Annotated in this window: 110 protein-coding genes and 1 pseudogene (1 of these 111 only partly in view); 105 read left to right on the top strand and 6 right to left on the bottom strand. The window is 37.8% G+C overall.

Annotated elements, in window-relative coordinates; all coding sequences use genetic code 11:
* The 5 genes from pknB to spoVM form a co-directional block, all read left to right on the top strand.
* Positions 1–1,080, top strand: partial view of a Stk1 family PASTA domain-containing Ser/Thr kinase gene (gene pknB / locus G3O09_RS10575; protein WP_163101454.1) — the 3' portion only. It extends 930 nt beyond the left edge of the window; the window shows 1,080 of its 2,010 coding nt (coding positions 931–2,010); its start codon lies off the left edge, out of view; it ends in the stop codon at positions 1,078–1,080.
* Between the two features lie 14 nt (positions 1,081–1,094).
* Entirely contained in the window at positions 1,095–1,976 is an 882-nt protein-coding gene (gene rsgA, locus G3O09_RS10580; RefSeq protein WP_163101455.1) for a ribosome small subunit-dependent GTPase A, read from the top strand.
* Between the two features lie 2 nt (positions 1,977–1,978).
* Entirely contained in the window at positions 1,979–2,626 is a 648-nt protein-coding gene (rpe, locus tag G3O09_RS10585) for a ribulose-phosphate 3-epimerase (RefSeq protein WP_163101456.1), read from the top strand.
* Positions 2,627–2,628: 2 nt separating this feature from the next.
* Entirely contained in the window at positions 2,629–3,282 is a 654-nt protein-coding gene (locus G3O09_RS10590) for a thiamine diphosphokinase (protein WP_163101457.1), read from the top strand.
* Between the two features lie 99 nt (positions 3,283–3,381).
* Entirely contained in the window at positions 3,382–3,462 is an 81-nt protein-coding gene (gene spoVM, locus G3O09_RS10595; protein WP_108669739.1) for a stage V sporulation protein SpoVM, read from the top strand.
* A gap of 425 nt (positions 3,463–3,887) precedes the next feature.
* Here the strand turns inward: spoVM and rpmB are convergent, their stop codons facing one another.
* A complete protein-coding gene (gene rpmB / locus G3O09_RS10600) occupies positions 3,888–4,076 on the bottom strand; it encodes a 50S ribosomal protein L28 (protein ID WP_163101458.1) in 189 nt (62 codons plus the stop codon).
* A gap of 250 nt (positions 4,077–4,326) precedes the next feature.
* Between rpmB and G3O09_RS10605 the strand changes: the two genes are divergently transcribed.
* From G3O09_RS10605 to G3O09_RS10730, 26 genes are all read left to right on the top strand, one after another.
* Positions 4,327–4,689 (top strand): Asp23/Gls24 family envelope stress response protein, encoded by a 363-nt coding sequence (locus tag G3O09_RS10605; protein ID WP_163101459.1) that lies wholly within the window; start codon positions 4,327–4,329, stop codon positions 4,687–4,689.
* Between the two features lie 16 nt (positions 4,690–4,705).
* Positions 4,706–6,376, top strand: a complete 1,671-nt coding sequence (locus tag G3O09_RS10610; RefSeq protein WP_163101460.1) for a DAK2 domain-containing protein — start codon at positions 4,706–4,708, stop codon at positions 6,374–6,376.
* A gap of 303 nt (positions 6,377–6,679) precedes the next feature.
* Positions 6,680–7,342, top strand: coding sequence for an L-serine ammonia-lyase, iron-sulfur-dependent subunit beta (gene sdaAB / locus G3O09_RS10615; protein WP_163101461.1), 663 nt, complete (start codon positions 6,680–6,682; stop codon positions 7,340–7,342).
* A 40-nt stretch (positions 7,343–7,382) separates the two neighbouring features.
* Entirely contained in the window at positions 7,383–8,267 is an 885-nt protein-coding gene (gene sdaAA / locus G3O09_RS10620) for an L-serine ammonia-lyase, iron-sulfur-dependent, subunit alpha (RefSeq protein ID WP_163101462.1), read from the top strand.
* A complete protein-coding gene (gene recG / locus G3O09_RS10625) occupies positions 8,267–10,312 on the top strand; it encodes an ATP-dependent DNA helicase RecG (protein ID WP_163101560.1) in 2,046 nt (681 codons plus the stop codon). The genes sdaAA and recG overlap by 1 nt, the downstream gene beginning before the upstream one ends.
* 190 nt (positions 10,313–10,502) lie before the next feature.
* On the top strand, positions 10,503–11,084 hold the full coding sequence (gene fapR / locus G3O09_RS10630; protein WP_163101463.1) for a transcription factor FapR: 582 nt from the start codon (positions 10,503–10,505) through the stop codon (positions 11,082–11,084).
* Positions 11,081–12,064 carry a phosphate acyltransferase PlsX gene (gene plsX, locus G3O09_RS10635; protein ID WP_163101464.1) on the top strand — a complete coding sequence of 328 codons (984 nt, stop codon included), beginning with the start codon at positions 11,081–11,083 and terminating at the stop codon, positions 12,062–12,064. Before fapR ends, plsX begins: the two co-directional genes overlap by 4 nt.
* Before the next feature lie 307 nt (positions 12,065–12,371).
* Positions 12,372–13,319, top strand: a complete 948-nt coding sequence (gene fabD / locus G3O09_RS10640) for an ACP S-malonyltransferase (RefSeq protein WP_163101465.1) — start codon at positions 12,372–12,374, stop codon at positions 13,317–13,319.
* Positions 13,316–14,059, top strand: a complete 744-nt coding sequence (gene fabG, locus G3O09_RS10645) for a 3-oxoacyl-[acyl-carrier-protein] reductase (protein WP_163101466.1) — start codon at positions 13,316–13,318, stop codon at positions 14,057–14,059. Before fabD ends, fabG begins: the two co-directional genes overlap by 4 nt.
* Before the next feature lie 88 nt (positions 14,060–14,147).
* On the top strand, positions 14,148–14,381 hold the full coding sequence (gene acpP, locus G3O09_RS10650; RefSeq protein ID WP_163101467.1) for an acyl carrier protein: 234 nt from the start codon (positions 14,148–14,150) through the stop codon (positions 14,379–14,381).
* A gap of 507 nt (positions 14,382–14,888) precedes the next feature.
* Positions 14,889–15,620: a ribonuclease III gene (gene rnc, locus G3O09_RS10655; RefSeq protein ID WP_163101468.1), complete on the top strand. Its 732-nt coding sequence runs from the start codon at positions 14,889–14,891 to the stop codon at positions 15,618–15,620.
* 79 nt (positions 15,621–15,699) lie between these two features.
* Complete coding sequence (gene smc / locus G3O09_RS10660) at positions 15,700–19,269, top strand: chromosome segregation protein SMC (RefSeq protein ID WP_163101469.1); 3,570 nt, start codon at positions 15,700–15,702, stop codon at positions 19,267–19,269.
* Between the two features lie 13 nt (positions 19,270–19,282).
* Positions 19,283–20,278 carry a signal recognition particle-docking protein FtsY gene (gene ftsY / locus G3O09_RS10665; RefSeq protein ID WP_163101470.1) on the top strand — a complete coding sequence of 332 codons (996 nt, stop codon included), beginning with the start codon at positions 19,283–19,285 and terminating at the stop codon, positions 20,276–20,278.
* Positions 20,279–20,754: 476 nt separating this feature from the next.
* Positions 20,755–21,087, top strand: coding sequence for a putative DNA-binding protein (locus G3O09_RS10670; RefSeq protein WP_163101471.1), 333 nt, complete (start codon positions 20,755–20,757; stop codon positions 21,085–21,087).
* 15 nt (positions 21,088–21,102) lie between these two features.
* Positions 21,103–22,446: a signal recognition particle protein gene (ffh, locus tag G3O09_RS10675; RefSeq protein ID WP_163101472.1), complete on the top strand. Its 1,344-nt coding sequence runs from the start codon at positions 21,103–21,105 to the stop codon at positions 22,444–22,446.
* Positions 22,447–22,628: 182 nt separating this feature from the next.
* Positions 22,629–22,901, top strand: coding sequence for a 30S ribosomal protein S16 (rpsP, locus tag G3O09_RS10680; RefSeq protein WP_163101473.1), 273 nt, complete (start codon positions 22,629–22,631; stop codon positions 22,899–22,901).
* An 11-nt stretch (positions 22,902–22,912) separates the two neighbouring features.
* Positions 22,913–23,143, top strand: a complete 231-nt coding sequence (locus G3O09_RS10685; RefSeq protein ID WP_163101474.1) for a KH domain-containing protein — start codon at positions 22,913–22,915, stop codon at positions 23,141–23,143.
* Between the two features lie 418 nt (positions 23,144–23,561).
* The gene (locus tag G3O09_RS10690) at positions 23,562–23,948 is read left to right on the top strand and encodes a YlqD family protein (RefSeq protein WP_163101561.1); all 387 of its coding nucleotides are present in this window, start codon (positions 23,562–23,564) and stop codon (positions 23,946–23,948) included.
* Between the two features lie 11 nt (positions 23,949–23,959).
* Positions 23,960–24,481: a ribosome maturation factor RimM gene (gene rimM / locus G3O09_RS10695; protein WP_163101475.1), complete on the top strand. Its 522-nt coding sequence runs from the start codon at positions 23,960–23,962 to the stop codon at positions 24,479–24,481.
* Entirely contained in the window at positions 24,481–25,215 is a 735-nt protein-coding gene (gene trmD, locus G3O09_RS10700) for a tRNA (guanosine(37)-N1)-methyltransferase TrmD (RefSeq protein WP_163101476.1), read from the top strand. Before rimM ends, trmD begins: the two co-directional genes overlap by 1 nt.
* A 133-nt stretch (positions 25,216–25,348) precedes the next feature.
* The gene (rplS, locus tag G3O09_RS10705; RefSeq protein WP_108669718.1) at positions 25,349–25,693 is read left to right on the top strand and encodes a 50S ribosomal protein L19; all 345 of its coding nucleotides are present in this window, start codon (positions 25,349–25,351) and stop codon (positions 25,691–25,693) included.
* Positions 25,694–26,004: 311 nt separating this feature from the next.
* On the top strand, positions 26,005–26,556 hold the full coding sequence (gene lepB, locus G3O09_RS10710) for a signal peptidase I (protein WP_163101477.1): 552 nt from the start codon (positions 26,005–26,007) through the stop codon (positions 26,554–26,556).
* A 21-nt stretch (positions 26,557–26,577) separates the two neighbouring features.
* Complete coding sequence (gene ylqF, locus G3O09_RS10715) at positions 26,578–27,471, top strand: ribosome biogenesis GTPase YlqF (protein WP_163101478.1); 894 nt, start codon at positions 26,578–26,580, stop codon at positions 27,469–27,471.
* Between the two features lie 79 nt (positions 27,472–27,550).
* On the top strand, positions 27,551–28,321 hold the full coding sequence (locus tag G3O09_RS10720) for a ribonuclease HII (protein ID WP_163101562.1): 771 nt from the start codon (positions 27,551–27,553) through the stop codon (positions 28,319–28,321).
* Between the two features lie 21 nt (positions 28,322–28,342).
* On the top strand, positions 28,343–30,289 hold the full coding sequence (locus G3O09_RS10725; RefSeq protein ID WP_163101479.1) for a hypothetical protein: 1,947 nt from the start codon (positions 28,343–28,345) through the stop codon (positions 30,287–30,289).
* Complete coding sequence (locus G3O09_RS10730; protein WP_163101480.1) at positions 30,286–30,585, top strand: EscU/YscU/HrcU family type III secretion system export apparatus switch protein; 300 nt, start codon at positions 30,286–30,288, stop codon at positions 30,583–30,585. Before G3O09_RS10725 ends, G3O09_RS10730 begins: the two co-directional genes overlap by 4 nt.
* Here the strand turns inward: G3O09_RS10730 and G3O09_RS10735 are convergent.
* From G3O09_RS10735 to G3O09_RS10755, 5 genes are all read right to left on the bottom strand, one after another.
* Positions 30,580–31,920: a 6-phospho-beta-glucosidase gene (locus G3O09_RS10735; RefSeq protein ID WP_163101481.1), complete on the bottom strand. Its 1,341-nt coding sequence runs from the start codon at positions 31,918–31,920 to the stop codon at positions 30,580–30,582. The genes G3O09_RS10730 and G3O09_RS10735 overlap by 6 nt on opposite strands.
* A gap of 18 nt (positions 31,921–31,938) precedes the next feature.
* A complete protein-coding gene (locus tag G3O09_RS10740) occupies positions 31,939–32,229 on the bottom strand; it encodes a hypothetical protein (RefSeq protein WP_163101482.1) in 291 nt (96 codons plus the stop codon).
* 238 nt (positions 32,230–32,467) lie between these two features.
* Positions 32,468–33,748 carry a PTS sugar transporter subunit IIC gene (locus G3O09_RS10745; protein ID WP_163101483.1) on the bottom strand — a complete coding sequence of 427 codons (1,281 nt, stop codon included), beginning with the start codon at positions 33,746–33,748 and terminating at the stop codon, positions 32,468–32,470.
* A gap of 122 nt (positions 33,749–33,870) precedes the next feature.
* On the bottom strand, positions 33,871–34,179 hold the full coding sequence (locus G3O09_RS10750; protein WP_163101484.1) for a PTS sugar transporter subunit IIB: 309 nt from the start codon (positions 34,177–34,179) through the stop codon (positions 33,871–33,873).
* Between the two features lie 22 nt (positions 34,180–34,201).
* Positions 34,202–35,050 carry a MurR/RpiR family transcriptional regulator gene (locus tag G3O09_RS10755; protein ID WP_163101485.1) on the bottom strand — a complete coding sequence of 283 codons (849 nt, stop codon included), beginning with the start codon at positions 35,048–35,050 and terminating at the stop codon, positions 34,202–34,204.
* 211 nt (positions 35,051–35,261) lie between these two features.
* Between G3O09_RS10755 and G3O09_RS10760 the strand changes: the two genes are divergently transcribed.
* The 74 genes and pseudogenes from G3O09_RS10760 to G3O09_RS11120 all read left to right on the top strand — a co-directional run bounded on the left by G3O09_RS10760 (position 35,262) and on the right by G3O09_RS11120 (position 109,227).
* Complete coding sequence (locus G3O09_RS10760; RefSeq protein WP_163101486.1) at positions 35,262–35,588, top strand: PTS lactose/cellobiose transporter subunit IIA; 327 nt, start codon at positions 35,262–35,264, stop codon at positions 35,586–35,588.
* 15 nt (positions 35,589–35,603) lie between these two features.
* A complete protein-coding gene (locus G3O09_RS10765) occupies positions 35,604–36,698 on the top strand; it encodes a DUF871 domain-containing protein (protein WP_163101487.1) in 1,095 nt (364 codons plus the stop codon).
* Entirely contained in the window at positions 36,695–37,594 is a 900-nt protein-coding gene (locus G3O09_RS10770) for a BadF/BadG/BcrA/BcrD ATPase family protein (protein ID WP_163101488.1), read from the top strand. The genes G3O09_RS10765 and G3O09_RS10770 overlap by 4 nt, the downstream gene beginning before the upstream one ends.
* A 28-nt stretch (positions 37,595–37,622) precedes the next feature.
* The gene (anmK, locus tag G3O09_RS10775; protein WP_275898311.1) at positions 37,623–38,807 is read left to right on the top strand and encodes an anhydro-N-acetylmuramic acid kinase AnmK; all 1,185 of its coding nucleotides are present in this window, start codon (positions 37,623–37,625) and stop codon (positions 38,805–38,807) included.
* Positions 38,804–39,706 carry an N-acetylmuramic acid 6-phosphate etherase gene (murQ, locus tag G3O09_RS10780; protein WP_163101490.1) on the top strand — a complete coding sequence of 301 codons (903 nt, stop codon included), beginning with the start codon at positions 38,804–38,806 and terminating at the stop codon, positions 39,704–39,706. Before anmK ends, murQ begins: the two co-directional genes overlap by 4 nt.
* Before the next feature lie 724 nt (positions 39,707–40,430).
* Complete coding sequence (gene sucC / locus G3O09_RS10785; RefSeq protein WP_163101491.1) at positions 40,431–41,591, top strand: ADP-forming succinate--CoA ligase subunit beta; 1,161 nt, start codon at positions 40,431–40,433, stop codon at positions 41,589–41,591.
* An 18-nt stretch (positions 41,592–41,609) separates the two neighbouring features.
* A complete protein-coding gene (gene sucD / locus G3O09_RS10790) occupies positions 41,610–42,512 on the top strand; it encodes a succinate--CoA ligase subunit alpha (RefSeq protein ID WP_163101492.1) in 903 nt (300 codons plus the stop codon).
* Positions 42,513–42,593: 81 nt separating this feature from the next.
* Positions 42,594–43,490 (top strand): DNA-processing protein DprA, encoded by an 897-nt coding sequence (gene dprA / locus G3O09_RS10795; protein ID WP_163101493.1) that lies wholly within the window; start codon positions 42,594–42,596, stop codon positions 43,488–43,490.
* 68 nt (positions 43,491–43,558) lie between these two features.
* The gene (topA, locus tag G3O09_RS10800; RefSeq protein ID WP_163101494.1) at positions 43,559–45,634 is read left to right on the top strand and encodes a type I DNA topoisomerase; all 2,076 of its coding nucleotides are present in this window, start codon (positions 43,559–43,561) and stop codon (positions 45,632–45,634) included.
* Between the two features lie 219 nt (positions 45,635–45,853).
* Positions 45,854–47,161, top strand: coding sequence for an FADH(2)-oxidizing methylenetetrahydrofolate--tRNA-(uracil(54)-C(5))-methyltransferase TrmFO (trmFO, locus tag G3O09_RS10805; protein WP_163101495.1), 1,308 nt, complete (start codon positions 45,854–45,856; stop codon positions 47,159–47,161).
* 61 nt (positions 47,162–47,222) lie between these two features.
* Entirely contained in the window at positions 47,223–48,125 is a 903-nt protein-coding gene (xerC, locus tag G3O09_RS10810) for a tyrosine recombinase XerC (protein ID WP_163101496.1), read from the top strand.
* Positions 48,126–48,144: 19 nt separating this feature from the next.
* Positions 48,145–48,687 (top strand): ATP-dependent protease subunit HslV, encoded by a 543-nt coding sequence (gene hslV, locus G3O09_RS10815; protein WP_163101497.1) that lies wholly within the window; start codon positions 48,145–48,147, stop codon positions 48,685–48,687.
* Between the two features lie 16 nt (positions 48,688–48,703).
* A complete protein-coding gene (gene hslU / locus G3O09_RS10820; protein WP_163101498.1) occupies positions 48,704–50,113 on the top strand; it encodes an HslU--HslV peptidase ATPase subunit in 1,410 nt (469 codons plus the stop codon).
* 142 nt (positions 50,114–50,255) lie between these two features.
* A complete protein-coding gene (codY, locus tag G3O09_RS10825) occupies positions 50,256–51,035 on the top strand; it encodes a GTP-sensing pleiotropic transcriptional regulator CodY (RefSeq protein ID WP_163101499.1) in 780 nt (259 codons plus the stop codon).
* 405 nt (positions 51,036–51,440) lie between these two features.
* Positions 51,441–51,830 (top strand): flagellar basal body rod protein FlgB, encoded by a 390-nt coding sequence (gene flgB / locus G3O09_RS10830; RefSeq protein WP_163101500.1) that lies wholly within the window; start codon positions 51,441–51,443, stop codon positions 51,828–51,830.
* 2 nt (positions 51,831–51,832) lie between these two features.
* Positions 51,833–52,291 (top strand): flagellar basal body rod protein FlgC, encoded by a 459-nt coding sequence (gene flgC / locus G3O09_RS10835; protein WP_163101501.1) that lies wholly within the window; start codon positions 51,833–51,835, stop codon positions 52,289–52,291.
* Positions 52,292–52,305: 14 nt separating this feature from the next.
* The gene (fliE, locus tag G3O09_RS10840; RefSeq protein WP_163101502.1) at positions 52,306–52,617 is read left to right on the top strand and encodes a flagellar hook-basal body complex protein FliE; all 312 of its coding nucleotides are present in this window, start codon (positions 52,306–52,308) and stop codon (positions 52,615–52,617) included.
* A gap of 73 nt (positions 52,618–52,690) precedes the next feature.
* A complete protein-coding gene (gene fliF / locus G3O09_RS10845; protein WP_163101503.1) occupies positions 52,691–54,286 on the top strand; it encodes a flagellar basal-body MS-ring/collar protein FliF in 1,596 nt (531 codons plus the stop codon).
* A gap of 11 nt (positions 54,287–54,297) precedes the next feature.
* The gene (gene fliG / locus G3O09_RS10850) at positions 54,298–55,317 is read left to right on the top strand and encodes a flagellar motor switch protein FliG (RefSeq protein ID WP_163101504.1); all 1,020 of its coding nucleotides are present in this window, start codon (positions 54,298–54,300) and stop codon (positions 55,315–55,317) included.
* Positions 55,310–56,098, top strand: coding sequence for a flagellar assembly protein FliH (gene fliH, locus G3O09_RS10855; RefSeq protein ID WP_163101505.1), 789 nt, complete (start codon positions 55,310–55,312; stop codon positions 56,096–56,098). The genes fliG and fliH overlap by 8 nt, the downstream gene beginning before the upstream one ends.
* Complete coding sequence (fliI, locus tag G3O09_RS10860; RefSeq protein WP_163101506.1) at positions 56,088–57,407, top strand: flagellar protein export ATPase FliI; 1,320 nt, start codon at positions 56,088–56,090, stop codon at positions 57,405–57,407. Before fliH ends, fliI begins: the two co-directional genes overlap by 11 nt.
* A 1-nt stretch (position 57,408) precedes the next feature.
* Positions 57,409–57,852, top strand: coding sequence for a flagellar export protein FliJ (gene fliJ, locus G3O09_RS10865; protein ID WP_163101507.1), 444 nt, complete (start codon positions 57,409–57,411; stop codon positions 57,850–57,852).
* 8 nt (positions 57,853–57,860) lie between these two features.
* Entirely contained in the window at positions 57,861–58,487 is a 627-nt protein-coding gene (locus tag G3O09_RS10870; RefSeq protein WP_163101508.1) for a MotE family protein, read from the top strand.
* A 36-nt stretch (positions 58,488–58,523) separates the two neighbouring features.
* Positions 58,524–59,858, top strand: a complete 1,335-nt coding sequence (locus tag G3O09_RS10875; RefSeq protein WP_163101509.1) for a flagellar hook-length control protein FliK — start codon at positions 58,524–58,526, stop codon at positions 59,856–59,858.
* Between the two features lie 7 nt (positions 59,859–59,865).
* Positions 59,866–60,507, top strand: a complete 642-nt coding sequence (flgD, locus tag G3O09_RS10880) for a flagellar hook assembly protein FlgD (RefSeq protein WP_163101510.1) — start codon at positions 59,866–59,868, stop codon at positions 60,505–60,507.
* 14 nt (positions 60,508–60,521) lie between these two features.
* Complete coding sequence (locus tag G3O09_RS10885; RefSeq protein WP_163101511.1) at positions 60,522–60,923, top strand: TIGR02530 family flagellar biosynthesis protein; 402 nt, start codon at positions 60,522–60,524, stop codon at positions 60,921–60,923.
* 83 nt (positions 60,924–61,006) lie between these two features.
* Positions 61,007–61,423, top strand: a pseudogene (locus tag G3O09_RS22485) (flagellar hook-basal body complex protein); the annotation flags it as partial.
* A gap of 141 nt (positions 61,424–61,564) precedes the next feature.
* The gene (locus G3O09_RS22995; RefSeq protein WP_420850337.1) at positions 61,565–62,836 is read left to right on the top strand and encodes a flagellar hook-basal body complex protein; all 1,272 of its coding nucleotides are present in this window, start codon (positions 61,565–61,567) and stop codon (positions 62,834–62,836) included.
* A 54-nt stretch (positions 62,837–62,890) separates the two neighbouring features.
* Positions 62,891–63,115, top strand: a complete 225-nt coding sequence (locus tag G3O09_RS10895; RefSeq protein WP_163101513.1) for a flagellar FlbD family protein — start codon at positions 62,891–62,893, stop codon at positions 63,113–63,115.
* Complete coding sequence (gene fliL, locus G3O09_RS10900) at positions 63,105–63,533, top strand: flagellar basal body-associated protein FliL (RefSeq protein WP_163101514.1); 429 nt, start codon at positions 63,105–63,107, stop codon at positions 63,531–63,533. The genes G3O09_RS10895 and fliL overlap by 11 nt, the downstream gene beginning before the upstream one ends.
* A 45-nt stretch (positions 63,534–63,578) precedes the next feature.
* Positions 63,579–64,580: a flagellar motor switch protein FliM gene (gene fliM / locus G3O09_RS10905; RefSeq protein WP_163101515.1), complete on the top strand. Its 1,002-nt coding sequence runs from the start codon at positions 63,579–63,581 to the stop codon at positions 64,578–64,580.
* The gene (gene fliY / locus G3O09_RS10910; protein WP_163101516.1) at positions 64,570–65,826 is read left to right on the top strand and encodes a flagellar motor switch phosphatase FliY; all 1,257 of its coding nucleotides are present in this window, start codon (positions 64,570–64,572) and stop codon (positions 65,824–65,826) included. Before fliM ends, fliY begins: the two co-directional genes overlap by 11 nt.
* A gap of 20 nt (positions 65,827–65,846) precedes the next feature.
* Complete coding sequence (locus tag G3O09_RS10915) at positions 65,847–66,209, top strand: response regulator (RefSeq protein ID WP_163101517.1); 363 nt, start codon at positions 65,847–65,849, stop codon at positions 66,207–66,209.
* A gap of 32 nt (positions 66,210–66,241) precedes the next feature.
* Positions 66,242–66,898 carry a flagellar biosynthetic protein FliO gene (locus G3O09_RS10920; RefSeq protein WP_240338403.1) on the top strand — a complete coding sequence of 219 codons (657 nt, stop codon included), beginning with the start codon at positions 66,242–66,244 and terminating at the stop codon, positions 66,896–66,898.
* Positions 66,891–67,559 (top strand): flagellar type III secretion system pore protein FliP, encoded by a 669-nt coding sequence (fliP, locus tag G3O09_RS10925; RefSeq protein WP_108669680.1) that lies wholly within the window; start codon positions 66,891–66,893, stop codon positions 67,557–67,559. Before G3O09_RS10920 ends, fliP begins: the two co-directional genes overlap by 8 nt.
* Positions 67,560–67,568: 9 nt before the next feature.
* Entirely contained in the window at positions 67,569–67,838 is a 270-nt protein-coding gene (fliQ, locus tag G3O09_RS10930; RefSeq protein WP_163101518.1) for a flagellar biosynthesis protein FliQ, read from the top strand.
* Positions 67,839–67,843: 5 nt separating this feature from the next.
* Entirely contained in the window at positions 67,844–68,620 is a 777-nt protein-coding gene (gene fliR / locus G3O09_RS10935; RefSeq protein ID WP_163101519.1) for a flagellar biosynthetic protein FliR, read from the top strand.
* Between the two features lies 1 nt (position 68,621).
* On the top strand, positions 68,622–69,701 hold the full coding sequence (gene flhB, locus G3O09_RS10940) for a flagellar biosynthesis protein FlhB (protein ID WP_163101520.1): 1,080 nt from the start codon (positions 68,622–68,624) through the stop codon (positions 69,699–69,701).
* 346 nt (positions 69,702–70,047) lie between these two features.
* Positions 70,048–72,084: a flagellar biosynthesis protein FlhA gene (gene flhA, locus G3O09_RS10945; RefSeq protein ID WP_163101521.1), complete on the top strand. Its 2,037-nt coding sequence runs from the start codon at positions 70,048–70,050 to the stop codon at positions 72,082–72,084.
* Positions 72,081–73,244 (top strand): flagellar biosynthesis GTPase FlhF, encoded by a 1,164-nt coding sequence (flhF, locus tag G3O09_RS10950; RefSeq protein ID WP_163101522.1) that lies wholly within the window; start codon positions 72,081–72,083, stop codon positions 73,242–73,244. Before flhA ends, flhF begins: the two co-directional genes overlap by 4 nt.
* On the top strand, positions 73,241–74,110 hold the full coding sequence (locus G3O09_RS10955; protein WP_163101523.1) for a MinD/ParA family protein: 870 nt from the start codon (positions 73,241–73,243) through the stop codon (positions 74,108–74,110). The genes flhF and G3O09_RS10955 overlap by 4 nt, the downstream gene beginning before the upstream one ends.
* Before the next feature lie 10 nt (positions 74,111–74,120).
* Complete coding sequence (locus G3O09_RS10960; protein WP_163101524.1) at positions 74,121–75,209, top strand: protein-glutamate methylesterase/protein-glutamine glutaminase; 1,089 nt, start codon at positions 74,121–74,123, stop codon at positions 75,207–75,209.
* Positions 75,210–75,232: 23 nt separating this feature from the next.
* On the top strand, positions 75,233–77,290 hold the full coding sequence (locus G3O09_RS10965) for a chemotaxis protein CheA (RefSeq protein WP_163101525.1): 2,058 nt from the start codon (positions 75,233–75,235) through the stop codon (positions 77,288–77,290).
* 42 nt (positions 77,291–77,332) lie between these two features.
* On the top strand, positions 77,333–77,800 hold the full coding sequence (locus G3O09_RS10970) for a chemotaxis protein CheW (RefSeq protein WP_163101526.1): 468 nt from the start codon (positions 77,333–77,335) through the stop codon (positions 77,798–77,800).
* 4 nt (positions 77,801–77,804) lie between these two features.
* On the top strand, positions 77,805–78,455 hold the full coding sequence (locus G3O09_RS10975) for a chemotaxis protein CheC (RefSeq protein ID WP_240338404.1): 651 nt from the start codon (positions 77,805–77,807) through the stop codon (positions 78,453–78,455).
* Positions 78,439–78,936, top strand: a complete 498-nt coding sequence (locus tag G3O09_RS10980; RefSeq protein WP_163101528.1) for a chemotaxis protein CheD — start codon at positions 78,439–78,441, stop codon at positions 78,934–78,936. Before G3O09_RS10975 ends, G3O09_RS10980 begins: the two co-directional genes overlap by 17 nt.
* A 146-nt stretch (positions 78,937–79,082) precedes the next feature.
* Complete coding sequence (locus G3O09_RS10985; protein ID WP_163101529.1) at positions 79,083–79,262, top strand: hypothetical protein; 180 nt, start codon at positions 79,083–79,085, stop codon at positions 79,260–79,262.
* Between the two features lie 204 nt (positions 79,263–79,466).
* Positions 79,467–80,231 (top strand): FliA/WhiG family RNA polymerase sigma factor, encoded by a 765-nt coding sequence (locus G3O09_RS10990; protein ID WP_163101564.1) that lies wholly within the window; start codon positions 79,467–79,469, stop codon positions 80,229–80,231.
* Between the two features lie 170 nt (positions 80,232–80,401).
* Complete coding sequence (locus tag G3O09_RS10995) at positions 80,402–80,707, top strand: hypothetical protein (RefSeq protein WP_163101351.1); 306 nt, start codon at positions 80,402–80,404, stop codon at positions 80,705–80,707.
* A 10-nt stretch (positions 80,708–80,717) separates the two neighbouring features.
* Positions 80,718–81,365: a hypothetical protein gene (locus G3O09_RS11000; RefSeq protein ID WP_163101530.1), complete on the top strand. Its 648-nt coding sequence runs from the start codon at positions 80,718–80,720 to the stop codon at positions 81,363–81,365.
* Positions 81,366–81,520: 155 nt separating this feature from the next.
* On the top strand, positions 81,521–82,231 hold the full coding sequence (gene rpsB, locus G3O09_RS11005) for a 30S ribosomal protein S2 (RefSeq protein ID WP_163101531.1): 711 nt from the start codon (positions 81,521–81,523) through the stop codon (positions 82,229–82,231).
* Between the two features lie 213 nt (positions 82,232–82,444).
* Positions 82,445–83,329, top strand: coding sequence for a translation elongation factor Ts (tsf, locus tag G3O09_RS11010; RefSeq protein WP_163101532.1), 885 nt, complete (start codon positions 82,445–82,447; stop codon positions 83,327–83,329).
* A gap of 119 nt (positions 83,330–83,448) precedes the next feature.
* On the top strand, positions 83,449–84,171 hold the full coding sequence (gene pyrH / locus G3O09_RS11015) for a UMP kinase (protein WP_163101533.1): 723 nt from the start codon (positions 83,449–83,451) through the stop codon (positions 84,169–84,171).
* A 1-nt stretch (position 84,172) separates the two neighbouring features.
* Positions 84,173–84,730 carry a ribosome recycling factor gene (frr, locus tag G3O09_RS11020; RefSeq protein ID WP_163101534.1) on the top strand — a complete coding sequence of 186 codons (558 nt, stop codon included), beginning with the start codon at positions 84,173–84,175 and terminating at the stop codon, positions 84,728–84,730.
* 218 nt (positions 84,731–84,948) lie between these two features.
* Positions 84,949–85,722, top strand: a complete 774-nt coding sequence (locus G3O09_RS11025) for an isoprenyl transferase (protein ID WP_163101535.1) — start codon at positions 84,949–84,951, stop codon at positions 85,720–85,722.
* 56 nt (positions 85,723–85,778) lie between these two features.
* Positions 85,779–86,567: a phosphatidate cytidylyltransferase gene (locus G3O09_RS11030; RefSeq protein ID WP_163101536.1), complete on the top strand. Its 789-nt coding sequence runs from the start codon at positions 85,779–85,781 to the stop codon at positions 86,565–86,567.
* Between the two features lie 215 nt (positions 86,568–86,782).
* Positions 86,783–87,931: a 1-deoxy-D-xylulose-5-phosphate reductoisomerase gene (locus G3O09_RS11035; RefSeq protein ID WP_163101537.1), complete on the top strand. Its 1,149-nt coding sequence runs from the start codon at positions 86,783–86,785 to the stop codon at positions 87,929–87,931.
* Positions 87,932–87,945: 14 nt separating this feature from the next.
* Positions 87,946–89,214: an RIP metalloprotease RseP gene (rseP, locus tag G3O09_RS11040; RefSeq protein ID WP_163101538.1), complete on the top strand. Its 1,269-nt coding sequence runs from the start codon at positions 87,946–87,948 to the stop codon at positions 89,212–89,214.
* Between the two features lie 123 nt (positions 89,215–89,337).
* Complete coding sequence (locus tag G3O09_RS11045; RefSeq protein ID WP_163101539.1) at positions 89,338–91,038, top strand: proline--tRNA ligase; 1,701 nt, start codon at positions 89,338–89,340, stop codon at positions 91,036–91,038.
* 190 nt (positions 91,039–91,228) lie between these two features.
* Positions 91,229–95,542: a PolC-type DNA polymerase III gene (locus tag G3O09_RS11050; protein WP_163101540.1), complete on the top strand. Its 4,314-nt coding sequence runs from the start codon at positions 91,229–91,231 to the stop codon at positions 95,540–95,542.
* Positions 95,543–95,953: 411 nt separating this feature from the next.
* Entirely contained in the window at positions 95,954–96,427 is a 474-nt protein-coding gene (gene rimP / locus G3O09_RS11055) for a ribosome maturation factor RimP (RefSeq protein ID WP_163101541.1), read from the top strand.
* 40 nt (positions 96,428–96,467) lie between these two features.
* Entirely contained in the window at positions 96,468–97,598 is a 1,131-nt protein-coding gene (nusA, locus tag G3O09_RS11060) for a transcription termination factor NusA (protein ID WP_163101542.1), read from the top strand.
* A gap of 14 nt (positions 97,599–97,612) precedes the next feature.
* Positions 97,613–97,897, top strand: a complete 285-nt coding sequence (gene rnpM / locus G3O09_RS11065) for an RNase P modulator RnpM (RefSeq protein ID WP_163101565.1) — start codon at positions 97,613–97,615, stop codon at positions 97,895–97,897.
* Positions 97,894–98,196, top strand: a complete 303-nt coding sequence (locus tag G3O09_RS11070; protein WP_163101543.1) for a YlxQ family RNA-binding protein — start codon at positions 97,894–97,896, stop codon at positions 98,194–98,196. Before rnpM ends, G3O09_RS11070 begins: the two co-directional genes overlap by 4 nt.
* 19 nt (positions 98,197–98,215) lie before the next feature.
* Complete coding sequence (gene infB, locus G3O09_RS11075; protein ID WP_163101544.1) at positions 98,216–100,462, top strand: translation initiation factor IF-2; 2,247 nt, start codon at positions 98,216–98,218, stop codon at positions 100,460–100,462.
* Complete coding sequence (locus G3O09_RS11080) at positions 100,459–100,737, top strand: DUF503 domain-containing protein (RefSeq protein WP_163101545.1); 279 nt, start codon at positions 100,459–100,461, stop codon at positions 100,735–100,737. Before infB ends, G3O09_RS11080 begins: the two co-directional genes overlap by 4 nt.
* Before the next feature lie 16 nt (positions 100,738–100,753).
* Positions 100,754–101,140, top strand: coding sequence for a 30S ribosome-binding factor RbfA (rbfA, locus tag G3O09_RS11085; RefSeq protein ID WP_163101546.1), 387 nt, complete (start codon positions 100,754–100,756; stop codon positions 101,138–101,140).
* 176 nt (positions 101,141–101,316) lie between these two features.
* Positions 101,317–102,234: a tRNA pseudouridine(55) synthase TruB gene (truB, locus tag G3O09_RS11090; RefSeq protein ID WP_163101547.1), complete on the top strand. Its 918-nt coding sequence runs from the start codon at positions 101,317–101,319 to the stop codon at positions 102,232–102,234.
* A 54-nt stretch (positions 102,235–102,288) separates the two neighbouring features.
* Entirely contained in the window at positions 102,289–103,227 is a 939-nt protein-coding gene (ribF, locus tag G3O09_RS11095) for a bifunctional riboflavin kinase/FAD synthetase (protein ID WP_163101548.1), read from the top strand.
* Between the two features lie 151 nt (positions 103,228–103,378).
* Positions 103,379–103,648, top strand: coding sequence for a 30S ribosomal protein S15 (rpsO, locus tag G3O09_RS11100; RefSeq protein ID WP_163101549.1), 270 nt, complete (start codon positions 103,379–103,381; stop codon positions 103,646–103,648).
* Positions 103,649–103,894: 246 nt separating this feature from the next.
* Positions 103,895–106,015 carry a polyribonucleotide nucleotidyltransferase gene (gene pnp, locus G3O09_RS11105; RefSeq protein ID WP_163101550.1) on the top strand — a complete coding sequence of 707 codons (2,121 nt, stop codon included), beginning with the start codon at positions 103,895–103,897 and terminating at the stop codon, positions 106,013–106,015.
* A 412-nt stretch (positions 106,016–106,427) separates the two neighbouring features.
* A complete protein-coding gene (locus tag G3O09_RS11110) occupies positions 106,428–107,411 on the top strand; it encodes a polysaccharide deacetylase family protein (protein ID WP_163101551.1) in 984 nt (327 codons plus the stop codon).
* 100 nt (positions 107,412–107,511) lie between these two features.
* Positions 107,512–108,750 (top strand): M16 family metallopeptidase, encoded by a 1,239-nt coding sequence (locus tag G3O09_RS11115; RefSeq protein WP_163101552.1) that lies wholly within the window; start codon positions 107,512–107,514, stop codon positions 108,748–108,750.
* A 225-nt stretch (positions 108,751–108,975) separates the two neighbouring features.
* Positions 108,976–109,227, top strand: coding sequence for a YlmC/YmxH family sporulation protein (locus G3O09_RS11120; protein ID WP_108669644.1), 252 nt, complete (start codon positions 108,976–108,978; stop codon positions 109,225–109,227).
* The last annotated feature ends 122 nt before the right edge of the window (positions 109,228–109,349 follow it).

Genomic DNA, 109,349 nt, shown 5'->3' on the forward strand with positions numbered 1-109,349 from the left:
CGAGGCTTGACTGGAGGCACCACTCCCATTCCGGAAACGAAAACGACTAAAAAAGATTCCTCTGACCCTAAAAAGGCTAGTGGAAAAACGAAAAAAGAAAAAAAGCCCAAGAAGAAGCTTACAACGTTTTTAATTACAACCTTCGTTATCTTAATCTTACTTGGACTTGCTACAGTTACATTGTTGCCGAAACTTATGGCACCAAAGGAAGTAAAAGTTCCGGATGTTAAAAACGAATCTTTAGACGAAGGTATAGCCATACTTTTAGATAATGGGTTTGAAATCGGAAAAACGTTCAATGTCGAAGATGAAGAAACGGATAAAGGAAATATTATTTCCACTGAACCGAAAGCGGGCAAGACGGTACGTAAAGGTACAATCGTTGACATCTTTATTAGTAAAGGTAAAAAAAGCATTGAATTGACGGATTATACCGGTAGAAACAGGGAAGATATACAAGAGTTTCTTGATAGTGCCGGATTTAAAGAAATCCGATACAATGAAGAGTTTAGTGATGACACTGAGCCAGGGGAAATCCTTAATCAATTCCCAAGTCCAGGATCAGAAGTAGTGCCTTCTGAAACTGTTTTAGAATTGACAGTAAGTAAAGGCCGAGACAAGATTGTCTTGAAGGATTTAACTCAATTCAATCGTCGTAGCCTTGAAGACTATGCTACAGAAACAGGTTTAAAGATTGAAGTTGATCGGGAAGAAAACTCTGACACAATCGAGCAGGGCTCCGTCATTTCTCAAACACCAGGACCATATTCTAAAGTTGATAAAGGAAGTACCGTGAAAGTAGTGATTTCAAAAGGGAAAGAAGAGATACCGCCAAAGGTTGAGACACGAGAAATCACTATCCCTTACGAGCCTGCCATACCTGGTCAAGCACAAGAAGTGCAAATTTATATTGAAGATATGAACAGAAGTATGACAGAACCTGCAGAAATTATTTTCATAACTGAAACACTCAAGAAGAAAATTGAATTAACGATTCAATATGGAAAGAAAGCAGGGTATAAAGTCATCCGCGATAACAGTGTTTACTTGGATGAAACTATCCAGTACCCTGAAGAATAATTAGGAGTGAAGGTATGCCTGAAGGGAAAATCATTAAGGCGCTAAGTGGTTTTTATTATGTATTGGATGGACAACAAATAACCCAATGCAGAGGTCGTGGAGTGTTTCGTAAAAATAAAATCACACCCCTGGTTGGGGATGAAGTTGTATATCAAGCTGAAAATGTTACAGACGGTTATATCCTTGAAGTGAAAGAGCGAAAAAATGAGTTAGTCCGTCCTCCAATCGCAAACGTAGACCAAGCAATTCTCGTATTTTCTGCTGTAGAACCTGATTTTAGTACGATTCTATTAGATCGGTTCCTTGTTTTGATAGAGGCGAATGAAATTGACCCTATCATTTGTATTAGTAAGATGGACTTGGTTCCAGAAGAAAAACTTGAAGAAATCGAGGGATATGTAAAAGACTATGAGGCTATGGGCTATCCTGTCATCACTACATCTTCAGTGACGTCAGATGGCATGGAAAAGTTAACTCCGTATATTGCTGGAAAGACAAGTGTCTTTGCTGGTCAATCAGGAGTAGGTAAGTCATCCCTTTTGAACGCTTTGAATCCAAATTTAGAGCTCAAAACGAATGATATTTCCTCACATTTAGGCCGTGGAAAGCATACTACTCGACATGTTGAGCTTATTGATGTCAGAGATGGACTTGTAGCGGATACACCTGGTTTTTCTTCCCTTGAATTTATGGATATAGAGGTTGAAGATTTATCCTATAGTTTCCCTGAAATCTATAGAGCTGGACAATTATGTAAGTTCAGAGGGTGCCTTCATGATAAAGAACCGAAGTGTGCTGTAAAAGATGCGGTAGTAGAGGGTTCCATTACCGCATATCGCTACGACCATTACTTAGAGTTCCTCAATGAAATAAGAGATCGAAAGCCGAGGTATTGAAAATGATAAAAATTGCTCCATCCATTCTCTCAGCAGATTTTGCAAAACTTGGTGAAGAGATTCGTGACGTTGAAGCTGGAGGGGCGGATTATATTCATGTGGATGTGATGGATGGGCATTTTGTTCCGAATATCACTATCGGGCCACTTATTGTTGAAGCAATACGCCCAGTGACTAAACTTCCACTGGATGTCCACCTTATGATTGAAAATCCAGACCTGTATATTGAACAGTTTGCTAAAGCTGGATCTGACTATATTACGGTTCATGTAGAAGCTTGCAGGCATTTGCATAGGACCATTCATTTCATCAAATCTTTAGGTGTCAAGGCTGGGGTAGTGCTAAACCCAGCGACACCTGTTGAAACGATAAGACATGTGATTTCAGATGTCGATATGGTTTTGTTAATGTCCGTCAATCCAGGTTTTGGTGGACAGAAATTTATTGATGAAGTGCTTCCAAAGATCAGTGAAGTTAAAAAATTGGCATCAGAACGAAATCCAAATCTTGAAATTGAGATTGATGGTGGCGTGAATGAACATACCGCTAAGCTTTGTATCGAGGCAGGTGCAAATGTTCTTGTTGCAGGTTCAGCTGTTTTTAATCAGGAAGACCGTAAAGCTGCCATTGAATCGATAAGAGGATTATAATCATGGATGTAATTTGCATTGTTGCTGCAGGGCCTGTTGAATTGATACCCTCTCTAAATGACTTTAAGAAGCTGTCTCCTTATTGGATTGGGGTCGATAGAGGTTTGAGTGTATTAAAACAAAACGGAATTGAAGCGAATGCAGCATTCGGAGATTTTGATTCAGTGTCAGAAGAGGAAAGAAATGAATTCAATAGAAGGGAATCCAATATTACCTTCTATCCATCTGAAAAAGATGAAACGGATTTACAACTTGCTCTTGATTGGGCCATAAAGCAAAATCCTCGTAAGATATATATTCTTGGAGCTACAGGTGGGCGGATGGACCATTTCATGGGAGCGGTCCAATTATTGGTTCGTGATGATATCCTTTTTAAGAATGAAACCGAAATTTTTTTAGTGGATCAAAAAAACTATATTAGTGCTAAAGTAGCTGGTAGTTATTTGATACAAGAAGATTCTACGCTGAAATATATTTCCTTCTTTCCGATGTCTGAAGAAGTAATTGGCTTGACACTAAAAGGTTTTAAATATCCTCTCCTAGACATGCATATTTCCCGTGGATCGACATTATGTATTAGTAATGAGCTTATTTCTTCACATGGTCATTTTTCGTTTGAGTCAGGCATATTATTGGTGGTAAGAAGCAGGGATTAAAAAACCCAGTGCATGAACTTATTTATACACAGCAGAGAGCTTCGATCCGTATGATAATAAACGAAATGAAATAAGCTAGGTCTGGTGAGGAGGGAAATTATGAAGTTTTATACGATTAAATTACCCAAGGTTCTTGGAGGTTTGGTAAGAGCGATGTTAGGAGCCTTTAAGAAGAGCTAGAGGGACACCTGCTTGTTGTTAAAATAGAAGAAAGATCTTTTCAGCATCCGAATATAGGATGCTGTTTTTTATTTAATTGAATTTCTCAGGACGTTATGCTTTTAGCTGACTTTCCTTACTTGCGGGTGTCTTCAGTATTTTAAGTGGATATTTTTGTAATAATATTGCTTTTCTATTATCTAGTCAAATTTAACTATAACAATCTGAGTTGATTGTAGTGGAGGGCACTTGACTCCTGCGGGAAATAGAGGGAAGTGGGAGACTCAACAGGCGGTAACGCCGAGGAGGCTCCCACCCTCCCCGCGGAAAGTAAGTGCCTCTCGCTGCAATCAACGGGTAGAATTTTTGTCTGAAAGAACAAATCTAAGTGAATAGAGTTTTTGAAATAAAAAAGCATCCATTCAAAGAATGGATGCTACCAAAAATTATACACGTTCTACTTTGCCAGAACGAAGTGCTCTAGCTGAAACGTATACACGTTTAGGTTTTCCGTTAACCAAAATACGAACTTTTTGTAAGTTTGCTCCCCAAGTACGCTTGCTTGCGTTCATAGCGTGTGAGCGTTTGTTACCGGAACGAGTTGCCTTGCCAGTAATTACACATTTACGTGCCATCTATATTCCCTCCTAACTACCACGAGCTTAAGTTTCAAAGTATCTTAAGTCTATTGAAAATACTTTAATAATTTATCATACATAAAACGATATTGCAATAGTTCTAACTAAACCTTTCAAGAAAAAAGCCTTGACATATTACCTGATAAATTACTTTATAATAAGACAGTATAAGCAATGGCTTTCAAAAAATACAACATTATAGTAAAATGACTGTAGCTATGCTGTAATTTCCAAAGGGGGAATAAATATGTCCATCGAAATGAAAACAAAGTACGGACAAATTGATATATCGAATGATGTCATCGCTACAGTTGCTGGCGGGGCAGCAGTCGATTGCTATGGGATTGTAGGAATGGCTTCTAAAAAGCAATTAAAAGACGGTATTGCGGAAATATTAAGAAGAGAGAACTTCACAAAAGGTGTTGTAGTCCGACAAGAACAAGAAGGTGTACATATAGATATGTACATTATCGTAAGCTATGGGACGAAAATATCAGAAATAGCTCACAATGTACAATCAAAAGTAAAATATACCCTGGACAAAACGGTTGGACTTGCTGTCGATTCCGTTAATATTTATGTGCAGGGAGTTCGCGTAACGAACCCTTAATGAGGAGGAAGAAGTAGTGTCAATGAAAAGTTTAGATGGAAAACGTTTTGCTGAAATGATTATTAAGGGTGCGAACCATCTCTCTGCAAATGCAGCAATGGTCGATTCACTGAACGTTTTCCCAGTGCCAGATGGCGATACTGGTACTAACATGAATTTATCCATGACTTCCGGAGCAAAGGAAGTTAAACAAAACGTACAAGATCACATCGGAAAAGTGGGTTCAGCACTTGCTAAAGGTTTATTGATGGGTGCTCGTGGAAACTCCGGTGTAATTTTATCACAATTATTTCGTGGTTTCTCTAAGGCAATCGAATCAAAAAGCACGATTAATAGCTTAGAATTTGCATCTGCATTTGAAGCTGGTGTAGAAACAGCATATAAGGCAGTCATGAAGCCGGTTGAAGGCACGATATTAACAGTAGCTAAAGATGCTGCCAAAAAAGCAGTTGAATCTTCAAAAACTACAGATGATTTAATTGTAGTAATGGAAGACCTTCTAAAGGAAGCTCATGCATCATTGGATCGTACACCTGACCTTCTACCAGTATTAAAGGAAGTAGGGGTAGTAGATAGCGGCGGTAAAGGTCTCGTCCTTGTTTATGAAGGATTCCTTGCAGAAATGAAAGGTGAGGATTTACCTGACCAACCTACTTCTTTACCTTCAATGGATGATCTTGTTAACGCCGAACACCATAGAGTGGTCCAAGGCCATATCAATACTGAAGATATCGAATTTGGATATTGTACAGAGTTCATGGTTAAATTCGAAGAAGGCAAACAACCTTTCAATGAAGAAAAATTCCGTCAAGATTTGAGCCAGTTCGGAGATTCATTACTTGTCATTTCTGATGAGGATGTAGTAAAAATCCACATTCATTCAGAACAACCGGGAGAATGTATGAACTATGGCCAAAAATACGGTAGCTTAATCAAAATAAAGATTGAAAATATGAGGGAACAACACTCAAACATCGTTGGTGAAACTCATACCCCCCTAGCAACAGAAAAAAAGGCTCCTACCAAAAGGGAAGAGTTCGGTATCGTTTCAGTTGCAATGGGTGAAGGGATTTCTGATCTATTCAAGAGTATTGGTGCCAAGTCCGTCATTGAAGGTGGACAAACGATGAATCCAAGCACGGAAGACATTGTTAAGGCCATTAAGGATGTCAATGCAAAAAACATCTTTATCCTTCCAAATAACAAAAACATTATCATGGCTGCCCAACAAGCGGCTGAGGTTTCAGACGAAAATGTTATTGTAATACCGTCAAAGACTGTTCCACAAGGAATGACTGCCATTCTAGCTTTCAATCCTTCGCTTGGGGCGGAACAAAATGAAGCTACAATGACCGATGCTCTAGGACAAGTCAAAACTGGTCAGATTACATTTGCAGTTCGGGATACAAGCATCGACGGTTTAGAAATAGAGACTGGTGATTTCATGGGAATCGCTGAAGGCAAAATCAAACTAAAAAACAAAGTGAAGCTGGATGCAGCTAAACAACTTCTATCTGACATGGTGGATGAAGATTCCGAGATCCTTACAATCATTTATGGGGAAGATGCTTCAGAAGATGATGTTGAAGAACTTGTTTCATATTGTGAGGATACTTTCTCTGATATAGAAGTGGAAGTCCATAACGGTAAACAACCACTATATCCATTCATTTTCTCAATTGAATAATAGTATACCTATATCCTTGTAAGGATTTGCACATATGCATGGTATAATCAATCGGCAATTCGAGAAAATGATCATCCTCTAATAAATATGAGGAAATCATTTTCTCGTCATTGGGATGAATCTAAATAGATTTCGGCTGATTGTATGGGGGCAAACCCAATGATTGAATAATGGGATAGTTATTCTTTTCATTGCGTGGCCTACATGCAGTCAGTCTTTTTCTTTTTGAAACATTCATTTTAGAAGCTTTGTTGAAGGTTTTTGGTATAATATAAACAATCATTTCATTTTAGGGAGAGTTCTATGAAATATAAAAGCGTGTTTGATATTATTGGACCTGTCATGATTGGACCATCAAGTTCACATACTGCAGGAGCAGCAAGGATTGGCCGTGTTGCAAGAAGTTTATTCCGTCGAGAACCCAAATGGGCAGAAATTTCATTCTATGGCTCCTTCGCCAAAACCTATAAAGGACATGGTACTGATGTAGCTATAGTTGGTGGGATTTTAGATTTTGATACATTTGATGAAAGAATTATCGAGGCAATGGATATTGCTAAAGATAAAGGAATGGAGATTTCCTTTATTGAAGAAGAGGCAATCACCGATCACCCTAATACTGCTAGAATTCGAATGGGTGATGAAAATGGTGATATTGAACTTGTAGGTATATCCATTGGTGGTGGGAAAATTGAGATCACTGAACTGAACGGATTTGAACTAAAATTGTCAGGTCATCATCCAGCAATCCTTGTCGTGCACGATGACAAGTTTGGTGCCATTGCAGGAGTTTCGAATGTGTTGGCAAAGCATCAAATCAATATCGGCCATATGGAAGTATCCCGTAAGGAAAAAGGGAAAGTGGCATTGATGACCATTGAAGTTGACCAAAATATTGATGATGATATTTTAGATGAAATTGAAGCGTTACCTGCAATAACACGAGTTACAAAAATTGTGGACTAAGTTCGTGGTAGCGTTTTCATAATGAAGAGGAGGAAGTCTATTGTTTCGTAATGTTGCTGAATTAGTGGAATTAGCAGAAAGTCAAAACAAAAAAATATCAGAAATTATGATAGAACAAGAAATGGAGTTTACCGGTAAATCAAGAGAAGTTATCATCCAACAAATGGACACAAATCTCGAAGTCATGGAAAAGGCAGTTGAAAGAGGTTTGGAAGGAGTGCAATCGCGTTCAGGACTTACAGGAGGTGACGCAGTCCTACTTCAAGCCTATATCAAGAGTGGTAAGAGTTTATCTGGCGACTTAATCCTTGATGCGGTTAGCAAAGCTGTTGCAACGAATGAAGTGAATGCAGCAATGGGAACGATTTGTGCTACGCCAACTGCTGGCTCAGCGGGGGTAGTGCCTGGAACTTTGTTTGCAGTTAAACATAAATTGAATCCAACTCGTGAACAAATGATAGAGTTTTTATTCACCTCTGGTGCATTTGGATTCGTAGTTGCCAATAATGCATCTATTTCTGGTGCAGCAGGAGGCTGTCAGGCTGAAGTTGGTTCAGCGTCTGGTATGGCGGCAGCAGCCATCGTTGAAATGGCAGGAGGGACACCTTCACAATGTGCAGAGGCAATGGCAATCACATTAAAGAATATGCTTGGTCTGGTATGTGATCCTGTAGCTGGTTTGGTAGAGGTACCTTGCGTCAAGAGGAATGCTATGGGGGCAGCTAATGCAATGGTAGCTGCGGATATGGCGTTAGCTGGAATCACAAGTCGTATCCCTTGTGATGAAGTGATTGATGCAATGTATAAAATCGGGCTTACTATGCCAGTTGCTTTAAGGGAAACGGCCCAAGGAGGTCTGGCGGCTACTCCTACCGGCAGGGAATTAGAGGCCAAAATCTTTGGTGTATCGCTAACAAAGAAATGATGATTTCATTAATTGATCCTGTTATTCAAGTCAAAGGCATCGGTGAAGAGACGGCAGGTACTTTAAAAGATATGGGTATTGTTTCAGTTGGAGATTTAATTGAACATATACCCTTTCGATATGAAGATTATCGTCTTAAAGATTTGGCGGAAGTCGCCCATGATGAAAGAGTAACGGTTGAGGGCGTCATTCACAGTGAGCCCTCTTTTATGTTTTACTCGAAGAAAAAATCTAGAATTACTATAAAGGTACTTGTTGACCGATATCTAATTTCTGCTGTTTTTTTCAATCAACCCTACGTACGAAAAAAACTTGAGGTTTCTTCCCCAATCACCATTTCTGGAAAATGGGATAAACATCGCCAAACCATCACTGTTTCTGAATTCCAACTTGGAAATTATCAAGAGAAGCATTCTTTTGAGCCAGTATATTCTGTTAAAGGCAACGTTTCAGTAAAGAACATGAGGAAGTATATCTCTAATGCATTTCAAACCTATGGGGATTTAATTGAAGAGAATTTGCCACAAAGCCTATTAACGAAATATAAGTTATTAGGCAAAAAGCAAAGTTTACAAGCGCTACATTTTCCTGTGGATCAAGATGCTTTGAAGCAAGCAAGGAGAAGGATGGTATATGAGGAATTCCTCTTATTCCAACTTAAAATGCAGGCACTGAGGAAAATCCAGAGAGAAAGCTCAAAAGGAATTGGTCAAACTTATCATTTAGAAGAATTAAGGAAGTTTATTGATTCACTTCCGTTTCCTCTTACGAATGCCCAAAAAAGGGTTGTTAATGAAATTCTTCGAGATATGAAATCTCCATATAAGATGAATCGATTATTGCAAGGGGATGTAGGATCTGGGAAAACAGTTGTAGCTTCTATTGCATTATATGCCTCCATTTTATCGGGTTATCAAGGCGCGTTGATGGTTCCTACAGAAATTTTAGCTGAACAGCATTTCCAATCCTTAAGCGGTTTATTTAACGATACGAATGTAAGAGTGGATTTACTTACCAGTTCAATCAAAGGAAAAAAACGTAAAGAGCTTTTACAGTCACTTCAAGAAGGTAAAATTGATATTTTAGTAGGGACTCACGCCTTAATTCAGGATGAGGTCAACTTTAATAAACTAGGAACAGTTATCACTGATGAACAGCATCGATTCGGGGTTGAGCAAAGAAGAATTCTCCGTGAAAAAGGTGAAAATCCAGATGTCCTTTTCATGACAGCGACACCTATTCCAAGAACTCTTGCAATTACTGTGTTTGGTGAAATGGATGTTTCTATTATTGACGAATTGCCAGCAGGACGAAAAATCATTGAAACATATTGGGCAAAACATGACATGCTTGATCGAGTATTAGCATTTATGGAAAAAGAATTGAGTAAAGGGCGTCAAGCTTATGTGATTTGCCCACTAATCGAAGAATCTGAAAAACTAGATTTACAGAATGCAGTGGATGTTTATCACATTTTGACAAACTATTTTGGGTCACGCTATAAGGTCGGATTAATGCATGGAAAACTACCGCCTGTTGAAAAAGAAGCTGTCATGGCTTCTTTCAGTACAAATGAAGCCCAGGTACTAGTTTCCACCACAGTAGTCGAAGTCGGGGTGAATGTACCCAATGCCACGTTCATGCTGATTTATGATGCTGAAAGATTTGGTTTATCTCAACTTCATCAGCTACGAGGGAGAGTAGGACGCGGTAGTGAACAATCCTATTGTATCCTGCTTGCTGATCCTAAATCAGAAACAGGAAAAGAACGAATGCAGATTATGACTGAGACAAATGATGGTTTTGTATTGTCAGAAAAGGATTTGGAATTGCGTGGACCTGGAGATTTCTTTGGGAAAAAACAAAGTGGAGTGCCGGAGTTCAAAGTAGCTGATATGGTCCACGATTATCGTGTGCTAGAAGTAGCGCGGGATGATGCTTCGAAGTTGGTGGATTTACCTGAGTTTTGGACGGACCCCATATATAAAGGAATAAGGGATCACCTTGAAACAAGTGGAATCCTTACTGGTGAAAAATTGGATTAATCCAGTGGATCAATTTCACAGGAGAAGGGAAAATGATTACCTCCTCAGCACCTTAATTCAATTAGAAAATTACATCTATTAAATTTGAATAATCGTAAAACGTGTACCGTATATAAAATCTTGCAATCTGTTTTTTATTTATATATACTACTATTAGTACCTAGTCATAATAGTGCGGATGGTGACTTTTGTGAGAAGAAATAAAAAGGAGCGTCAACAGCTTCTTATCGATACAATACAAGATAACCCATTTGTGACGGACGAAGAGCTTGCAGATAAATTTTCAGTCAGTGTACAAACGATTCGATTGGATAGGCTTGAGCTCTCCATACCAGAACTTCGGGAAAGAATTAAAAATGTTGCTGAAAAAACATATACCGATGAAGTCAAAGCTTTGCCTATTGACGAAATAATTGGGGATATTATTGATATTGAACTAGATCAAAGTGCGATCTCTATATTCGACGTGACAAGCGAGCATGTTTTTAAACGGAATGGCATTGCTAGGGGTCATCATTTATTTGCCCAAGCAAATTCGTTAGCTGTTGCTGTTATTGATGATGAGATGGCACTTACAGCCAAAGCTAATATTCAATTCACTCGCTCTGTGCGGGAAAATGAGAGAGTGGTTGCAAAGGCAAGGGTGAAGAAGACTGATTCTCCTGAGAGGACGTTGGTCGAGGTCGATAGCTTTGTTGGAACCGAACTCGTTTTTAAAGGTGAATTTGAAATGTACCGATTCAACATTGGGAAAAAGGATGAACATTCATGAAATTGACAATTGATGCTATGGGTGGAGACTTTGCTCCGAAATCACCAGTAGAAGGGGCAATGAAAGCTGTAAAAGAATTTCCCGATGTAGAAGTGATTCTAGTAGGAAATGAAAAAGAAATTAATAAATACTTAACGGATACAACCAGAATCTCCATTCTTCACACCGAAGAAACGATTTTGGGAACTGATGAACCAGTTCGTGCAGTGCGTAGAAAAAAGGATGCTTCCATGGTGTTAGCCGCTAGACAAGTGGCCGAAGGAAGCGCCGATGCCTGTATTTCAGCAGGTAACACAGGTGCATTAATGGCTGCGGGACTTTTTGTCGTTGGGAGAATTGATGGAATTGAACGTCCAGCGTTGGCTCCGACATTACCTACCCTTTCTGGTGGAGGATTTGTACTTTTGGATGTAGGTGCAAATGCGGATGCACGTCCAGAGCATTTATTGCAATTCGCCATTATGGGTTCGATTTATGCCGAAAAGGTACGTGGGCTTGAAAAGCCTCGAGTTGGTTTGTTGAATATTGGTTCCGAAGATAAAAAGGGTAATGAACTTACAAAAGCGGCATTTGACTTGTTAAAAGAAGCCCCGATTCATTTTATCGGTAATGTTGAATCTCGTGATCTTTTAAATGGAGTGGCTGATGTTGTTGTCACTGATGGATTTACGGGAAACATGGTATTAAAAACGATTGAAGGCACAGCAATGTCAGTCTTCAAAATGGTCAAGGAATCAATGACAAGTAGTTTTATTAATAAACTTGCTGCAGCAGTCTTAAAACCCGAATTAATGAAAATAAAAACAAAAATGGATTATTCCGAGTATGGTGGTGCTGGTCTATTTGGACTAAAGGCTCCCGTCATTAAGGCACATGGTTCATCGGATGCCAACGCAATCTTTAACGCGATTAGACAGGCAAAGATTATGGTTGACCATGATGTATGTGGCAAAATCCATGAAGTGATCGACAAAAAGTAGTCTTAATGAAAGGTTGTTTTCGTAAAGTTTGTTGCTCTTATAGTTTAATTTAAAATTTTACGATCTGAGTTGATAGTAGAGGAGTACACTTGATTCCAATGGCAAAAAGAGGGAAGTGGGATATACCACTGGCGGCATTGCCGGGGAGGCTCCCATCCCTCCAAGCGGAAAGCAAGTGCCTCTCGTTTATTATCAACAGGAAAACTTTATTATCTAAAAAACAACAATCTATGCGAAAAAGTCTAATGAAAAATACATACTCATCTATTTACTAATAAGATTAGATGAAATGCAGGAGGAAGAACCGATGTCTAAAATTGCCTTTATTTTTCCTGGACAAGGATCACAAGTACCTGGCATGGGAAAAGAGCTATTTGAAACGTATGAACCTTCAAAAAGGATCTTTCAACAAGCTGATGAAAAGCTTGGTGAGAAACTATCACAGCTGATCTTTGAAGGCCCTCAAGAAACTCTAACTTTGACCACTAACGCTCAACCAGCTCTATTAACGACATCAATAGCAATCCTTCAACGACTCAGTGCGGAAGGGATTCAGGCAGATTATACAGCTGGTCACAGTCTAGGTGAATATACTGCACTCGTTGCTTCTGGAGCTTTTGCCTTTGAAGATGCGGTGTATGCAGTCCGAAAACGTGGAGAGTTCATGGAAGCTGCTGTGCCAGCAGGCCAAGGGGCGATGGCTGCGGTACTTGGAATGGATCGAGAAGGACTACAAGGTGTAGTCGATCAAATTAGCTCTGAAGGCGACAGTGTTGATTTAGCCAACCTGAATTGTCCAGGTCAAATCGTTATCTCTGGTACAGCCGAAGGGGTGCAGAAAGCAGGGGATTTGGCAAAAGAAAAAGGGGCTAAAAGAGTGATTCCGTTAGAAGTTAGTGGACCTTTCCATTCACGTTTAATGGAGCCTGCTGCAGGTAAGCTAAGGGAAATCCTTGACACTATTAATATCCAGGATGCAAACCCTCCGGTCATATCAAATGTAGTAGCAAATCCAATTTCTACACCAGAAGAAATAAAGGAAAGACTAGTAGAACAGCTATATTCCCCAGTTAAATGGGAAGACTCAGTACAGAAAATGCTGGAATTAGGTGTTACTACATTCATTGAAATCGGACCAGGTAAAGTATTAGCTGGTTTAGTCAAGAAAATTGACCGCCAAGCAAAAGTTTTTTCGATTTCTGATGAAGCGTCATGTAAGTCAGTGATTGAAGCGTTAAAGGAGGAAAATCGATGAGATTGCAAGGGAAAGCTGCGTTAGTTACAGGTGCTTCTAGAGGCATTGGTAGAGAAATTGCGTTGGAGCTAGCTAGGGAAGGCGCCGATGTAGCGGTTAACTTTGCCGGTAGTGAAGCGAAAGCAAATGAAGTGGTTGACGAAATTAAAGCTATGGGAAGAAATGCAATCGCGATTCAATGTGATGTATCAGATTCTACAGCCGTTACTGAAATGATCCAAAAATCACTTGATACTTTTGGGAAAGTTGATATTTTGGTTAATAATGCTGGTATCACAAAAGATAATTTGTTGATGCGAATGAAGGAAGAGGAATGGGATACAGTCATTAATACGAATTTAAAGGGTGTATTCCTTTGTACAAAAGCAATTACTCGTAGTATGATGAAACAACGCTCTGGTAGAATCATCAATGTAGCATCTATCGTTGGTGTCAGTGGGAATGCGGGACAAGCTAACTATGTAGCTGCTAAAGCGGGTGTAATTGGATTCACAAAGACCGCTGCTAAAGAGCTTGCTTCTCGTAATATTACGGTTAATGCTATTGCACCTGGATTCATTACGACTGATATGACTGATAAATTGACTGACGAAGTGAAAGAAGCAATGTTGAGCCAAATTCCACTAGCTCGCTTAGGTGAGCCAAAGGACATTGCTCGGGTGGTCGCATTCCTTGCTTCAGAAGATAGCGCGTATATGACTGGTCAAACACTTCACATCGACGGTGGTATGGTCATGTAGGCTTGTGTAATAAAAGCATTATAAGACAGATTTCGTGTTTATTATTCTCTTATAATGCTCTATAATGGCTTGAGGGGAGGTGAGTGCAGTGGCAGAAGTTTTAGAACGTGTTACTAAAATCATTGTTGACCGACTTGGTGTTGATGAGTCTGAAGTAAAGCTAGAAGCATCTTTCAAAGAAGATCTTGGGGCTGATTCATTAGACGTGGTTGAACTTGTCATGGAACTTGAAGATGAGTTTGGCATGGAAATTTCAGATGACGATGCTGAAAAAATCGCTACAGTTGGAGATGCAGTGAATTACATAAAAAGCACTATGTAATAGAGTTGTATCCAAATCTAATAGAGGCTGACTCGTAAGTGCCTATCCCTTATCTACCTAATGGTGGGGGATTGGTACTTAACAAAGAGTCAGCCTCTTTCTCTTTGGCTCTTTTTCCATAGAGTGTTGTTTTTAGACTGGGAGATTGTCCGTTGATTGCAGCGAGAGGCACTTGCTTTCCGCGGGGAGGGATGGGAGCCTCCTCGGCGTTACCGCCTGTGTGGTCTCCCACTTCCCTCTATTTCCCGCAGGAGTGTACCCTCCGCTACAATCAACTCAGATAGTTAAAGTAAAATTACACTTGTACATCATCAAAATTACGATAACAGACTTCTTTTTTGAAATAACTTACAGCCAAGGTGACAAATCATCACTGCAATTCCTTCTATTCAAAATCGAATAATGATAAACTAAAGGTGTATGGTATGGAAGGGTGACTTACGGCTCAAAGCAATGTATACTTTATAGTCTATTAAGTGTAAATTTGGATGGTTGTTGGAGGAAATTATGCGCAAGTTTGGAAAACGAAATAAAGCAAATAGCAAGGATCAAAAATTTAAAGAATTCCAAGACTCTTTAGGGATTGCATTTGCTGATGATAAATTATTAAAAAAAGCCTTTACTCATTCATCCTATGTGAATGAGCATCGAAAAAAGCCGTATGAGGACAATGAACGGCTAGAATTTTTGGGAGATGCTGTTTTGGAATTGACAGTATCACAATACTTGTTCCATAAGTATCCTACTATGAGCGAAGGAGAATTAACAAAAATGCGCGCAGCCATTGTTTGTGAACCTTCATTAGTGGGTTTTGCTAATGAGCTTTCCTTTGGGAATCTTGTCTTGTTAGGAAAAGGAGAAGAAATGACTGGTGGAAGGGAACGCCCTGCTCTATTGGCAGATGTGTTTGAAGCTTTCATTGGGGCATTATATTTGGATCAAGGAATTGAAGCGGTTTTGCGCTTCTTAGAAAAAACTGTATACCCAAAAATCGATAACGGTGCTTTTTCTCATGTGATGGATTTTAAAAGCCAACTACAGGAACTTGTCCAACGTAGTGGTAATGGAACGATTGAATATGAAATCATGCAGGAAAAAGGCCCTGCCCATAATAAAGAGTTTGTATCTAAGGTTTCTTTAAATGGGGAAATCCTTGGGACAGGCATGGGGAAATCAAAGAAGGAAGCTGAACAGTTCGCTGCCCAGCAAGCACTAAACAAATTAAAAGATCATCAGTAATCTACAGTCTAATCTGTTCGAAACATAAACAAATAAATCAAATGAGACTAAAGAAAGACAGATTAAAGGGGGAAAGATTGTGTTCCTCAAACGATTGGATGTTGTAGGATTTAAATCCTTTGCGGAAAGGATCAATATAGAATTTGTGCCAGGCGTAACTGCCGTTGTTGGACCAAATGGAAGTGGGAAAAGCAATGTGACCGACGCTATTCGTTGGGTCCTTGGGGAGCAATCTGCCAAATCCCTTAGGGGAGCAAAAATGGAGGATATTATTTTTGCTGGTAGTGATTCCAGGCGTGCCCTTAACTTTGCAGAAGTTACTCTTACGCTAGATAATGAAGAACATTTTTTACCCATCGATTACCACGAAGTCAGTGTGACTCGGAGAGTGTATCGTTCTGGCGATAGTGAGTTTTATATAAACAAACAAGCTTGTCGTCTAAAGGATATTATTGATCTATTCATGGATTCCGGACTTGGTAGGGAAGCCTTTTCCATCATCAGCCAAGGTAAAGTGGAAGAAATTCTTAGCAGTAAGTCAGAAGAAAGACGCTCAATCTTCGAAGAAGCAGCTGGTGTCCTTAAATATAAGACAAGGAAGAAAAAAGCTGAAAATAAATTATTTGAAACTCAAGAGAATTTGAATCGGGTTCAAGACATCCTTCACGAATTGGAAGGGCAAGTCGAACCATTAAAAATCCAAGCCTCGATTGCACGTGATTATCTAGAGCAAAAAGAAGAACTTGAGCATAGTGAAGTAGCTGTAACCGTCTATGAAATCGAGACATTACATGGTAAGTGGACAGCTTTGTCTGAAGAACTGGAAAAACATAAAAACCTTGAGCTTGAAATGTCTACAACCCTCGGTAAACGTGAAGCAATAGTAGAGCAGCATCGAGACAGGATTAGTGCTTTAGATGATTCGATAAATGAATTACAGGAAGTATTGTTAATAACGACACAAGAGTTAGAAAAGCTGGAAGGTCGTAAAGAAGTTCTAAAAGAAAGAAAAAAGAATGCTACTCAAAATAAACAGTCATTGGAAAAATCCATTGAAGATGCAAATCATCAAATTGAAAAGCTGTCTTCCCAAAAGGGCGAAGAAGAAAAGCATTTAAATATTCTACAAAATGAAGTTGCGATCTTGCAGAAGCAGCTTGATGAAAATGTTAAGCAGCTTTCAAATTTTAATCAAAATATAGATGAAACCATAGAAACCTTCAAAGCTGATTATATTGAATGGTTGAATAAGCAAGCAGCAGCAAAAAACGAATACCAATTGACCGAACAACAAGTGTCGCAGTTAAAGGTAAAATCTGAACGATTAGATACAGATAATGAAAAATATATTAATGAACGTAAAGAAGTAGAGCTTCGCAAACAAAAAAAGATAGTTGAACTTACAGGAAATCAAAAAGAGCTTGAAAATGGTGTCTCTCAATACCGTCAAGATCAACTCTTGCTTGAAAAGCTGGAAAATCAATACAAAAAACAAGAATCTTTACTTTACCAAGCTTTTCAATTCCTACAACAAACAAGATCCAGAAAAGAAATGCTTGAAGAAATGGAAGAGGATTATGCAGGATTCTTCCAAGGTGTAAAGGAAGTCTTGCGTGCAAGGGAAGGAAAGTTGTCTGGTATTGAGGGGGCAGTTGCTGAATTAATACAAGTCCCCAAGGAATATGAGCTTGCAATAGAGACTGCCTTAGGTGCTGCTATGCAGCATATTATCGTAGGTAAAGAAGAAGATGCCCGAAAAGCCATTGGGTATTTAAAGGCAAATTCCTTTGGAAGAGCTACTTTCTTGCCACTTTCAGTCATCAAAGGGCGAGAAGTACCATCACACCAACTTCAGCAAATGAAAAGCCATCCTTCTTTTAATGGAATTGCTTCTAGCCTTATCTCATATGAAAATAAGATCTCTGAAGTTATGGCTAATTTACTCGGAACAGTTGTGATCACCTCCGACCTTAAAGGGGCAAACGAGTTAGCAAGATTGACAGGCCATAAGTTTCGTTTTGTCACAATTGACGGAGATGTCGTGAATCCTGGTGGCTCTATGTCAGGTGGTGCTGTCAATAAGAAGAATAATTCACTGTTAAGTCGAAAAAGCGAGCTGGACGAGATTAAGGACAAGCTAGCCATAATGGAGAAAAAGACCGCCACTCTTGAGGAAGAAGTAAAAGCCCATAAAAAAGAATGGCAACAGCAAACTGAAAAACTGGAATCTAAGAGATCCAATGGCGAGCAATTGCGAATGCAAGAACAAACGATTAAGGGTGACTTGAGAGAAATTGAGTTATTAGAGAAAAATGTCAATGAACGTTTGGCTCTCTATGATTTGGATAAATCCTCACTTGAAGAGGAATTAGCCCAGAAATCCAATCGACTTCAATCCTTAAAACAACTTTTACAAGATTGTGATGAGGAATTATCTCGCTTGAATCAAGAAATCGCTGCACTGACATTGCAAAAAGAAACACAACAAATTTCAAAAGAAGCGGTATCTGCCCAAGTGAATGAATGGCGAATCCAGCTTGCCTCAAAAAAGGAACAGCTTCAAAACCAAAAAGAAAAACATCAGCGAATTCAAGACGAACTTAACTCTAATAAGACAAAATTGACCGATTTGGATGAAGATCTTTCTTTACTTGATACAGATATGAGTGATAGCAGTAACGGTGAAGCGATTCTAGAAGAATCTGCCCGTAAAAAGCTCCAAGATAAAAATGAGACATTGAGTCTAATTTCTTCAAGACGGGAAGAGAGGGTCAAACTTCATCATCTATTAGAGGACGAAGAGCGTGAGGCGAAAGAACTGAAACGTCAGCATAAAGGCCTAGTAGGAATATTAAAAGATGAAGAGGTTCAATTGAATCGACTGGATGTCGAACTTGAAACAAGGCTTGAACATTTACGTGAAGAGTATTTTCTAAGCTTTGAAGAAGCTAAAGAAAAGTACGAACTTCATGTGCCAATTGAAGAAGCTAGAAAAAAGGTTAAGCTAATCAAGCTTGCTATTGAAGAACTTGGCACTGTAAATATTGGAGCTATAGATGAATATGAACGTGTTTCTGAGCGATATTCTTTCTTAAGTGAACAAAAAACAGATCTTCAAGATGCGAAAGATACTCTTCATCAAGTCATTGATGAAATGGATGAAGAGATGAAACGTAGATTCGCAGAGACGTTTTTTGCCATAAAAGAAAAATTCGGTATCGTATTCCAATCTTTATTTGGTGGAGGTCGTGCAGAATTAAAATTGACTGATCCACAAGACATGTTGAATACCGGTGTAGACATTGTTGCACAACCACCTGGAAAGAAACTTCAAAACCTTGGATTACTATCCGGTGGAGAACGTGCTTTAACTGCAATTGCCCTTCTTTTCTCCATCTTACAAGTAAGACCGGTACCGTTCTGTGTGTTAGATGAAGTAGAGGCTGCTTTAGATGAAGCTAACGTACATCGCTTCAGTCAATTTTTGAAGAAGTTCAGTAGTGAGACACAATTTATTGTCATCACACACCGTAAAGGGACTATGGAGGCAGCAGATGTTCTCTATGGTATAACCATGCAGGAATCAGGTGTATCCAAACTTGTTTCTGTCCGATTGGATTCAGTACAGGAAATTGCCGAAACAAAATAAAGGAAGTGTCGAAATGAGTTTTTTTAAGAAATTAAAAGAGAAGTTTACGAGCCAAACTGATAGCGTAACTGAAAAATTCAAGCAAGGCTTGACAAAGACAAGAGATTCCTTTGCTGGGAAAGTTAATGACTTAGTAGCCCGTTATCGAAAAGTCGATGAAGATTTCTTTGAGGAATTAGAAGAAATCCTTATTGGAGCTGATGTAGGCTTTGATACAGTTATGGAGTTAATAGAAGAATTAAAAATGGAAGTTAAACGCCGTAACATTCAGGACACGAAAGAAGTGCAGTCTGTTATTTCTGAAAAGTTAGTGGACATTTATCAAGGTGAAATAGAAGAATCCTCCGAATTAAACATTCAAAAAGATGGATTGACTGTTATCCTATTTGTCGGTGTAAATGGGGTTGGTAAAACGACTACTATCGGGAAATTAGCACATAAGTTTAAGCAAGAAGGCAAAAGTGTACTTTTAGCAGCGGGAGATACCTTCCGAGCTGGCGCGATCGAGCAATTAGAGGTTTGGGGAGAGCGCGTAGGAGTACCTGTGGTGAAACAAGCTGAAGGTTCTGATCCTGCAGCAGTCATGTTCGATGCTATACGTGCTGCAAAGTCTCGTAATGTAGATATTTTGATCTGTGATACTGCAGGAAGATTACAGAATAAAGTCAACTTAATGAAAGAGCTAGAAAAAGTGAAGCGTGTCATCGAAAAAGAGGTTCCTGGTGCACCGCATGAGGTACTTCTTGCACTTGATGCAACTACTGGACAAAATGCCCTTATTCAAGCAAAAACATTCAAAGAAGCAACGAATGTATCTGGTATCGTTTTAACAAAATTGGATGGTACAGCTAAGGGTGGTATCGTTCTTGCTATCCGAAATGAACTAGGAATACCTGTAAAGTTTGTTGGACTAGGTGAGAAAATGGATGATTTACAAGAATTTGATCCAGAGAAATATGTGTATGGATTGTTTGCAGATTTAGTAGATGTGGAAGAAGACAACGATTAATGAAGTAGGACGTTTTTCGCTTACTATAACTATATTTAGTTAATCAATTCGGATTAACGTCAACCAAGACAAATAGATAAGAGGTTGTTTAGTGTAATATCACTTAAACTATTTTAGTTGATTGTAGCGGAGGGTACTTGCTCCTCGAAAATGTATTAGTATTTCCTTTGTGCGGTGTTGGTTCGAGGAAGCTTATTCAATGTCCTTCGGGAAAAGAGGGAAGTGGGAGATTCCTCAGTCGATATCGCCGCGGATGCTCCCACCCTCCCCGCGGAAAGCAAGAGCCTGAAGCGGAAATCAACGGAAACATTAAAGTCTAAAAACTACAGTCTATGTAAAATTGAGCCTCTGAGAAAGTCCTAGAGTCTAATATGCTTCGGATTTCAGTGTAAAGGAATTACCTTGACAAGCATGGGTATTCACAGTAAACTATCTTTTGTAAAGGTTTTTCACTTAACACATGGGAGGTGAGCTCTATGCTTGAAAAAACAACGAGAATGAATTACTTATATGATTTTTATCAGTCGTTGTTAACTGAAAAGCAGAAAAGCTACATGTCTTTATATTATTTGGACGATTACTCCCTTGGAGAGATTGCTGATGAATACGAAGTTAGTCGTCAAGCAGTCTACGATAACATAAAGCGAACAGAAGCAATGCTAGAAGAATATGAAGCTAAGCTCTTATTATTTGAGAAATTTCAACAGCGCAACAATCTGATTAATATGTTAAAGGAAGCTTTGGACTCATCTAAGGCAGACCTTGAAGCTGCAAAGAAGATTGTTTCAGAACTGGAGAAATTAGATTAGGAGGCGGCAAACTATATGGCATTTGAAGGATTAGCCGACCGACTGCAAAATACGATACAGAAGATTCGCGGTAAAGGCAAAGTCAATGAAGCTGATGTAAAAGAGATGATGCGCGAGGTTCGCCTTGCACTCTTGGAAGCAGATGTAAACTTCAAGGTCGTTAAAGACTTTGTAAAGCGTGTAAGTGAACGCGCAGTAGGTCAGGAAGTTCTGAAAAGCTTAACCCCTGGTCAACAGGTTATCAAGATTGTTAATGAAGAACTGACTCTATTAATGGGTGGAGAGCAAAGTAAGATTGCTGTAGCAAACCGCCCGCCAACTGTCATTATGATGGTCGGACTTCAAGGTGCTGGTAAGACAACCACTACTGGTAAATTAGCCAACCTTCTTCGAAAGAAATACAATCGTAAACCATTGCTTGTAGCAGCAGATATTTACCGTCCTGCGGCAATTAAACAGCTTGAAACACTTGGCAAACAGCTAGATTTACCCGTTTTTTCTTTAGGTGATCAAGTTAGCCCAGTGGAGATTGCCAAACAAGCTATTGCAAAAGCGAAGGAAGAGCATCGGGATTATGTTCTAATCGATACAGCTGGTCGTCTTCATATCGATGAAGGTTTAATGGACGAGCTTAAAGATATTAAAGAACTGACCAAACCAGATGAAATTTTCCTTGTTGTTGATGCAATGACAGGTCAGGATGCTGTAAACGTAGCCCAGAGCTTCAACGAACAACTAGGGTTAACAGGCGTTGTATTAACCAAGCTAGACGGTGATACTCGTGGTGGTGCAGCTTTATCGATTCGTTCTGTAACCAATACTCCGATTAAATTTGTCGGTATGGGTGAAAAAATGGATGCATTGGAAGCGTTCCATCCTGAGCGTATGGCTTCCAGGATCCTTGGAATGGGTGACGTTCTTACTTTAATCGAAAAAGCCCAAGCGAATGTTGATGAGGAAAAGGCAAAGGAGTTAGAGCAAAAGCTACGTACTCAATCCTTTACCTTTGACGATTTCTTGGATCAACTAGCACAGGTTCGAAAAATGGGACCACTGGATGATATTTTAAAAATGTTACCAGGTGCGAATAAAATCAAGGGATTAAACAATATTTCCATTGATGACAAACAAATCGGTCATGTTGAAGCCATAATCAAGTCCATGACAAAGAATGAAAAAGTGAATCCAGAAATCATTAATGCAAGTCGAAGAAAAAGGATTGCAAAAGGTAGCGGAACTTCCATCCAGGAAGTAAACCGTCTATTAAAGCAATTTGAAGAAATGAAGAAAATGATGAAACAAATGACAAACATGCAAAAAGGTAAGAAAAAAGGCGGCTTCAAATTTCCTTTCATGTGAGTTTCTTTTCATTCATTTAAAGTTATGTTTCCAAGGTCCTAAAAGGATTTTTGAAAATAATGTAATGGTTATACGATCTCTACAGGAAATTTATCACTGTTAAGAAAAAAACCTTTACAAACATATCAATCATTTGATAACATACTATCTTGTGTGAAACTATTCGGAGGTGCTTATTTAAAATGGCAGTTAAAATTCGTTTAAAGCGTATGGGAGCAAAAAAATCTCCTTTCTATCGTATCGTTGTTGCAGATTCTCGTTCACCACGTGACGGTCGTTACATTGAAGTTGTAGGAACTTACAACCCAGTAACTCAACCTGCAGTGGTTTCAATCAACGAAGAGCTTGCTCTTAAATGGTTACAAGATGGAGCTAAGCCATCTGATACAGTTCGTAACCTTTTCTCTAACCAAGGCATTATGGAAAAATTCCACAATGTTAAAAACAGCAAATAATTGATTAGCCAATGAAAGAGCTAATTCAAGCAATTGTAACGCCGCTAGTCGACCATCCGGAAGAAGTGTTGATCACTTCTAAAGAGGAAGATTCAAAAATCACTTATTACTTGTCAGTCCATAAGGAGGACATGGGAAAGGTGATTGGGAAACAAGGGCGTGTAGCTAAGGCGATTCGCACTGTAGTTTATGCAGCAGGATCATCACAGCAAAAGAAAATTTATTTGGAAATATCCGAATAACGGGAGGGGTAATGTACCCCTCTTTTTCTGTATATATCGAAGTCTCTTTTATGAAAAGTGAAGATTGACTATCTCTTCGACGAAGGACGTGCTTAGGCGTACAATGTCAGAGGGTTTTGGCGTTTTTATCGAAAAGGCGTCTTCCACTATTCTACATACATATGTTTTCTCCGAATGGCTAACAGTAATAATTATTTAGTATATGGCTATGTTAAAGCATATTGTTGATATAGCACTGTGTTGATTGGAGAGGAAGGCGCGACACTCCTGTGGGAAAAGCGGATTAAGGAAGACCCCACAGGCGCGAAAGCGCCGGGGAGGCTCCCTAACCGCCCGCGGAAAGAGAGCGCCTCACGCTGAAATCAACAGGTTAGTTTAGCAGAGATAAATAATTTATTCCCAAATGGAGGTGCTGGACCTGAAAATTCTCCAAACAGTAGTTGTGAACCAAGTCTTAACGGAAGCCAGCAAGAATAAACTCCTTGATAAATATAAGAGCAAACAAGTACATATTCAGAAAGAAATCGATCAATTGAAGTTTGAAGTCAAAAAGTTGGATAAAACCAAAAAGTTTCAGCCTGCTAGCCTAAAAGTCCATTTCGAAAAAGAAGTGGAAAAGCGACAGGAAAAAATTAAGCTTTTGGATTTTCAAATGGAGCAGCTTGAAATACTACCAGTAGGCAGTGAATTAAAAGAGCGGGAAGTCCAAGCGCTTGTGGAAGTAGAAGTAGGAAGTAATTGGGATGAGCTCATTCAAACGAAAACGATCGTAGTGAAGGATGGAATCGTAGATGATATTCGTTAGAGGTGAGAATTATGGAAAAATGGTTTAATGTAGGGAAAATTGTCAATACGCATGGAATTAAAGGGGAAATCCGTGTTATTTCAAGAACGGATTTTGCTGATGAAAGGTACAAGCCTGGTAATAAGCTGTATATCTTTTCCGATGATCGAAGCAATCAAGCCCCAATCGAGGTAACGATCGCAACACACCGACAGCATAAAAATTTTGATTTGCTGACTTTAGAAGGCTATCATAACGTGAATGATGTAGAGAAATACAAAAATTCCCTACTAAAGGTGCCTGAGTCTTTTCTTGGTGAACTGGAAGAAGACGAATATTATTTTCATGAAATCATCGGCTGTGTTGTAGAAACTACAGTGGGTGAAGAGATAGGGAAAATCATTGAAATTCTTACCCCAGGTGCCAATGATGTTTGGGTCATAAAAGGTAAAGGCGGCAAGGAAATATTAATTCCATTTATCCAAGAGGTCGTTAAAAATGTTGATATAGCTGAAAAAAAAATCATCATTGACCCAATGGAAGGGCTATTGTAATGAAAATTGATATTTTATCATTGTTTCCGGAAATGTTTGAAGGTGTCTTTGGTAGCTCCATATTAAAAAAAGCCGAAGAAAAAGGCGCTGCTTCATATGGGATAACAAATTTCAGAGCTTTCTCAGATAATAAGCATGGCCAGGTAGATGACTACCCTTATGGTGGTGGTGCAGGCATGGTACTGAAGGCACAACCGATTATCGATGCCGTAGAACACTTAAAGGCGGAGTCAGGAAAACAGCCAAGGGTCATCCTTATGTGTCCTCAAGGCGAAAGATACACACAAAGCAAGGCAGAAGAGCTTGCTAATGAAGAACATCTGATTTTTATTTGTGGTCATTACGAAGGGTATGATGAAAGAATCCGTCAACTTGTAGTGACGGATGAAATTTCTATCGGTGATTTTGTGTTGACTGGAGGGGAACTTGGTGCCATGGTTGTAGTGGACAGCGTTGTACGACTATTACCAGGCGTATTGGGGAATGAGGATTCACCCATAAAAGATTCCTTTTCTTCAGGATTACTAGAGCATCCTCATTATACTCGTCCATCAGAATTTAGGGGATTGAAGGTCCCAGATACTTTGCTCTCTGGAGATCATAAACGAATTGAGGAATGGAGAGTCAAGGAATCACTTAGAAGAACTTGGAATAGGAGACCAGACTTATTAGATTCCTATTCGATGTCTGAAAAAGAAAAAAAGTGGCTAGAAGAAATAAAAAACGAAGATTAACATATTGCAAGCAACATCAGCATATGGTATGATTGTTTTTGTGACTTGGGCCAATGCTTAAGTCTTTATAACAATGTTCCGCTGCAATGAACATAAAGCTTTGCAAGAGCATTCGTGGGAGGAGTTGAAAACGATGCAAAAACTTATTGAAGAAATTACAAAAGAACAACTACGTAGCGATCTTCCTACTTTCCGTCCTGGTGACACTGTACGTGTTCACGTTAAGGTTGTTGAGGGTACTCGTGAGCGTATCCAGTTGTTTGAAGGTGTAGTAATCAAGCGTCGTGGTGGTGGAATCAGCGAAACATTTACAGTTCGTAAGATTTCTTACGGTGTAGGTGTTGAACGTACATTCCCTGTACACACACCAAAAATCGCGAACCTAGAAGTAGTACGCCGCGGTAAAGTACGCCGTGCTAAGCTTTACTACCTACGTAACCTTCGCGGTAAAAAAGCTCGTATCAAAGAAATTCGCTAATCATTTCTCACATGATTTTGCACCTGTTGCAAAAGCTAGTGGAACTGAAACTAAATGCTTTAAAAAGGGAGCTTGTTCATCAAGCTCCTTTTTTACACTTTAAGAATGTATAAAATGGCTACATAATAGAAGAAATTCTACGTAGAGGCCAATTATAAGAATAAAGTATGATTCATTCATACGAATCTGTCTTCACATTAAGGCTCACTAATCGACGAGTTTTTCTAAGAAAGAGGTTATATACTGCACCAACTCTTTTTTTGGAGTATAGTATTATATAGAATGTAAACCTAGCATTAGGCGGTGTAGAAATGAAGAAGAAGAAAAATGAAGTTTGGGAATGGATGAAGGCTCTTGTCATAGCAGTTGCATTAGCCGCAGTAATACGATATTTCTTATTTGCTCCAATTGTAGTGGATGGCTTATCCATGATGCCGACATTGCACCATCAAGATAGAATGATTGTAAATAAAATAGGATATACTGTAGGCGAGCCTGATCGCTTTGATATCATCGTTTTCCATGCTCCTGAAAATAAAGATTACATAAAAAGAGTAATTGGTTTACCTGGTGACAAGATTGAATATAAGGATGATACCTTATATGTAAATGGCAAACCATATCAGGAACCATATCTTGACGAATATAAAAAGCAGGTCATTGATGGACCATTGACAGAACCTTTTACCCTTAAAGAAATTACAGGTGAGGAAACTGTGCCTGAAGGCCATTTATTCGTTATGGGGGATAATCGTAGGTTCAGCCGTGACAGCCGCCATATCGGTGTGGTTTCAATGGACAAGGTCCTCGGAAATACAAGTGTTGTATATTGGCCTGTAAAGGATGTAAGGATCGTAGAATAGCAGCAAGAAAGGTGGATACCAATGACCATTCAATGGTTTCCAGGCCATATGGCCAAAGCACGCCGTGAAGTAACGGAAAAACTTAAGTTAATTGATATTATTTATGAATTGGTAGATGCGAGGATACCTGTCTCATCTAGAAATCCAATGATTGATGAAATAATCCAGCATAAACCGAGATTGATTTTATTGAATAAAGCAGACATTGCAGATCCTGTAAGGACAAAGGAATGGATTCAGTATTTTTCCAATCAAGGGCATACTGCCTTAGCAATCAATTCCCAAGCAGGAAGCGGATTGCATCAGATCACTGCTACTTCTAAAATACTTTTACATGATAAGTTAGAGCGTATGAAGTCTAGGGGTATTAAGCCAAGAGCCATTAGAGCTATGATCGTCGGCATTCCAAATGTGGGTAAATCAACGTTTATCAACCGACTTGCAAAGAAAAATATCGCAAAAACCGGCAATACGCCAGGAGTGACGAAGGCTCAACAATGGATCAAGGTAGGTAAGGAGTTAGAGTTATTAGATACTCCAGGTATACTATGGCCAAAGTTTGAAGATCAAGAGGTAGGATTAAAGCTTGCTTTGACTGGGGCGATTAAAGACACAATACTTAACTTGCAAGAAGTCGCTATTTATGGAATGAGGTTTCTTGAAAAAAATTATCCTGACCGGTTTATAGAACGATATGGACTTAAAGAAATCCCTGAAGATATCGTTGAACTATTTGAAGCAGTCGGAAAATTTAGAGGTTGCATGGCAAGTGGTGGTGTAGTCGATTACGATAAAACTGCAGAACTTTTTATCCGAGAGGTCCGTTCTGAAAAATTAGGACGACTTACATTTGATGATCCCAACGCCAGTGAAACGGAAGAAGCTATAGAGCATGCAACAGAAAACAATGAATAGATTTTGACAGCTCCTTTATAAGGGGCTTTATTTTTTTAATAAACAACCGATAAAAAAAGTAGTGAGAAGTGATAATATGATCGTAAAATTGAGTATTAAAGATATAGAAGAGCTAATTCGTGAGGTAAAAAACCCGTCTGACCCTATCCTATTGCAATGCCTTTCTGACGATCGGAAAGGGGTACAAAGATTAGCAGAAAAGTGGCAAAAGGCATTTGATGTAGAGCAATCCTTGAAAAATAAATGGCTCGAAATGAATGAATATGAAAATAAGTTACGAAAAGAAGGATTTTCATATATCGCAGGTATTGATGAAGTGGGCCGTGGTCCATTGGCAGGTCCAGTCGTTGCTGCAGCTGTTATTTTAAAAGATGATTGCTATTTACCAGGATTAAATGATTCAAAGAAAATTCCTGAAAAGAAGAGAGATGAGTTTTACGAAAAAATAATGAAGAACTGTGTCTCTTTTGGAATCGGGATCGTTAGCAATGTGGAAATAGACGAAATAAACATTTATGAGTCAACCAAAAAAGCGATGCTCTCAGCAGTGCAAAATCTAAATCCTGTTCCAGATTTTTTGTTGATTGATGCGATGAAGCTTGATGCGCCTTTTCCACAAGAGTCAATAATTAAAGGGGATGCAAGAAGTGTTTCCATTTCAGCTGCTTCAATCGTCGCTAAAGTGACAAGAGACCGTATGATGGCCGATTATGCTAAACAATATCCCGACTTCAACTTTGAAAAGAATATGGGATATGGTACGCCAGAGCATTTATCGGCATTAATGAAATCTGGCCCAACTCCGATTCATCGGTATAGTTTTGCGCCAGTGAAAGATTATGTTAAATAGGAACTTGGGAAGTGATGTACAATGCAGCCACTGGGCATCAATAGGCAGAGTGAGATACATACCATCAAACGGCAGACAAACGATATAAAAGAAGGTCAAATCGTTACTGGTAAAGTATTAAAAATCCACCCGAATCAAACGGCTGAAGTTCAAATTGGTAGTGTGAAAATGACAGCTGTATTAGATGCTCCACTAAAAGCTGGAGAACGTTATTGGTTACAAGCAGGTTCTATTAATGGCCAATTGTCGTTTAAAGTATTGGGTGAGGCTCCTACCGAGCTACAAGGGGCTAAAGAATGGTCATTAAAGCTACTACAACAACTAAATATTCCAGAAACGAAGAATTCGTTAGCAGTAGCTCAACTATTCTTGAAAAAAAATTTTACGATAACAAAGGATAGCATCATGAATGTCATTGGATGGTTAGATGGAAGTAAGAACATTGAAAAATCATCTTCCATTGTACAATTTATGTTCAAAAATGAGCTACCCATAACGAAAGATGTTTTCTTTGCCTTGCAGTCATTAGATAAAAACAAGAGTTTTCATAACATGTTATCTACTCTAATACAGGAATTGACGCCAGACAACAGTGAATCAGCCACCTTGCTAAAAAACCTGTTAACCACTAATCTTTCATCCCAAGAAAAGCTATTGGGAGAAAAACTTATTCTGCAATTAATAAAGAATACTGTTAATCCGGATATCAAGGACATAAAAGAGAATTTATCAGCACTGCAAAAATTAGGGGTAGTTCCTCCTACTATGACTGAAAAGGAACTTGCAGCCAAGTTAATAGAGTCAATTAATAATGTACAGTCTATCAAAGGAAAAAATTTCATCCCTTTCAAAGATGTCCTTCGAATTTTAGGGGAAGCTAATCAGGCTATAGCTAGTAAAAGAGAGGATCTAGTTGCAGTAGCTTTGAAAAAAATAGTGCAAATAGATCACACTGGTCAACTCAAACCTATATTAGAGGATATACAAGAGACAATAAAGAATGTTCAATCACAGCCTTTGCCTGAAATCGAAGGTAAATTAATAAAAATCTCTCAAAAGCTCGTAAGCGAATTTCTAAAAAACCTTGAGAACAATTTGGTTAACCTCCCTACCAAACAAAGTGAAAATATTACAAGGATCATTCAATCTGTATCAACTCTTCCTCTACAAGAAATGGAGAGTCTAAGTAATAATATCGGAAATACACTTTTTTCAATCGAAGAAAATAGTTCTGAAAAAGTTTTCTTACATCAAAAGCTATCTCAAAATGATTGGAACCAATTAGCTAAATTAGTTCAAGATGATATGAAAATGTTGAATATTTCCAATCCGGAAAGTGCAGCAGTAAATATCAAGAAATTAATAAGCTCATTAGGATTGGATTTTGAAAATAGTTTGCTCCGAATGAATGCTGATCCTGAAAAGAATAGTCAAGATTTAGTGACAATAAAACCATTATTAATGAAGCTAATTCAAGAAACACAATCTCAAAGTGTTCGAGAAACAGCGGAACAAGTGTTACATAGGATAACTGCTCAACAAATACTTACTCACGAAGCAGGACCGCTACAAAATATCATTGTGCAAATTCCTCTACAATTAAGGGGTTTTCAGACTGATATGACGATGCAGTGGAGCGGAAGGAAGAATAAGGATGGCAATATTGATCCTGAATTCTGTAGAGTATTATTTTATTTGAAGTTAGAACAAATAGATGAAACAGTAGTGGATATGCAGATTCAAAAGAAAATCATTACTGTATCCGTCTATAATGAGCGCTCGGATTTCATAAAACAGATTGCACATCCCTTGATTCCAATGATTAAAGAGCATTTGAATGCTAAGGGTTTCACTCTATCCAATATCACGTTTGAAGCACCGAAGAAGGAAATGGATTTTATAAAACTAGATTCTGTAGACGATCGAATCATGGCAGGCCCTTATACGGGGGTGGATTTAAAAATATGAATGAACAGGATAAACCTATTCGGAAATCAGCTATTGCACTTGGATACGAATCTTCGAAGGATTCTGCACCTAAGGTATTGGCAAAAGGAAAAGGAAAAATCGCTGAAAATATTTTAGAGATAGCAAAAGAAAATGGAGTAACGATTCAAGAAGACCCTTCTCTTGTAGAGTTATTAGGGAAACTAGAAATCAACCAGACCATTCCGGAAGAGCTGTATCAAGCGGTAGCGGAAGTTTTTGCGTTTATATACAAATTAGATAAGCAAGCAGGAAAAAAGCCTCCGGTTCGTTCATGAAAAGGAGGCTTCCTTTTGACCTTTAAAAAATCTAGGTAGGTATTCTTTATGTGCATTTAATAAATCATCCAATACTTTTTTTGCCAGTTCATCACTTGGCACCAAAGGATTGATGCAAAGGGCTAAAAGTGCTTTTTCGTATGAACCTGTAACAGCTGCTTCAGCGGCGACCACTTCAAAAGACTTGATCTGCTGCACCAATCCATTTACTTGGACAGGTAGTTCTCCTACAGCTAAAGGGATGGGGCCATTCTTTGTCACGACACAATTCACCTCTACTGCTGAGTGAGCTGAAAGGGAAGAAATAGCTCCATTATTCCTTACATTCAGTGTTTGGATATCTCCCTTATCGGAATAAATGGAAGAAATAAGATTACAAGCTGCGTCACTATAGTAAGCACCTCCTCGTTTTTCTAACTGAGGTGGTTTAATGGCTAAGTTTTCTTCTTTATATAATTCAAATAAGTCTGCTTCTAATCTTTTGACGACTTCAGCTCTTGTTGTTCCACTTTGGAAGGCGAGAAGCTCCTCATCTAAGATTTCCTTTGATTTAAAGTAGTAACGATGATAAGGGCACAGGATGACCCCCATGCTTTTCATGAAATCTGGTTGCCATGGCAAAGGAGCAATATTCCTCATCGTTAACTGTATATCTGGATTTGATAAAAGTTCAATGACTAATTCTGTTTTGTCCTCACCGTTTACCATAACACTAAGGCCATGTACAAGATGGTTAAGTCCAGCAAATTGGATATACACATCCTCCTTTGGAACTCCTAATAATTTTGCGATGGAGACAGTCGTATGATAAGGAAGGTTGCAAACCCCTACAATTTTTTTATGGTTACTATAACGAAGAAGGGCTTCCGTTACCATCCCAGCTGGATTAGTGAAATTGATTAACCATGCTTCGGGGCAGAGCTGTTCCATTTCCTCTGCGATTTCCAGCAATACTGGTATAGTTCGAAGTCCTTTGAACAATCCTCCTGCACCATTCGTTTCTTGGCCAATCATTCCATGTTGAAGAGGTATTCTTTCATCTTTAATCCGTGCATCCAGCATTCCTACACGCATTTGTGTTATTACAAATTGAGCATTTTTTAAGGCTTCTTCGCGATTAAAAGTCCTATGTATGGTTATTGGAAGGTTTGCATGATTGACCATCCTTTGAGAGAGTTTTGCGATTGTTTCTAGTTTCTCTTGTCCCTCATGTATGTCAACTAGCCAAATATCCTCAACTGGAAGCTCCTTATATCGTTTAATAAACCCTTCTATTAACTCAGGAGTATAGCTAGAACCTCCACCAATAACGGCGATTTTTAAGTTCGTTGTCATAGATTAAAATTCCTCCCGTCATCCTTCAAATACAATTAAGTAACTAATCGGCGTTGCTATGATTACAGAAATGACGAATCTAAAAAGTAGTGTTTTGGGTGTCAGCTTCACTTTAGAAATTCTTGACCAGACAAAAATAATCCCAATTAATCCTCCAATACTATTCGAAACGAACATTGCCCATCTAAAATCAAGACCGGTCCAAGTGATAGGTTTAGTCAAAATTAAATTTGTACCAACCATGATTAGTAAAAAGATAAATACATTGATGAATCCAATTCTTTGAACACCTTTTTTTTCGGTTGACATATGATCATCTCCTAATTTATTCCCTGACTCTATTAAACTAGCCTGTTGATTTCCGCTACAGGCACTCGCTTTTTCGCGGTCTCCCTTGTCCTGCTTTTCCCGCTGGATTCTCGCGCCTTCCGCTCCAATCAACACAGTTCAAAAATCAACAATGACCATTAACATAACCATTTCTTAAAAATTATAAGTTGAAAAACAAAAAGAGGGAACCAACAGATTCCCTCTTTTCACTTTTCTATTAGGCAACTTGGCTAGTTTGGTCGTCTTGTTCCATTTGTACCATTTTCTTATCGTAAATCTTCATGAATGGTAGGTAAACCATGAATGAAATAGCGATATTTACAATGTTTAGAACAACTGCTCTCCAGTCTCCACCTGTAGCCAGGTAAGCACCTATTGGACCAGGCAATGTCCATGGTGCAAGGATATAAGTTGGTGTCACAAGACCTGTTGCAGTAGCGATATAAGAAATTGTAGCAATAATTAGTGGAACTGCCACAAAAGGAATTATTAGGATTGGATTCAATACAATTGGAGTACCAAAAATGATTGGTTCATTGATATTGAATAATCCTGGGACAAAACTTGTTCTTGAAAGAGTTTTTAAATATTGTGATCTTGCAAATAAAAGCATTGCTAATACTAATCCAAGTGTAGCACCAGATCCACCAATCCAGATGAACCATTGGTAGAATGGCTCAGGAGCGATGTGTGGCATAGAAGCTGCACCACCAGCAACTGCTTCAGCATTCTTAGCTAGGTATACTTCCCAAACTGGACGTGCCACTGTTCCAACAACAGATACGCCGTGGATACCAAATGCCCAGAAGAAAGTGATTAGGAATACTGGAATTAATACCCCCGCAAGGCTATCCCCAGCTTTGACAATCGGAGCGGCTGCTTTATCAACTAGGCTGTGAAGATCGATTCCAAATACAACTGTAATGATAGTCATTAGTACAATTACAAAAGCAACTGGAATTAATGCTTCGAAAGATCTTGCGACAGAAGGTGGAACTTGTTCAGGCATCTTGAACGTAATATTTTTGGTCTTACAGAAACGTAAAATTTCAACAGATAATATCGATACAATCATGGTTACGAATAAACCATGTCCACCAAGGTTTGCCATCGGCAATACCCATCCTTGACCTTCCATTACTTGAGGAACGATAGTAAGTAAAAGTGCAGAAACAGCAATTTGTCCTCCTGATAATGCGTCAATTTTATAGCTTCGTGCCAAGTTATAACCGACCCCAAAGGCAATATAGAGGGACATGATAAACATTGTCACACGATAAGGGATCAAAATTTGGACAAGATGTTCATTTGCCCAAGCTTTGATTGCCCATTCTTCAGGCACAGGCGGGAAAGCGATGATAAGGAAGAATGAACCTACGATAATGAATGGCAATGCAGAAATGACCCCATCACGAATCGCCATTAAATGGCGCTGCTCCGAAAGTCTTGCCATTGGACCTGAGAGATACTTCTCAAGCCATGCGATAAAAACTTTCATTGTAAAGCCTCCTTTTTTTTTTGGATCCTTAGTTTGGAAGTCCATCCCTTTTTGTATGTAAGGGTAGTATGGATTGGGGAGTAACTTTCCCAAGCCAAGAGAGCCTATTTATAAAAAATTGCTTATAAAGAAAGCAATTCCTTAACCGTTTTTAAAATGATTGGTCCACCGAGTGGTGAATAACCTTGAGGTGGAATGGCAGCACAAGGCACATTGGCTTCATCGCAAAATTGTTTAACAGAATCAAAACGGTGTCTTATTTGAGGTGCGACCATACAAATATCCCATCCGTTATTGATTTCATCTTCAACTTCACCGGTACCAATCGCAAGAACGTCCATTTCAATTCCGTTCTTAGCAGCTTCCTTTTTTAATGCGTTTACTACGATAGAACTGGACATACCACCAGAACAAACAAATAATACTTTCATATTTCATTACCTCCTAAGATAGTTAAGATTTCTTCCTTTTTTGTACTGCATTATGAGTGTCGATAATCCGCTCATACACTTTAGGTCCCTTCTTCATGCACACAGCAATGAAGAGGGCATCAATCACAGCCAGTTGTGCAATTCTGGCACTCATGGTTCCTATCCTGACATTTTGTTCTTCATCGGATGTCGCCAGGATGATATCGGCTAATTTCTGTGCCGGGGATTTACCATGCTGAGTCAGAAGGATAGTTACACAACCTTTATCTTTTGCCTCTGCAAGAAGATCAATAATTTCCTTTGTTTTGCCTGATGTTGAGACAACCAATAGTACATCCCCAGGTTCCATATTAGCCACCATCATCATTTGAACATGTATGTCTAGTGAGATGAAGGTTGGAATATTGATTCTTAAGAGTTTATAAGATGCATCCATTGCAACGATTGAAGATCCACCAGCTCCATATAGAAACACTTTTTTTGCCAAATGAATCGCTTCACTTGCTTTTTCTAGCATATCCACTTGAAGGATTTTCATGGTATTCATTAAGGCGCTTACAGATCTGTCCCTAACTTTATCCATTACTTGAATTAAACTGTCATCTGGCAAAAAAGAAGAATTCTGTATGATTCCATCAAAAGAAGGATTCAATTCCTTAGCAATTTCAATCTTTAAACCTTTGAAACTATTAATCCCGATACGTTTGCAGAATCGAATAATGGCCGCTTCACTCACTTCACATGCATCAGCCAAGTGCTTTGTACTCATATCAATAACGCGCTCTGGGTGAGATAACACATATTTTGCCACATTACTTTCTGCAGGGCTGAAATCCTTCAAATTTGACTCGATTAAATTAACAACATACATTTGGCAGCACTTCTTCCTATAAAGCGATCCTTCTAAATGAAAGGGTTTTCAATATACATGTATTATAATATGCTTTGAAATATAATTTCAATGATAAAAAAAATAAAATAAAATTAAATTTCAATTTTAGTGGAATAAACTGAAGAATGGCCTTACAATAATTATACGGTAAATTTCATTTTCGAATTGGAAATGCATTGGAGGTAAAGAAATGGAAACGATTAACTTAGAAATGGCTGTATTTGAAATTATCTCTTTTGGAGGAAATGCCAAAAGTTTATTTTATGAAGCGTTGAATGCTGCAGAAAATAACGACTTTGATAAAGCAGAAGAATTAATGAAAGAAGGAAGTGCTGAATTAAACAAAGCACATAACATGCAGACTAAATTGATTCAATTTGAAATCAACGGTGGATCTATGGAAAAAACTCTTTTGTTAATTCACGCGCAAGATCATTTAATGACCACAATCAGTGAGCAATCATTAATTGAAAGAATGATAAAAATGAACAAAAAAATCATGGAGTTATCCAAATAAAAGGAGGGGCTATTCGTGGAAAAGAGATTAGGAATATCCATATATCCCAATCATTCTGATCCAGCTAAGGATATCGAGTATATCAGCTTAGCTAATAAGTATGGTTTTAAAAGAGTCTTTACATGTCTATTATCTGTTGATGGTGATAAAGATAGTATTATAGATAACTTTACCACTTCTATCAAACATGCTTTATCACTAGATATGGAAGTGATTGTCGATATAAGCCCTAGAATATTCAAAGCGTTGGAAATCTCATATAACGATCTTTCTTTCTTTGCGAATCTAGGAGTCGCTGGCATCAGGCTCGATTTAGGTTTTTCAGGAAATGAAGAATCCATCATGACGTATAATCCATATGGATTAAAGATTGAAATCAATATGAGCAATTCGACTCCATATTTAGAGAATATCCTTGCTTACCAGCCGAACAAAGAATTATTAATGGGATGCCATAATTTCTACCCACATCGATATGCAGGGTTAAGCTATTCCTTTTTCGAAGATTGTAGTTTGAAATTTAAAAAACACGGTCTACGTACTGCAGCGTTTGTATCGTCACAGGATGCTACTTTTGGTCCGTGGCCAATAATGGAAGGACTTCCAACTCTAGAAATACATCGGAACCTTCCAATCGAAGTACAAGCAAAACATCTGTATTATACAGGTTTAATAGACGATGTATTAATTTCGAACGCATATGCTTCAGAAAAAGAAATAAAGGCTCTAAGTGAAATAGATCCTTCACTTATCACATTTTCAATAGAGTTAGAAGAAGGAATAAGTGAGTTGGAAAGGAAAATAGCTCTAGAGGAATTTCACTTTTATAGAGGTGACGTGTCCGATTATCTGATTCGTTCTACCCAAAGTAGGGTGAAATATAAAGGGCGCGAGTTCAAACCATTCAACACTAGGGATATTAAACGTGGTGATATAGTAATCGAGAATGATTTATATGGCCAGTATGCTGGAGAACTTCAAATAGCCTTACAAGACATGGATAACTCTGGGAAGACGAACGTGATTGGTAGAATTAAGGAAGAGGAAATATTCCTACTTGAATATGTAAAGCCGTGGTCAAAATTCGCTTTTAACAGTGGCAAACAATGAAGAAATATGTAATTGGGGTAGATGCAGGTGGGACGAAAACGGAGGCAGCCGCTTACACCTTGCTTGGAGAATTCCTTTGCACCCACGTAACAGACATGGGTAACATAGCTGTAAATTTAGAATCAGCAACTGAACATATCAAAGCCGCGATCAGGTTATGTTTAAGTGAATTAACAGATACTGATTGCGTTGGAATCATAATTGGAGTTGCCGGTGGAGGAATTATCGAACGTACTCAGGCTTTAAAAGAGTTTCTTGCAAAGGAATTCACTTGTCCAATTTCCATTGTTAATGATGTACTATTGAATTATTACTCTGTAATGGGAAAACAGGATGGAGTACTGGTAGTGGCGGGAACAGGCTCAATATGTTTGGGGAAAAATCAAGGTGAATTCAATACTGTTGGAGGTTGGGGACATCTGTTAGGGGACGAGGGAAGTGCTTATGATATTGGACTTAAGGCTCTAAAAACCATTATCCATGATGATCATAAAGGCGAGTTAAGTCCATTTTCCCGAAATATCCTAACATCCCTTTCAATGGCACAACCTCAAGACGTAAAAGCGTATGTCTATCAAGGAGTAAAAAAGGATATCGCAAAAATTGCATCCCTAGTGGATTTATTTGCCCAAGGTTCAGACCATCAAGCAATTAGAATTTTACAAGATGCAGGAATTGAATTAGCAAAACAAGCGATTTTATGTATCCAAAAAAGTAAATTATCCGTTCCATTATCCATTGGGATAAAAGGGAGTGTAATTGAAAATTGTGTGATTGTTAGACAAAGTTTTATGGATGAAATAAATAAACGATTCAATGAGGTACAGTTCATTTCTATACCAAATAGACTCGGGTCTTTCGGTGGCTATAAGTATTGGAAGGACAATCTAAAGTGAAATTTTCATGGATGAGGAGAGGGTTGGAGTGGAGCGTTATGTGGTAGGACTAATGTCTGGCACCTCATTGGATGGAGTGGACGCAGCTTTAGTTAGAATCAATGATTATGGATTAAAGACTAAAGTAGATTTGATAGATTTTGTGACGGTACCATTTGAAAATAAGATTAAAAATGAAATCTATCAATCTTTCCATCCAGATTTTTCAAATAGCCCATCCATTTGTTCACTTAACTTTCAAATTGGATATGTTTTTGCTGACGCTGTAAAGAAAGTTTGTGAAAATGCTGGTTTTCCATTGGAGAAACTTGATCTGATTGGGTCACACGGACAGACAATCTATCACATACCTAACTCTGTTGCTGGATGGTGCCCATCTACTTTACAAATAGGTGAACCAGCGGTCATCGCTTACGAAACTGGAACTACGGTTGTTTCCAATTTCCGAACAATGGATATGGCCGCAGGTGGAGAAGGGGCACCACTAGTGCCATACAGTGAATATTTAATGTTTCGAAGTGAGAAAAAGCAACGAGGACTACAAAATATTGGTGGAATCGGAAATATAACAGTGCTGCCAATTAATTGTAGCTTGGAAGATGTAAGAGCCTTTGATACGGGACCTGGAAACATGATTATAAACGATGTTTGTAAAAGGCTTCTTAATAAAGAGTACGATGAAGACGGCATCATTGCCTCTAAAGGTCAAGTCCATCATTCGTTCATTGAGAAGTGGCTTGGACTGGATTTCTTCCATTTACAGCCTCCTAAATCGACAGGTCGTGAATTATTTGGTTCATCTTTTACAGAACGGATCCTTTCAGAATTAAATGGTTACCCAATTGAAGATATTTTAGCCACTGTTACATATTTTACAGTTGAAAGTATTGCACACAGCTATGAGAGGTTTGTACTTCCTTCCGTCCAACTTGATGAACTTATTGTCGGGGGTGGAGGAAGCTACAATCTAACTTTGATGAAAATGCTAAAAGATAGACTAATAGGGGTCCGGGTGATGACCCAAGAGGATATTGGACTTTCATCAGAAGCTAAGGAAGCAATTGCATTTGCCATATTAGCTAATGAAACGGCCCATCAAAATCCATCAAACGTACCTAGTGCGACCGGAGCAAAACAACAAGCCATTCTAGGCTCTATCACTTTCCCTCCTAATGGAGACCGGAAATTTATTTATACTGGGGGAAGATTATGAACCTACAAAACATATTGACAGAAAAAAGAAATCCCAGAACGTTAAACATTGATACACTTACAAGCCTTGAAATCGTATCCGCAATTAATCAAGAGGATCGTTTAGTACCTCAGGCCGTTGAAAAAATTCTGCCACAGATAGCTCAAATGGTTGATCATATCGTTACTTCCTTTAAAAATGGGGGCAGACTTATTTACGTGGGAGCAGGAACAAGTGGTAGGTTGGGAGTTTTGGACGCGTCAGAGTGCCCTCCTACTTTTGGTACTGATCCAAACATGGTGATTGGTTTGATTGCTGGAGGAGAAAAAGCGCTGCAATTCGCATTAGAAGGCGCAGAGGATGACCGTGACGCAGCCATTCATGATATAAAAAATTTAGCCGTAACAAACCTTGATGTAGTTGTAGGGATTGCTGCAAGCGGTAGGACTCCTTATACAATTGAAGCGATGAAAACGGCAAAGTCACTTGGTGCAAAGACTGGTGCCATCATGTGTAGCCATGGAACTGAAATGGAAGCAGCGGCTGATGTGGTCATGCTTATTGAGACTGGACCTGAAGCGGTAACAGGTTCAACAAGAATGAAGGCTGGAACTGCGCAAAAGCTAGTTTTAAATATGCTCACAACAGCATCAATGATCCGAATAGGAAAGGTTTTCAGCAATTTGATGATTGATGTCCAGCCTACCAATGAAAAGCTAAGGGAACGGGCCAAATTGATTGTAGCAGAAGCGACAGGAGTAAGTTTAGAAGTTGCGTCAGAGGCACTTTCTCTCTTTGAAGACACAAAAGGGGCAATTCTTTATTTATTGACAGGGTATGAACCCAACCAAATACAATTTGCTTTATCTAAACATGGAGGGCATTTGAAAGATGCACTTCATGAATTAAAGGAGAATTAATTGTAATAAATACAGCCTGAAATGGCTGTTCAGACTGTCGACAAAAGGTATCGAGAGCACGTTCTCTCGATACCTTTTGTCATTTTTGACATGTATTGTAGGGGAAAAGGTTGATTGCAGCGAGAGGCGCTTTCTTTCCGGGGGGCGTTCGCCGAGCCTCCTCGTCACTACCGCTCCTGCGGGAAAAGCGTGAGACTTGAGACCCCGCACGAAGCGTAGCGAAGGAGGAGGCTCAAGCCACGCCCGCGGAAAGCGTTCGCCCGGATCGGAAATCAACTTCTAGTTCTTAACTCTCTTTTTTCATTGTAAAAGAAAAAAGACTGTAGGCAAACTCGAAAATCTTCGAGTTTGCCTACAGCCTGTACAGCCTGAAATGGCTGTTTTTTTGTTTTTTATTGAAATTATTTAATAGAATTTTAAATAGTCTATTATTTTTTTTTGAATTTTTCCACAAAAAATAGAATCGTAAAATAGTAATTATCTTCAAAAATATAAACAAAATGATTTAAATAATGAATATAAAACCAGGTTTAATTATTATTCCACAAAAAAATATTATGATTTTGATAGTATTTGCTGTCTAATGCTAGACATCCTTTTCCTCTTTTTATACAATGTAAGCGCAGTCTATTTTTTGTTATATGGAATTTATCTAAATTTCAAACGGATCAGAATTGGAAAGTGTCCAATTTCTTAATGGTTACAGTCGATAGGAGGATGGGAAATGAATATCCACGAGTATCAAGGGAAAGAAGTCCTTAGAAAATACGGCGTTGCTGTTCCAAACGGCCGCGTAGCATTTTCTGTTGAAGAAGCTGTGGAAGCTGCAAAAGAATTAGGTACTCAAGTTTGTGTAGTGAAAGCGCAAATCCATGCTGGTGGACGCGGTAAAGCAGGCGGAGTAAAGGTTGCAAAAAACTTGGATGAAGTACGTATGTACGCACAAGAAATCCTTGGCAAAACGCTTGTAACTCATCAAACAGGTCCTGAAGGTAAAGAAGTTAAACGTTTACTAATTGAAGAAGGTTGCGACATCAAGAAAGAATATTATATCGGTCTTGTATTAGATCGTGCTACTTCACGTGTAGTTCTAATGGCTTCTGAAGAAGGCGGAACTGAAATCGAAGAAGTGGCAGAACACACACCTGAAAAAATCTTCAAAGAAGTAATCGATCCAGTTGTTGGCTTATCAGGATACCAAGCAAGAAGAATCGCTTTCAATATCAATATCCCTAAGGAATTGGTAGGACAAGCAGTAAAATTCATGACAGCACTTTATACTGCTTTCGTTGAAAAAGACTGTTCAATCGCTGAAATCAACCCTCTTGTTGTGACTGGCGATGGAAAAGTTATGGCTCTTGATGCAAAATTAAACTTCGATTCTAATGCTCTTTATCGTCAAAAGGATATCTTAGAATACCGTGACCTTGAAGAGGAAGATCCAAAGGAAATCGAAGCATCTAAGTATGACCTTAGCTACATATCCCTAGGTGGAAATATCGGTTGTATGGTTAATGGTGCTGGTCTTGCAATGGCAACTATGGACATCATTAAACATTACAATGGCGATCCTGCTAACTTCCTTGATGTTGGGGGCGGTGCTACTGCTGAGAAAGTTACAGAAGCTTTCAAAATTATCCTTTCTGACCAGAATGTTAAAGGGATTTTCGTTAACATTTTCGGTGGTATCATGAAATGTGACATCATTGCAGAAGGTGTAGTTGCAGCTGCGAAACAACTTGGTCTTGAAGTGCCACTAGTTGTTCGTCTTGAAGGAACTAACGTTGAATTAGGTAAACAAATCCTTAAAGAATCCGGTTTAAACATTACTGCTGCTGAATCTATGGCAGACGGCGCACAAAAAATCGTTTCATTAGTAGGCTAATAGGCAGGGGGGACAAAAATGAGCGTTTTTATTAATAAAGACACAAAAGTAATCGTACAAGGTATTACAGGTTCAACTGCTCTTTTCCATACAAAGCAAATGCTTGAATATGGTACTCAAATCGTAGCAGGGACTACTCCAGGAAAAGGCGGCCAAGAAGTTGAAGGCGTACCTGTTTTCAATACAGTAATTGAAGCGAAAAATGCTACAGGTGCTAATGCATCCGTCATTTACGTTCCAGCTCCTTTCGCTGCAGATGCAATCCTAGAAGCAGTAGACGCTGAGCTTGATTTAGTAATCTGTATCACTGAACATATTCCAGTATTGGATATGGTAAAAGTGAAACGTTACATGGAAGGTAAAAAGACTCGCCTAGTAGGACCAAACTGCCCAGGTGTTATTACTCCAGATGAGTGTAAAATTGGAATTATGCCTGGATATATCCATACAAAAGGCCATGTTGGGGTCGTTTCCCGTTCTGGTACATTAACGTATGAAGCGGTTCACCAATTAACTCAAGCTGGTATTGGTCAATCCACAGCTGTAGGTATTGGTGGAGACCCAGTAAATGGTACAGACTTCATCGATGTATTAAAAGCATTCAATGAGGATCCTGAAACTTATGCAGTAATCATGATTGGTGAAATCGGTGGAACTGCTGAAGAAGAAGCTGCTGAGTGGGTTAAAGCTAACATGACTAAACCAGTAGTAGGCTTCATCGGTGGACGCACTGCACCTCCAGGAAAGCGTATGGGCCATGCAGGGGCTATCATTTCCGGTGGTAAAGGTACAGCTGACGAGAAAATCCGCGTCATGAATGAATGCGGAATCAAAGTAGCTGATACTCCATCTGTAATGGGTGAAACATTGATTTCTGTCCTTAAAGAAAAAGGCATTTACGATCAATGTAAAACACACTAAACATCAACCTTGTTTAAAACTATATCGTCCCTCTTGATGGAGGGACGATTTTATCTATTTTTTAAAGAAAGGAATTAGTCAATGAACGATTTAGATAAAAGATTAATAGCTTTGGACCACTGTAAAAAAGCCACATGGAAGATCATTCAATTAATTTTGCAGTATGATGAGAAATTACTTGAATTCCCCAAATGGACTGAGCAGAAATGGAAGTGCATTTTCCCTCAAGACACCCTCCTTCATACAACTTCTCTCCTACAAGATTTCCATTCCATAAAAATAGACAGCTTATTCAATGTTTATCATTCAAATCACATACGATGTATTACATTATTTTCAGAACTTTATCCCACTAGGTTAAAAAATATATATAACCCTCCATGGGTAATTTATGCAAAAGGAAACATAAGCTTATTAGAGGATAAGAAAGTCCTTGCCATTATTGGTTCTCGTAAACCATCCCCTTATGGTAAAGTGGTGAGTGAATCCCTCATTCCCAAACTTATTGAAAAAAATTACACGGTCGTAAGTGGACTTGCTTCAGGAATTGATGGCATTGCACATAGGGAAACCATGAAAAATGGAGGCAGGACGATCGCAGTATTAGGTGGAGGGGTTTTTCATTTATATCCGAAAGAAAATATTCCGTTAGCTTTGGATATGATGAAAGATAATCTTGTCATTTCTGAAGCTATACCCTTTCAAAAACCTATGCCGTGGATGTTCCCTGCCAGGAATCGCATTATAAGCGGCATTTCCGATGGGATTCTGGTTATTGAGGCAAAGGAGCGCAGTGGAACCCTAATAACTGCTTATCATGCCTTAGAACAAGGGAGAGAGGTATTTGCCGTTCCAGGTAACATAATTAACCCTCTTTCCACAGGTTCAAATTTACTCATTCAGGATGGGGCAAAATTAGTTTTGAACGTAGAAGATATTGACAATGAATTAAAGAATTATGAAAATAAAATAAAATAACGTTGACAAATGATTTTTACGTGAAAGATAATAGTGAAGATTTACAAAACCTCTTAAGGAGGACATTCATGTCAGAGTACTTAGTTATTGTGGAATCACCCGCCAAGGCAAAAACCATTGAAAAATACCTTGGAAAAAAATATAAAGTTCGAGCATCCATGGGGCATGTCAGAGATTTGCCTAAAAGTCAGATGGGTGTTGATATAGAAAATAACTTTGATCCGAAGTACATAACGATTCGTGGAAAAGGACCGGTTTTAAAGGAATTAAAAACAGCTGCAAAAAAAGCTCAGAAAATTTATCTAGCAGCTGACCCTGATCGTGAAGGGGAGGCAATTGCTTGGCACTTGGCCCATACGCTAGACATAGACATCCATTCGGATTGTAGGGTCGTTTTTAATGAAATTACCAAAGATGCAATCAAGGAATCGTTTAAATCACCAAGATCCATAAATATGAACCTAGTAGATGCTCAACAGGCGAGAAGAGTCCTCGACCGTTTGGTAGGGTATAACATCAGTCCATTATTATGGAAAAAAGTAAAAAAAGGGTTAAGTGCTGGTCGCGTTCAATCTGTTGCACTCCGTTTGATCATTGACCGAGAGCAAGAAATTAAAGCATTCACTCCAGAAGAGTACTGGACAATTAAATCAGATTTCCAAAAGAAAAATGATGTTTTTGAAGGACAGTTCTTTAGCAAAGAAGGAGAGAAATTAGAGCTTAAGACAGAGTCTGATGTAAATTCAGTTTTAAGCTTGATCAATGGCAATGAATTTAAAGTAAACGCTGTCAATAAACGCGAACGTAAACGTAATCCAGCTCTCCCATTCACTACCTCTTCCTTACAGCAAGAAGCTGCACGTAAGTTGAACTTTAGAGCTAAGAAAACAATGATGCTCGCACAACAGCTATACGAAGGAATTGATTTAGGAAAAGAAGGAACAGTTGGTCTCATCACTTATATGAGAACGGACTCCACAAGGATTTCGGAGGTTGCACAGCAAGAGGCAGCATCATACATTACTACTCATTTTGGACAAGAATTTTTATCTAACGAAATGAGAAAAGAAAAGAAGCAGGCAAACACACAAGACGCCCATGAAGCGATTCGTCCAACTAGTACATTGAAGGATCCTGCATCCGTCAAGGATTTCCTTTCAAGAGATCAATTTAGATTATATAAATTGATTTGGGAACGATTTGTATCCAGTCAAATGGCTCCAGCCATCCTTGATACAATGAGTGTGGATTTAAAAAATGGTGATGTGATTTTCAGAGCGACTGGCTCGAAAGTCAAATTCGCTGGATTCATGAAGGTGTATGTGGAAGGTACAGATGATACCGTGGAAGAAAAAGAAAATATGCTTCCAGACCTTTCCGAGGGAGATACAGTATTCTCCAAGGATATTGAGCCGAAGCAGCATTTCACGCAACCACCACCACGATTTACTGAAGCTAGGCTTGTAAAAACCTTGGAGGAATTAGGAATTGGTCGTCCATCCACTTATGCGCCTACCCTAGACACTATTCAAAAGCGTGGTTACGTTGGTTTGGATAATAAACGATTTGTCCCTACTGAATTGGGAGAAATCGTTTATGAACTTGTAAAGGAATTTTTCCCTGAAATTATCGATGTGGAATTTACAGCGAAAATGGAAGCGGAATTCGATCATATTGAAGAAGGCAGTGAGCAATGGATCGAAGTAATATCTGACTTCTACAAAGGCTTTGAAAAGCATTTAGTGAAAGCCGAAGCTGAAATGGAAAAAGTCGAAATCAAGGATGAGCCAGCTGGTGAGGATTGTGAATTGTGTGGAAGTCCAATGGTATTCAAAATGGGTAGATACGGTAAATTCATGGCCTGTAGTAATTTCCCGGATTGCCGGAATACAAAGCCAATCCTAAAAGAGATTGGCGTCCCATGTCCCAAATGTGAAAAGGGACAAATCATTGAGCGTAAAAGCAAGAAAAAACGTATTTTCTACGGATGTGACCAATATCCTGGTTGTGACTTCATTTCATGGGATAAGCCAATCGCCAGAAAATGTCCTAAGTGTAATGAGCTACTTGTAGAGAAGAAGCTTAAAAAAGGTATCCAAGTTCAGTGTGTAACCTGTGACTATAAAGAAGATCAACAACAATAAGAAGAGCATATTTGGTCCAAACAATAGGCAGATTAAAATCTGCCTATTGTTTTTATGGACAAACCTAGAAGGTAATCGGTATAATGAGTGTTTGTGAATGGTAATAATGTATCGAAAGAAACGAAAGCTCGGCAATTGCTGAGTTTTTCTTCATTAAAAGAAGTATTAATCAATCAAAAATGATCATGAATGTTAGAACTTCAATTGGAGGATAGATCAATGAAAGAAGCTACAGTTAATGTCATTGGTGCAGGATTGGCTGGCAGTGAAGCTGCGTGGCAAATCGCTCAAAGAGGAGTAAAGGTCAATTTATATGAAATGAGACCTGTGCGTCAAACACCTGCTCATCACACTGATAAATTTGCAGAACTTGTTTGTAGTAACTCTTTAAGAGCGAATACGCTAACTAATGCAGTAGGTGTTTTAAAAGAAGAAATGAGACGGCTGGATTCCATCATTATTTCATCTGCGGATGCATGTGCCGTTCCAGCTGGTGGTGCCCTTGCAGTAGATCGACATGAGTTCGCGGGTCGAGTGACAGAAATGGTGAAAAATCATCCAAACGTTACGGTTATTCATGAAGAAATCACTGAGATACCTGAAGGTCCAACAGTTATTGCAACTGGCCCACTAACAAGTCCTGCTTTGTCAGAGCAGCTAAAAGCGTTGACAGGTGAGGAATACCTTTATTTTTATGATGCTGCTGCACCTATCATTGAAAAGGAAAGCATCAACATGGACAAGGTATATTTAAAATCCCGTTATGATAAGGGTGAAGCGGCATATTTAAACTGTCCGATGACTGAAGAAGAATTTGATCGCTTTTATGATGCCTTAATTGCTGCTGAAACTGTTCCAGTAAAAGAATTTGAAAAGGAAATCTTCTTTGAAGGTTGTATGCCCATTGAAGTCATGGGAGCTCGTGGGAAGAAAACCATGTTATTTGGACCATTAAAGCCCGTTGGATTGGAAGATCCTCGTACAGGAAAAAGACCATTTGCAGTCGTTCAGCTTCGTCAAGATGATGCAGCAGGGACTCTTTACAATATCGTTGGTTTCCAAACTCACTTAAAGTGGGGACCACAAAAAGACGTGATTCAGTTAATTCCAGGTCTGGAAAATGCAGAAATCATCCGATATGGTGTTATGCATAGAAACACGTTCATAAATTCACCTAAAGTCCTTGAACCTACGTATCAATTTAAGAACCGTAAAGATTTGTTTTTTGCTGGTCAAATGACAGGAGTAGAAGGGTATGTTGAATCTGCTGCATCTGGATTGATTGCTGGGATCAATGCCGCTCGACTTTCCATGGGACAAGAACTACTAGTTTTCCCTGCAGAAACGTCTATGGGAAGCATGGCAAGATATATTACGACTACTAGCGCAAAGAACTTCCAACCAATGAATGCAAATTTTGGATTGTTCCCTGAACTACCTGTGAAGATCAAAAGCAAGAAAGAAAGATATGAAATGCATGCGAATAGAGCGTTAGAAACAATTCAGAACTTTGTGAAAAATTTGTAAAATCATTTGCAAGGGCTACTTGTAGTATGTTACTATTTAGTAGCTCTTGTGAGGTGATTGGATGGAAAATGTGAACAAATCAGTACAATCCTTTATGGAATATTTACAACTCGAAAAGAACTACTCAAAATATACAATAGAACATTACCAACATGACATTAGTGAATTCCTTTTGTTCATGATTGAACAAGGCATAAATGAATTACATATTGTTTCTTATTTCGATGCACGATTGTACTTAACACATCTTTACGATAAACAATTATCTAAAAGGACCATATCCCGTAAAACCTCTTGTTTAAGGAGTTTTTATAAATTCTTAATGAGGGAAAAGCTTACGGCGGAAAATCCATTCAAGTCAGTTTCGCTTCCAAAAAAAGACCACAAACTTCCCAAGTTCTTATATGAAGAGGAAATAGAGGTCATGTTAAAGGCCATCGATTCCACTACAGAGTTAGGGAAAAGGGATTTAGCGTTAGTCGAGCTTTTATATGCAACTGGAATCCGTGTAGGAGAATGCGTAGGAATTCAATTGGGCGATCTGGATTTTTCTTTGGAAACTATATTGGTTCATGGAAAAGGAAAAAAAGATCGTTACGTTCCTTTTGGTAATAAAGCAAAACATGCTTTGTTGGACTATATTAATATTTCAAGGAATAAACTAGTAGGGAAACTGGATTCAGATCACGGGAAGTTATTTGTGAATTTTCGGGGAGCACCATTGACTGCAAGAGGAGTTAGATATGTTCTTAGTAGTATGATCGAGACAGCTTCGGTTCAAGGGAATATTCATCCCCATGTTCTACGCCATACATTTGCTACCCATTTATTAAATAATGGTGCGGATTTGCGTTCTGTACAAGAGTTGCTGGGTCACTCAGAGATTTCATCTACACAGATATACACCCATGTAACGAAAGAGCAGCTAAAGAAAGTATATAATTCTGCTCATCCACGAGCGTAATCGCAAAAAGGAGATATCAATGGGAAACTTTCATGCGACTACAATATTTGCTGTACACCATAATGGACAATGTGCCATGTCTGGAGACGGTCAAGTAACATTCGGAAATGCCGTTGTAATGAAGCACACTGCTCGTAAAGTAAGAAGGCTCTTCAATGGTAAAGTCTTAGCAGGCTTTGCTGGATCTGTAGCGGATGCTTTTACGTTGTTTGAGATGTTCGAAGCTAAATTGGAAGAGTTTAATGGCAATTTACAACGATCTGCTGTTGAATTGGCGAAGCAGTGGAGAAGTGACAAAGTATTAAGGCAGCTTGAAGCAATGTTGATTGTAATGGATGCAGATAACTTGCTGCTGATCTCAGGTACCGGTGAAGTGATTGAACCAGATGACGGTATTTTAGCTATCGGTTCAGGTGGTCATTATGCCCTATCTGCAGGAAGAGCACTTAAGCGATATTCTGGAGAGCATCTTAATGCCCGTCAAATTGCTGAAGCAGCGTTAGAAATTGCTGCAGAGATTTGCGTTTATACAAATTCCAATATTATAGTTGAAGAACTATAAAACAAGGAGTGAGACTATGAAGGATAAACGTAATGATTTAACTCCCCGTCAGGTAGTTGAAAAATTAGATCAATACATAGTTGGCCAAAAGGATGCAAAAAGAGCAGTGGCCATTGCGCTACGAAATCGCTATCGTCGTAATTTGCTAAATGAAAAGCTTCGTGATGAAGTCGTTCCTAAAAATATTCTAATGATCGGTCCGACAGGTGTTGGGAAAACAGAAATTGCTAGAAGAATGGCTAAATTGGTCGGGGCACCCTTTGTTAAAGTGGAAGCAACAAAATTCACTGAAGTTGGGTATGTGGGTCGTGATGTTGAATCGATGGTACGTGATTTAGTTGAAACATCGGTTAGAATCGTTAAAGAAGAGAAAATTAATTCTGTTAAGGAACAGGCAGAACAAAATGCTAATAAAAGGCTAGTGGAGCTATTAGTTCCTTCAATGAAAAAGGCGACAAATTTTAAGAATCCATTAGAGATGTTCTTTGGTGGTAATAATTCTAGTCAAGAAGAAGAAACACATGCGTCTGAGGACACAAACCTTTTTGAACGAAGAAGTGCTGTTGAAAAGAAATTAATTTCTGGTCAACTAGAGAGTGAATATGTGACAGTCGAGGTTGAAGAACAACAAGCTTCCATGTTTGACATGCTACAGGGTTCAGGAATGGAACAGATGGGCATGAATATGCAAGATGCACTTGGAAGCTTAATGCCGAAAAAGAAAAAGAAGCGAAAGCTTAAAGTTTCTGAAGCAAGAAAAGTTTTAACCAATGAAGAAGCAGCTAAGCTGATTGATATGGATGAAGTTACACAAGAGGCAGTTTTTAGAGCAGAACAGTCTGGTATTATATTTATTGACGAAATCGATAAAATTGCTAGTAAGCAGTCTGGTGGTTCATCTGCGGATGTATCTCGTGAAGGTGTACAGAGAGACATTTTGCCTGTTGTTGAAGGATCAACTGTAGTAACGAAGTATGGTTCAATCAAGACGGATTATATTTTATTCATTGCTGCAGGAGCTTTCCATATGGCGAAGCCTTCTGACTTAATTCCTGAGTTACAAGGTAGATTCCCAATTAGAGTTGAATTGAAAAAATTAACTGTCGAAGATTTTGTAAGGATTCTTCATGAACCTGATAATGCTTTATTGAAACAATATTCAGCATTATTAGAAACAGAAGGTATACAAATAGAATTTTCTGACGATGCTATTCGTAAGATTGCCGAAGTAGCATTTGAAGTAAATCAAAATACTGATAATATCGGTGCAAGACGTCTACATACTATCATGGAGCGCCTATTGGAAGATCTCTCTTTTGAAGCACCTGATATTACAATGGAGAAAATCACAATCACCCCTCAATACGTTGAAGAGAAACTTGGCACCATTTCAAGAAACAAAGACTTAAGTCAATTTATCCTATAAATCATGAAAAAGTTTCATGGTGAAGTAAAAGGGTAATCAAGTAATGAATGACCTCTCAAATGATTGAAATAGACTTATAAAGATTCTCTCTATTTAAAGTAATTGATGAAATAATGGCCATATACAGGAGGAAAAGTAACCAATGAATTTGCTTGCTAAAACTAGAAAAATTAATTCCATGCTACAAAATGCGGCTGGAAAACCCGTGAATTTCAAGGAGATGTCTCAAAGCTTAAGTGATGTAATCGAATCCAATGTATTCGTTGTTAGCAGAAGAGGAAAACTTCTTGGTTTCGCTATTAACCAATTAATCGAAAATGAGCGTATGAAAAAAATGTTAGAAGACCGTCAGTTCCCTGAAGGCTATACGAAAAACCTTTTCAATATCCAAGAAACCTCGTCAAATTTGGATGTTGAAAGTGAGTACACAGCATTCCCTGTGGAAAACAAAGAACTATTTAAAAGTGGTTTTACAACAATTGTACCCATTATTGGTGGAGGAGAAAGATTGGGTACATTAATTTTGGCAAGATTAGAAGAAATGTTCCATGATGATGATTTGATCCTAGCTGAATATGGCGCAACGGTTGTTGGAATGGAAATCCTGCGTGAAAAAGCAGAAGAAATTGAAGAAGAAGCTAGAAGTAAAGCTGTCGTCCAAATGGCTATTAGCTCACTTTCTTATAGTGAATTAGAAGCAATTGAGCATATTTTTGAAGAGTTAAAAGGAAATGAAGGACTCCTTGTAGCGTCAAAAATAGCTGATAGAGTTGGAATTACTCGTTCGGTAATTGTAAATGCCTTACGTAAACTTGAAAGCGCTGGAGTAATCGAATCACGTTCACTAGGGATGAAAGGTACGTATATCAAAGTCTTGAATGATAAATTTTTATTCGAACTTGAAAAATTGAAAAACCATTAATAAATAAAAAGACGTAAGTGGGTAATACATTATCCCATTTACGTCTTTTTTTGTTTGAATGTAATTGCGAGCTGAATATTATATTAAAATTGGTATTTTTATGTAATTATGTTAAATAGGTCAAAAGTATGCGTACAATTTTTGTAACATTCAGTATGATAATATTGTCGGTTTTTGAAATATTATAATAATATTTGTAACATCAAATTAACCGAAAATATGACTTTACTCCTAAAAAAATGTCTTTTTTTCGACAATTATTTTAAAAATAGTAAAATATACGCATGTTAAAACCTCCAAGATACATAGACATTGGTACCGTTATTCATTACAATAGTTAATAGTTAGTGGGTTATATCTTAATTCTACAAATAAAGAATATTATGGAATAACAGGTGACAAAATATGACATTGTTTTCATCCTCTATCTCTAGTTTAGAAAGAGCTCTAGATTATTCAGCCACAAAACAAAAAGTTATTTCGCAAAATATTTCAAACGCTGATACTCCTAACTATAAAGCCAAGGATGTACAGTTCGGGAAAATATTCGACGAGCAATTAGCTTCAGTCACTGCTAAAAGGACAAATCCAAGACATTTTGAATTTAAAACGCACAATGCCTCTGCAGCAATCAACATCAATAGAGGAGCTTCATATAATCACAACGGAAATAGCGTGGATATTGATAAAGAAATGAGTGATTTGGCTACAAACCAAATCTACTATAATGCTGTTGCTGATCGTTTGAGTGGCAAATTCGAGTCACTTAAGACAGTCATTAGAGGGGGCAAATAATTATGACTATGTTTCATAGCATGAACACTACTGCATCCGCCCTAACTGCTCAACGATTGCGAATGGATGTTATTTCATCCAATATGGCAAATGTGGATACCACAAGAGGAAAACTAGTAAATGGAGAATGGCAACCATACAAGAGGAAGATGGTAGTTCTAGAACCTAAGGATAGCCATTTTTCAAACTTTTTGAATATTGCGATGGGCACCAAAAATAACCAGTCAGTTGGACAAGGAATGAAGGTTAGCAAAATAATTGAAGACAAAACCCCATTTAAAATGGTATATGATCCGGAACATCCGGATGCAAATTCTGACGGATATGTAGCAATGCCGAACGTGGATCCGTTAAGAGAGATGGTTGACTTAATGAGTGCGACCCGTTCGTATGAGGCAAACGTCACAGTGTTTAACGCATCTAAAGGAATGATGATGAAAGCTTTAGAAATTGGTAAATAGATAGGAGTATTTTTATGCAAGGAACTGGTTTAACGCCTTTAACGGGCGTTTTTGTTAATAAATTGAGCAAACCATCTACTACTACACCTACACCATACGAAGCCCAAGAAAAATTTGCGTCCGTATTAAAAGAATCTATTAATAAAGTTAATGAAGCTCAAATTCAGTCTGATAAAGTTACAGAACGGATGATTAGAGGGGAAAATGTCGATTTACATACGGTCATGATTACATCTCAAAAAGCGAGCATCACACTTCAAACAACAATGGAAATTCGAAATAAAGTTGTCGAAGCATATCAAGAGATTATGAGAATGCAAGTATAACATTCATCGAAAACCTAATAGACATAAACCATTATCTTTTAATCTGAGAAAACAGTAAAACTGGGGGATCATGATGAATGTAAAGCTACAAACTATCAAAAATAGGATAATGACTTTTTGGAGTGAAAGAACCAAAACCCAAAAACTACTTTTTGGTAGCGGAATCTTATTTATTATCATTTTAATTATCGTTACTTCAGTTCTGGCTTCTAAAACGACTTTAGTACCTTTATATAGTAATCTGTCAGCTTCTGAAACTGGCAGTATTAAGGAGAATTTGGACTCCAGGGGTATACAATCTGAAATAGCTGATGGCGGTACAACCATTTTAGTTCCAGAAGAGAGTGTTGATACTCTGAAGGTTGAATTAGCTGCTGAGGGTATTCCGGAATCTGGGAGTATCGACTATTCATTTTTTGGTCAGAATGCGGGAATTGGGATGACAGAAAATGAATTCAATATTCTAAAGTTAGATGCTATGCAAACTGAACTTGCTGATTTAATGAAAGGAATTCAAGGTGTAAATGACGCTAAGGTAATGATTACTTTACCTGAAAAAGGGATCTTCGTTAATGAAACAAGTGAAGAAGCTTCTGCTTCAATCGTGTTGCATACGAAACCAGGACAGAAATTCGAAGACGAAAAAATAAAAGCGCTCTATCATTTAGTATCAAAGAGTGTTCCGAACTTACCTACAGATAATATCGTCATCATGAATCAAAATTTTGAGTATTTCGATTTAAATAATGAAAAAAAATTCCAATCTGGTGGAGATTTTGCAACTCAGTATCAAATAAAGCAGGAAATCGAGAGAGATATACAAAGACAAGTACAGAATATGCTTGGGACTTTAATGGGCCGAGATAAAGTAGTAGTGACAGTGTCAACGGATATAGATTTTTCTCAAGAAAACAGAGAGGAAAATCTGGTCACTCCAGTTGATGAAGAAAATATGGAAGGTATTGCAATTAGCGCCCAAAGAATCACTGAAACATTTACGGGCAATGCTGATGCCGCTGGTGGTGTACCTGCCGGAGAAGATCCAGGGGATTCCCTTGGCTCAAGTTACCTTGAATCAAATGGTGGTTCAGGGGATTACGAGAAAACAGAAGAAACCATTAATAATGAAGTGAATAGAATCCGTAAGGAAATCGTAGAAAGCCCATATAAAATCCGAGATTTAGGGATTCAAGTAATGGTAGAACCGCCAACTCCTAACAATCCTGATTCGCTTCCTCAAGAGCGTATTGATGACATAACAAGAGTATTAGGTACCATTGTAAGAACTTCAATTGATAAAGATGCCATGGGTGAAGAATTATCTGATGAAGAGATTAATAATAAAATCGCTGTTTCCGTTCAAGAATTTAATGGTAAAGTCGATTTCGCTTCAGAAACAACAACACAGATTCCATGGTGGGTATACGCAATCGGTGGAGTGCTTTTACTTGCATTAATTATTTTATTAGTATTATTCCTCCGTTCCCGAAGAAAACAAGAAGAAGAGGATTTGGAATTTGAAGAGCGTGTAATTCTTGATATTCCAGATGTAAATGAAGAAAAACAAGAAACAGAAGGCACGTTAAAAAGAAAACAGCTTGAAAAACTTGCGAAGGAGAAACCAGACGAATTTGCAAAGTTATTGCGTTCTTGGTTAGCTGAAGACTAGGGGGAAATAAGGTGCAAAAGAAAGATAGAAAAGGTGAATTGACTGGCAAACAAAAAGCTGCCATCTTACTCATTTCCTTAGGACCTGATGTATCAGCTTCAGTCTACAAGCATTTATCAGAGGAAGAAATTGAGCGTTTGACATTGGAGATATCAAGTGTTAGGAAAGTCGACACGCTTGAAAAGGAAGAAATTTTAGAAGAGTTTCATAACATTGCATTGGCACAAGATTATATCACCCAGGGTGGAATCGGTTATGCAAAGACTGTTTTGGAAAAGGCACTAGGAACAGATCAAGCTGCTGCCATCATAAATAGGCTAACATCATCTTTACAAGTTAGACCGTTTGATTTTGCTAGAAAAGCAGATCCTGCCCAAATATTGAATTTTATCCAAAATGAGCACCCACAAACAATAGCACTCATTCTTTCTTATTTAGATCCATCTAAGGCAGGGCAAATATTATCTGAACTTCCTCAGGAAGTCCAAGCTGATATTGCAAGAAGAATTGCGATTATGGATAGTACATCTCCAGAAATAATTAACGAAGTTGAACAGATTTTAGAAAGAAAACTTTCAACTACAGTTACACAGGATTATACACAAACAGGCGGGATTGAAGCTGTTGTAGACGTGTTAAATGGAGTAGATCGAGCAACAGAGCGTACAATTTTAGATGCTTTAGAAATACAAGATCCTGAACTAGCAGAAGAAATTAAAAAGCGTATGTTTGTCTTTGAAGATATTGTTACTCTAGATGGCCGAGCGATTCAAAGGGTTATCAGGGATTCTGATAATGATGATCTGAAATATGCACTTAAAGTGGCTAGTGAGGAAGTTAAAGAAATTGTATTCAAAAATATGTCTAAGCGTATGGTGGAAACCTTTACGGAAGAGATGGAATATATGGGTCCTGTTCGCCTAAGGGATATTGAAGAAGCTCAATCACGTATTGTAGCAGTAATTAGGCGATTGGAAGAAGCTGGTGAAATCGTCATAGCACGCGGTGGAGGAGATGATATTATTGTCTAGAATCATCAAATCGATGTGGGCTACTCCATCTGAAGAAAAAAAAAAGCCAATTAATATAAGACGAATTAATGTTCATGATTTCAGTGAAGAACCAATACAGAATAATGCTCCAACCTTTAATGAAAAAGAAATTGAAGAACTAATTGAAGAAGCAAAACAACAAGCTTTTAAGATCATACAAGATGCCAAACTAGAAGCGGAACAAATTCTTTTTGAAGCAAATCATGCAAAAGAATCTTGGGAAAATGTCGAAAAGCCACACTTGATTGAAAACGCTCGTAATGAAGGTTTTCTTTTGGGCACTGAAGAAGGACGAAAGCAAGGATGCTTGCAAATGAGGCATTCAATAGATTTAGCAAAAGAAGTAGTGGATACTGCCAAGTCTGACTACCAATCCCATATAGAATCATCTGAAGAAACAATCCTACACCTTGGTCTGAAAGTAGCAGAGAAAATTATTAATAAACGGTTAGAAGCATCAGAAGAGGATTTTTATTCAATTGTTAGGAAAGCAATGAAAGAAGCAAGGGAATACCAGGATATTCAATTACATGTCCATCCAATCCATTATGGATATTTAATGGCACAAAAAGATGAATTGTTGTCCTTATTTCCGAAAGAAACTGATTTTTATATTTATCCCGATGATGAGTTAGCAGAGTCTACTTGTATCATTGAATCTTCTAATGGCAGGATTGATGCAAGTGTGGATAGCCAGCTTGATGAAGTTCGAAAAAAATTGTTTGAAATTTTAGAAGGTGATGTATCAAGTGAAGGCTAGTCAATTATTATCACGGATTGACGAACTCGATTCATTAAAGAGGTATGGTCGAGTTAAGCGAGTTGTTGGGCTAATGATTGAATCGCAAGGCCCTACTAGCTCTATTGGCGAGGTATGTTTCATCCATACTGGATCAAACGGGAATAAAAGGAAAATTAGAGCTGAGGTCGTCGGATTTAGGGAAGAAAATGTGATTCTGATGCCTTATACAGCAGTGAATGAAATTTCCCCAGGGGCTTTGGTAGAGGCCACATCAGCATCATTAGAAATAAAAGTTGGAACCGACTTGATTGGACAAGTATTAGACTCCCTAGGTAATCCATTAGATGGTAGCAATCTTCCAAAAGGATTATCAACTGTGTCCACAGAACAAGATCCACCTAACCCAATGGAGAGGCCTCCAATAGATGAGGGTATCGAAGTTGGTGTTCGGATGATTGATAGTCTCCTTACAGTAGGGAATGGACAGAGAGTTGGGATATTTGCTGGAAGTGGTGTAGGTAAAAGTACATTATTAGGTATGATCGCTAGAAACACAAAAGCCGATTTAAATGTAATTGGACTAATAGGAGAACGCGGAAGAGAAGTTAGGGAGTTTATCGAAAAGGATTTAGGACCTGAAGGACTTAAACGATCCATTGTAGTTGTAGCCACTTCCGATCAACCTGCTTTAATGAGGATTAAAGGAGCTTATACTGCCACTGCCATTGCCGAATATTTTCGGGATAAAGGCTTAAATGTAATGCTGATGATGGATTCTGTAACCCGTGTTGCAATGGCGCAAAGAGAAATTGGTCTAGCAGTCGGAGAGCCTCCTACCACAAAGGGGTATACACCTTCCGTGTTTGCTGTCCTCCCTAGATTATTAGAACGGACAGGGACAAATAAGCTTGGTTCAATTACAGCTTTCTATACCGTATTAGTGGATGGTGATGATATGAACGAACCGATAGCAGACACCGTCCGAGGGATCCTCGATGGACATTTTGTTCTAGACCGTTCACTGGCAAATAAGGGGCAATATCCTGCAATTAATGTTTTGAAGAGTATTAGCCGTATTATGAACAATATTGTAGACCCTGAGCATCGTGGAAGAGCGGAAAAACTTCGAGAGTCAATGGCGAAATATTTAGAAAATGAAGATTTGATAAATATAGGTGCTTACAAAAAAGGATCTTCAAAAGAAATTGATGATGCTATCAAAAAATATCCTGAAATTCTCTCTTTTCTAAAACAAAGCACTACAGAAAAAGTAAGCAAAGAAGAGAGTATCGCCAAATTAATGAATTTAATAGGAAATGGTGAGTAGGATGGTTTATCAATATAAGTTTTCGAAAATATTGACGTTGAAAGAAAGAGAAAAAGAAGACGCGTATTCTAAATACAGTCAAGCACTAAAACATTTTGAAGAAGTGGCAGAAAAATTATTTAGATTATTGAAGAAGAAAGAAGATTTGCTTGAATTCCAAGAAAAAAAATTAGTAAATGGATTGTCAGTCGATCATATCAGGCATCATCAATCCTTTATTGGTAACTTAGAAAAAATCATCGATCATTGTCAAAAAGAAGTGATCGAAGCGCGAACTAAACTGAATCTTTTTCAATCGTTACTGATAGAAAAAAATGTTGAAGTCAAAAAGTATGAAAAAATAAAAGAAAAAGACTTTAGTAATTTTCTAGAAATAGTTAAAGAAAATGATAATCGACAAATGGACGAAATTTCGATTCAACAATTTGTCAGCAAAGAAAATTAGGTGATTGAATGGCTAAACAAATCGATGGAAATGTGATGGAAGAGAAAAAGACATATAACAAATTTCAATGGTTCCTTTTTATTGTAATCATTCCATTGTTGTTTACAGTTGCTTTAGCATTGATTGTCCTTACGGTTGCTGGTGTAAATGTATTTGAGCTAACGAAGAAATATAGTAGTCACGTCCCATTTTTATCTTCTTCCCAGGAAAATAACAATTCCTCATCTATTAAAGAATTTCAAAGCAAGATTGTCGACCTTGAAGCAGAAATTATCGATCGAGAAGAACTGGTAACCAAATTAGAATCGATTATTGAAAGCAGAGAAACGGATCTTGAAACTTTAGAAATTGAAAACCAACGTCTTGAAGAAGAAATAATAGAACTACAGGCTGCTCAAGAAGATCACAAAAAAACGTTAAAAGATATCATTAACACCTATGAAACAATGAAACCCAAAAAAGCTGCTCCTATTTTAACAGCCTTAACGGATGAGGAAGCTGTAAAGATATTATCGAAACTAAAAGCAGATACTCTTTCATCAATTTTAGAACAAATGGAACCTGAAGATGCAGCTAGGCTAACCCAGCAACTCACTGTCCATTCTGAAAACGATCCATCCTTAAACGAGGAATAATAACACCACATTCTATTATTGAAGGGAGGTGAAAATATGCAGACAAGTAGTGTAAATCAATCAAATATATGTTCACAGACTAATAAAACATCACTACTAAGTAAGTCTCGCTCCTCTTCATTCGGGTCTGTTTTCTCGAATATGACGAAAATCACGGACGAAACTAAATCAACCAATGATAATAAAACTATTAGCAATGGTATGGAGGAGTTACTATCATTTCTATCCATCAATCATTTAACTGAAATTGAGGGCGCTGGAGCTTTTATTGAAGATTGGATGGTAAATGGTGCAGAAGTGAACTCACACCCATTTATGGATAAGTTGTTCAAGGATGAAGAAATTTCTTCTTTAAATGAGTTATTAGGATCATTTTTTATTGGTTTGAATCTAGATACCGAAAAGCTTCCTAGTCTTGGAGAAGGTTCATTTTTTGAAGTGAGTCTAAAAGCCCTTAGAGGGATTACAGAAATGCTTAATGGTCCTGAAGGATATTCACAATTAAAAGATAACCTACCTTTGATTAAAATGGCTAAGCTTCAAACCATGCTTGCTAATTTCATGGATTTATCCAACGCAGATATAAACACTAACAATGCCGTTAAGTCATTTCTTAATGAAATAGCATCAAAATTAGAGAAGCAATTGTCCTATCAAAATACAAGTTCATACGTTAAACAACTGGATAGCACTTTAGAGGAGACTAAACAGACTTTTACTAGTCAAATAAATACCTTGAAAGAACATCCAAAACTGAATAGTAAAGAAACCCTTTTATCGGCATTCCAAAGAAATATAAAACAAGAAACAGCAGATATGCTGGGATTGCCAAAATCGTTATCTCTGGCTACTAGTGACCAACCTCTAGGCCAAGGGTTTACACTTTCCATGTCAAAGGTTGAACAGTTTGTCCTGACAGTCGGTAAAAGTGACACATCGGTGAATCAAGAGCAATTTATCAAGTCTTTTGAATCCATCATCGCCAAATCCATTTTACAAAATGGCAAGGGGCTACAAAAAATACTTATCAGGTTGAATCCAGAACATCTTGGAAGCTTACGAATCGAGTTGATTCAAAAAGATAGCATGATGGTTGCGAAGATTTTGGCTTCTTCAGGAAAAGCAAAAGAACTTCTTGATTCTCATCTTTCAGGCCTTAAACAAGCATTTACTAATCAGAATTTATCTGTTGAAAGAGTTGAAGTATCTCAATCGTTCAATCCTTTCACACAAGAAAAATCCTTGACTCGTGAACATGGACAAAATCAGCACCAACCAAGGCACCAGGAAGATACCAATCAAGAACAAGACGATAATGAAGTAGATTTCCTTTCAAGTTTTGAAGAAGCTTTACTTAGTGTAGAAGGGTAGTTGCTAAATGTCTAAAATACAAGAAAGTCTTTTACTGACAAGCTATCAGCAAGATAAAAGAAAAACAGGCTCTGATGTATTAGGGAAAGATGATTTCTTAAAAATCCTGATGACACAGCTTCAGAATCAAGATCCAATGAATCCTATGCAAGATAAAGATTTTGTTGCACAAATGGCAACCTTTTCTTCCCTTGAGCAAATTACAAATATGGGAAAATCTATAGAAAAATTTGTTTCTGTCCAACAACAAAGCCAGCTTATTTCTTACAATCAGTTTGTGGGGAGAGAAGTAACATGGCATAAACTGACTGAAAATGAAGACCCAAATAAAGCACCTATTATATCTGAAGGAAAAGGGATTGTTTCCTCTGTCCAGTTTAAAGAGGATAGTGTAATTTTCATCCTAAAAGATGGAACTACACTTGAACCAGGAAACATTTCTCAAATCAATCAATCCAATACTACTAATAGTCTATTAACAGCAAGTGAACTAATTGGGAAAATGGTAACCTGGAAAAATGAATCAGGTGTTGAAGTTTCAGCAAGGGTTAAAAGCGTTCAAACGAAAGATGGTCAAACTGTATTTGAGATGGATAATGAAGAAAAATCTAAAATCATTTCCGATCAAATGATAAGTATTTCAGCTTAAAGAGAGGTGAAGTTATGAACAAAACTACCTTTAGGTCAGTACATTCACCTATAATCCCGTTACACAAGAACAAGAGTAACAGTCCAAAACCAACAGGACAGATAGGGATATCATTTTCAAACCAATTAAACCAAGAAATTCAAAAACAAGTACAACAAAAGCCGTTAACTTTTAGCAAGCATGCAACGATCAGAATGGATCAAAGAAATATTTCAATTGATGTAGAAATGCAGAGAAAGATTGAAGAAAAACTATTAGAAGCAAAAAACAAAGGTGTAAACGACTCCCTAGTTCTATTACATAATGCAGCCTTAATCATCAATGCCAAGAACAATACCGTTATCACTGCTATGGACAGAAATGAAGCAGCATCCCAAATATTTACCAATATCAACGGAACCATATTAATAGATTAATAGGCTGGACCGAAAAGGAAGCCTAGGCTTGCTGAATGACAGAAGCGGCCATTAAGAAAGGGGAAACTATAATGCTTAGATCCATGTATTCAGGTATCAGTGGTTTAAAAAACTTCCAAACAAAGCTTGACGTAATAGGAAATAACATTGCAAACGTTAATACATTTGGTTATAAAAAAGGTCGCGTAACATTCAAAGACACGATGAACCAAACCATTGCTGGTGCAAGTGCTGCTCAAGATAACCGTGGTGGAAAAAACCCGATGCAGGTTGGACTAGGGTCGACTGTAGCTTCTATTGACACAGTTCATACTCAATCTAGTTTGCAAACTACAGGGCGACCTTTGGATCTTGGAATATCAGGAGATGGGTATTTTGTTGTTAAGCAAGGAAATGCTGAATTTTTCACTAGAGCTGGGAACTTTTATTTAGATGATAATGGAAACCTTGTAAATGGTGATGGTATGAAAGTTCAAGCATATAAGTATGATGAACAAGGTAATATTACCAATAAATATGGAGATGTTGCTGTTAATGTTAATGCAGTTTTACCTCCTGTTAAAACTACTGGTATTGAATTTTCTGAAAATTTATCAAGTAATGCAAATAAAGGCTCAGTGTTTAATCAGCAAATTAAAGTAGTGGATGAAAATGGTATATCCCGTTCTACTACTATTTACTTTAAAAAACTCTCACAAGATAATTGGGGTGTATATACAAAAGAGCCATTGGAAGCAACAGCTATCCCAACTGGTGGATTAAAGGCGGATTTATCCGTATATACCGGATCAAATAAAGTCAAGTGGGATTTGCGATATACTGGTACTGCTGGTAGTGAATATAGTTTAACAGACGGAACTAATACTATCCCATTGACAGTAACAGCTTCCAAAAAATTAATATTACCTAATCCAGTAAATCTAACTCATAAAACTTTACTTGCAGGACTTCAATTGGACGTTTCAAGCATTGAAAAACCAGCAAGTGTAACATCAACACAATTAATAGGTAATACAGGAAATTTTAAGGTGAATATACCTACTTCGTACACACCTTCAACTGATACAAATTATTCAATAACATACACTGCAGCAGTACCACCAGTACCTGGACCAGCGGCCCCAGAATCTTACAATATTAGTGTGAATGGTGCACCAGCAACAACAATAACTTGGAATGCTAGCGGGAAATTTGTAACAGCTGAAGGAGTAGAAATTGATAAAAATGGGTTATCTCCTAATGATGGAGACACGTGGATAATTGATGCGAAAGCAAAAACCCCACAAGTTCCTAACCCTGCTACTACACCCATAGCGTCGATTGAGGTAAATCCAGCAACTAAAGAGGATCATAAATTGACATTTGTTAATGGCAAGATTCCAAATGATAAGTCGACGATTACAATGGATTTATCAATTCCTTCTGGTTTTAAGGATGATGTTGATACTGTTACAAATGAAAGTATACAAATATTAAAAGGAATCAAATTTGATTTTTCAAAATTAACACAGGAAGATGGATCAATGACTGCTCTAATAAATCCAGATGGGAATACTGAAGGTTCTCTTGAGAGCTTTAACATAGGTGCTAGTGGGGAAATTAATGGTGTTTATTCAAATGGACAAGTTTTAACTTTAGGCCAGCTTGCACTAGCTAAATTTTCCAACTCATCAGGTTTAACTAAAGCAGGTAACAACCTCTTCCAAGAATCCATCAACTCAGGTACTGCTAATATTAACGTTGCCGGAGAAGGCCGAGGAACAATTGCTTCAGGTTCACTTGAAATGTCAAATGTTGATTTGTCAGAAGAGTTTACAGAAATGATTACTGCTCAACGTGGGTTCCAAGCAAATACTAGAATTATCACGACTTCAGATGAAATCCTTCAAGAGCTAGTTAATCTAAAACGATAGATTTAAGGGAGGGTAGGAGCTAAAGAACTTTTGTTACTTTAGCTCCCCATTACATTGATCAATGTCACTAGGTTAAACGGGAAGAGCTATATGGTAAACGCACTATACATAGAAGCGGTTGAATCTCATCCTGATACGATGATTACATTAACGAATGGTAAAAAGTTTGTTGTTGCTGAAACGGAAGGTCAAATTAAGACTGCCATTATCCAATTTTATCGTTCTATTAATTTATTGGGGCTTCAGAAAAATGAGGAGGACCTAGCTAATGAAGAATAAGCTCCTTACAATCATGATAGTATTGTTAGTTTCAATTACCTTGATCGGTGCGATAGCTTTAGTTGTCGTCCTAAAATTCACAGGGGATGAAGCTGCACATTCTGAACCTTCCATCGATGAAATCATCGATGCGTCAGTGGAGGTTCCTGAAATCACTACAAATTTAGCAAGTGGAGATTTTATTAAGATTTCCTTTATGGTTCAAACCGACAGCAAGAAAGCGAAGGAAGAATTGGAAAAACGAAACTTTCAGGTTAAAAATATTATTTTAACCGAGCTTTCTGAACTTAAGTCAGATGATTTAAAGGGCAAGGCCGGAAAAGAAAAGCTTCAAGATAAACTTGAAAATAAGTTAAACAGCATTATGCAGGAAGGTACGATTGAAAAGGTGTACATCACCTCATCCATCCTCCAATAAACAAATAAAGAATATATTTACAGAGGTAATGGGAGGTGACGATCCTTGTCGGGTGAAGTATTATCACAAAACGAAATTGATGCACTCTTGTCTGCCCTTTCAACAGGTGAAATGAATGCAGATGAGTTAAAAAAAGAAGAGGCTGAGAAAAAAGTTAAGTCTTATGATTTTAAGAGAGCTCTCCGTTTTTCAAAAGATCAAGTAAGAAGTTTAACTAGAATACATGAAAACTTTGCAAGACTATTAACTACGTTTTTCTCTGCTCAATTGAGGACTTATGTTCAGATTACGGTTGCATCAGCCGATCAGATACCATATGAAGAATTCATTCGGTCTATTCCTAAAATGACCATATTGAACGTGTTTGAGGTTCCACCTCTTGACGGACGCATTTTAATGGAAGTCAATCCAAACATCGCTTATTCCATGCTTGATCGTGTTCTTGGTGGAAGAGGATCCAGTGTAAATAAAGTAGAAAACTTGACTGAGATTGAAACCAAAATTATGTCCAATCTATTTGAAAGAGGATTTGAAAACCTTCAAGAAGCATGGTCTACCGTAGCTGAAATTGATCCAATCATGACGGATTTTGAAGTCAATCCTCAATTTTTACAAATGGTATCTCCCAACGAAACTGTTGTGGTCATATCATTGAATACTCAAATTGGAGAGACAACGGGAATGATAAATATTTGCATTCCACATGTAGTCTTGGAACCAATCATCCCAAAATTGTCTGTTCATTATTGGATGCAAACAACTAAGAAAGAAAGATCGACTGAAGAAATTGAGGTCCTGGAGAAAAGGATTGAACAATCTGTCGTACCAGTTATAGCCGAACTCGGTAGAACGGATATTAGTATTCAGGATTTTTTACTTCTCGATGTCGGTGATGTGATTGATTTAAATAGATTTATAGACCAACCACTTACAATAAAGGTTGGGGATGTGCCGAAATTTGAAGGTCAACCAGGTAAAGTAGGTAGAAAAATGGCCGTTCAAATTTTGGACACATTGAAAGGGGGAGACGAAGAATATGGTAAGTGATGATATGCTATCTCAAGATGAAATTGATGCTCTTTTGAAGGGTACAGATGATGATTTCGGAGTTGACGATCCCCCTGTTGATGATTTCCTTAGTTTAATGGAACAAGATGCACTTGGAGAGATTGGTAATATTTCTTTTGGAAGCTCTGCAACAGCTTTATCTACCTTATTAAATCAAAAAGTGGATATAACGACACCGACCGTCTCTGTTATCCATCGTTCAAAACTTCCAGAAGAGTTTCAACATCCTTATGTGGCTATAAAAGTAAATTATACTGTTGGTTTTTCAGGGGTGAATCTACTAGTAATCAAGCAATCAGACGCCGCAATCATTGCAGACTTAATGTTGGGTGGAGATGGAATAAACCCTTCCGATCTTTTAGGTGAAATCCAACTAAGTGCGGTACAGGAAGCTATGAATCAAATGATGGGTTCCGCTGCGACATCAATGTCTACAATCTTTAATAAAAAAGTGGACATCTCACCACCAAGCATCGATCTATTGAATATGGAGCAAGGTGAGGGCGGAGATTCCATTCCAGCAGACGAATTACTTGCCAAAATATCGTTTCGCTTGAAAATTGGGGAGTTAATAGATTCAAATATCATGCAATTATTGCCTATCCAGTTTGCAAAAGAGTTAGTTGATGAGCTATTGAACCCATCACCAACAGTGGAAACTAAAGTTGAGCCAATCATAGAGAAACCTATGGAACAAGCTATCCAACATCAGCAACCCGTTCAAAATCAACATATGTATCAACCACAGGCGCAACCAGTTGATGCAAATCAATATGAACAACCGCCGATGGCTAATTATAGTGGACAAGGATATCAAGCACCACATAATCCTTATGAGAATTATCAGCCTGCACCGCATCAACCACAACACTTAGGCTCTCAATATGTACAACCTATGCAAGCAGTGAATGTACAGCCTGCAAGTTTTACAAGCTTTGAGCCTTATAGATTACAGGAGCCAGAACAAAAGAATCTGGATATGCTACTAGACATCCCACTTCAGGTTACTGTAGAACTCGGTAGAACAAAACGTTCTGTGAAGGAAATTCTCGAGCTATCAAGCGGTTCGATCATTGAATTGGATAAGCTCGCCGGGGAGCCTGTTGACATCCTGGTGAACGATCGCCTAATCGCAAAAGGTGAGGTTGTGGTCATTGATGAGAATTTTGGAGTTCGGGTTACAGACATCATTAGTCAAAGTGATAGACTTAAAAAATTAAGATAATTTCTTGGGGGTAATAATATATGGCACATAAAATTTTAATCGTAGATGACGCTGCATTCATGAGAATGATGATTAAGGATATTTTAAGCAAAAATGGTTTTGATGTAGTTGGGGAAGCTGCTGATGGTGTCCAAGCCATTGAAAAATTTAAGGAAACATCTCCAGATTTAGTTACTATGGATATCACTATGCCAGAAATGGATGGGATTACTGCATTAAAAGAAATCAAAAAGCTGAATCCATCCGCAAAAGTGATCATGTGTTCTGCGATGGGTCAACAAGCGATGGTAATTGATGCAATTCAAGCAGGTGCACGTGACTTTATCGTGAAGCCATTCCAAGCAGACCGCGTATTAGAAGCAATCAACAAGACATTGAGCTAATATTCTATCATCAGTTAGAGGGTGTAATCCCATTGGTTTATTTTAAAAAAATAACTTACTTCTTTGTTATTACAATGATCGTTCTGCTTGGATCCAATATTCAGGTCCAAGCAGAGCAAGGTGAGAAAACAGTAAAAGATTTCTATCAACCTAAGGATAAAAAAGAGAGTACTGAAAAGGTTTCTGATTCCGAAAATAATACAGCGGATATAGGATCTTCAACAGGTCTTACTTTTTTTGATTTTTTGAGAATGATAGTAGCAACACTTTTTGTTGTTGCCCTTCTCTATTTTGTGTTGAGATTTATCAATAAAAAAAGTAGAGCTTACCAAAAGGTCACCTATGTCCAAAATTTAGGTGGAACGAGCTTAGGTGGAAATCGATCCATCCAATTAGTGAAAATTGGGAACAGAGTTCTTATAGTGGGAGTTGGAGAGGACATCCAATTATTAAAAGAAATCGATAATCCAGAAGAATTCTCTTCCATTATGGACACTTATCTTTCTACAGGAGAATCCGATTTTCAAGCTTCAGATATTTTTTCAAAATTTGTTGTTAAAAAGCAAGCGTCAAATAATCCATCTTTTGAAAACTTTACTTCTCATATTAAAGAGCAATTAAGTGATTTTTCTAAGTCAAGAAGGAAATTACAACAAGATTTGAAGAAGGAGAAAGACCGAGATGAATGAATTCATGGAATTTTTCAACGGCAATGACGCTTCTTCAGTTTCAACTTCTGTAAAGTTATTGCTTCTACTTACAGTGTTATCCTTGGCACCAAGTATCTTGATCTTGATGACATGTTTTACACGGGTCATTATTGTTTTAGGATTTGTAAGGACGTCTTTGGCGACACAACAAATGCCTCCAACCCAAGTTCTTGTTGGATTAGCATTATTTATTACTTTTTTTGTCATGGCTCCTACCTTTCAAGAGGTGAATGAGAAAGCTTTGACCCCGTTGTTTAATGAGGAAATTCAATTGGAAGAGGCCTATGAAAGGGCATCGGTTCCTTTTAAGGAATTTATGAGTCAACATACACGTCAAAAGGATTTGGAACTGTTTTTAGCATACGCGAAAATGGATCGTCCAAAAAGTATTGAAGATATTCCCTTGACGGCACTTGTACCAGCATTCGCAATCAGTGAAATAAAGACGGCCTTTCAAATTGGCTTCATGATTTTCATACCATTCCTAGTCATTGATATGATTGTAGCTAGTGTTTTAATGTCGATGGGTATGATGATGCTTCCACCAGTGATGATATCATTGCCTTTTAAGATTTTACTATTTGTGTTGGTGGATGGTTGGTATCTTGTTGTTAAATCTTTGCTACAAAGCTTTGAGTAGGTGAGGAAAGTGAACCAAGAATTTGTTGTAAAAATAGCTGAGCAAGGGATTTACACTATATTAATCATTTGTGGCCCTTTATTATTATTGGCACTTGTAATTGGATTGGTCGTAAGTATTTTTCAGGCTGCCACCCAAATCCAAGAACAAACATTGGCTTTTGTTCCTAAAATTGTGGCCGTTCTTCTTGGATTAATCTTTTTTGGTCCATGGATGCTTGGCCATATGCTTTCTTATGCACAAGAAATCTTCGGTAATCTCAATAGATTTGTAGGTTAATGGATATGCAGGAGCTATTGCCTCAATTCCCAGGTTTTTTGTTGATTTTAGTTAGGGTTACTGCATTTTTTGTGACAATGCCGATTTTCTCATATCGAACAATTCCTGCCAGTCATCGAATTGGCTTTAGTTTTTTTCTGGCATGGATCATGTATTACACGATGGATATTCCTGTTTTAGAAATAGATGTTAGCTATTTCCTTTTAATAGTTAAAGAAGCATTAGTAGGATTAATGATAGGATTTATCGCATTTGTAATAATGACTGCAGTTCAAATTGCCGGAGGATTTATCGACTTTCAAATGGGATTTGCGATCGCCAATGTAATCGATCCCCAAACTGGAGTGCAAAGCCCTTTAGTTGGTCAGTACCTTTATACCTTCGCTTTGCTTTTTTTGCTTGTGACAAACGGACATCATTTATTACTTGACGGCATTTATTATAGTTATCAATTCATACCCGTTGATCAAGCCTTTATTCCATTTAATAATGAAGATTTATTACTCTTTGTTGTAAAAAGTTTCAACAAAGCGTTTCTCATTGCTTTCCAAATGTCGATTCCTGTTGTCGGAAGCTTGTTTATTGTCGATATTGCTCTTGGTATTCTTGCTAGGACAGTTCCTCAACTAAATATCTTTGTGGTAGGACTACCAATCAAAATTGGTGTGAGCTTTGTTGTCTTGATTATCGTTATGGGTGCACTTATGACTTCTGTCTCTCATTTATTTGAATATACGATTATTACAATGAGAGGTTTAATGGAATGGATGGGAGGAACCTGACGTGAAGTTACAACTAAATCTGCAATTTTTTGCTGGTGAAAAAACGGAAAAAGCCACTCCAAAAAAAAGACAGGATGCCAGGAAGAAGGGCCAGGTTGCGAAAAGTCAGGATGTTAATACAGCAATAGTCTTACTTGCTGTGTTTTTTCTTCTCCTAATGACAGGTGGACATATGTTGGATTTAGTTTTAGGAATATATAAAGTGTCATTCCAGGAATTCATGTTAATGGATTTAACTGAAGCCAATATTCAATCGATTTTTGTTCAAGTAACTGAGAAAGCTGCTTTATTTTTGCTACCTATTATGGGGATAGCCATGGTAGCTGGATTGGCTTCAAATTATATGCAGGTCGGCATACTTTTTTCCACAGAGGCTATACAGTTCAAACTTAGCAAATTGAATCCAATTAGTGGGTTTAAAAGAATTGTGTCTGTAAGGGCGCTAGTAGAATTATTAAAATCTATATTAAAAATAAGCTTTGTAGGATTTATTGCATTCTCTGTTGTTTGGTCCCGGATGGATGAAATATTGATTTTATCTCAAAAATCAGTAGGTGCCTCGTTGATTACCTTAGGTGATATTACGATAAAGGTAGGATTGTATTCTTCTGGTGCCCTTTTGTTTTTGTCTTTGATGGATTATCTTTACCAAAAATATGATTTCGAAAAAAGTATCAGAATGTCTAAACAAGATATCAAAGATGAATATAAAAACATCGAGGGTGACCCTCTTATAAAATCGAAAATTAAGCAAAAGCAAAGAGAGATGGCGATGCAAAGGATGATGCAAGAAGTACCAAAAGCCGATGTCGTCATTACCAATCCCACTCACTATGCAATTGCTATAAAATATGATGAAAAACAAGCTGATGCACCTATAGTTGTAGCAAAAGGTGTAGACTATGTAGCACAAAAAATTAAATTTGTTGCAAAAGAAAATGATGTTGTAATGGTAGAAAATCGGCCTTTAGCTAGGGCGTTATACGACCAAACGGATATCGGCCAAGCTATACCTGAAGAGTTCTTTAAAGCGATTGCAGAGATACTTGCCTTTGTCTATAAGACAAAAGGTAAAGTGTAATTTTTATACTTTAAGAAAGTATAAATTGGCAGCAAAGAAGTAAGTCGGCGTCGTAGCCAAATTTAGGTTTAAAGTATAAGTGCAACTAGGCAATCGCCAGCGCTTAAGCTTGGCGCTAGCAAAGTTTTCTAATATTATAAGAAAGTTTATCTTTCTGAAGTCAGAACATTGTCTAGCTCCAGCGCCCAGCGACTAGTGTACTTCGCCCACCTCCCTACGATAAGTCAACATCGAATCGCTTACGCTCTTCGTGTTTCCTTTATCTCAGTAGGTGTGCTCCAGTCCATAAGTCGCTAAACAGGCGCTTGCGCTTTTCTAATAGTTTGTTGGTTGGGAGAGGAAATGTATGTCAGCAAGAGATTTAACAGTTTTGATAAGTGTAATCATGATCGTTGCCATGTTGATTATTCCATTACCAACTTGGTTGCTTAGTATATTGATATTATTGAATATCTCTCTTGCATTATTAGTCTTATTAACAGCAATGAATATGAAAGAACCTTTAGAGCTTTCCATCTTTCCTTCTCTTTTACTCTTACTTACGTTATTCAGATTGGGACTAAACGTTTCAACTACCCGATCTATCCTGAGCCATGGTGAAGCTGGTGGGGTTGTTGAAGTGTTCGGGACCTTCGTAGTCGGTGGGAAAGTAATTGTAGGTTTGGTAATTTTCGTCATTCTAGTAATCATTCAGTTTATCGTTATTACAAAAGGTGCAGAGCGCGTTTCAGAAGTAGCAGCCAGATTTACCCTGGACGCGATGCCTGGTAAGCAAATGAGTATTGACGCTGATTTAAATGCTGGGATGATTTCTGAAAAAGAAGCGCGTGAACGACGTGAAAAAATAGGTCGCGAAGCGGATTTTTACGGATCTATGGATGGAGCGAGCAAATTTGTTAAGGGAGATGCTATCGCTGGCATCATTATTGTACTGATCAATTTAATCGTTGGAATGGTTATTGGTGTAATGCAGCTCGAGTTAAGTGTCCAAGAAGCAGCCGTTAGGTTTACGCTTTTGACGGTTGGGGATGGTATAGTCAGTCAGGTACCTGCTTTATTAATCTCTACGGCCACAGGTATTATCGTCACAAGGGCGGCCTCTAATGGAAACCTCGGTGAAGACATTACTAAACAACTATTTGCTTATCCAAAAATGCTCTATGTTACTGGAGGAACGATTCTACTACTAGGTTTATTCACTCCAATTAGTGATTTTTACACCATTCCGCTCGCTGGCCTTCTTATTGGTGGGGGCTATTTAATCAGTAGAACTCCAACTCCAGATCAGGACGAAATTCAAGAACTTGAGCAAGAAATTGAAACAGATGAAATGAAGAGTCCTGAGAGTGTTGTTAACCTTCTAAGTGTAGATCCGATAGAATTCGAGTTTGGATATGGACTTATTCCCCTTGCAGACGCTAATCAGGGGGGTGACTTATTGGATCGAGTGGTCATGATCCGGAGGCAGCTGGCAATAGAATTAGGACTTGTCATTCCAGTTGTTCGTATTCGAGATAACATTCAGTTGAATCCAAACGAGTATCGTTTAAAAATTAAAGGGAATGAGATGGCAAGGGGAGAGCTTCTGTTAGATCATTATTTGGCTATGAGCCCTGGAATGGATGATGATTCAATTGAAGGGATAGACACAATTGAGCCATCCTTTGGACTACCTGCAAAATGGATTGGTGAAGATATGAAAGAACATGCAGAAATCATGGGATATACCGTGGTAGATCCACCTAGTGTTGTATCGACACATATTACAGAAGTCATTAAAGGAAATGCTCACATTCTAATTGGTAGACAAGAAACAAAGCAGTTAATTGATCATTTAGTGGAAAGCTCACCAATATTAGTAGAAGAAGTGACTCCAAACCCACTATCAATTGGTGAGATACAGAAGGTTTTAGCAAAACTTTTAAAAGAGAAAGTTTCGATTCGTAATCTTCCTATCATTTTTGAAACCTTAGCAGATTACGGGAAGCTTACTTCTGATACAGATTTACTTACTGAATATGTACGCCAAAATTTAGCAAGGCAAATCACCAATCAATATATAGGAAACCAAGACCAGCTTAAGGTCATTACGGTTTCAGGCAGAGTGGAAAAAGTAATAGCGGATGGAGTCCAGCAAACAGAACATGGAAATTATCTATCGATAGATCCAGCGGATTCTCAAGCGATCCTCCAATCCATTGCTAATAAGCTGGAAGATTTGGCAATCATGGATCAAACTCCAATCATCCTTTGTTCTCCTGCTGTCAGAATGTATGTACGACAACTTACAGAAAGATATTTTCCTCAATTGCCAATACTATCTTACAATGAATTAGAATCGGCTGTTGAAGTCCAAAGTGTAGGGGTGGTGAATGTAGAATGAAGGTGAAAAAATTCGTTGCTCCTTCTATGGGTGAAGCTATGAAGCTTGTCCGTTCTGAATTGGGGAATGAAGCAGTCATCCTCAATTCTAAAGTAGTGTACTCTGGCGGTTTCCTTGGTTTATTTAAGAAAAGAAGTATTGAGGTTATAGCAGGAGTTGACTCTAAACAACAAGAACAACAAGTGCCTAAAATAAAAGAAAAAACAAAGAAAATTAGTTTGGATATAGAAAAGAGTCAATTGCCTACGAAGGAACCTGTTGGTATCATGAATCATTCCTTTGAGCCCCAAGGAGATATTTTGAAGGAAATTAATGAATTAAAACAGATTGTAAATCAATTAAATCAGAAATCCAACCAAACGATTTACCCAGAGATTCTTGAACAAATCAATGTAATTTTAAATGAACAAGAAATATCTGATCAGCATAGGGTGCAATTGATGGAAGAACTATTAGCGGAGTGGTCTTCCTCGAAAGAAGAATGGACTATAGATTCTGCCAAGGAAAAAGCAATGCGCAATATGTTGGGGAAATTGCAATCGATCATGACTGATCAACCATTGTTTAAAAAGAAATTTATCAATGTTGTAGGACCAACAGGTGTTGGCAAAACTACTACATTAGCCAAATTGGCAGCCGAACAAGTATTGAAGCACCAAAAGAAGGTTGCATTCATTACTACTGACACTTATAGAATTGCAGCCATTGATCAGTTACAAACCTATGCGAAAATATTAAATGTTCCTATAGAAATTGCCTATAATCTTGAGGATTTCCAGAAGGCTGCCCAGCGATTCAGTCATTATGACTTAGTGTTTATCGATACAGCAGGTAGGAATTTCAGGAATCAAGAATATGTGAGAGATCTAATGAAAATCATTGATTTCGAGAACGATATGGAAACATATTTAGTCCTTTCATTGACTTCCAAGCAAAAGGATATGGAGGACATCTATCATCAGTTTTCATTGATCCCAATCCACCAAGTCATCTTCACTAAAATGGATGAGACTCATTCTTTTGGATCAATATATAATATGATTTTGAATTTCCAATTCACGACAGCCTATATTACAAATGGACAAAATGTTCCAGAAGATATAGTAAAAGCTCAGCCAGAATCCATTTTGAACATCATTTTTGGAGCCGAAAACATATGAGAGATCAAGCAGAGGGATTACGGAATCGTGTTCGAAATGGGAACTCTGAAAAGAAAATTGCGAAATCCATTGCTGTAATTAGCGGAAAAGGTGGAGTCGGTAAGTCGAATTTCTCATTAAACTTCTCAATATCATTGTCCCAATTAGGATACCGTGTCCTTCTCTTTGATATGGATATTGGAATGGGAAATATAGATATTCTGTTAGGCAATTCCTCCGAGAAGAATATTACAGATTTTTTTAGTAAAAACCTATCCCTTCAAGAAGTAATATCGGAAGGTCCAGAGAACATTTCTATCATTAGTGGTGGTACTGGACTGTCATATGTATTTTCAATGGATGAGGCTCAATTTGTTCGATTTAGTCAACAATTACAATCAGTCCTAGAACAATATGAATATGTGATTTTTGATATGGGAGCGGGTATATCTAGGGAGTCTTCACAATTTGTACAATGCGTAGATGAAATCGTTACTATCACTACCCCAGAGCCTACATCGGTGATGGATGCTTATTCCATTTTAAAATACCTTCATACTCATATTAACGAAACCCCTATTTATTTGATTTGTAATAGGGCACATGATGAAAAAGAAGGAAAAGATACTATTTCCAGATTACAGAATGCTATCAAGAAATTCTTAAATACGGAGATTCATCCACTTGGTTACCTTCCTGATGATAGGACTGTATCAAAAGCGGTATCAAGGCAAGTGCCCTTTACTATGATGCAGCCAAATTCTGATATATCCATTGGTATTAAGAATATGGCCGATCGATATTCTAGAAATGCATGGAATGAGTCAATAAAGTTTAGGAAGAATAATTTTTTAGGAAGATTAACACATTTTTTCGCTGGAAAGTAGGGATTTGACTATGAAAAAAATTAAAATTTTAATAGTGGAAGATTCTGCTTTCATGAGAAAACTGATTACAGATTTCCTAAAAGAGGAAGCTAGAATTGAAGTAATAGGAACTGCGAGAAATGGTGAAGATGCGATTACAAAAATTAAGCAGCTTAAGCCAGATGTAGTCACAATGGATGTTGAAATGCCGATTATGAACGGGTTAGAAGCATTAAAAAAAATCATGGATGAAAGTCCAACTCCAGTAATCATGTTATCTAGTACCACCGCAAAAGGTGCAGAGAATACTTTAGTGGCCATGCAAAATGGTGCATTTGATTTTATTGCTAAACCATCTGGTGCTATTTCACTAGATTTACACAAAATTAAAGAAGAACTCATTCAAAAAGTGTTGCAAGCTAGTGAAGCCAACCTATCTAGATTACAAAAAAACGCAAATAATACAAAAACAACACTGCCAGAAACTAAAGATTATAGTAGAATAGAACTAAAGAGGAACATATTTGTTAAAAAAGCGTGGGTTACAACTTCTAAAAAAGTTGTTTGTATAGGTACATCTACCGGTGGTCCTAGGGCACTTCAGTATGTTCTAACAAACTTACCGAAGGACATAAATGCACCTATATTTGTCGTCCAGCATATGCCTCCAGGTTTTACAAAATCCTTGGCTACAAGGTTAGATTCACTTTCACACATAAAAGTTAAGGAAGCAGAGGATGGAGAAATCGTTCAAAATGGAACGGCTTATATAGCTCCAGGGGGTTTTCATTTAAAAGTAAGGGAAATCGGGAAAAGTCTAGCCATTCAACTTGATCAATCAGCTCAAAGAAACGGTCATCGTCCCTCTGTAGATGTTATGTTTGAGTCTATTAGTCTATTATCCGACTATTCAGCCATTGCAGTTGTCATGACTGGGATGGGTGTCGATGGTTCTCGGGGATTAATAGATTTGAAGAATAATATGAATGCCAAATCTATTGCAGAGTCGCAAGAAAGTTCGATTGTTTTTGGGATGCCAAAAGCAGCAATAGCTACAAATCTTGTTGATGAAATAGAACATGTTGAAAGCATTGCAGATTGTATTGTGAAATATTGTTAAATCTTGAGAGGTGTGAAAATGTTATGGATATGAATCAGTACTTGGAAGTCTTTATTGAAGAAAGTAAAGAACACCTTCAAACATGTAATGAGCAGCTATTAGAGCTTGAAAAAAACCCTGAAAGTCTTACCATCGTGAATGAGATATTTCGATCTGCACACACTCTTAAGGGCATGTCTGCCACTATGGGATATGAAGATTTAGCGCATTTGACACACATGATGGAAAATGTACTTGATGGAATTAGAAATCATAAAATTAAAGTCAATTCACAAATATTAGACGTTGTATTCGAAGCAACAGACCACTTAGAAGAAATGGTAATGTCCATTGCATCTGGTGGGGATGGAAAACGTAATGTAACTGAAACAGTTGAAAAACTTAGAATGATTGAAAATGGAGAATCTCCCTTAAAGGCCGTCTCGTCACAAGCGCAAGTTTCCGCAACAGCTGAGGCCATAGATCATCAAAATGCAGTTAAAAGTGTTTATGACGAATTTGAATTAACTGTAATCGAACAATCAAAGGAACAAGGTTATGATAGTTACGAAATAACTGTAAAACTTCGTGAAGATTGTCTATTAAAAGCTGCCCGTGTATTTATGGTATTTGAAGTCCTTGAAAAAATCGGTGAAGTGATTAAATCTAATCCTTCTACTGACCAATTAGAGGAAGAGCAATTTGATTCGGAATTTACAGTTACTATTGTATCAAAAGAAACTGCTAGTGATATTCAGAAAAAAGTGATGAAAGTTTCTGAAGTACAAGAAGTAGTAGTTCGATTATTACAATTAGAAGAATTGAAAAATACAATACATACAGAGCAAGAGGCTATCTCTCAAATAAACATACAAACACAGGAAACAGCTGTTTCTGTAAATCAAGCAGAAGTCCCTTCGGAAAAATCTAATAATACGAAAAATAACCAAATTTCAAATAAAACGATTCGTGTCAACATTGAACGTTTAGATATTTTAATGAATTTATTTGAAGAACTCGTCATCGATCGTGGAAGACTTGAACAAATATCAAGAGAGTTAGATAATTCCGAGCTACACGAAACGGTAGAAAGGATGTCTAGAGTAACTGGTGATCTTCAAAATATCATTCTTAATATGAGGATGGTTCAAGTGGAAACGGTATTTAATCGATTCCCTCGAATGGTTCGACAGCTTGCCAGGGATTTAAACAAAAAAATTAATTTAGAAATCATTGGTGCCGAAACAGAGCTTGATCGAACGGTCATAGATGAAATTGGAGACCCATTAGTACATCTACTTCGAAATGCTATCGATCATGGTGTCGAAATGCCTGAAGAAAGATTAAAAGCTGGAAAGAATGATGAAGGAACAGTAATTTTAAAAGCATATCATAGCGGTAACCACGTATTCATAGAGATTGAAGACGATGGTTCAGGAATCAGTAGAGAACGTGTTCTCAAGAAAGCTATTTCAAAAGGTATTGTTTCGGAACAAGCAGCTTCTTCTATGACAGATAGACAAGTTTACGAACTTATTTTTGCTTCTGGTTTTTCAACAGCAGAAAAAATCTCTGATGTTTCTGGACGCGGGGTAGGATTGGATGTTGTTAAGAGTACCATTGAGTCATTGGGTGGTTCTGTATCTATCGATTCTAAGTTGGGTGAGGGTTCTGTATTCTCTATCCAACTTCCATTAACACTTTCCATTATCTCGGTTATGTTAGTTGAAATTCAAAAAGAGAAATTTGCAATCCCACTTTCATCAATTATTGAGACTGCCATTGTTCGAAAAAGTGAAGTGATGAATGCACATAATCAACAAGTCATTGATTTCCGTGGCAGGGTCGTACCTTTAATTGACTTGAAGGAAACCTTTGAAGTACCAGTCTTTGATGATGGTGATGAGTTCTATTCAGTTGTAATAGTAAGAAAAGGCGACAAAATGGCCGGATTAATCGTAGATTCCTTTATTGGACAGCAAGAAATTGTCTTAAAGTCTCTTGGAAACTATTTAAATTCAGTCTTTGCAATTTCTGGAGCTACCATTTTGGGTGACGGCCAGGTCGCTTTAATCATAGATTGCAATGCATTGATTAAATAAAGCAGATCTCGAAAATCAGTAGGGGAAATGGGAGGCTAAATTATGACTCAAACAGTTACTGCTGAGAGTAAAGTTATTGTCTTTCAGCTTAATGGGAAGGAATATGCAATTCCTGTAAGCCAAGTTCGATCAATTGAAAAAGTTCAGTATATTACTAGAGTTCCTCGAACAATGAGATTCGTGAAAGGAGTAATAAACTTAAGAGGTTTAGTAACTCCAATTATCGATTTACGTTCAAGATTTGATATGGAGGAAGCACCCTATTCAGAGTCCACTAGAATCATCATTGTATCATTGACTGATATGGATGTTGGATTAATAGTCGATGCTGCTAATGATGTCATCGATATTCCAATCAATAATATTGAGCCTCAACCCGAAGTGGTAGGTATGGTTGAAGCAGATTTTATTAATGGTGTTGCAAAAATCGAAAAAAGATTATTGATATTAATCAATTTAGAGAAAGTTCTTCATCCCTTAGAGCAAACCAACGTTTGGGGAGATGAATAGTGAAATGCCTTCTTTCATTGAAAGAATCAATTCTATCCACTTAGATATATTAAAAGAAGTTGGCAATATTGGGGCTGGACATGCTGCGACGGCCTTGTCAACTTTATTAAATAAGAAGGTCGACATGAAGGTTCCAGATGTAAGAATTGTTTCATTTGATGAAATGATGGAACTTGCTGGAGGGCCAGAAAATATTGTCGCTTCCGTTTTTTTACGTATAGAGGGAGAAGCGCCTGGTAGTATGTTCTTTGTTTTGTCCTTAAATCAAGCCAAGCATTTTATTAAACTAATGACAGGCTTAGATTGTATAAATAATGATCAATCAACCTATCCAGAAATAGCTGCATCTGCACTTCAGGAGTTAGGCAATATTCTTTCTGGATCCTATCTCTCTTCATTGTCCGATTTTACAAAACTTAACCTATTTCCTTCAGTTCCCCAATTATCCTTTGACATGGTAGGGGCGGTAATCAGCTTTGGACTATTAGAGCTATCACAAGTCAGCGATTTTGCAATAGTAATAGACACTGCCATTTATGAAGAAGATGTCCGAAACGAATCTTTTGACGGCCACTTCTTCCTAATCCCTGATCCATCCTCATTTGAAACCATTTTTGCATCTTTGGGAGTCCCAATCGATGAATGCGACAATTAGCGTTGTAAAAGTGGGGATTGCGGATATGAATATCGTAAAATCACCCCATTTAATTCGCACAGCGGGTCTTGGGTCTTGTGTCGGAGTAGTTATTTATGACTCTATAAAAGAGCTTGCTGGGATGGTACATGTTATGCTTCCAGACTCTTCGATGGGTAAGGAAGGTCAAATCAATATTGCGAAGTATGCGGATACAGGGGTTAAAGAGTTAGTGAAAAGGCTTGTACTAGATGGTGCGAATTCATCTTCATTAAAGGCAAAAATCGCAGGTGGTGCTCAAATGTTTCAATTTACCACTGGTAATGATTTGATGCGGATTGGTCCAAGAAACGTCGAAGCTGTAAAGGATACACTTAGAATTCTACGGATTCCCCTTATTTCAGAAGATGTAGGTGGAAATAATGGCAGAACGATAGAATTTGATCCACGGACTACTTTATTAAACATTAGGACTGTAAATAAAGGGATTGCTGAAATATAATGGCTGGGTCATTCATTTTGAATTTACTTTTTTCATTAATAGGGTTCCTACTTTATTTTTCTCTCTCTTACAGTAAATACTATCCTATTGAAACATTCATCCATTCATCGATTGTGGGTATAGTTTTTTTGTTAAGTGGTTATTTGGTGCGTTATCTTTTTGGTAAATCATTGCAAGCTAATTCAAAACTTCCAAATGAGACACCACAAGAGGGGCAATCCTATTCACCGGATGGAGCAACGACCAGCGAAAATGATCAACATCTATCTGATGATGATATTGAACAAGTTTCTAAATACATTAAAGATCTAATCAATAATGAATAAAGTCAGCCTAGTAAATTACTTAGCTGACTATTTTTTATTCTTTCAGTATATAGGTGTTTATACACAAGGCTTAATACTTATTTTTTATGTAGATATGAAATTTTGTAACATCTTATCCAACCATTTATATTATTCAGAATCTTGATTTGATATAATGAATCGTAGCAAGATTATATGTTTTTGGAATTGTTAGGAGGAAAAAAAATGTCTCAACTGGTGAATGGAGAAGAGCAGTTACAATGGAATAAGTGGATTGACTGCAGAGATTCTCAAGCAGGAGACATTTTAGTCAAGAAATACATGCCACTTGTTTCTTACCATGTACAAAGGATTTCGGTCAATCTACCCAAAAATGTGAGTCGTGATGAACTTAGAAGCCTGGGCATGATGGGCCTTTTTGATGCTATAGAACGATTTGATCCAAATAGGGACTTGAAATTTGATACATATGCCTCTTTTAGAATAAGAGGTGCAATTATAGATGGGTTGCGTAAGGAAGATTGGCTACCTAGAAGTACTAGGGAAAAGGCTAAAAAAATAGAGGCTGCCATTGAACAATTAGAACAAAAATTAATGAGAAATGCGACGGTGGATGAAATTGCTAATGCTACCGATTTATCAGAGGTAGAGATAATGGCAACCATGAATGAAAGCTTCTTTTCTAGTGTTTTATCAATAGATGATAATCCCCAAGACATGGATGAAAAAGAAGGGGCTAGTTTTCATATCAAAGATGAAAAGGCAGTATTGCCTGAAGATTCGTTGATAAAAAATGAACTCTATGATGAATTGGCTAAGGTAATTGCAACTTTGAATAATAATGAACAGATGGTACTCCAATTATTTTATAAAGAAGAGCTTACACTCACTGAAATTGGGCAAGTTTTAAATTTATCAACTTCAAGGATTTCTCAAATTCATTCAAAGGCCCTTTTTAAAATAAAGAATATCATGAAAAAACATCTGTAATAGTGGAAAGGAAGAAGGTAGATAGGTAGCTTATTTCTCCTTATCTATTAAAGATTGGAATAGCATCAATGATTACATCTAAATTATGTCAGAAAAATTGGTTGCTTCGTAAACAGATTTAGGAACAATGTATCCCAATACCGAATTTCATCTAAAAAGGAGTTCTTTACTTGAGTCTAAAAGCATTAGAAATGCAAGTAGCTCTTCCAAGGACAATAGATGCTGGAAAGATACAACAACAATTGCAGCAAAGAGGGCAATTAGCTAACGATGAGGCAGCGTTGGCAGTTCAAAAGAATACAGAATGGAAGAAACATGCGGTCATAAAAAAAGAACCTACTAGTAATAACGAATTTAAAAAAGATGGTGAGCCACGACATAATGACTCCTACCAGGAAAAAAGAAAACCAAAGAAGAATAGAACAAGAAATAAAAACCATCCAACTAAAGGAAATAGTATTGATTTTTTAGGATAGAGGTTTATATATGATTTTTTTAATAACGATTAGTATATTGCTGAATTTAGTTTCAATATTTGCGATCATCATACTTTATCAACGACAGAATCGGTTAGTACAAGCTGAAAATAATCAACAGATGATGATTAGAGAGTTAGAGGATATATTGCAATCTTTTCTATTGGAAATGAAAGACGATAATGAAAGATTTATGTCCCAGTTTCAAAAAACCCCTAAAATGAAAAAGTCTTCTGTCTCTACTAATTCTCCCAACCCATTTTTTGAGGAATCAAGGAACGAGAATATTTCTAACTTAACAGGTTTTGAAGACAATAGTCCACTTTCCAAAAAACAAAAACCCAATTTAGTCCTGAACAATTACAAAAAAAATAATAATCTAATTGATGACGACGGCATTGGATTCTCAGATAAGCTTTTCTCTCAAGAAGATAAAGTTGAACTTAGCAATTCGCTCAAATCTTCCGAGAAAAAGAAAGTATCTCATTTCCAAGATTCCTTTAAAGAACAGTTATCTAAACATCATGTTATGAAAAGTCTAACTATCCAGGAACAAATTGATGAGCTAATGGAAAAAGGCATGAGTATTGAACAAATTGCAAAGAAATTGAATAAAGGTAAAACGGAAATCGAATTATTATTAAAATTCAAGGGTTAATTCTTAAGAAACTCTTGTATATCCATTTTTGTTATGCTATATTACTACATGGTGTTATTACACACGTTCAAGGATTCGGTCAGCAGGTGCTGATTACAGTTTCTGACCGGAGATGATCGGAACGGAGGAAATTAAAAACCTAGGAGGAACAAAACATGTCAGTAATTTCAATGAAACAATTGCTTGAAGCTGGTGTACATTTCGGACACCAAACTCGCCGTTGGAACCCAAAAATGAAGAAGTATATCTTCACAGAGCGTAACGGTATTTATATCATCGACCTTCAAAAAACAGTTAAAAAGGTTGAAGAAGCTTATAACTTCGTTAAAGAAGTAGCTGCTAACGGTGGAACAATCCTTTTCGTTGGTACTAAAAAGCAAGCTCAAGATTCAGTTAAAGAAGAAGCAATCCGTTCTGGTCAATACTATGTAAACCAACGCTGGTTGGGTGGAACTTTAACTAACTTCGAAACAATCCAAAAGCGTATCTCACGCCTTAAAGAGATTGAAAAAATGGAAGAAAACGGTACATTCGAAGTACTTCCTAAAAAAGAAGTTATCCAACTTAAAAAAGAGCATGAGCGCTTAGAGAAATTCTTAGGCGGTATTAAAGACATGAAGGGTCTTCCTGATGCAATCTTCATCATCGACCCACGCAAAGAGCGTATCGCTGTTGCAGAAGCACACAAATTGAACATCCCTCTAGTTGGTATCGTTGATACTAACTGTGATCCAGATGAGATCGATTATGTAATCCCTGCAAATGATGATGCTATCCGCGCTGTTAAGCTTCTAACTGCAAAAATGGCTGATGCTATTATTGAAACGAAGCAAGGCGAAGAAGTAACTGAAACAACAACTGCTTAATAAAGAGTAGGCTTTGTAGAACGGTTGACAGAGTCATACATTCTTATTAATTATGAAAAGGTGATAAGAGGATAAGGCCTTTTATCACCTTTTTTTGAGAATAAAATAGTTGATAATTCTCTTCCTTTTTTGGCAAAATGAAAAAGGAACTTTTAAGAAAATGAACTAGTAGACTTCTAACAAGTGTACATAAACCAAAGGAGGACAACCCTAATGGCAATTTCTGCTCAAATGGTTAAAGAACTACGTGAAAAAACTGGTGCTGGTATGATGGATTGTAAAAAAGCACTTACTGAAACAGATGGTGATATGGAAAAAGCAATCGACTACCTTCGTGAAAAAGGTATCGCGAAAGCTGCTAAAAAAGGCGACCGTATCGCTGCAGAAGGAACTACTTATATCCTTACTGAAGGAAATGAAGCTGTTATTTTAGAAGTTAACTCTGAAACAGACTTCGTTGCTCGTAATGAAGGTTTCCAAGTACTTGTTAAAGAACTTGCTGAGCACCTTTTAAGCAACAAACCTGCAAGCGTTGAAGAAGCATTAGCTCAAACTATGAGCAATGGAGCAACAGTTGATGCGCACATCAATGCAGCTATTGCTAAGATTGGTGAAAAGCTTTCTCTTCGTCGTTTTGAAGTGAAAACAAAAACTGATGCTGACGCATTTGGCGGATACCTTCACATGGGAGGACGTATCGGCGTATTAACAGTTGTTGAAGGTTCAACTGAAGAAGCTGCAGCTAAGGATGTTTCTATGCACATCGCTGCATTAAGACCTCTTTATGTATCTCGTGATCAAGTATCTCAAGGTGAAATCGAAAGAGAACGTGAAGTATTAACACAACAAGCATTGAACGAAGGAAAGCCTGAAGCAATCGTTGCTAAAATGGTAGAAGGCCGTATCAGCAAGTACTTCGAAGATATCTGTGTTGTTGATCAACCATTCGTTAAAAACCCAGATCAAAAAGTTGGTCAATTCATTCAATCTAAAGGCGGAACAATCAGAGAGTTCGTTCGTTACGAAGTAGGCGAAGGAATTGAAAAACGTCAAGATAACTTTGCTGAAGAAGTAATGAGCCAAGTTAAAAAAGACTAATTGATTGTAAAACCACTACAATAAATTATAGGGGACACATTGTGTTCCCTATTTTTTAGAATTAGAGAGGTTTTTCCTTTAATTAATGAGTAAAAAGTCGTACATATCTGGAGGTTCTAATGAGCAGTGCAAAATATAAAAGAGTGGTCTTAAAGCTAAGTGGGGAAGCTTTGGCAGGAACTGAAGGCTTTGGTATTAATCCTTCTGTTATTAAATCCATTGCTGAACAAGTGAAGGAAATCGCTGAATTAGATGTGGAAGTCGCAGTTGTAGTTGGTGGCGGAAACATCTGGCGTGGGAAAATTGGCAGTGAAATGGGCATGGATCGTGCTACTGCTGACTACATGGGAATGTTGGCAACGATCATGAACTCCTTAGCGCTGCAAGATAGTTTAGAACATCTGGGTATTGAAACAAGGGTGCAAACTTCAATTGAAATGAGACAAGTAGCTGAGCCGTATATCCGTAGACGTGCTATCAGACATCTTGAAAAGAAACGTGTAGTCATATTCGCTGCAGGCACTGGGAATCCTTATTTCTCAACAGATACAACTGCAGCATTAAGAGCTGCTGAAATAGAAGCTGAAGTTATCCTCATGGCAAAGAATAATGTTGATGGGGTTTATAATGCAGATCCGAAGAAAGATGAAAATGCTGTTAAATATGACCAGTTGTCGTATTTAGATGTTTTAAAAGAAGGCTTAGAGGTAATGGATTCGACTGCATCATCTCTTTGCATGGATAATGACATTCCATTAATTGTTTTCTCAATTATGGAAAAAGGAAACATTAAGCGTGCTGTAATGGGCGAAACCATTGGAACAATTGTAAGGGGGAAATAATATGCCAAAGCAAGTAGTATCTGCTACTAAAGAAAAAATGGAAAAATCTGTTCAATCTCTTTCTAGAGAATTAGCAAGCATCCGTGCTGGAAGAGCAAGTGCTGCATTATTAGATAAAATTACGATTGACTATTATGGAGCTCCAACACCTATCAACCAGATGGCAGGTATTTCGGTTCCAGAAGCAAGACTATTAGTCATTCAACCTTATGATAAAACTGTATTAGGTGAAATTGAAAAAGCGATCCTGAAATCTGATTTAGGCTTGAATCCATCAAATGATGGCTCAATTATCCGTATTGCAATTCCTGCTTTAACTGAAGAGCGTCGTAAAGATTTAGCGAAGCAAGTGAAAAAAGAGGCAGAAGAAGCAAAAGTTGCGATTCGAAACATTCGTCGCGATGGAAACGATGATTTGAAAAAGCTAGAGAAAAATGGCGAAATTACAGAAGATGACTTACGTGGTTATTCTGATGAAATCCAAAAACTGACTGACAGCTATATTGTCAAAGTTGATGGTGTTGCAAAAGATAAAGAAAAAGAAATTATGGAAGTATAATCAGGATATAGTAACTGAAAACTTCATATTCTATAATATGGGTCCCATAATACGGGACCTTTTCTTTTAATTTGCCCTAGGACATAAAATAATGATTAATATCCCATACGTTTCCACAATTGATGTATATGTTGCTATATAGTGATAAAAAGGGTAATTTTATAATAGAAGATATTTATAAAAAGAACATAACCAGGTACGTAATGGGGGACATACATATGAAAAAGCTTTGGAGAAGTTTATGGAATAAAAAAGACTCTTCAGAGAATAAATCTCATGATATTCTGATGGAACATATTCCGTCACATATTGCCATTATTATGGATGGCAATGGAAGATGGGCAAGTAAAAGGGCTTTGCCGAGAATAGCAGGGCATCATGAGGGTATGAAGGTAGTAAGGAAAATAACGAAAAAGGCAAGTGAACTTGGAGTAAAAACTCTAACATTATATGCATTTTCAACAGAAAATTGGAAGCGTCCTAAAACGGAAGTCGACTATTTAATGAAGCTTCCTGAAGAATTTTTAGGAACTTTTCTTCCTGAATTAGTGAAAGAAAATGTAAAAGTTGAAATGATGGGGGATAAAGAGCTTCTACCAAGTCATACAAAGAGAGCTCTTGAGAAGGCTCAATCGGAGACGAGTCAAAATACTGGGCTAATACTAAACTTTGCCTTAAATTATGGAAGCCGCGCTGAAATGATCCATGCAGTGCATAAGGTTTTGACAGATGTGAATAATGGTATACTGAATAAAGAACAAATAACAGAAGAAGTCTTTTCTGATTACTTAATGACGAAGCATCTATCCGATCCTGATTTATTAATAAGGACAAGTGGAGAGATTCGTCTAAGTAATTTCATGCTGTGGCAGTTGGCATACACAGAATTTTGGTTTACTGATGTGTTATGGCCTGACTTTAATGAGGATCACTTACTGGAAGCTATTCACACATATCAGCAAAGATCGAGAAGGTATGGTGGATTGAAATGAAAGTAATGATTGATCCGTACACTGCCTAAAAACTGAAGGCGAGGAAAAAAATTAATATGAAACAAAGAATCATTACAGGAGTCCTTGCTGCTGCTGTATTTTTACCGATCGTAATCTATGGGAATTGGCCATTTATGCTGTTAGTATTTTTACTGGCATCCATAGGTTTATATGAATTAATAAAAATGAAAAAGCTTAAATTGGCTTCATTTCCAACTTTTGTTTCATTTTTAGTATTGTGGTTTCTTTTATTACCTCCACCTACAATGGAATGGTTTACATCTTATGGATATTCCAAATCAGATTTTGTTTTAATAGGAGTTATTTTATTATTATCCTATTCAGTTCTTTCAAAAAACACTTATACATTTGATGATGTTGGTTTTTCATTAATATCCATTTTGTATGTCGGATTTGGTTTCTTTTATTTCTTTGCTACAAGAGAAACAGGATTAATTTATATTTTCTTTGCATTGTTCACGATTTGGGCCACTGATTCTGGAGCTTATTTTGTTGGGCGTTCAATGGGAAAAAGGAAGCTTTGGCCTGAAATTAGTCCGAATAAAACGATAGAGGGATCCATAGGTGGGATCATTTGTGCCTGGATCGTTGCCATTCTTTTTGCTTTCTTCTCAGATATTAATGCAACGTTGATCCAACTAATTATTATGTCCACCCTTATATCTATTTTTGGACAAGTTGGAGATTTAGTACAATCAGCATTCAAGCGTCATTATGGAGTAAAGGATTCAGGAAACCTTCTGCCGGGTCATGGTGGAATTTTAGATCGATTAGACAGCCTTATCTTCGTGTTACCAATTTTACATGTCCTACATTTATTGTAATATTTAGTATAATAATGTGATGTGGTGGACGTATCTCGAATATAAGTAAGATAAGCAATTGCGTTGTCTTTGCACTTTAAGAAAGTATAAATTGGCACGTAAGAAGTAAGTCAACGTAGTGGCCAATTTAAGGATTAAAGTATAAGTGCAACTAGGCAATCGTCAGCGCTTAGGCTTGGCGCTAGCCAAGTTTTCTAATGTAGGAGATGAAAAGATTGAAGAAAATTAGTTTACTGGGTGCAACCGGTTCTATTGGCAGACAGACAGTAGATGTCGTGAAACAGCATCCTGATCATTTTAAAATTACTGCATTTGCAGTTGGACGTAATTTAGATTTGGCCAAGCAATGGATTATGGAGCTTCAACCAGAATTAGTTTCAGTCCAAACAAAAGAAGACTGTGATTTATTAAAATCTGAGTTTGGCCATTTACAGACAAAGTTTGTCTACGGTATGGATGGATTAGTTGAAGTAGCAGTATTTGCTGACAGTGAAATCCTTGTAAACGCTGTGATTGGAAGTGTGGGATTATATCCCACTTTGAAGGCAATTGAGGCAAAGAAAGATATAGCCCTTGCTAATAAAGAAACCTTGGTAACTGCAGGCCATTTGGTCATGGAAGCTGCAAATAAACATGGTGTTAAGCTATTGCCTGTTGACAGTGAGCACTCTGCGATTTTTCAGTCTTTACAAGGAGAAAAACAGAAAAATATTGAATCCTTAATCATAACAGCATCAGGTGGAAGCTTTCGTGAACGCACGAGAGAAGAACTAAAGGATGTTACCGTAGAACAAGCTTTAAATCACCCTAATTGGTCAATGGGGGCAAAGATTACAATTGATTCAGCGACTATGATGAATAAAGGCTTGGAAGTGATTGAAGCGCATTGGCTGTTTAATATACCTTACGAAAAAATACAGGTACTATTACATAAAGAAAGTATTATTCATTCAATGGTCCAATTCCACGATTCAAGTGTCATGGCTCAATTAGGAACACCAGATATGAGGGTTCCGATCCAGTATGCGTTGTCATATCCAGATCGTATCCCACTTCAATCTAAACGTTTGGATTTGACTGAAATTTCCAAGCTCCATTTTAATAACATGGACTTTGAACGATATCCTTGTTTACGTTATGCTTATGAGGCAGGGAAAATTGGTGGAACGTTACCTACTGTTTTAAATGCAGCGAATGAAGTTGCTGTTGAACACTTTTTAAATGGGAAAGTTCTATTCTTGGAAATTGAAGAATTGATTGAAAAAACGATGGCATCCCACCAGACCATTTTTCAACCAGATTTAGAAACCATTCTAGAAGTGGATCGAGAAGCAAGGAGAATTACCCAATCTTTTGTGAACTAAAGGTGGTTGGATAAGTGCAAACATTACAAACTGTAATTTCTTTTATTATTATTTTTGGAGCATTGGTCTTTTTCCATGAGTTAGGGCATTTGATCTTTGCTAAGCGTGCAGGTATTTTATGTAGAGAATTCGCCATTGGCTTTGGTCCTAAAGTATTGGCATTTAAGAAAAATGAGACAGTCTATACCATCCGTTTGTTACCAATAGGCGGTTTTGTTAGGATGGCTGGAGAAGATCCAGAAACAGTAGAATTGAAACCAGGGTACAGGGTAGGGCTTCAATTTAACAATGCTGGGCTAGTTGAAAAAATTATTTTAAATAATAAAGATCGATATCCAGACTGTAAGGTCATTGAAGTAGAATCAGCAGATATGGAGCGTCAATTAATGATTAAAGGCTATGAGGATGGAAATGATGAAGTCCTTCAAACCTTTAAAATCGATGAACATGCCGTGACCATTGAAGATGGAGTAAGCACGCAAATCGCTCCTTATCATCGTCAGTTCGCTTCAAAGACACTTGGTCAGAGAACGATGGCGATTTTTGCTGGTCCAATGATGAACTTCTTGTTGGCTATCGTCCTATTCATGGTAATTGCCGCTTTTCAAGGAGTGGTTGTGGACGAACCTCGCTTAGGTGAATTGACAAAGGATGGAGCAGCACTTTCATCTGGCTTAAAGAAGGGGGATGTTGTCCAGTCTATCGAAGGTGAAGAAGTCTCTTCTTGGATGGATGTCCAACAATCGATTCAGAAGCACCCTGGAGAGGAAATTGCTTTTGTCATCGAAAGGGATGGTGAAACACTTGATATTCCTGTCACCCCTAAAGAAATTGAGCGAGAAGGTAAGAAAATTGGTGTAATTGGAGTTTATCCTCCAGTAGAGAAATCTCCAGTAAAAGTACTGACACACGGTGTTACGGAAACCTATTTTTGGACCAAGCAGATAATAGTTATGCTTGGACAATTGATTACTGGAAAGTTTTCTATTGATATGCTTTCTGGCCCAGTTGGGATTTATGTTTCAACCGAAGAAGTAGCAAAGTCGGGCTTCTTCTACCTTATGAAATGGGCTGCTGTACTAAGTATTAATTTAGGGATTATGAATTTACTTCCTATTCCTGCCCTGGATGGCGGTCGACTGATGTTCTTCGCAGTCGAAGCAGTAAGAGGTAAACCAATAGACCGTCAGAAGGAAGGTATGGTTCATTTTATTGGATTCGCCCTCTTGATGCTTTTGATGCTTGTTGTTACTTGGAATGATATACAACGTTTCTTCTTATAAGATAATGGAAGGGTTGAAAAGTTGTTTATTCGCTTTTCTATCCTTCCTTTTTTGTTTCAATTCCTTTAAACTAGTAAATATGATTTTAAGCCTGAATTAAATTGTTAGGTGAGGTGCTACATAATGAAGCAGTCAATGATGTTTATTCCAACACTTAGAGAAGTTCCTGCTGATGCAGAGGTCAAAAGCCATCAGCTTTTGTTAAGGGCCGGTTTTATTCGTCAGACATCAAGCGGTGTCTATAGCTTTCTTCCACTAGGTAAAAAAGTAATGCATAAAATTGAATCCATTGTTCGTGAAGAGATGGAAGCAGCAGGAGCAGTTGAATTGTTTATGCCTGCACTACAGCAAGCTGAGCTTTGGCAGGAGTCAGGTAGATGGTACTCTTATGGACCTGAATTAATGAGGTTGAATGATCGACACAATCGTGAATTTGCATTAGGCGCTACTCATGAAGAAGTTATCACTAGCTTAGTGAGAGATGAAATAAAATCTTATAAAAAGCTGCCACTTACTTTATACCAAATCCAAACTAAGTTCCGTGATGAAAAACGCCCTCGATTTGGACTTTTAAGAGGTAGAGAGTTTGTAATGAAAGATGCTTATTCTTTCCATTCAAACTCCGAAAGTCTTGATGAGGTATATGAGGGATTATTTAAGGCTTATTCAAATGTTTTCCGTCGTTGTGGTTTGAATTTCCGCGCGGTAATCGCTGATTCTGGTGCAATGGGTGGTAAAGATACCCACGAGTTTATGGTCCTATCTGATATTGGAGAAGATACAATTGCTTATTCCGATACATCGGATTACGCAGCCAACATTGAGATGGCACCAGTTGAAATAAAATATGCTAAATCAGACTCTAACCCTATGGTACTGGAAAAAGTTCATACACCTGACCAAAAATCGATTGAGGACGTATCTTCATTTTTATCAGTGACAGATCAAGACTGTATAAAATCGATGTTGTTCAAGGTAGACGAAGGGTATGTATTAGTCCTTGTTCGTGGAGATCATGAAGTAAACGATATCAAGGTAAAGAACCTATTGGAAGCTTCAGTTGTTGAACTTGCAACAGCAGAAGAGACGAAACAAGTATTAGGTTGTGAAATCGGATTCTTAGGTCCAATTAACATCGATAAATTAACAGTGATTGCAGACTATGCAGTTGAAGCTGTGGTTAATGGTGTTTGTGGTGCGAACGAAGCGGGCTATCATTACAAGAATGTTAACCCAGAACGCGACTTCGCCGTTTCTCAATATGCTGACCTACGCTTTATTAAAGAGGGAGACCCTTCACCTGATGGCCAAGGGAACATCCTTTTTGCTAAAGGGATAGAGGTTGGACATGTCTTCAAACTTGGAACACGCTATAGTGAGGCTATGAATGCAACATTCCTTGATGAAAATGGAAGAACACAGCCAATGATTATGGGATGCTATGGCATTGGGGTGTCAAGGACATTAGCTGCCGTTGCTGAACAGTTTAATGATGAGAAAGGCTTGATTTGGCCAAATGCAATTTCACCTTTCCATATTCATGTAGTTCCTATCAATGTAAAAGACGAGGCACAAGTACAATTGGGTGACGAATTATATTCCACACTTAAAAATGCTGGTCATGAAGTATTGATCGATGACCGCCCAGAACGTGCAGGTGTCAAGTTTGCCGACTCAGATTTAATCGGCTTGCCAATTCGTGTGACAGTTGGGAAGAAAGCTGCAGAAGGCATTGTTGAAGTGAAAATTCGTGAAACTGGTGAATCTTTCGAAATTCACAAAGATGAATTATTACAAAAAATGAAAAATCTATTGTCTATATAAAAAAGAGAAGGGTACCGAGCTTAATGGTACCCTTTTGCTAGGTTTTTTACCCAAGATTTAGGCTGGGAAGTAAGATTTAACCTATCAATTCAATACAAAGAATATGTTATAATTTACGTCTGTTAAAAAATGAAATGTAACCTTTTTAGAGATAAAGAGTTAGAACTGTTAACAATGAAGGAGGGAGAAGATGCAGGAACAATCAAATCAAGGACGTGAGAGGTTTAATATGCTTCTTCAACAGCTCCAATTGACAGAAGATGCTATATTAACCTACTTCCAAAATGCTGAAATCGAGAAACTTTATATAGAAAGACAAGCAAAGAAATGGCACTTCCAGTTTAAATTAGAAAATATTTTACCATATAGTGTCCATACTAGATTCTCTAGTCAATTAATGAAAACTTTCTCTCATATTGCCAATATTTCTTATACAATCAATGTGAAGAACCAGCATGTGACTGAAGAGCAAATTAAGGATTATTGGAGTAACTGTTTAAGTGAACTTGATGGTGGATCTCCAGCCTTAATTTCGCTGCTAAATGAACAGCAGCCTAAAGTGATTGGCCATAAAATGATTGTTCAAGCAAGGAATGAAGCCGAAGTAGGCCAGCTTAAGAAAAAATATTCCGGATTACTTTCAAACATCTATCAAAACTATGGTTTTCCTCCTTTAGTATTAGAGGCTGAGGTTTCTAATAATCAAGATGGCTACGAGCAATTCTTGGCCGAAAAAGAAAAGGAAGATAAAGAAAAAGGCATGGCGGCCTTGTTGGATATGATGAAAAAAGATTCCGAATCAAAGGACGAGCCAGAAGATACAGGCCCGCTTAAGATTGGTTATACCATTAAAGATGATGCTGATTTCCGAAGAATGGAACAGATCATGGACGAAGAACGCCGTATAGCCATCGAGGGGTATGTTTTCGATGCTGAAACGAAGGAACTTCGTAGCGGTAGAACTCTTTTAACCTTTAAAATAACAGATTATACTAGTTCACTGCTTGTTAAAATGTTCTCGCGGGATAAAGAGGATGCCTCCACTCTTGCACGCGTTAAAAAGGGAATGTGGCTTCGTGTGCAGGGAAGCATCCAGAACGATACGTTCGTTCGAGATCTTGTCATGATTGCTAATGATATTAATGAAATAAAGGCTCAAGGAAGAAAAGATCTTGCTTCTGAAGATGAAAAACGCGTAGAATTGCATCTTCATACTCCAATGAGCCAAATGGATGCAGTCAGCTCTGTAAGCACCCTAATTTCACAAGCAAAGAAATGGGGACACAAAGCTATAGCTGTCACAGACCATGCCGTTGTTCAATCTTTCCCGGAAGCTTACGGTGCTGGGAAAAAAAATGACATCAAAATTCTTTATGGAGTCGAAGTGAATCTAGTTGATGATGGTGTTCCGATTGCTTACAATCCATCTCATCGTTTACTAGAAGATGATACGTTTGTAGTATTTGATGTGGAAACAACAGGGTTGTCTGCTGTCTACGACACTATTATTGAGTTAGCTGCCGTCAAGATAAAGGGTGGGGAAATCATTGACCGTTTTGAATCTTTTGCAAACCCACATCATCCTTTATCAGCTACAACGATTGATTTAACAGGAATTACAGATGATATGGTAAGAGATGCTCCTGAAGTCCCAGAAGTATTGACGAAATTCAAAGATTGGACCGGGGACTCGGTTCTAGTTGCACATAATGCTAGCTTTGACATGGGCTTTCTAAACGTCGGTTATCGTAAGCTAGGTTTTGGAAAATCTAACAATCCTGTCATTGATACTCTTGAGTTAGGTCGTTTTCTTTATCCAGATTTGAAAAATCATAGACTTAATACGTTAGCGAAGAAATTCGATATTGAACTGACCCAGCATCACCGTGCAATCTATGATGCTGAAGCGACTGGATACTTAATGATTAAAATGCTAAAAGATTCCACTGAAAAAGGAATTCTTTATCATGATCAATTCAATGAACATATGGGTGAAGGGAATGCGTTTAAACGTTCTCGCCCTTCTCACGCCATACTTCTTGCACAAAATGAAATTGGCTTGAAAAACATTTTTAAACTCGTCTCAATTTCCCATCTACATTATTTCTTCCGTGTCCCTAGAATACCTCGCTCTGTTTTACAGCAGCATCGTGAAGGAATTTTGGTTGGATCAGCTTGTGATAAAGGTGAAGTTTTTGAAGGCATGATGCAAAAGGCAATAGAAGAGGTAGAGGATATTGCTGACTTTTATGATTATTTCGAAGTACATCCCAAGCCGGTTTACGCGCATTTAATTGAAATGGAATACGTCAGAGATGAAAAGTCTTTGGAAGGAATCATTTCAAACATCGTTAAACTTGGGAAAAAATTAAACAAACCTGTTGTTGCAACTGGAAATGTCCATTACTTAGAACCAAATGATAAAATCTATCGAAAAATATTAATCAATTCACAAGGTGGTGCAAATCCACTTAACAGACATAAGCTTCCTGATGTTCATTTCAGGACAACTGATGAAATGCTAAAGGAATTCTCTTTCCTTGATGCTGAAGATGCAAAGGAAATAGTGGTTACGAATACGAATAAGATTGCCGATATGATTGATGAAATTAAACCAATCAAGGATGACCTGTATACCCCTAAAATTGAGGGTGCCGACGAGGAAATGAGAGAAATGAGCTACAGTATGGCGAGAAGCATTTATGGTGAGCAACTCCCTGAAATTGTAGAAGCTAGGCTTGAGAAAGAACTAAAGAGCATCATCGGCCATGGTTTCGCAGTTATTTACCTTATTTCACATAAACTTGTAAAAAAATCATTGAATGATGGTTACCTCGTAGGGTCTCGTGGATCTGTCGGATCTTCCTTAGTCGCTACCATGACAGAGATTACTGAGGTTAATCCATTGCCTCCACATTACGTATGTCCAAGTTGTAAACATTCTGAATTCTTCAATGATGGATCCGTTGGTTCTGGTTTCGATTTACCTAATAAAGATTGTCCAAAATGTGGGGATCAATACAAAAAAGATGGCCACGATATACCGTTTGAAACATTCTTGGGTTTCAAAGGTGATAAGGTACCCGATATCGACTTAAACTTCTCAGGAGAATACCAACCTAACGCGCACAATTATACAAAGGTTTTGTTCGGTGAAGATAACGTCTATAGAGCTGGAACAATCGGAACAGTTGCCGATAAAACAGCGTATGGGTATGTAAAGGGATATGCGCAGGAAAATAATCTGCATTTACGGGGTGCTGAAGTTGATCGGCTTTCATCAGGCTGCGTTGGAGTGAAGAGGACAACCGGGCAGCATCCAGGTGGAATCATTGTTGTACCTGATTATATGGAAGTGTATGATTTCACACCGATTCAATTCCCTGCAGACTCGCAAACTTCAGAATGGAAAACGACACATTTTGACTTCCATTCCATTCATGATAATTTGTTAAAGCTAGATATTTTAGGACATGATGACCCGACGGTTATAAGGATGCTTCAGGATCTCAGTGGAATTGATCCTAAAACCATCCCTACGGATGACCCTGAAGTCATGAAGATATTTAGTGGTACTGAATCTTTGGGTGTAACTGAAGAGCAAATTATGTGTAAAACTGGCACACTTGGAATACCTGAGTTTGGAACAAGATTCGTTCGACAAATGTTAGAGGATACAAAACCAACTACTTTTTCTGAACTGGTTCAAATCTCTGGTCTATCACATGGTACTGACGTTTGGCTTGGGAACGCCCAAGAGCTTATTCATAATTCCATTTGTACCTTAAGTGAAGTAATTGGATGTCGTGACGATATCATGGTTTATTTAATTTACCAAGGCCTAGAGCCTTCGCTTGCATTCAAAATCATGGAATCGGTACGTAAGGGTAAAGGTCTTTCTGATGAATTTGAGGCAGAAATGAGGAAAAACGATGTACCGGAATGGTATATAGACTCATGTAAGAAAATTAAGTACATGTTCCCTAAAGCGCATGCTGCTGCTTACGTATTGATGGCTGTTCGGATTGCTTATTTCAAAGTCCATCTGCCACTTCTGTACTATGCTGCATATTTTACAGTCCGTGCAGAAGATTTTGATATAGAGGCTATGGCTAGAGGCTCACAAGCGATAAAGGCAAAAATTGACGAGATAAATGCCAAAGGCTTAGATGCATCTCCAAAAGAGAAAAATACATTAACTGTATTGGAGCTTGCATTAGAAATGTGTGAAAGAGGATTTTCATTCAAAAAGGTTGATTTGTACAAATCTAGTGCATCTGAATTTATCATTGATGGAAACTCCTTGCTGCCACCATTCAATTCTATTCCTGGTCTAGGAACAAATGCAGCTTTCAATATTGTCAATGCTCGTGCAGAAGGAGAATTCCTTTCTAAAGAAGACCTTCAAAAGCGAGGAAAAGTATCAAAAACGATCATTGAATACCTGGACAGCCAAGGCTGCTTAGAATCACTTCCAGATCAAAATCAGCTATCATTATTTTAATTTACGGGAGTTTTCATAGAGGTTGTGCTTTTTTAGTGTAATTTCACTAAAAACATCTGAGTTGATTGTAGCGGAGGGCACTTGACTCCTGCGGGAAATAGAGGGAAGTGGGAGGCCCCACAGGCGGATACTCCGAGGAGGCTCCCATTCCTCCCCGCGGAAAGCAAGTGCCTGGAGCGGAAAATTAACGGACAAACTTCATAATAAAGAGTCTAATTTAATAAGGCTGCATTTATGTTTCCAATTTGCATAAATAGAGCAAGTATGGTATATTTTCTAAAGAATTACTAAGATAAGGCAAAGACGAGAGTGGGGAAACCCGCTCTTTTGTATTGTATATGAAGATTTTAATCATCCTATATAGTGATACTTCAAATAAATACAAAATCGCCGTTGGTAAGGAGGGACCATATGAGCAAGAAAGTCACCGAGATTGTCGAAGAACTTCTAGTGCCAATCTTGGAAGGTCTTCAGCTGGAATTGGTAGATGTCGAGTATGTGAAAGAAGGAAAAAGCTGGTTCCTTCGCGTATATATCGATAAAGTGAATGGAATTGATATCGAAGAATGTGGAATCGTCAGTGAAAAACTTAGTGAAAAACTTGATGAACTAGATCCTATTGAACATAACTATTTTCTAGAAGTTTCTTCTCCAGGTGCAGAAAGACCACTTAAAAAGGAAAAGGACTATGTGAAGGCTATCGGTAAAAATGTTTATGTGAAAACATATGAGCCAATCCTTGACAACAAGGAATTTGAAGGGGTCCTTAAAGCATATGACGGTGAGTCCCTGACGATTGAAGTGAAAATTAAAACTCGTAAAAAGGAAGTTGTCATTCCATTTGAAAAAGTCGCTAAAGCAAGGCTAGCAGTTGTCTTTTCGTAATGAAGAATGGCTATGAAAGATCGAAGGGGGATTTTAAAAAATGAGCAGTGAATTATTAGATGCTCTTAACCATTTGGAAAAAGAAAAAGGGATTTCTCGTGACGTTTTGATTGAAGCGATTGAGGCTGCCCTTGTCTCCGCATATAAGAGGAATTTTAACCAAGCCCAAAATGTACGTATTGATTTAAACCTTGAAAAAGGTTCAATGCGAGTGTTCGCACGAAAAGATGTCGTAGATGAAGTATTTGATTCCCGTTTGGAAATCTCTGTTGCTGACGCAAGACAAATGAACCCTAACTACCAAGTAGAAGACGTGGTAGAAATGGAAGTGACACCAAAAGATTTTGGACGCATTGCAGCACAAACAGCAAAACAAGTGGTAACACAACGTGTTCGAGAAGCAGAACGTGGAATCATCTACTCTGAATTCATCGATCGTGAAGAAGATATCATGAATGGGATCGTTCAAAGAATTGATTCCCGTTATATTTATGTAAGCTTGGGTAAAATTGAAGCACTCTTACCTGTGAGTGAGCAAATGCCTAATGAAACATATCAACCACATGATAGAATAAAAGTGTATATCACTAAAGTTGAAAAAACGTCCAAGGGACCTCAAATCTTTGTTTCAAGAACACATCCTGGACTTTTAAAACGTCTATTTGAGAACGAAGTTCCTGAAATCTTTGATGGTACGGTAGAAATTAAATCCGTAGCACGTGAAGCAGGAGACCGTTCAAAAATCTCGGTTCACTCAGATAATCCTGAGGTTGATCCAGTTGGATCCTGCGTAGGGCAAAAAGGACAACGCGTTCAATTTATTGTCAATGAATTGAAAGGTGAAAAAATCGATATCGTCAAATGGTCAGAAGATCCTGTGGTGTTTGTTGCAAATGCTTTAAGTCCATCAAAGGTACTTGATGTAATTGTCCATGATGAAGAAAAAGGTACAACGGTTGTTGTTCCAGATTACCAATTATCACTGGCGATTGGAAAACGCGGTCAAAATGCACGCCTTGCTGCTAAATTGACTGGATGGAAAATCGACATTAAGAGTGAAAGTGAAGCTCGTGAAGTAGGAATCTACCCAAGAGATCTTGATCCATTATTGAGCAGCACTAGCATGGATAACGATGAGTATGACGATTTTGAAGATGATGATCAAGAGTAATTGAGGTGAACAAGTTGGCAAGCCAAAAGAAAATACCTCTTCGTAAATGTGTTGCTACTGGTGAAATGAGACCAAAAAAAGAAATGATTCGAATCGTGCGATCAAAGGAAGGCGAGGTCTTTATTGACCAGACTGGGAAAAAATCTGGTCGGGGAGCCTATTTGACGCTTGATAAAGAAGTCATTATGAATGCCAGAAAGAAAGATATTCTGTCAAAGCATTTACAAGCAGAGATCGATGCTTCTCTTTACGAAGAATTACTTCAACTTGTTGAAAAGGAGAACCATTCTGCAAAATGAATCAACCACAATGGATGTCTCTATTAGGATTGGCAAATCGGGCGCGTAAGCTGATATCAGGGGAAGAGTTAGTCATCAAAGAGGTTAGGAACGGTAAGGCAAAGCTAGTTATTTTGTCCAATGACGCTTCCAATAATACTGAAAAGAAGATTACGGATAAATGCAGCTACTACAATGTCCCAGTTGTCAAAGTGGAGGACCGGACCCAACTAGGTCATGCGATTGGTAAGGACGCACGGGTAGTGATCGCAGTGTTGGATGAGGGTTTCGCGAACAAACTTCGCACGTTGCTCGATTAAATATTACGGGGGTGAACGTATGACGAAGATACGTGTGTACGAATATGCAAAGAAACACAATGTTTCAAGTAAAGTAATAATAAATAAGCTTAAAGAAATGGATATTGAGGTAAGCAATCATATGACAGCAATCGATGATACAACAGTACAAAAATTAGACGGTTCTTTCCAAACAAAAAAGGGTAGTGGCGAAGCTAAAGAGAAACAGCAGCAACCACAAAACTCTGCTGCAGAACAAACACCTGCAATTGAAGAAAATAGCGATGTAAAAGAAGGCAAGTACGATGATACATTAGATGATAATAGCGTTAGTACTCAGAAACTAAAGAAAAAGCCAGTACCTAAACCAGGAGTAAGTAATAACAAATTCTTCCAGGACAAACAGGCTACTGAATCCAAAGCATTTAAAGGTAAAAACAATAATAACAACAACAATAGAAACAAATCTTCTAAAGGTAGAACTACTCCTAATACTCAATATCAGCAACCTGCAGCAAAAAAGAAGGAGTTACCAAGTAAAATCGTTTTCACAGATTCCTTAACAGTTGCAGAATTGGCTAAAAAGTTACACCGTGAACCATCAGAAATCATCAAAAAGTTATTCCTTCTTGGTGTAATGGCAACCATCAATCAATCACTTGAAAAAGATGCAATTGAATTGATCGCAGCTGAATACGGTGTAGAAGTCGAAGAAGAAATCAAAATCGATATTAACGATTTAGAAGCACATATTGTTACAGAGGATGATCCAGCTAAACTTGAAGAGCGTCCATCGGTCGTAACAATCATGGGTCACGTTGACCACGGTAAAACGACTCTTTTGGATAGCATCCGTAATACAAAGGTAACTGAAGGAGAAGCGGGTGGGATCACTCAGCATATTGGTGCTTATCAGGTTCAAGTAAATGATAAGAAAATCACATTCCTTGATACTCCTGGTCACGCGGCCTTCACTACAATGCGTGCACGTGGAGCTAAAGTTACTGATATCACGATCCTTGTTGTTGCAGCTGATGATGGTGTTATGCCTCAAACAGTTGAAGCGATTGCCCATGCTAAAGCTGCTGAAGTTCCAATTATCGTTGCGGTAAACAAAATGGATAAACCTGCTGCAAACCCTGACCGCGTAATGCAAGAATTAAGCGATCGTGGATTGGTTCCTGAAGCTTGGGGCGGGGAAACGATTTTCGTACCGATTTCCGCTAAAAAAGGCGAAGGTATCGATGAGTTATTAGAAATGATTCTACTTGTTGGTGAAGTAGAAGAATATAAAGCGAACCCAGATCGCAAAGCTGTCGGAACAGTAATCGAAGCTGAGTTAGATAAAGGACGCGGATCTGTTGCTACATTGCTTGTCCAAAACGGTACATTAAAAGTTGGAGACCCAATTGTAGTGGGTAGTGCATATGGACGTGTTCGTGCAATGGTAAACGACCTAGGAAGACGTGTTAAGGAAGCTGGCCCATCTACTCCGGTTGAAATCACTGGTTTAAATGGTGTTCCACAAGCAGGTGATCGATTCGTTGTATTTGAAGACGAAAAAACAGCCCGCCAAGTTGGGGAAGCTCGTTCACAAGAACAGATTCAATCTCAACGTAGAGAGTCGTCACGTGTTACACTTGAAAACCTTTTTGAACAAATGAAGCAAGGTGAAGTTAAAGATATTAACATCGTCCTTAAAGCAGACGTTCAAGGTTCTGCAGAGGCACTTGCTGCTTCCCTTCAAAAAATTGAAGTAGAAGGCGTTAAAGTGAAAATTATCCATAGCGGTGTTGGTGCAATCAATGAACATGATATCATGCTGGCAACTGCTTCCAACGCAATTGTTATTGGTTTTAACGTCCGTCCAGATGTAAATGCTAAACGTACAGCTGATTCTGAAAATGTTGACGTTCGTCTACACAGCATCATCTATAAAGTTATTGAAGAAATTGAATCTGCGATGAAGGGTATGCTTGATCCTGAATTCCAAGAGAAAGTTATTGGTCAGGCTGAAGTCCGTACTACATTCAAAGTATCTAAAGTGGGTACAATCGCTGGTTCTTATGTTACAGATGGAAAAATCACTCGTGACAGCGGTATCCGCATCATCCGTCAAGGCGTTGTAGTCTATGAAGGTGAAGTGGATGCACTTAAACGATTCAAGGATGACGCTAAAGAGGTTTCCCAAGGTTACGAATGTGGTATTACGATTAAAAACTACAATGACCTTAAAGAAGGAGACATCATTGAAGCGTATATCATGGAGGAAATCGAGCGTAAATGATAGGATATGCCGAATTTGAATGTATCATTTTCGATTCCCATTCCTTAAAAGAAAAACGAGCCGTGCTTCAGCGTGTGATGTCACGGCTCAAACAAAAGTATAATGTATCCGTTGCTGAGGTGGATTTTCAAGATACATGGCAAAGAAGTAAGCTTGCCATTGTGACTGTATCATCTTCGAAGGTAGCGTCAGAAAGAGAATTACAAAATGCGTTAAGCTTTTTCGATTCTTTTCCTGAGGTCGAACGCACGATAACAGAAATTGAATGGCTTTAGATAACGAGGTGATGATATGAGCCTTCGTGCAAATCGTGTTGGTGAACAAATGAAAAAAGAACTAACTGAAATTATCGGGAGAAAGATTAAGGATCCTAGAATCGGGTTCGTAACAGTTACGGATGTTAGAGTAACTGGAGATCTTCAACAAGCTACTGTTTATATTTCAGTTTTAGGTAACGAAACACAAAAGCAAAATTCTCTGATTGGTCTTTCTAAAGCAAAAGGTTTCATCCGCTCTGAGATTGGACAACGTATTCGCTTACGTAAAACCCCGGAAATCACATTCGAGTTTGATGAATCCATTAGCTATGGAAATCGTATCAATACAATCATCCATCAATTGAATGCGGAGAAATCCGATGATGCGAACCAAGACGAAGTAGAAACTGAAAACGAATAATAAGAAGAGCTGACTCTAAAGCAGTCGCTTAAACAGTCATGTTTAAACGATTCTTTATATAGGGTCAGCTTTTATTTTTGCTAAGCTTATTTAATATTTAATCCTTATTGTACGGTATCTAATGAATCATTCATCCAATACTAATACATAGACGTCTTAGAACAGGAGGCGATTTTGTGGAAGGTATATTACCTCTACTTAAGCCAAAAGGGATGACATCCCATGATTGTGTATTTAAATTAAGAAAGCTTTTAAAAACAAAAAAAGTGGGCCATACAGGTACTCTGGATCCCGAAGTAACAGGTGTATTACCCATTTGTGTAGGACGGGCCACTAAGATAGCTGAATATATTACAGATGCAGGAAAAGAGTATGTTGGGGAAGTGACTATTGGCACTGCAACAACGACTGAGGACGCTCACGGTGAGATTGTTTCAAGCAAAGAGGTAGATCAGGTATTCTCAAGGCAACAAATTCTATCAGTACTTAATCAGTTTGTGGGAGAAATCACCCAAATTCCCCCGATGTATTCGGCCATTAAAGTGAATGGGAAAAAATTATATGAATATGCAAGGGCTGGAATAGAAGTTGAAAGGCCGGTCCGTACAGTATCCATATATGAAATCGAATTGCTTGATGACCGAGAACAATTTGCAGGAGAATCGATATCTTTTCGTTTCCGAGTAAAATGCTCTAAAGGTACATATATAAGAACTTTAGCAGTAATGATAGGAGAGTCATTAGGTTATCCTGCACACATGTCTCATTTGGTAAGGACACAATCGGCTTCATTTCAAATTGAGGACTGCTATTCTTTTGAAGATTTAGAAACCATGTCCCAAGAAGGTACAATTACGGATGCATTATTGCCACTTGAAACTGGAATCAGTCATTTGCCGAAAATTAAGATTAATGATACAGTAGCAGAGAAAGTGAAAAATGGAGCAGTTTTGGGAAAAGAAGAGTGTGGCGTATTAATTCCAGATAGTCCGTTTGCGGTTTACTATCATGATAACGTGTTGGCGATTTATCAGGAGCATCCCGATAAACCTTCTTTCATTAAACCTGTAAAAGTGCTTCGAATAGAATTGTAATTTCTACCTACACATCAGTCGTGAAGGTTTGGTCTTAGAAAGAGGAGAAAAGCATTGAAAGTTATTCATTTAAATCATCCACATAGTTTCGATAGAGAAGATTTTCCTCCACTTGTCATTGCATTGGGTTTTTTTGATGGAGTTCACTTAGGACATCAAAAGGTTATTAAGACGGCTATGGGGATTGCCAGAGAAAAAGCTATTAAATCGGCGGTCATTACATTTGATCCTCATCCATTGTCCGTATTGCGTAAACAAAATAAAGTCCATTATATAACTCCAGTTGATGAGAAAATAGAAAAAATCGGAGAACTGGGTGTCGATTATATTTTCGTGGTTCATTTTACTGAATCTTTTGCTAACTTACATCCACAAGAGTTTGTCGATCAATATTTAATCAAACTAAATGCCAAACATGTTGTTGCAGGATTTGATTATAGCTATGGTCATCTAGGAAAAGGAAATATGGAAACCCTTCCTTTTCATTCACGAGAGATGTTCTCTTCAACGATAGTTGAAAAAATGTCTAAAGATAAAGAAAAAGTGAGTTCGACTAGAATTAGACAATCTCTTTTAGAAGGTAATATGGAAGATTTCCTTACTTTGGCAGGTAGATTCTATCAATCCAAGGGAAAAGTGATACATGGCGAAAAAAGAGGTAGGCAATTAGGATTTCCAACTGCAAATGTTGCGGTGGATCAAAACTATATCGTTCCATCCACCGGTGTCTATGCAGTTAGGGTATATGTTTGTGGGGCTTGGTACAATGGTGTATGCAATATAGGGTTTAAGCCAACTTTTCATAACCATAAACCTGAAAATCCAACTATTGAAGTACATATACTAGATTTTAGTTCTACTATATATGATGAACAGATTATTATAGAATGGCATAAACGATTAAGAAGTGAAAAGAAGTTCGAAGGATTAGAACAACTTGTGGCTCAAATTCAGAAAGATAAAGATGCTGCTCTTGAATATTTTCAATCATGATCTTAAAGCTTGAATGTTAATACTTGCTTTTTAGGCTAAAAACATGTATTCTATTATTTGTATGAAATGAACCTTTGCTTGGCTAGTCGATTCACCGACGCTGGCTCAGCTCTCGGGGATTTTTTATAACTATTATTATGAGGTGAATAACATGGCTTTAACTCAAGAGCGCAAAAACGCTATCATTAGCGAGTACAAAACACATGAGAACGATACTGGATCTCCAGAAGTTCAAATCGCTGTTCTAACTGAGGAAATCAACACTTTGAACGATCACTTACGTACGCACAAGAAGGACCACCACTCACGTCGCGGTCTTCTTAAAATGGTTGGTAAACGTCGTAATTTGTTAACATACCTTCGTAACAAGGATGTTGCTCGTTACCGTGATCTAATCAACAAATTAGGCTTACGTCGTTAATTAATACGAGAAGATTTTTCTTCTCATAGCTGGAAAGCGGGAACCTATCCCGCTTTTTTGTTTTATTTCCTCGACTATTAAAAAACTTTTTAAACCTTTAATTATAATGCTGTTAATGTTTTATTCTTTAGTGCATAATAAGAATAGTGTGTTTTTATACATAATTTTTTTTTACATACAAAATATGTGGTTTGGGAAAATAATTCCTAACCGTTTATGAAATAAAGAGAGGGGTTTCAAATAAATATGGACCAAAATAAAAAAACCTTTTCCATAGATTGGGCCGGCCGTAAGTTGACAGTTGAAATTGGCCAACTTGCTAAGCAAGCAAACGGAGCTGCGCTCATTCGATATGGAGATACTGCTGTATTAAGTACAGCAACCGCTTCTAAGGAACCTAAAACTGTAGATTTCTTTCCTTTGACAGTCAATTACGAGGAAAGATTATATGCAGTAGGGAAAATTCCAGGTGGCTTCATTAAACGTGAAGGTAGACCAAGTGAAAAAGCAATCTTGGCTAGCAGACTAATTGATCGACCAATTAGACCACTATTTGCAGATGGCTTCCGTAATGAAGTACAAGTTGTAAGCATTGTTATGAGTGTTGATCAAGACTGTTCTTCAGAAATCGCGGCAATGTTCGGATCATCACTTGCATTGTCTGTTTCTGACATTCCGTTTGAGGGACCGATTGCTGGTGTTACAGTAGGAAGAATCAACGGTGAATTCATCATCAATCCTACAGTTGAACAAATGGAAAAAAGTGATATTAATCTTACTGTTGCAGGAACAAAAGATGCGATTAACATGGTTGAAGCAGGAGCTAATGAAGTTCCAGAGGAAGCAATGCTTGAAGCCATTATGTTCGGACATGAAGAAATTAAACGCCTTGTCGCATTCCAAGAACAAATAGTTGCTGAAGTAGGCAAGGAAAAAACAGAAGTTAAATTATATGAAGTTAACGCAGAACTAATGGCTGAAGTATCTTCATTGTGCGAAGTTGATATGAATAAAGCAGTGCAAGTCCAAGAGAAGCATGCACGTGAAGCAGCCATTAAAGTGGTTAAAGAACGCGTTGTTGCTGCGTTCGAGGAAAAAGAAGCGGAAGACGACACAATTAAACAAGTAAAAGAAATACTTGGTATGCTTGTTAAAAATGAAGTGCGCCGCTTAATAACGGAAGAAAAGGTTCGTCCTGATGGCCGAAATCCTGATGAAATTCGTCCACTTTCTTCTGAAGTAGGCCTTCTTCCAAGAACTCATGGTTCTGGTCTATTTACAAGAGGACAAACTCAAGCCCTATCCATTTGTACACTTGGAGCATTAGGAGATGTTCAAATCCTTGACGGTTTAGGTGTAGAAGAATCAAAACGTTTTATGCATCATTATAATTTCCCACATTTTAGTGTTGGGGAAACAGGCTTCATGAGAGGACCTGGACGTCGTGAGATTGGACATGGAGCATTAGGTGAAAGAGCACTTGAACCAGTTCTACCTTCTGAAAATGATTTCCCATATACAATACGTCTTGTTGCAGAAGTTCTTGAATCCAATGGTTCTACTTCACAAGCAAGTATTTGTGCAAGTACATTGGCAATGATGGATGCAGGGGTGCCGTTAACATCTCCTGTTGCTGGAATCGCGATGGGTCTGATTAAAAAAGATGAACACTATACAATTTTGACGGATATTCAAGGCATGGAAGATCACCTAGGTGATATGGACTTTAAAGTTGCGGGAACTGCTAAAGGTGTTACTGCATTACAAATGGATATCAAGATTGAAGGTTTATCCCGTGAAATTTTAGAAGAAGCACTTCAACAGGCTAAGCATGGCAGAATGCATATTCTTGAATCCATGTTGGCAACTATTAAAACACCGCGTGAAGAGCTATCTAAATACGCTCCAAAGATACTTACAATGAGTATCAATCCTGATAAAATCCGCGATGTTATTGGACCAAGCGGTAAACAAATTAATAAAATCATTGAAGAAACTGGAGTTAAAATTGACATCGAACAAGATGGTACAATCTTTATCTCATCAGTTAACGATGAGAATAATCAAAAAGCGAAGAAAATTATCGAAGATATCGTACGCGAAGTTGAAGTTGGTAAAATGTATCTTGGTAAGGTTAAACGAATTGAAAAATTCGGTGCGTTTGTTGAGATTTTCTCTGGTAAAGATGGTTTAGTGCATATTTCTGAATTGGCTGAAGAGCGTGTAGGCAAAGTCGAAGATGTAGTATCAATCGGAGATGAGATTTTAGTTAAAGTAACTGAAGTAGATAAGCAAGGTCGTGTAAACCTTTCACGTAAAGTTGTTCTAAAAGAACAAAAAGAAGCTGCAGCAACTCAAAATCAATAAAAAACTACGATTCGATCCATTCATGGGTCGAATTTTTTTTGACTAAATTAATGCAAATTGTTGAACTAATTATAAATATATCTCTGTTAAAGCTTATTGTTGATTTATCCACTAAGTTGATTGGAGTGGAAGGTACTCGACTCCTGCGGGAGCAGCGGGACAGGTGAGACCCCACAGGAGGAGGCTCACCGCCCGCCCCGCGGAAAGCGAGTGCATGGAACGGAATTCAACAGATATGTTTAACAGAACCATTAATAAAATAATTGCACTAGTAATTCTGTACTAAATATGACCTTTGTTCTACCTTGTCCATCAAATTCATAAATTATTGGTATAAACGTTAGAAGTATTAAGGAAGTCTAATAATATACCTGAGTAACTAGCACATGATAATAATTAGGAGGAGTAGATATTGAACCATAAATGGAAGAGTGTAATTGTAGCATCCATTTCATTCAGTTTAGCACTAGTGTATTTTCAACTGCCTGCAGTAAATGACTATGTCCTAACCATAAGAGGAGATGATGCAGTTCCAGTTGTAAGTAATACAGATCCATTATTAGAAGAAATAAAAATGAAAGCTAAACAATTAGATGTTCCTCCTCAGAACGCAAAGATTGATCCTGTTTGGAAAACAATTCCTGGATATAATGGGATTAAAGTAGACGTACAGGCTTCATATGAAAAGATGAGGGAAACAGGAACATTTGATGAAAAGAAGTTAATCTATACCCAGGTTAAGCCAACAACCCATCTTGAAGATTTAGAGCCTGCTCCAATCTATAAAGCACATGCAGAAAAACCGGTCGTAAGTTTTCTAGTCAATGTAGCGTGGGGGAATGAGTATTTACAACAAATGCTATCCGTATTAAAGAAACATGAAGTCAAGGCCACCTTTTTCCTAGAAGGTAAATGGACAAAGAATAATCAGGATATGGCGAAAATGATTGTAGAAGGAGGACATGAAATTGGCAATCATTCATACTCGCACCCAAATATGAAGAATTTAGGTCCTGAAGCAGCTATGAATGAACTTAAAAAGACAAATGATATCATAGAGGCAGTTACTGGTAAGAAAGTACGTTGGTTTGCCCCTCCTAGCGGTAGTTACTCTGACAGTACCATCCAAGTAGCAGACCAACTTCAAATGGGAACGATCATGTGGAGTGTGGATACGATCGATTGGCAAAAACCAACGCCCCCCGTATTAATTCAAAGGGTGCTTTCTAAAATTCATCCAGGAGCTTTCGTATTGATGCACCCTACTGATTCATCTGCTAAATCGCTTGAAACATTAATAGTTGAACTAAAAAAACGTCATCTTCGAATCGTCACAGTTACTGAAGCGTTGAAGGAAGAAAGAATTTTACATGAAAGAGTTGAAAAAAATGAATAATGTTTTCAACTTATGCTAAAATAAGGTACATTGTGAAGAGTAAACCTATTATGTAAGAGATTTACTCATGCTTGCAGCAGGATCGAGGGAGGAAAAGTTATTGATTAAGAAATATACGTGTCAAAATGGTGTGAGAATTGTACTAGAAAAAATCCCTACTGTTCGTTCAGTCGCGATTGGTTTATGGATTAAAACTGGATCCATCAATGAAACACCAGAAAATAATGGGATTTCGCATTTTCTTGAACATATGTTCTTTAAAGGTACTACGACTAGAAGTGCAAGGGAGATCGCTGAATCGTTTGATAGCATCGGGGGGCAGGTAAATGCTTTCACATCAAAAGAGTACACTTGCTACTATGCAAAAGTCCTAGATAATCATGCTGGGATGGCTCTCGATGTATTATCAGATATGTTCTTCAATTCAACGTTTGTAGAAGAAGAACTTCAAAAAGAGAAAAATGTCGTTTATGAAGAAATTAAAATGTACGAGGATACGCCGGATGATATTGTTCACGATTTATTGAGTCGTGCTGTATATGAAAAACATCCTCTAGGCTATCCGATTTTAGGAACAGAAGAAACACTTTCAACATTTACAAGCGAGACACTAAAGCAGTACGTCCATGATATGTACACACCAGATAAATTGGTCGTTTCTATTGCAGGAAATGTAGATGAATCGTTCATTAACGAAGTGGAGCAATTATTCGGTAGCTATCAACGAAGTGAAAAAGCCCGTCATACTACTGAAAGACCTGGTTTCCATCAAAATAAATTGTCACGAAAAAAAGAAACTGAACAAGCTCATCTATGCCTAGGCTATGAAGGATTACATATTGGTCATAAAGACGTTTATAGTCTTATCGTCATGAATAATGTTTTAGGCGGAAGCATGAGTAGCCGTTTATTCCAAGAGGTACGTGAACAGCGTGGATTAGCTTATTCGGTTTACTCCTATCATTCTGCGTACCAAGACGGCGGTATGGTCACTATTTATAGTGGTACAGGAGCCAATCAACTGGACGTCCTTTATGAGACTATCCAAAATACCCTTTCTCAGTTTAAAAAAGAAGGAATCACTGCAAAAGAATTGAGAAATAGTAAGGAACAGCTCAAAGGTAGTTTAATGCTGAGCTTAGAGAGTACTAATAGTCGGATGAGTCGAAATGGGAAAAACGAGTTAATGTTAGGGAAACATCGTTCTCTGGATGAAATCGTTGAACAAATCGATCAAGTAACTGAGGAAAGTGTTTATACTTTAACGAACAATATCTTTACTGACAAATTCTCGACTGCTTTGATAAGCCCTATTGAGGATTGGGAAGGATTAAAATAATACCTATTTACTGCCAGAATCCAACTAGGATTTCTGGCAGTTTGTTTTTCTTCTGCACCAGAATTGAGTCGACATTTATGGGCAATTTCAGGTATATAGGATATGTGCACTCTAAAAGGTTGGACATTTGGCTGGATTTCTAAATAAAAGATAAAATAACTTCTAACATGTCCTGTAACTCGATATGTATATTAATAAGGATATCGTAAAGAGGTGATTAAAAAAATGCGACTGAGTGAATTAAGTGGTAAAGAAATTGTGGATGTCAAGCGAGCAGAACGCCTTGGAATTCTAGGACAGACTGATTTAGAAATAAGCGAAACAGGACAAATAGTTGCATTAATTATTCCAAGTGTGAAATGGTTTGGCTTTAAGAGAAATGGCAATGAAATCCGAGTTCCTTGGAAGCATATAAAAAAAATTGGTACGGATATGATCATCATTGATATCCCAGAGAGCCAATATAACCAAGAATGATTGATTACAAAAAAATCTGAGCCTGGTATTATCCCCTTTAAGTAGACAGTGTAAAAAGCCTATGATTTTATCATGGATGATGCACTACTACTTGGAGGGGATTTTTCTATGGCTGTAAAAGG

This window comes from Peribacillus alkalitolerans, assembly GCF_010882125.1.
GTDB classification, from domain to species: Bacteria; Bacillota; Bacilli; order Bacillales; family DSM-1321; genus Bacillus_BN; species Bacillus_BN alkalitolerans.

What these genes read in the sequence shown, in the direction of transcription:
- G3O09_RS10735 (WP_163101481.1), bottom strand. Translation starts at nt 31,920, where the DNA reads ATGACAACGAACTTAAAAATCGCCGTTATTGGTGGAGGTTCTAGCTAT.
- flgD (WP_163101510.1), top strand. Translation starts at nt 59,866, where the DNA reads ATGTCTAAAATACAAGAAAGTCTTTTACTGACAAGCTATCAGCAAGAT.
- G3O09_RS10955 (WP_163101523.1), top strand. Translation starts at nt 73,241, where the DNA reads ATGAGAGATCAAGCAGAGGGATTACGGAATCGTGTTCGAAATGGGAAC.
- fliL (WP_163101514.1), top strand. Translation starts at nt 63,105, where the DNA reads ATGAAGAATAAGCTCCTTACAATCATGATAGTATTGTTAGTTTCAATT.
- murQ (WP_163101490.1), top strand. Translation starts at nt 38,804, where the DNA reads ATGAACCTACAAAACATATTGACAGAAAAAAGAAATCCCAGAACGTTA.
- rplS (WP_108669718.1), top strand. Translation starts at nt 25,349, where the DNA reads ATGCAAAAACTTATTGAAGAAATTACAAAAGAACAACTACGTAGCGAT.
- G3O09_RS10980 (WP_163101528.1), top strand. Translation starts at nt 78,439, where the DNA reads ATGAATGCGACAATTAGCGTTGTAAAAGTGGGGATTGCGGATATGAAT.
- G3O09_RS11070 (WP_163101543.1), top strand. Translation starts at nt 97,894, where the DNA reads ATGAATCAACCACAATGGATGTCTCTATTAGGATTGGCAAATCGGGCG.
- flgB (WP_163101500.1), top strand. Translation starts at nt 51,441, where the DNA reads ATGACATTGTTTTCATCCTCTATCTCTAGTTTAGAAAGAGCTCTAGAT.
- sucD (WP_163101492.1), top strand. Translation starts at nt 41,610, where the DNA reads ATGAGCGTTTTTATTAATAAAGACACAAAAGTAATCGTACAAGGTATT.
- G3O09_RS11120 (WP_108669644.1), top strand. Translation starts at nt 108,976, where the DNA reads ATGCGACTGAGTGAATTAAGTGGTAAAGAAATTGTGGATGTCAAGCGA.
- hslU (WP_163101498.1), top strand. Translation starts at nt 48,704, where the DNA reads ATGAAGGATAAACGTAATGATTTAACTCCCCGTCAGGTAGTTGAAAAA.
- G3O09_RS10725 (WP_163101479.1), top strand. Translation starts at nt 28,343, where the DNA reads ATGCAGCCACTGGGCATCAATAGGCAGAGTGAGATACATACCATCAAA.
- G3O09_RS10870 (WP_163101508.1), top strand. Translation starts at nt 57,861, where the DNA reads ATGGCTAAACAAATCGATGGAAATGTGATGGAAGAGAAAAAGACATAT.
- infB (WP_163101544.1), top strand. Translation starts at nt 98,216, where the DNA reads ATGACGAAGATACGTGTGTACGAATATGCAAAGAAACACAATGTTTCA.
- G3O09_RS10875 (WP_163101509.1), top strand. Translation starts at nt 58,524, where the DNA reads ATGCAGACAAGTAGTGTAAATCAATCAAATATATGTTCACAGACTAAT.
- frr (WP_163101534.1), top strand. Translation starts at nt 84,173, where the DNA reads ATGCCAAAGCAAGTAGTATCTGCTACTAAAGAAAAAATGGAAAAATCT.
- G3O09_RS11080 (WP_163101545.1), top strand. Translation starts at nt 100,459, where the DNA reads ATGATAGGATATGCCGAATTTGAATGTATCATTTTCGATTCCCATTCC.
- xerC (WP_163101496.1), top strand. Translation starts at nt 47,223, where the DNA reads ATGGAAAATGTGAACAAATCAGTACAATCCTTTATGGAATATTTACAA.
- rnc (WP_163101468.1), top strand. Translation starts at nt 14,889, where the DNA reads ATGCGCAAGTTTGGAAAACGAAATAAAGCAAATAGCAAGGATCAAAAA.
- fliR (WP_163101519.1), top strand. Translation starts at nt 67,844, where the DNA reads ATGCAGGAGCTATTGCCTCAATTCCCAGGTTTTTTGTTGATTTTAGTT.
- ffh (WP_163101472.1), top strand. Translation starts at nt 21,103, where the DNA reads ATGGCATTTGAAGGATTAGCCGACCGACTGCAAAATACGATACAGAAG.
- G3O09_RS10755 (WP_163101485.1), bottom strand. Translation starts at nt 35,050, where the DNA reads ATGTATGTTGTTAATTTAATCGAGTCAAATTTGAAGGATTTCAGCCCT.
- G3O09_RS10915 (WP_163101517.1), top strand. Translation starts at nt 65,847, where the DNA reads ATGGCACATAAAATTTTAATCGTAGATGACGCTGCATTCATGAGAATG.
- trmFO (WP_163101495.1), top strand. Translation starts at nt 45,854, where the DNA reads ATGAAAGAAGCTACAGTTAATGTCATTGGTGCAGGATTGGCTGGCAGT.
- G3O09_RS10970 (WP_163101526.1), top strand. Translation starts at nt 77,333, where the DNA reads ATGACTCAAACAGTTACTGCTGAGAGTAAAGTTATTGTCTTTCAGCTT.
- pyrH (WP_163101533.1), top strand. Translation starts at nt 83,449, where the DNA reads ATGAGCAGTGCAAAATATAAAAGAGTGGTCTTAAAGCTAAGTGGGGAA.
- G3O09_RS11000 (WP_163101530.1), top strand. Translation starts at nt 80,718, where the DNA reads ATGATTTTTTTAATAACGATTAGTATATTGCTGAATTTAGTTTCAATA.
- codY (WP_163101499.1), top strand. Translation starts at nt 50,256, where the DNA reads ATGAATTTGCTTGCTAAAACTAGAAAAATTAATTCCATGCTACAAAAT.
- flhA (WP_163101521.1), top strand. Translation starts at nt 70,048, where the DNA reads ATGTCAGCAAGAGATTTAACAGTTTTGATAAGTGTAATCATGATCGTT.
- rpsO (WP_163101549.1), top strand. Translation starts at nt 103,379, where the DNA reads ATGGCTTTAACTCAAGAGCGCAAAAACGCTATCATTAGCGAGTACAAA.
- plsX (WP_163101464.1), top strand. Translation starts at nt 11,081, where the DNA reads ATGAAATTGACAATTGATGCTATGGGTGGAGACTTTGCTCCGAAATCA.
- topA (WP_163101494.1), top strand. Translation starts at nt 43,559, where the DNA reads ATGTCAGAGTACTTAGTTATTGTGGAATCACCCGCCAAGGCAAAAACC.
- G3O09_RS11045 (WP_163101539.1), top strand. Translation starts at nt 89,338, where the DNA reads ATGAAGCAGTCAATGATGTTTATTCCAACACTTAGAGAAGTTCCTGCT.
- rimP (WP_163101541.1), top strand. Translation starts at nt 95,954, where the DNA reads ATGAGCAAGAAAGTCACCGAGATTGTCGAAGAACTTCTAGTGCCAATC.
- spoVM (WP_108669739.1), top strand. Translation starts at nt 3,382, where the DNA reads ATGAAGTTTTATACGATTAAATTACCCAAGGTTCTTGGAGGTTTGGTA.
- flgC (WP_163101501.1), top strand. Translation starts at nt 51,833, where the DNA reads ATGACTATGTTTCATAGCATGAACACTACTGCATCCGCCCTAACTGCT.
- G3O09_RS10975 (WP_240338404.1), top strand. Translation starts at nt 77,805, where the DNA reads ATGCCTTCTTTCATTGAAAGAATCAATTCTATCCACTTAGATATATTA.
- G3O09_RS10590 (WP_163101457.1), top strand. Translation starts at nt 2,629, where the DNA reads ATGGATGTAATTTGCATTGTTGCTGCAGGGCCTGTTGAATTGATACCC.
- fliJ (WP_163101507.1), top strand. Translation starts at nt 57,409, where the DNA reads ATGGTTTATCAATATAAGTTTTCGAAAATATTGACGTTGAAAGAAAGA.
- ftsY (WP_163101470.1), top strand. Translation starts at nt 19,283, where the DNA reads ATGAGTTTTTTTAAGAAATTAAAAGAGAAGTTTACGAGCCAAACTGAT.
- G3O09_RS10990 (WP_163101564.1), top strand. Translation starts at nt 79,467, where the DNA reads ATGTCTCAACTGGTGAATGGAGAAGAGCAGTTACAATGGAATAAGTGG.
- fabD (WP_163101465.1), top strand. Translation starts at nt 12,372, where the DNA reads ATGTCTAAAATTGCCTTTATTTTTCCTGGACAAGGATCACAAGTACCT.
- G3O09_RS10760 (WP_163101486.1), top strand. Translation starts at nt 35,262, where the DNA reads ATGGAAACGATTAACTTAGAAATGGCTGTATTTGAAATTATCTCTTTT.
- rpsB (WP_163101531.1), top strand. Translation starts at nt 81,521, where the DNA reads ATGTCAGTAATTTCAATGAAACAATTGCTTGAAGCTGGTGTACATTTC.
- rimM (WP_163101475.1), top strand. Translation starts at nt 23,960, where the DNA reads ATGGAAAAATGGTTTAATGTAGGGAAAATTGTCAATACGCATGGAATT.
- trmD (WP_163101476.1), top strand. Translation starts at nt 24,481, where the DNA reads ATGAAAATTGATATTTTATCATTGTTTCCGGAAATGTTTGAAGGTGTC.
- G3O09_RS10885 (WP_163101511.1), top strand. Translation starts at nt 60,522, where the DNA reads ATGAACAAAACTACCTTTAGGTCAGTACATTCACCTATAATCCCGTTA.
- G3O09_RS11050 (WP_163101540.1), top strand. Translation starts at nt 91,229, where the DNA reads ATGCAGGAACAATCAAATCAAGGACGTGAGAGGTTTAATATGCTTCTT.
- G3O09_RS10960 (WP_163101524.1), top strand. Translation starts at nt 74,121, where the DNA reads ATGAAAAAAATTAAAATTTTAATAGTGGAAGATTCTGCTTTCATGAGA.
- fliY (WP_163101516.1), top strand. Translation starts at nt 64,570, where the DNA reads ATGGTAAGTGATGATATGCTATCTCAAGATGAAATTGATGCTCTTTTG.
- sucC (WP_163101491.1), top strand. Translation starts at nt 40,431, where the DNA reads ATGAATATCCACGAGTATCAAGGGAAAGAAGTCCTTAGAAAATACGGC.
- G3O09_RS11025 (WP_163101535.1), top strand. Translation starts at nt 84,949, where the DNA reads ATGAAAAAGCTTTGGAGAAGTTTATGGAATAAAAAAGACTCTTCAGAG.
- ylqF (WP_163101478.1), top strand. Translation starts at nt 26,578, where the DNA reads ATGACCATTCAATGGTTTCCAGGCCATATGGCCAAAGCACGCCGTGAA.
- recG (WP_163101560.1), top strand. Translation starts at nt 8,267, where the DNA reads ATGATTTCATTAATTGATCCTGTTATTCAAGTCAAAGGCATCGGTGAA.
- sdaAB (WP_163101461.1), top strand. Translation starts at nt 6,680, where the DNA reads ATGAAATATAAAAGCGTGTTTGATATTATTGGACCTGTCATGATTGGA.
- fabG (WP_163101466.1), top strand. Translation starts at nt 13,316, where the DNA reads ATGAGATTGCAAGGGAAAGCTGCGTTAGTTACAGGTGCTTCTAGAGGC.
- rsgA (WP_163101455.1), top strand. Translation starts at nt 1,095, where the DNA reads ATGCCTGAAGGGAAAATCATTAAGGCGCTAAGTGGTTTTTATTATGTA.
- G3O09_RS10605 (WP_163101459.1), top strand. Translation starts at nt 4,327, where the DNA reads ATGTCCATCGAAATGAAAACAAAGTACGGACAAATTGATATATCGAAT.
- rpe (WP_163101456.1), top strand. Translation starts at nt 1,979, where the DNA reads ATGATAAAAATTGCTCCATCCATTCTCTCAGCAGATTTTGCAAAACTT.
- nusA (WP_163101542.1), top strand. Translation starts at nt 96,468, where the DNA reads ATGAGCAGTGAATTATTAGATGCTCTTAACCATTTGGAAAAAGAAAAA.
- G3O09_RS10730 (WP_163101480.1), top strand. Translation starts at nt 30,286, where the DNA reads ATGAATGAACAGGATAAACCTATTCGGAAATCAGCTATTGCACTTGGA.
- dprA (WP_163101493.1), top strand. Translation starts at nt 42,594, where the DNA reads ATGAACGATTTAGATAAAAGATTAATAGCTTTGGACCACTGTAAAAAA.
- G3O09_RS10745 (WP_163101483.1), bottom strand. Translation starts at nt 33,748, where the DNA reads ATGAAAGTTTTTATCGCATGGCTTGAGAAGTATCTCTCAGGTCCAATG.
- G3O09_RS10770 (WP_163101488.1), top strand. Translation starts at nt 36,695, where the DNA reads ATGAAGAAATATGTAATTGGGGTAGATGCAGGTGGGACGAAAACGGAG.
- G3O09_RS11030 (WP_163101536.1), top strand. Translation starts at nt 85,779, where the DNA reads ATGAAACAAAGAATCATTACAGGAGTCCTTGCTGCTGCTGTATTTTTA.
- fliF (WP_163101503.1), top strand. Translation starts at nt 52,691, where the DNA reads ATGAATGTAAAGCTACAAACTATCAAAAATAGGATAATGACTTTTTGG.
- pnp (WP_163101550.1), top strand. Translation starts at nt 103,895, where the DNA reads ATGGACCAAAATAAAAAAACCTTTTCCATAGATTGGGCCGGCCGTAAG.
- lepB (WP_163101477.1), top strand. Translation starts at nt 26,005, where the DNA reads ATGAAGAAGAAGAAAAATGAAGTTTGGGAATGGATGAAGGCTCTTGTC.
- rpsP (WP_163101473.1), top strand. Translation starts at nt 22,629, where the DNA reads ATGGCAGTTAAAATTCGTTTAAAGCGTATGGGAGCAAAAAAATCTCCT.
- fliE (WP_163101502.1), top strand. Translation starts at nt 52,306, where the DNA reads ATGCAAGGAACTGGTTTAACGCCTTTAACGGGCGTTTTTGTTAATAAA.
- fliP (WP_108669680.1), top strand. Translation starts at nt 66,891, where the DNA reads ATGAATGAATTCATGGAATTTTTCAACGGCAATGACGCTTCTTCAGTT.
- G3O09_RS10670 (WP_163101471.1), top strand. Translation starts at nt 20,755, where the DNA reads ATGCTTGAAAAAACAACGAGAATGAATTACTTATATGATTTTTATCAG.
- rpmB (WP_163101458.1), bottom strand. Translation starts at nt 4,076, where the DNA reads ATGGCACGTAAATGTGTAATTACTGGCAAGGCAACTCGTTCCGGTAAC.
- G3O09_RS10965 (WP_163101525.1), top strand. Translation starts at nt 75,233, where the DNA reads ATGGATATGAATCAGTACTTGGAAGTCTTTATTGAAGAAAGTAAAGAA.
- hslV (WP_163101497.1), top strand. Translation starts at nt 48,145, where the DNA reads ATGGGAAACTTTCATGCGACTACAATATTTGCTGTACACCATAATGGA.
- G3O09_RS10740 (WP_163101482.1), bottom strand. Translation starts at nt 32,229, where the DNA reads ATGTCAACCGAAAAAAAAGGTGTTCAAAGAATTGGATTCATCAATGTA.
- flhF (WP_163101522.1), top strand. Translation starts at nt 72,081, where the DNA reads ATGAAGGTGAAAAAATTCGTTGCTCCTTCTATGGGTGAAGCTATGAAG.
- tsf (WP_163101532.1), top strand. Translation starts at nt 82,445, where the DNA reads ATGGCAATTTCTGCTCAAATGGTTAAAGAACTACGTGAAAAAACTGGT.
- G3O09_RS10685 (WP_163101474.1), top strand. Translation starts at nt 22,913, where the DNA reads ATGAAAGAGCTAATTCAAGCAATTGTAACGCCGCTAGTCGACCATCCG.
- rbfA (WP_163101546.1), top strand. Translation starts at nt 100,754, where the DNA reads ATGAGCCTTCGTGCAAATCGTGTTGGTGAACAAATGAAAAAAGAACTA.
- G3O09_RS10750 (WP_163101484.1), bottom strand. Translation starts at nt 34,179, where the DNA reads ATGAAAGTATTATTTGTTTGTTCTGGTGGTATGTCCAGTTCTATCGTA.